This window comes from Erwinia papayae (assembly GCF_058241465.1).
This window is the reverse complement of the sequence record NZ_JBZCHT010000009.1, coordinates 2,063,873-2,177,681: the sequence shown is the minus strand read 5'-3', so window position 1 is coordinate 2,177,681 and position 113,809 is coordinate 2,063,873. Positions and strand designations below refer to the sequence as shown.

107 protein-coding genes, 1 other RNA gene, 4 pseudogenes and 1 other annotated feature (2 of these 113 cut by a window edge) are annotated in these 113,809 nt (G+C 53.1%); of the genes and pseudogenes, 64 read left to right on the top strand and 48 right to left on the bottom strand.

The features are described from left to right. Positions 1–296, bottom strand: partial view of a pyrroline-5-carboxylate reductase gene (gene proC / locus AC3RPL_RS15220; RefSeq protein WP_490740611.1) — the 5' end (the start) only. It extends 514 nt beyond the left edge of the window; only the first 296 of its 810 coding nucleotides appear in the window; its start codon is at positions 294–296; the stop codon falls past the left edge of the window. 328 nt (positions 297–624) lie between these two features. On the opposite strand from proC, the pseudogene AC3RPL_RS15215 reads away from it, so the two are divergent. The 5 genes and pseudogenes from AC3RPL_RS15215 to ppnP form a co-directional block, all read left to right on the top strand. After that, a pseudogene (locus tag AC3RPL_RS15215) lies at positions 625–750 on the top strand (DUF188 domain-containing protein); the annotation flags it as partial. After that, positions 738–1,220 (top strand): annotated as a pseudogene (gene aroL, locus AC3RPL_RS15210) (shikimate kinase AroL); the annotation flags it as partial. The pseudogenes AC3RPL_RS15215 and aroL, both read left to right, overlap by 13 nt. Before the next feature lie 155 nt (positions 1,221–1,375). Next, complete coding sequence (locus tag AC3RPL_RS15205) at positions 1,376–1,567, top strand: YaiA family protein (protein WP_261641428.1); 192 nt, start codon at positions 1,376–1,378, stop codon at positions 1,565–1,567. A 179-nt stretch (positions 1,568–1,746) separates the two neighbouring features. Next, entirely contained in the window at positions 1,747–2,580 is an 834-nt protein-coding gene (locus tag AC3RPL_RS15200; protein WP_490740610.1) for an AroM family protein, read from the top strand. Between the two features lie 171 nt (positions 2,581–2,751). Then, positions 2,752–3,042 (top strand): pyrimidine/purine nucleoside phosphorylase, encoded by a 291-nt coding sequence (gene ppnP / locus AC3RPL_RS15195; RefSeq protein WP_034933617.1) that lies wholly within the window; start codon positions 2,752–2,754, stop codon positions 3,040–3,042. Positions 3,043–3,079: 37 nt separating this feature from the next. Here ppnP and rdgC read toward each other — a convergent pair whose 3' ends face one another. Continuing rightward, on the bottom strand, positions 3,080–3,991 hold the full coding sequence (rdgC, locus tag AC3RPL_RS15190; protein WP_490740609.1) for a recombination-associated protein RdgC: 912 nt from the start codon (positions 3,989–3,991) through the stop codon (positions 3,080–3,082). A 142-nt stretch (positions 3,992–4,133) separates the two neighbouring features. Here rdgC and mak point away from each other — a divergent pair, with 142 nt between their 5' ends. Beyond that, positions 4,134–5,039: a fructokinase gene (gene mak / locus AC3RPL_RS15185; RefSeq protein WP_034933610.1), complete on the top strand. Its 906-nt coding sequence runs from the start codon at positions 4,134–4,136 to the stop codon at positions 5,037–5,039. A gap of 17 nt (positions 5,040–5,056) precedes the next feature. Here the strand turns inward: mak and eat are convergent, their stop codons facing one another. Continuing rightward, on the bottom strand, positions 5,057–6,424 hold the full coding sequence (eat, locus tag AC3RPL_RS15180; RefSeq protein WP_034933607.1) for an ethanolamine permease: 1,368 nt from the start codon (positions 6,422–6,424) through the stop codon (positions 5,057–5,059). A 223-nt stretch (positions 6,425–6,647) separates the two neighbouring features. Here eat and AC3RPL_RS15175 point away from each other — a divergent pair, with 223 nt between their 5' ends. Both AC3RPL_RS15175 and qhpR read left to right on the top strand, forming a co-directional pair. Continuing rightward, a complete protein-coding gene (locus tag AC3RPL_RS15175) occupies positions 6,648–7,652 on the top strand; it encodes a phosphotransferase enzyme family protein (RefSeq protein WP_490740608.1) in 1,005 nt (334 codons plus the stop codon). 55 nt (positions 7,653–7,707) lie between these two features. Continuing rightward, positions 7,708–8,793, top strand: coding sequence for an AraC-like transcriptional regulator QhpR (gene qhpR, locus AC3RPL_RS15170; protein WP_379889845.1), 1,086 nt, complete (start codon positions 7,708–7,710; stop codon positions 8,791–8,793). On the opposite strand, the gene AC3RPL_RS15165 is transcribed toward qhpR, so the two are convergent. Continuing rightward, complete coding sequence (locus AC3RPL_RS15165) at positions 8,780–9,202, bottom strand: cell envelope integrity TolA C-terminal domain-containing protein (RefSeq protein ID WP_490740607.1); 423 nt, start codon at positions 9,200–9,202, stop codon at positions 8,780–8,782. The genes qhpR and AC3RPL_RS15165 overlap by 14 nt on opposite strands. Positions 9,203–9,382: 180 nt before the next feature. Between AC3RPL_RS15165 and AC3RPL_RS15160 the strand changes: the two are divergent. Then, positions 9,383–9,948 (top strand): annotated as a pseudogene (locus tag AC3RPL_RS15160) (DJ-1/PfpI family protein). Positions 9,949–10,143: 195 nt separating this feature from the next. Here AC3RPL_RS15160 and AC3RPL_RS15155 read toward each other — a convergent pair. Together AC3RPL_RS15155 and sbcD are read right to left on the bottom strand one after the other, a co-directional pair. Further along, positions 10,144–13,815, bottom strand: a complete 3,672-nt coding sequence (locus AC3RPL_RS15155) for an AAA family ATPase (RefSeq protein WP_490740606.1) — start codon at positions 13,813–13,815, stop codon at positions 10,144–10,146. Continuing rightward, positions 13,812–15,035 carry an exonuclease subunit SbcD gene (gene sbcD / locus AC3RPL_RS15150; protein WP_490740605.1) on the bottom strand — a complete coding sequence of 408 codons (1,224 nt, stop codon included), beginning with the start codon at positions 15,033–15,035 and terminating at the stop codon, positions 13,812–13,814. Before sbcD ends, AC3RPL_RS15155 begins: the two co-directional genes overlap by 4 nt. 198 nt (positions 15,036–15,233) lie before the next feature. Here sbcD and phoB point away from each other — a divergent pair, with 198 nt between their 5' ends. The 5 genes and pseudogenes from phoB to proY all read left to right on the top strand — a co-directional run bounded on the left by phoB (position 15,234) and on the right by proY (position 21,688). Continuing rightward, on the top strand, positions 15,234–15,923 hold the full coding sequence (gene phoB / locus AC3RPL_RS15145) for a phosphate response regulator transcription factor PhoB (RefSeq protein WP_034933591.1): 690 nt from the start codon (positions 15,234–15,236) through the stop codon (positions 15,921–15,923). Between the two features lie 23 nt (positions 15,924–15,946). Continuing rightward, positions 15,947–17,247, top strand: a pseudogene (phoR, locus tag AC3RPL_RS15140) (phosphate regulon sensor histidine kinase PhoR). A 191-nt stretch (positions 17,248–17,438) separates the two neighbouring features. Next, positions 17,439–18,542 (top strand): cobalamin-independent methionine synthase II family protein, encoded by a 1,104-nt coding sequence (locus tag AC3RPL_RS15135; protein ID WP_490740604.1) that lies wholly within the window; start codon positions 17,439–17,441, stop codon positions 18,540–18,542. 407 nt (positions 18,543–18,949) lie between these two features. Then, positions 18,950–20,272 carry a branched-chain amino acid transport system II carrier protein gene (brnQ, locus tag AC3RPL_RS15130; RefSeq protein WP_490740603.1) on the top strand — a complete coding sequence of 441 codons (1,323 nt, stop codon included), beginning with the start codon at positions 18,950–18,952 and terminating at the stop codon, positions 20,270–20,272. A gap of 60 nt (positions 20,273–20,332) precedes the next feature. Then, a complete protein-coding gene (gene proY / locus AC3RPL_RS15125; RefSeq protein WP_490740602.1) occupies positions 20,333–21,688 on the top strand; it encodes a proline-specific permease ProY in 1,356 nt (451 codons plus the stop codon). Positions 21,689–21,770: 82 nt separating this feature from the next. Here proY and AC3RPL_RS15120 read toward each other — a convergent pair whose 3' ends face one another. The 3 genes from AC3RPL_RS15120 to AC3RPL_RS15110 form a co-directional block, all read right to left on the bottom strand. Then, positions 21,771–23,030 (bottom strand): histidine-type phosphatase, encoded by a 1,260-nt coding sequence (locus AC3RPL_RS15120; protein WP_490740601.1) that lies wholly within the window; start codon positions 23,028–23,030, stop codon positions 21,771–21,773. 125 nt (positions 23,031–23,155) lie between these two features. Further along, the gene (locus tag AC3RPL_RS15115) at positions 23,156–23,758 is read right to left on the bottom strand and encodes a peroxiredoxin C (protein WP_034933572.1); all 603 of its coding nucleotides are present in this window, start codon (positions 23,756–23,758) and stop codon (positions 23,156–23,158) included. A 194-nt stretch (positions 23,759–23,952) separates the two neighbouring features. Then, positions 23,953–24,534, bottom strand: coding sequence for an ACP phosphodiesterase (locus tag AC3RPL_RS15110; protein WP_490740600.1), 582 nt, complete (start codon positions 24,532–24,534; stop codon positions 23,953–23,955). Between the two features lie 159 nt (positions 24,535–24,693). Here AC3RPL_RS15110 and queA point away from each other — a divergent pair, with 159 nt between their 5' ends. From queA to secF, 5 genes are all read left to right on the top strand, one after another. Then, on the top strand, positions 24,694–25,779 hold the full coding sequence (queA, locus tag AC3RPL_RS15105; protein WP_490740715.1) for a tRNA preQ1(34) S-adenosylmethionine ribosyltransferase-isomerase QueA: 1,086 nt from the start codon (positions 24,694–24,696) through the stop codon (positions 25,777–25,779). A gap of 218 nt (positions 25,780–25,997) precedes the next feature. Beyond that, entirely contained in the window at positions 25,998–27,122 is a 1,125-nt protein-coding gene (gene tgt, locus AC3RPL_RS15100; protein WP_490740599.1) for a tRNA guanosine(34) transglycosylase Tgt, read from the top strand. 24 nt (positions 27,123–27,146) lie between these two features. Beyond that, positions 27,147–27,479, top strand: coding sequence for a preprotein translocase subunit YajC (yajC, locus tag AC3RPL_RS15095; protein ID WP_034933565.1), 333 nt, complete (start codon positions 27,147–27,149; stop codon positions 27,477–27,479). 27 nt (positions 27,480–27,506) lie between these two features. Continuing rightward, positions 27,507–29,354 carry a protein translocase subunit SecD gene (secD, locus tag AC3RPL_RS15090; protein WP_490740598.1) on the top strand — a complete coding sequence of 616 codons (1,848 nt, stop codon included), beginning with the start codon at positions 27,507–27,509 and terminating at the stop codon, positions 29,352–29,354. A gap of 10 nt (positions 29,355–29,364) precedes the next feature. Further along, positions 29,365–30,333, top strand: a complete 969-nt coding sequence (gene secF / locus AC3RPL_RS15085) for a protein translocase subunit SecF (RefSeq protein ID WP_367168410.1) — start codon at positions 29,365–29,367, stop codon at positions 30,331–30,333. Positions 30,334–30,423: 90 nt separating this feature from the next. Here secF and AC3RPL_RS15080 read toward each other — a convergent pair whose 3' ends face one another. The 4 genes from AC3RPL_RS15080 to AC3RPL_RS15065 form a co-directional block, all read right to left on the bottom strand. Continuing rightward, the gene (locus AC3RPL_RS15080) at positions 30,424–31,227 is read right to left on the bottom strand and encodes a hypothetical protein (RefSeq protein WP_490740597.1); all 804 of its coding nucleotides are present in this window, start codon (positions 31,225–31,227) and stop codon (positions 30,424–30,426) included. 53 nt (positions 31,228–31,280) lie between these two features. Further along, the gene (locus tag AC3RPL_RS15075; RefSeq protein WP_490740596.1) at positions 31,281–32,366 is read right to left on the bottom strand and encodes an HBL/NHE enterotoxin family protein; all 1,086 of its coding nucleotides are present in this window, start codon (positions 32,364–32,366) and stop codon (positions 31,281–31,283) included. 26 nt (positions 32,367–32,392) lie between these two features. After that, positions 32,393–33,616: a hypothetical protein gene (locus AC3RPL_RS15070; protein WP_490740595.1), complete on the bottom strand. Its 1,224-nt coding sequence runs from the start codon at positions 33,614–33,616 to the stop codon at positions 32,393–32,395. A gap of 527 nt (positions 33,617–34,143) precedes the next feature. Beyond that, a complete protein-coding gene (locus AC3RPL_RS15065; protein WP_490740594.1) occupies positions 34,144–34,701 on the bottom strand; it encodes a SadB/YajI family lipoprotein in 558 nt (185 codons plus the stop codon). A 249-nt stretch (positions 34,702–34,950) separates the two neighbouring features. Between AC3RPL_RS15065 and nrdR the strand changes: the two genes are divergently transcribed. From nrdR to pgpA, 6 genes are all read left to right on the top strand, one after another. Then, positions 34,951–35,400: a transcriptional regulator NrdR gene (nrdR, locus tag AC3RPL_RS15060; RefSeq protein WP_261641448.1), complete on the top strand. Its 450-nt coding sequence runs from the start codon at positions 34,951–34,953 to the stop codon at positions 35,398–35,400. 3 nt (positions 35,401–35,403) lie between these two features. Further along, on the top strand, positions 35,404–36,498 hold the full coding sequence (gene ribD, locus AC3RPL_RS15055; protein ID WP_490740593.1) for a bifunctional diaminohydroxyphosphoribosylaminopyrimidine deaminase/5-amino-6-(5-phosphoribosylamino)uracil reductase RibD: 1,095 nt from the start codon (positions 35,404–35,406) through the stop codon (positions 36,496–36,498). A gap of 122 nt (positions 36,499–36,620) precedes the next feature. Continuing rightward, on the top strand, positions 36,621–37,091 hold the full coding sequence (gene ribH / locus AC3RPL_RS15050; RefSeq protein WP_261641450.1) for a 6,7-dimethyl-8-ribityllumazine synthase: 471 nt from the start codon (positions 36,621–36,623) through the stop codon (positions 37,089–37,091). A 16-nt stretch (positions 37,092–37,107) separates the two neighbouring features. After that, positions 37,108–37,527, top strand: coding sequence for a transcription antitermination factor NusB (gene nusB, locus AC3RPL_RS15045; RefSeq protein WP_490740592.1), 420 nt, complete (start codon positions 37,108–37,110; stop codon positions 37,525–37,527). A 56-nt stretch (positions 37,528–37,583) separates the two neighbouring features. Beyond that, complete coding sequence (gene thiL / locus AC3RPL_RS15040) at positions 37,584–38,561, top strand: thiamine-phosphate kinase (RefSeq protein ID WP_490740591.1); 978 nt, start codon at positions 37,584–37,586, stop codon at positions 38,559–38,561. After that, entirely contained in the window at positions 38,506–39,045 is a 540-nt protein-coding gene (gene pgpA / locus AC3RPL_RS15035) for a phosphatidylglycerophosphatase A (RefSeq protein WP_490740590.1), read from the top strand. Before thiL ends, pgpA begins: the two co-directional genes overlap by 56 nt. A gap of 42 nt (positions 39,046–39,087) precedes the next feature. Here the strand turns inward: pgpA and AC3RPL_RS15030 are convergent, their stop codons facing one another. The 4 genes from AC3RPL_RS15030 to xseB all read right to left on the bottom strand — a co-directional run bounded on the left by AC3RPL_RS15030 (position 39,088) and on the right by xseB (position 43,493). Next, positions 39,088–40,062 (bottom strand): aldo/keto reductase, encoded by a 975-nt coding sequence (locus AC3RPL_RS15030; protein ID WP_490740589.1) that lies wholly within the window; start codon positions 40,060–40,062, stop codon positions 39,088–39,090. A 404-nt stretch (positions 40,063–40,466) separates the two neighbouring features. Beyond that, positions 40,467–42,332: a 1-deoxy-D-xylulose-5-phosphate synthase gene (gene dxs, locus AC3RPL_RS15025; protein ID WP_490740588.1), complete on the bottom strand. Its 1,866-nt coding sequence runs from the start codon at positions 42,330–42,332 to the stop codon at positions 40,467–40,469. 19 nt (positions 42,333–42,351) lie between these two features. After that, a complete protein-coding gene (ispA, locus tag AC3RPL_RS15020; RefSeq protein WP_490740587.1) occupies positions 42,352–43,251 on the bottom strand; it encodes a (2E,6E)-farnesyl diphosphate synthase in 900 nt (299 codons plus the stop codon). Beyond that, positions 43,251–43,493: an exodeoxyribonuclease VII small subunit gene (gene xseB / locus AC3RPL_RS15015; protein WP_490740586.1), complete on the bottom strand. Its 243-nt coding sequence runs from the start codon at positions 43,491–43,493 to the stop codon at positions 43,251–43,253. Before xseB ends, ispA begins: the two co-directional genes overlap by 1 nt. A 336-nt stretch (positions 43,494–43,829) precedes the next feature. Between xseB and thiI the strand changes: the two genes are divergently transcribed. Continuing rightward, positions 43,830–45,278: a tRNA uracil 4-sulfurtransferase ThiI gene (gene thiI / locus AC3RPL_RS15010; RefSeq protein ID WP_490740585.1), complete on the top strand. Its 1,449-nt coding sequence runs from the start codon at positions 43,830–43,832 to the stop codon at positions 45,276–45,278. Positions 45,279–45,532: 254 nt separating this feature from the next. After that, a complete protein-coding gene (locus AC3RPL_RS15005) occupies positions 45,533–45,868 on the top strand; it encodes a nuclear transport factor 2 family protein (protein ID WP_034933511.1) in 336 nt (111 codons plus the stop codon). Between the two features lie 128 nt (positions 45,869–45,996). Here the strand turns inward: AC3RPL_RS15005 and yajL are convergent, their stop codons facing one another. Together yajL and panE are read right to left on the bottom strand one after the other, a co-directional pair. Further along, positions 45,997–46,596, bottom strand: coding sequence for a protein deglycase YajL (gene yajL, locus AC3RPL_RS15000; RefSeq protein ID WP_490740714.1), 600 nt, complete (start codon positions 46,594–46,596; stop codon positions 45,997–45,999). Continuing rightward, complete coding sequence (panE, locus tag AC3RPL_RS14995) at positions 46,556–47,476, bottom strand: 2-dehydropantoate 2-reductase (RefSeq protein WP_490740584.1); 921 nt, start codon at positions 47,474–47,476, stop codon at positions 46,556–46,558. The genes yajL and panE overlap by 41 nt, the downstream gene beginning before the upstream one ends. A 139-nt stretch (positions 47,477–47,615) precedes the next feature. Between panE and AC3RPL_RS14990 the strand changes: the two genes are divergently transcribed. After that, positions 47,616–48,107, top strand: coding sequence for a YajQ family cyclic di-GMP-binding protein (locus AC3RPL_RS14990; protein WP_034933508.1), 492 nt, complete (start codon positions 47,616–47,618; stop codon positions 48,105–48,107). Between the two features lie 135 nt (positions 48,108–48,242). On the opposite strand, the gene AC3RPL_RS14985 is transcribed toward AC3RPL_RS14990, so the two are convergent. The 4 genes from AC3RPL_RS14985 to AC3RPL_RS14970 all read right to left on the bottom strand — a co-directional run bounded on the left by AC3RPL_RS14985 (position 48,243) and on the right by AC3RPL_RS14970 (position 51,857). Continuing rightward, on the bottom strand, positions 48,243–48,890 hold the full coding sequence (locus AC3RPL_RS14985) for an SDR family oxidoreductase (protein ID WP_490740583.1): 648 nt from the start codon (positions 48,888–48,890) through the stop codon (positions 48,243–48,245). Further along, on the bottom strand, positions 48,890–49,384 hold the full coding sequence (gene hutX, locus AC3RPL_RS14980) for a heme utilization cystosolic carrier protein HutX (RefSeq protein ID WP_490740582.1): 495 nt from the start codon (positions 49,382–49,384) through the stop codon (positions 48,890–48,892). Before hutX ends, AC3RPL_RS14985 begins: the two co-directional genes overlap by 1 nt. Next, complete coding sequence (hutW, locus tag AC3RPL_RS14975) at positions 49,365–50,708, bottom strand: heme anaerobic degradation radical SAM methyltransferase ChuW/HutW (RefSeq protein ID WP_490740581.1); 1,344 nt, start codon at positions 50,706–50,708, stop codon at positions 49,365–49,367. The genes hutX and hutW overlap by 20 nt, the downstream gene beginning before the upstream one ends. Positions 50,709–50,945: 237 nt before the next feature. Beyond that, the gene (locus AC3RPL_RS14970; RefSeq protein ID WP_490740713.1) at positions 50,946–51,857 is read right to left on the bottom strand and encodes a LysR family transcriptional regulator; all 912 of its coding nucleotides are present in this window, start codon (positions 51,855–51,857) and stop codon (positions 50,946–50,948) included. Positions 51,858–51,970: 113 nt separating this feature from the next. Between AC3RPL_RS14970 and AC3RPL_RS14965 the strand changes: the two genes are divergently transcribed. From AC3RPL_RS14965 to AC3RPL_RS14955, 3 genes are read left to right on the top strand one after another with little or no spacing between them, the layout of a single operon-like run. Next, entirely contained in the window at positions 51,971–52,756 is a 786-nt protein-coding gene (locus tag AC3RPL_RS14965; protein ID WP_034933494.1) for a YqcI/YcgG family protein, read from the top strand. Beyond that, positions 52,753–53,394 carry a LysE family translocator gene (locus tag AC3RPL_RS14960; RefSeq protein ID WP_034933491.1) on the top strand — a complete coding sequence of 214 codons (642 nt, stop codon included), beginning with the start codon at positions 52,753–52,755 and terminating at the stop codon, positions 53,392–53,394. Before AC3RPL_RS14965 ends, AC3RPL_RS14960 begins: the two co-directional genes overlap by 4 nt. A gap of 14 nt (positions 53,395–53,408) precedes the next feature. After that, positions 53,409–53,915: a DUF1543 domain-containing protein gene (locus tag AC3RPL_RS14955; RefSeq protein ID WP_490740580.1), complete on the top strand. Its 507-nt coding sequence runs from the start codon at positions 53,409–53,411 to the stop codon at positions 53,913–53,915. A gap of 4 nt (positions 53,916–53,919) precedes the next feature. Here AC3RPL_RS14955 and AC3RPL_RS14950 read toward each other — a convergent pair whose 3' ends face one another. Both AC3RPL_RS14950 and hpxD read right to left on the bottom strand, forming a co-directional pair. Continuing rightward, positions 53,920–54,885, bottom strand: coding sequence for a PDR/VanB family oxidoreductase (locus AC3RPL_RS14950; RefSeq protein WP_490740579.1), 966 nt, complete (start codon positions 54,883–54,885; stop codon positions 53,920–53,922). Between the two features lie 11 nt (positions 54,886–54,896). Beyond that, positions 54,897–55,934, bottom strand: a complete 1,038-nt coding sequence (hpxD, locus tag AC3RPL_RS14945; protein ID WP_490740578.1) for a molybdenum cofactor-independent xanthine hydroxylase subunit HpxD — start codon at positions 55,932–55,934, stop codon at positions 54,897–54,899. A gap of 121 nt (positions 55,935–56,055) precedes the next feature. Here hpxD and AC3RPL_RS14940 point away from each other — a divergent pair, with 121 nt between their 5' ends. Then, a complete protein-coding gene (locus AC3RPL_RS14940) occupies positions 56,056–56,970 on the top strand; it encodes a LysR family transcriptional regulator (protein ID WP_490740577.1) in 915 nt (304 codons plus the stop codon). A 73-nt stretch (positions 56,971–57,043) separates the two neighbouring features. On the opposite strand, the gene AC3RPL_RS14935 is transcribed toward AC3RPL_RS14940, so the two are convergent. The 6 genes from AC3RPL_RS14935 to cyoA form a co-directional block, all read right to left on the bottom strand. Next, positions 57,044–58,405, bottom strand: a complete 1,362-nt coding sequence (locus AC3RPL_RS14935; protein WP_490740576.1) for an MFS transporter — start codon at positions 58,403–58,405, stop codon at positions 57,044–57,046. Between the two features lie 312 nt (positions 58,406–58,717). After that, the gene (gene cyoE / locus AC3RPL_RS14930) at positions 58,718–59,605 is read right to left on the bottom strand and encodes a heme o synthase (RefSeq protein WP_034933482.1); all 888 of its coding nucleotides are present in this window, start codon (positions 59,603–59,605) and stop codon (positions 58,718–58,720) included. A 14-nt stretch (positions 59,606–59,619) separates the two neighbouring features. Beyond that, positions 59,620–59,949 carry a cytochrome o ubiquinol oxidase subunit IV gene (locus AC3RPL_RS14925; protein ID WP_034889739.1) on the bottom strand — a complete coding sequence of 110 codons (330 nt, stop codon included), beginning with the start codon at positions 59,947–59,949 and terminating at the stop codon, positions 59,620–59,622. Beyond that, positions 59,949–60,563, bottom strand: a complete 615-nt coding sequence (locus AC3RPL_RS14920) for a cytochrome o ubiquinol oxidase subunit III (RefSeq protein ID WP_034933480.1) — start codon at positions 60,561–60,563, stop codon at positions 59,949–59,951. The genes AC3RPL_RS14925 and AC3RPL_RS14920 overlap by 1 nt, the downstream gene beginning before the upstream one ends. Beyond that, a complete protein-coding gene (cyoB, locus tag AC3RPL_RS14915; RefSeq protein WP_034933478.1) occupies positions 60,553–62,544 on the bottom strand; it encodes a cytochrome o ubiquinol oxidase subunit I in 1,992 nt (663 codons plus the stop codon). Before cyoB ends, AC3RPL_RS14920 begins: the two co-directional genes overlap by 11 nt. 4 nt (positions 62,545–62,548) lie before the next feature. Then, positions 62,549–63,475, bottom strand: coding sequence for a cytochrome o ubiquinol oxidase subunit II (gene cyoA / locus AC3RPL_RS14910; RefSeq protein ID WP_490740575.1), 927 nt, complete (start codon positions 63,473–63,475; stop codon positions 62,549–62,551). 399 nt (positions 63,476–63,874) lie between these two features. On the opposite strand from cyoA, the gene AC3RPL_RS14905 reads away from it, so the two are divergent. From AC3RPL_RS14905 to AC3RPL_RS14875, 7 genes are all read left to right on the top strand, one after another. Next, positions 63,875–64,078: a hypothetical protein gene (locus AC3RPL_RS14905; RefSeq protein WP_490740574.1), complete on the top strand. Its 204-nt coding sequence runs from the start codon at positions 63,875–63,877 to the stop codon at positions 64,076–64,078. Between the two features lie 91 nt (positions 64,079–64,169). Further along, entirely contained in the window at positions 64,170–65,201 is a 1,032-nt protein-coding gene (locus AC3RPL_RS14900) for an ABC transporter substrate-binding protein (RefSeq protein ID WP_490740573.1), read from the top strand. Further along, positions 65,183–66,190 carry a FecCD family ABC transporter permease gene (locus tag AC3RPL_RS14895; protein ID WP_490740572.1) on the top strand — a complete coding sequence of 336 codons (1,008 nt, stop codon included), beginning with the start codon at positions 65,183–65,185 and terminating at the stop codon, positions 66,188–66,190. Before AC3RPL_RS14900 ends, AC3RPL_RS14895 begins: the two co-directional genes overlap by 19 nt. Then, positions 66,187–66,966 carry an ABC transporter ATP-binding protein gene (locus AC3RPL_RS14890; protein ID WP_490740571.1) on the top strand — a complete coding sequence of 260 codons (780 nt, stop codon included), beginning with the start codon at positions 66,187–66,189 and terminating at the stop codon, positions 66,964–66,966. The genes AC3RPL_RS14895 and AC3RPL_RS14890 overlap by 4 nt, the downstream gene beginning before the upstream one ends. Further along, positions 66,960–67,640, top strand: coding sequence for a class I SAM-dependent methyltransferase (locus AC3RPL_RS14885; protein ID WP_490740570.1), 681 nt, complete (start codon positions 66,960–66,962; stop codon positions 67,638–67,640). Before AC3RPL_RS14890 ends, AC3RPL_RS14885 begins: the two co-directional genes overlap by 7 nt. Further along, entirely contained in the window at positions 67,637–68,488 is an 852-nt protein-coding gene (gene modD, locus AC3RPL_RS14880) for a ModD protein (protein ID WP_490740569.1), read from the top strand. Before AC3RPL_RS14885 ends, modD begins: the two co-directional genes overlap by 4 nt. A gap of 39 nt (positions 68,489–68,527) precedes the next feature. Next, positions 68,528–70,489 (top strand): TonB-dependent receptor plug domain-containing protein, encoded by a 1,962-nt coding sequence (locus tag AC3RPL_RS14875; protein WP_490740568.1) that lies wholly within the window; start codon positions 68,528–68,530, stop codon positions 70,487–70,489. Between the two features lie 18 nt (positions 70,490–70,507). Here AC3RPL_RS14875 and ampG read toward each other — a convergent pair whose 3' ends face one another. Together ampG and AC3RPL_RS14865 are read right to left on the bottom strand one after the other, a co-directional pair. Beyond that, on the bottom strand, positions 70,508–71,986 hold the full coding sequence (ampG, locus tag AC3RPL_RS14870) for a muropeptide MFS transporter AmpG (RefSeq protein ID WP_490740567.1): 1,479 nt from the start codon (positions 71,984–71,986) through the stop codon (positions 70,508–70,510). Between the two features lie 170 nt (positions 71,987–72,156). Next, positions 72,157–72,735, bottom strand: coding sequence for a lipoprotein (locus tag AC3RPL_RS14865; RefSeq protein WP_034933466.1), 579 nt, complete (start codon positions 72,733–72,735; stop codon positions 72,157–72,159). Positions 72,736–72,902: 167 nt separating this feature from the next. Here AC3RPL_RS14865 and bolA point away from each other — a divergent pair, with 167 nt between their 5' ends. From bolA to clpX, 4 genes are all read left to right on the top strand, one after another. Next, the gene (gene bolA, locus AC3RPL_RS14860) at positions 72,903–73,217 is read left to right on the top strand and encodes a transcriptional regulator BolA (protein WP_034933465.1); all 315 of its coding nucleotides are present in this window, start codon (positions 72,903–72,905) and stop codon (positions 73,215–73,217) included. A gap of 323 nt (positions 73,218–73,540) precedes the next feature. Continuing rightward, positions 73,541–74,845 (top strand): trigger factor, encoded by a 1,305-nt coding sequence (gene tig, locus AC3RPL_RS14855; RefSeq protein ID WP_490740566.1) that lies wholly within the window; start codon positions 73,541–73,543, stop codon positions 74,843–74,845. Positions 74,846–75,080: 235 nt separating this feature from the next. Continuing rightward, positions 75,081–75,704, top strand: a complete 624-nt coding sequence (clpP, locus tag AC3RPL_RS14850) for an ATP-dependent Clp endopeptidase proteolytic subunit ClpP (protein ID WP_034933463.1) — start codon at positions 75,081–75,083, stop codon at positions 75,702–75,704. A gap of 117 nt (positions 75,705–75,821) precedes the next feature. Then, entirely contained in the window at positions 75,822–77,096 is a 1,275-nt protein-coding gene (gene clpX, locus AC3RPL_RS14845; RefSeq protein WP_490740565.1) for an ATP-dependent protease ATP-binding subunit ClpX, read from the top strand. 18 nt (positions 77,097–77,114) lie between these two features. Here clpX and AC3RPL_RS14840 read toward each other — a convergent pair whose 3' ends face one another. Next, a complete protein-coding gene (locus AC3RPL_RS14840; protein ID WP_490740564.1) occupies positions 77,115–77,315 on the bottom strand; it encodes a hypothetical protein in 201 nt (66 codons plus the stop codon). On the opposite strand from AC3RPL_RS14840, the gene lon reads away from it, so the two are divergent. From lon to AC3RPL_RS14815, 5 genes are all read left to right on the top strand, one after another. Beyond that, positions 77,290–79,644 carry an endopeptidase La gene (gene lon / locus AC3RPL_RS14835; RefSeq protein ID WP_490740563.1) on the top strand — a complete coding sequence of 785 codons (2,355 nt, stop codon included), beginning with the start codon at positions 77,290–77,292 and terminating at the stop codon, positions 79,642–79,644. The genes AC3RPL_RS14840 and lon overlap by 26 nt on opposite strands. Positions 79,645–79,861: 217 nt before the next feature. Then, on the top strand, positions 79,862–80,134 hold the full coding sequence (gene hupB, locus AC3RPL_RS14830) for a nucleoid-associated protein HU-beta (protein ID WP_034933460.1): 273 nt from the start codon (positions 79,862–79,864) through the stop codon (positions 80,132–80,134). Between the two features lie 200 nt (positions 80,135–80,334). Further along, positions 80,335–82,206, top strand: coding sequence for a peptidylprolyl isomerase (ppiD, locus tag AC3RPL_RS14825; protein ID WP_490740562.1), 1,872 nt, complete (start codon positions 80,335–80,337; stop codon positions 82,204–82,206). 139 nt (positions 82,207–82,345) lie between these two features. Further along, positions 82,346–82,744, top strand: a complete 399-nt coding sequence (locus tag AC3RPL_RS14820) for a helix-hairpin-helix domain-containing protein (protein WP_490740561.1) — start codon at positions 82,346–82,348, stop codon at positions 82,742–82,744. 105 nt (positions 82,745–82,849) lie between these two features. Continuing rightward, positions 82,850–83,260, top strand: a complete 411-nt coding sequence (locus AC3RPL_RS14815; protein ID WP_490740560.1) for an acyl-CoA thioesterase — start codon at positions 82,850–82,852, stop codon at positions 83,258–83,260. On the opposite strand, the gene queC is transcribed toward AC3RPL_RS14815, so the two are convergent. Continuing rightward, positions 83,246–83,941: a 7-cyano-7-deazaguanine synthase QueC gene (gene queC, locus AC3RPL_RS14810; protein WP_490740559.1), complete on the bottom strand. Its 696-nt coding sequence runs from the start codon at positions 83,939–83,941 to the stop codon at positions 83,246–83,248. The genes AC3RPL_RS14815 and queC overlap by 15 nt on opposite strands. 66 nt (positions 83,942–84,007) lie before the next feature. Continuing rightward, complete coding sequence (locus AC3RPL_RS14805) at positions 84,008–85,048, bottom strand: PLP-dependent cysteine synthase family protein (protein ID WP_261641483.1); 1,041 nt, start codon at positions 85,046–85,048, stop codon at positions 84,008–84,010. A gap of 111 nt (positions 85,049–85,159) precedes the next feature. Here AC3RPL_RS14805 and AC3RPL_RS14800 point away from each other — a divergent pair, with 111 nt between their 5' ends. The 5 genes from AC3RPL_RS14800 (at position 85,160) to amtB (ending at position 91,119) form a co-directional block, all read left to right on the top strand. Then, on the top strand, positions 85,160–85,618 hold the full coding sequence (locus tag AC3RPL_RS14800; protein ID WP_490740558.1) for an Lrp/AsnC family transcriptional regulator: 459 nt from the start codon (positions 85,160–85,162) through the stop codon (positions 85,616–85,618). 46 nt (positions 85,619–85,664) lie between these two features. Further along, on the top strand, positions 85,665–87,434 hold the full coding sequence (locus AC3RPL_RS14795) for a SmdA family multidrug ABC transporter permease/ATP-binding protein (protein WP_490740557.1): 1,770 nt from the start codon (positions 85,665–85,667) through the stop codon (positions 87,432–87,434). Beyond that, a complete protein-coding gene (locus tag AC3RPL_RS14790) occupies positions 87,427–89,193 on the top strand; it encodes a SmdB family multidrug efflux ABC transporter permease/ATP-binding protein (RefSeq protein WP_490740556.1) in 1,767 nt (588 codons plus the stop codon). The genes AC3RPL_RS14795 and AC3RPL_RS14790 overlap by 8 nt, the downstream gene beginning before the upstream one ends. 267 nt (positions 89,194–89,460) lie before the next feature. After that, the gene (gene glnK / locus AC3RPL_RS14785) at positions 89,461–89,799 is read left to right on the top strand and encodes a P-II family nitrogen regulator (RefSeq protein WP_026742851.1); all 339 of its coding nucleotides are present in this window, start codon (positions 89,461–89,463) and stop codon (positions 89,797–89,799) included. 30 nt (positions 89,800–89,829) lie between these two features. Continuing rightward, positions 89,830–91,119 carry an ammonium transporter AmtB gene (gene amtB / locus AC3RPL_RS14780; protein ID WP_034933943.1) on the top strand — a complete coding sequence of 430 codons (1,290 nt, stop codon included), beginning with the start codon at positions 89,830–89,832 and terminating at the stop codon, positions 91,117–91,119. A gap of 91 nt (positions 91,120–91,210) precedes the next feature. On the opposite strand, the gene tesB is transcribed toward amtB, so the two are convergent. Further along, entirely contained in the window at positions 91,211–92,071 is an 861-nt protein-coding gene (tesB, locus tag AC3RPL_RS14775; RefSeq protein ID WP_490740555.1) for an acyl-CoA thioesterase II, read from the bottom strand. Between the two features lie 218 nt (positions 92,072–92,289). Here tesB and AC3RPL_RS14770 point away from each other — a divergent pair, with 218 nt between their 5' ends. Then, positions 92,290–92,847, top strand: a complete 558-nt coding sequence (locus AC3RPL_RS14770) for a YbaY family lipoprotein (protein WP_490740554.1) — start codon at positions 92,290–92,292, stop codon at positions 92,845–92,847. On the opposite strand, the gene AC3RPL_RS14765 is transcribed toward AC3RPL_RS14770, so the two are convergent. Further along, the gene (locus AC3RPL_RS14765) at positions 92,834–93,181 is read right to left on the bottom strand and encodes an MGMT family protein (protein WP_052018641.1); all 348 of its coding nucleotides are present in this window, start codon (positions 93,179–93,181) and stop codon (positions 92,834–92,836) included. The two genes, AC3RPL_RS14770 and AC3RPL_RS14765, sit on opposite strands and share 14 nt — an antisense overlap. Positions 93,182–93,405: 224 nt before the next feature. Between AC3RPL_RS14765 and ffs the strand changes: the two genes are divergently transcribed. Continuing rightward, an RNA gene (gene ffs / locus AC3RPL_RS14760) (signal recognition particle sRNA small type) lies at positions 93,406–93,502 on the top strand. Positions 93,503–93,536: 34 nt separating this feature from the next. Here the strand turns inward: ffs and hha are convergent. Together hha and tomB are read right to left on the bottom strand one after the other, a co-directional pair. After that, positions 93,537–93,755, bottom strand: coding sequence for a hemolysin expression-modulating protein Hha (gene hha, locus AC3RPL_RS14755; protein WP_034933443.1), 219 nt, complete (start codon positions 93,753–93,755; stop codon positions 93,537–93,539). Between the two features lie 27 nt (positions 93,756–93,782). Then, complete coding sequence (tomB, locus tag AC3RPL_RS14750; RefSeq protein ID WP_034933441.1) at positions 93,783–94,163, bottom strand: Hha toxicity modulator TomB; 381 nt, start codon at positions 94,161–94,163, stop codon at positions 93,783–93,785. Between the two features lie 907 nt (positions 94,164–95,070). Here tomB and AC3RPL_RS14745 point away from each other — a divergent pair. The 3 genes from AC3RPL_RS14745 to AC3RPL_RS14735 are packed head-to-tail and all read left to right on the top strand — an operon-like array spanning position 95,071 to position 97,501. Continuing rightward, positions 95,071–95,757, top strand: a complete 687-nt coding sequence (locus AC3RPL_RS14745; protein WP_490740553.1) for a metal ABC transporter ATP-binding protein — start codon at positions 95,071–95,073, stop codon at positions 95,755–95,757. Continuing rightward, positions 95,754–96,626: a metal ABC transporter permease gene (locus tag AC3RPL_RS14740; protein WP_490740552.1), complete on the top strand. Its 873-nt coding sequence runs from the start codon at positions 95,754–95,756 to the stop codon at positions 96,624–96,626. The genes AC3RPL_RS14745 and AC3RPL_RS14740 overlap by 4 nt, the downstream gene beginning before the upstream one ends. Next, the gene (locus AC3RPL_RS14735) at positions 96,623–97,501 is read left to right on the top strand and encodes a metal ABC transporter substrate-binding protein (protein ID WP_490740551.1); all 879 of its coding nucleotides are present in this window, start codon (positions 96,623–96,625) and stop codon (positions 97,499–97,501) included. Before AC3RPL_RS14740 ends, AC3RPL_RS14735 begins: the two co-directional genes overlap by 4 nt. A 212-nt stretch (positions 97,502–97,713) precedes the next feature. Here the strand turns inward: AC3RPL_RS14735 and ykgO are convergent, their stop codons facing one another. From ykgO to AC3RPL_RS14715, 4 genes are all read right to left on the bottom strand, one after another. Further along, the gene (ykgO, locus tag AC3RPL_RS14730) at positions 97,714–97,854 is read right to left on the bottom strand and encodes a type B 50S ribosomal protein L36 (RefSeq protein WP_034912820.1); all 141 of its coding nucleotides are present in this window, start codon (positions 97,852–97,854) and stop codon (positions 97,714–97,716) included. A gap of 9 nt (positions 97,855–97,863) precedes the next feature. After that, positions 97,864–98,121 carry a type B 50S ribosomal protein L31 gene (locus tag AC3RPL_RS14725; protein WP_034933430.1) on the bottom strand — a complete coding sequence of 86 codons (258 nt, stop codon included), beginning with the start codon at positions 98,119–98,121 and terminating at the stop codon, positions 97,864–97,866. A gap of 189 nt (positions 98,122–98,310) precedes the next feature. After that, positions 98,311–101,463 carry an efflux RND transporter permease subunit gene (locus AC3RPL_RS14720; RefSeq protein ID WP_490740550.1) on the bottom strand — a complete coding sequence of 1,051 codons (3,153 nt, stop codon included), beginning with the start codon at positions 101,461–101,463 and terminating at the stop codon, positions 98,311–98,313. Between the two features lie 17 nt (positions 101,464–101,480). After that, the gene (locus tag AC3RPL_RS14715; protein WP_034933406.1) at positions 101,481–102,665 is read right to left on the bottom strand and encodes an efflux RND transporter periplasmic adaptor subunit; all 1,185 of its coding nucleotides are present in this window, start codon (positions 102,663–102,665) and stop codon (positions 101,481–101,483) included. A 140-nt stretch (positions 102,666–102,805) separates the two neighbouring features. Here AC3RPL_RS14715 and acrR point away from each other — a divergent pair, with 140 nt between their 5' ends. Next, a complete protein-coding gene (acrR, locus tag AC3RPL_RS14710; RefSeq protein WP_490740549.1) occupies positions 102,806–103,447 on the top strand; it encodes a multidrug efflux transporter transcriptional repressor AcrR in 642 nt (213 codons plus the stop codon). Here acrR and rsmS read toward each other — a convergent pair. The 3 genes from rsmS to priC are packed head-to-tail and all read right to left on the bottom strand — an operon-like array spanning position 103,444 to position 104,434. Then, on the bottom strand, positions 103,444–103,599 hold the full coding sequence (rsmS, locus tag AC3RPL_RS14705; protein ID WP_490740548.1) for a pleiotropic regulatory protein RsmS: 156 nt from the start codon (positions 103,597–103,599) through the stop codon (positions 103,444–103,446). The genes acrR and rsmS overlap by 4 nt on opposite strands. A gap of 19 nt (positions 103,600–103,618) precedes the next feature. Beyond that, complete coding sequence (locus tag AC3RPL_RS14700) at positions 103,619–103,864, bottom strand: GlsB/YeaQ/YmgE family stress response membrane protein (RefSeq protein WP_034933401.1); 246 nt, start codon at positions 103,862–103,864, stop codon at positions 103,619–103,621. A gap of 39 nt (positions 103,865–103,903) precedes the next feature. Next, positions 103,904–104,434 carry a primosomal replication protein PriC gene (gene priC / locus AC3RPL_RS14695; RefSeq protein ID WP_490740547.1) on the bottom strand — a complete coding sequence of 177 codons (531 nt, stop codon included), beginning with the start codon at positions 104,432–104,434 and terminating at the stop codon, positions 103,904–103,906. A gap of 206 nt (positions 104,435–104,640) precedes the next feature. Here priC and apt point away from each other — a divergent pair, with 206 nt between their 5' ends. After that, on the top strand, positions 104,641–105,192 hold the full coding sequence (gene apt, locus AC3RPL_RS14690; RefSeq protein ID WP_490740546.1) for an adenine phosphoribosyltransferase: 552 nt from the start codon (positions 104,641–104,643) through the stop codon (positions 105,190–105,192). Between the two features lie 81 nt (positions 105,193–105,273). On the opposite strand, the gene AC3RPL_RS14685 is transcribed toward apt, so the two are convergent. After that, the gene (locus AC3RPL_RS14685; RefSeq protein WP_490740545.1) at positions 105,274–108,819 is read right to left on the bottom strand and encodes a hypothetical protein; all 3,546 of its coding nucleotides are present in this window, start codon (positions 108,817–108,819) and stop codon (positions 105,274–105,276) included. Between the two features lie 471 nt (positions 108,820–109,290). On the opposite strand from AC3RPL_RS14685, the gene dnaX reads away from it, so the two are divergent. From dnaX to htpG, 4 genes are all read left to right on the top strand, one after another. Continuing rightward, positions 109,291–111,222 (top strand): DNA polymerase III subunit gamma/tau, encoded by a 1,932-nt coding sequence (gene dnaX / locus AC3RPL_RS14680; protein WP_490740544.1) that lies wholly within the window; start codon positions 109,291–109,293, stop codon positions 111,220–111,222. Beyond that, positions 110,567–110,628, top strand: a sequence feature (DnaX frameshifting element). Its footprint overlaps the gene before it by 62 nt. 43 nt (positions 111,223–111,265) lie before the next feature. Then, positions 111,266–111,595 carry a YbaB/EbfC family nucleoid-associated protein gene (locus tag AC3RPL_RS14675; protein WP_034937538.1) on the top strand — a complete coding sequence of 110 codons (330 nt, stop codon included), beginning with the start codon at positions 111,266–111,268 and terminating at the stop codon, positions 111,593–111,595. Next, a complete protein-coding gene (recR, locus tag AC3RPL_RS14670; protein WP_261641495.1) occupies positions 111,595–112,200 on the top strand; it encodes a recombination mediator RecR in 606 nt (201 codons plus the stop codon). Before AC3RPL_RS14675 ends, recR begins: the two co-directional genes overlap by 1 nt. A gap of 103 nt (positions 112,201–112,303) precedes the next feature. Then, positions 112,304–113,809 carry the 5' portion of a molecular chaperone HtpG gene (htpG, locus tag AC3RPL_RS14665; protein WP_490740543.1) on the top strand. It continues 366 nt past the right edge of the window, so the window shows 1,506 of its 1,872 coding nt (coding positions 1–1,506); its start codon is at positions 112,304–112,306; the stop codon falls past the right edge of the window.

Sequence of the window (113,809 nt, the reverse complement as noted above, 5' to 3'; positions counted from 1 at the left end):
CCGGCGGCAATAGAAACCACTACCGTATCCTTATTCAGGCTGCCGGAAATATCTTTCAGCACGTTCAGCATGACCGCCGGTTTAACCGCGCCAAAGAGAATATCAGCGACCTTAGCCACTTCTTCCACGTCTGAAGCAGGGGTAATACCGTATTGCTGGTGCATCGCCTGATTCGTCTCGGGTTTATGGTCGTACACCCAGATGTTTTCTGCTTTGATCTGACCGGCCGACACCAGTCCCCCGATAATCGCTTTCGACATGTTGCCGCAGCCAATAAAGCCAATTTTTTTATCCATTGTCATGTTCTCTGTTGCCTGTAGTGTTTATCGGCTATTAGCTTAACCTGAAAAGTTTATGCCTGCCCGACCGAATGGTTGCTTACTATCACCTTTAATTTAGCCGGGTCTTTTATCCTCAGGCCGCCTTATTGTCCAGCAAACAGCAAACAGCAAACAGCAACCGGTGTGGAATATTGTCGCTGATATTCCACGTCGGTTGCTGTTAACATAGCCGCTGATTTATCTGCCTGTCACCGCGATATTTCAGGCGGACAAACAGAAATCCGTCGGTAACATCCCGGTGCCTGTTTTCAGGGCCATTTTTAGTAACATAACAGGAAACAATATGCCGATATGGGTGGATGCCGATGCGTGTCCAAAAGTCATCAAAGAGGTGCTGTATCGGGCTGCTGACCGTGAAGAGATCATGGTGACGCTGGTGGCAAACCAGCCGCTCAGCGTACCACCGTCGGCCAGGCGCTGGCTTCTGCACTGGGCTATGCCTTCAGTGACACCGATGGTCATCTTCAACACATCACCGGGAAAACTGTGGCAGAGATCGTGGCGGTAGAAGGATGGGAGGGGTTTCGTCTGCGTGAGTCACACGCCTTACAGGCGGTGACCGTTCCGGCCACGGTGGTGGCTACCGGCGGCGGCATGGTGCTGGCGGCCTGCAACCGGCAGTTTATGCGTGAGCATGGTCAGGTCATCTACCTGAGTGCTGAAGCCGGGGTACTGGCGGCGCGTTTACAGGCCTATCCTCAGCAGGATCAGCGTCCCACACTGACCGGTCGGCCAATTGCTGATGAAATGGTTGAGGTGCTGGCGGCGCGTGATGCGTTATATCAGGAGGCGTCGCATTATGTCATTAATGCGATGCAGCATCCGGATAAGGTGGTGGACGACATTATTACCCTGCTGGCGCTGGCCAGGGCCAGCTGAGTCGTGACCTGAAAAATGTATTACCGGCTGGCAGGATTACCACGAATTATTCCGCTCTTCTGGGAAATTTTAACCATTGTCTATACTGAAGGCACGGCACTCTCCGGCACAGGGTTGCCGGTACGGTGAAAATTTCTTAACTGAGAGAATTAATTATGCCAGGCAAACCCCCTTATCCTCGCACGGCCCACATCAAACAGGTGGAAAAAGGCACCCCAGGCAAGACGGTCACCTGGTATGAGCTGCGTGCGGACCACCCAAAGCCCGACACGCTTATCAGCGAGCACCAAACGGAACAGGAAGCGATTGACGCCAAATCGCGCTACGAAGACCAGGGAAAAGAGTAAGTCTCACCGGCATGGACGCCGTTAATCCCCCTTCTGATGCTTTTTCCCGCGTACGGTCATCCGACCGCCTCCAGCCGATGAATAGAGCTTGACCGAAAGCTTTCGCGATCTTATTTTCACCTTACTATACCAATATAAAATCAACTGCAACGCCATCTCAGACACAACTGGACAGACCATTGGCTCATTTTCTGAATAATCCTCCTTCACCCGCTCAATCCACGCTCCCGCCGGAAGCCGATGCTACGCTTAACATGCCTGTTGCGCCCTTTGGTGCGACCGGTGAAACACCTGGTAGTGATCAGGCGATAGCGAATTTTGCGGGAAGTAATTCAATGAAACACACACTGGCTACCGTGACGCTGGGTATCGCTCCTCAGGGGGATCTGCATCCTCTGCTGCTGGAACATTTGCCGGAAGAACAGATTGCGCATTTTGGTCTGCTGAATGGCCTGTCATCTGCTGAAATTGAGCAGCGATATGCCCCCGTAAGCGGTGAAAAAGTGACCATGACGCACACTGAAGATGGCTCATTTGTCATCCTCTCTGCTGATAAGGTCAGTCATGCCTTACAGGAGCTGGTTAAAACGCTGGAACACCGGGGTTTCTCAACCATTCTGATTTTGTGTGCGGGCGAATACAAAAATCTTGTTGCTGACCGTGCGGTGCTGATCGAACCCTACCGGATTTTACCGCCGTTGGTGAATGCCATTACCGGCGATAATCAGGTGGGCATTATGGTTGCGCGGGAAGAGTACATCGGCGAGCAGCGTTACAAATGGCGTAGCCTGACGATGAAACCGCACTTTGCCGTCGCCAGCCCGTGGGAAACCAGTGAAGACCAGCTTATTGATGCTGCCCTGAAGTTGCAGGAACAGGGTGCCGACGTGGTGGTGCTGGATTGCCTTGGCTATCACCAGCGACATCGGGATTTTTTACAAAAACTGCTGGGTATTCCGGTGGTGCTTTCAAATATGCTGATTGCCCGACTGGCAGCGGATCTGCTGGTGTAAAGCTGAGATTGCCGTTACCTTGAGTGGCGGTAATGTTAGCTCCGCGTCGCCTGACCGCCGCAATTGCCCACCAGCGGTGGAGATGCCCGCAAGGCTGGCGGCAGAAACGTTGTACGGACCCTGCTTTGCACAGGCTGTTTACTTTTTATCTCTGATTCTAAGGATATTGTTATGCTCAACGTCAGTGAATATTTCGACGGAAAAGTGAAATCAATTGGTTTCGACAGTGCCAGTACCGGGCGCGCCAGCGTTGGGGTTATGGCCGAGGGGGAGTACACATTTGGCACCGGGCAGCCGGAAGAGATGACCGTGGTCAGCGGCTCGTTGAAAGTGTTGTTACCGGGCGAGACAGAGTGGAAACATTACGCGCCGGGCGAGGTATTTAACGTGCCGGGCCACAGCGAATTTCATCTTCAGGTTGCTGAGCCATCAGCTTATCTGTGCCGTTACCTGAAAGACTAGCCTGATATCAGGCCGGGTGACCGGCCTGCCAGTGTCGTCAGCGCTGCGCTTCTCCGCCCAGTGCTTCCACGGTATTCGCGATCAGTGCAGCCAGTTCGCTGGTCATCAGAATAAAGTCGGCGTCAAAGCGAGCGGCGACGTCTTCCCGGTCAATGTCATCATTCTGTTCACGCAATGTGTCGGCAAATTTCAGACGCTTAAGCGATCCATCATCAGACAGCACCATCTGCACCCGTTCCTGCCAGTCCAGCGCCAGTTTAGTCACCAGCTTGCCTGCCTCAATATGAATGGCTATTTCATCACAGACCAGATCCTGTTTCTTACAGCGAATGACGCCGCCGTCTTCCAGCAGCGCTTTCAGTTCGGCTTCGTCCATCAGCGCAAAACCGGCTGGTGTGTCACCTGAACGCACCCATTCGGTCATGGTCAGTTCGATGGGGCTTTCCAGCGTCAATGGGACTACCGGCAGCGACCCCAGACTTTTACGCAGCAGCGCCAGCGTATCCTCGGCTTTCTTCGCGCTGGCGCAGTCAACCATAATCAGGTTATTCGCCGTGTCGATCCACAGAAAGGTCTGGCTGAAGCGGCTGAACGCGCGGGGTAACAGGCTGTGTAACACTTCATCTTTCAGCGAATCTTTTTCGGTTTTTTTCAGCTTGCGCTGCTGCTTGGCTTCCAGCTTGCTGATTTTTGCCTCCAGCGCCTGCTTGATGACCGGCGACGGCAGGATTTTTTCTTCTTTGCGGGCACAAATCAGGATCTGGCCGTTATTAACATGGGTCAGCGCATCACCACGTGGTCCCATCGGAGACACCCAGCCGGTCTTCGCCATGTCCTGGCTGCCGCAGGGGGTAAAGGTGAATGCTTCAAGTTGTTTTTCCATCTCGTCCACCGCCAGCGGAAGCTCGCGGTTAAGACGATATACCATCAAATTTTTGAACCACAGCATGGTGCTTTCCTTCTCCGACGCCTGAGTCATGCAAAATCAAAGTCAGCGCGCATGATAGCGAATCGGCAGCGGGGTTTCATTGCCTTTCCGCCTGCGGCCTTCTAAGGTAGCAGGCACAGAAAAAAATAATGAGGTATTACAAGTGCGTATTGGCATCGATTTAGGCGGCACCAAAACAGAAGTGATTGCGCTGGCAAACGATGGCGAGACGCTGTTCCGCCATCGTATCGCCACGCCGCGTGATGATTATCAGCAGACGCTGGAAGCCATTGTCGGACTGGTCCAGCTGGCAGAGGAGAAGACCGGTGAGCGGGGCAGCGTTGGCGTCGGTATTCCCGGTACGCTGTCGCCCGTTACCCGGCTGGTGAAGAACGCCAATTCAACCTGGCTTAACGGCCAGCCGCTGGATAAAGACCTGCACAGATTGCTGGGCAGGGAGGTGCGCATCGCCAATGATGCTAACTGCCTGGCGGTGTCGGAGGCGGTGGATGGTGCAGCGGCAGGCAAATCGGTGGTGTTTGCGGTGATAATTGGCACCGGCTGCGGTGCGGGAGTGGCGCTCAACGGCCAGTCTCATGCCGGAGGAAACGGCAATGCAGGGGAGTGGGGCCACAACGCCTTACCCTGGATGGATGAAGATGAACTGCGTTATCGCGAGGAAGTTCCCTGCTATTGCGGTAAGTCTGGCTGCACTGAAACCTTTATTTCCGGCACCGGTTTTGCCACCGACTATCGTCGGCTGAGTGGAGTTAGCCTGTCAGGCGCAGAGATTGTTCAACGGATGCAGCAGCAGGATCCGCTGGCCGAACTGGCGATGAGCCGCTATGAACTGCGGCTGGCGAAATCGCTGGCGCAGATTGTTAATATACTCGACCCTGAAGTGATTGTGCTGGGAGGCGGCATGAGCAATGTGGAAAGGCTTTACCACACCGTGCCGACGCTGATGAACAAATGGGTATTTGGCGGCGAATGCCAGACGCCGCTGCGCAGGGCGGTGCATGGTGATTCCAGTGGCGTGCGCGGGGCAGCCTGGCTGTGGCCTCAGTAAGGCCGCCCCGCATCGTTTTAGTCGTTACCCCACAGCATGGCATCGCGTGGCGCGCTGTCGCGCTGGTTTTTGGTCATCAGAAAGTAGATGTAACCGACGGCCATAAAGGCGACAAACAGCCCGCCAATCACCGGGTTAAACCACAGCATGGCAATCAGGCAAATGAAGGCCAGCACCAGCGCAATGCCCGGTACAATCGGGTAGCCTGGTGCAAGGAAGGTGCGCTCCAGCTCAGGCGCGGTGCGACGCAGGCGAAACAGGCTGAGCATACTCATCAGATACATGACAATGGCGCCGAACACCGCCATGGTAATCATCGCGGCCGTCAGCGTCATACCCTGAAGGTTTATCCAGCTGTCACTGAAAATAGCCGCAATGCCAATCAGCCCACCGGCAATGATTGCCCGGTGTGGCGTCTGGAAACGGGACAGTTTTGCCAGCCCCGCAGGCAGGTAACCGGCGCGGGACAGGGCAAAAAACTGGCGCGAATAGCCAAGGATAATGCCGTGAAAGCTGGCAATCAGGCCGAACAGGCCAATCCACACCAGCATGTGCATCCAGTTAGAGTGCTCACCGACGATCATTTTCATCGCCTGCGGCAGTGGGTCGTTAATATCCGACAGTTTGCGCCAGTCGCCTGCGCCACCGGCCATCAGCATTACGCCAATCGCCAGTACCACCAGCGTCAGAATGCCACTGATATAGGCTTTGGGAATGGTACGTTTGGGATCTTTTGCCTCTTCCGCCGCCATTGCTGCGCCTTCGATAGCGAGAAAGAACCAGATGGCGAAAGGGATGGCGGCGAAGATGCCGGAAACCGCAGGCAGCGAGAAGTGCTCGCTGCCTGACCAGCCGTTGGCGGCAAAATTAGCCAGGCTGAAGCCCGGTGCCACCACGCCCATAAATACCAGCAGTTCCACCACCGCCAGCACGGTGACCACCAGTTCAAACATTGCCGCCAGCTTCACGCCCAGAATATTCAGCGCCATAAAAACAATATATGCCCCGACCGCGGCATATTTAGGATTCAACTGCGGATACTGAACGTTGAGATAGGCACCAATCGCCATGGCGATAGCCGGTGGCGCAAAAACAAACTCAATCAGCGTCGCCATGCCGGCGATCAGGCCGCCGGTTTCGCCAAAGGCACGGCGGCTGTAGGCAAACGGACCACCGGCATGGGGGATGGCGGTAGTCAGTTCTGTAAAGCTGAAAATAAAGCAGGTGTACATCGTGGCGATAAGCGCGGTGGTGACCAGAAAGCCCAGCGTGCCTGCCACACCCCAGCCATAGCTCCAGCCGAAATACTCGCCGGAAATCACCAGGCCTACCGCAATACCCCACAAATGGATCGTGCCCAGGGTGGGCTTTAGCTTGCTCGTCATACCGATATCCCCGTCTTCAGTTTTATTGTCTGTCGATAATGCAACCGGTGTCGGGGGGAAACTTGACGGCGGGATAATGATTTTTGTGCTCTGCTGTCAACTTTCTGGCAGGAAAAGTGGCCGGTCAACCTGATGTCAAAACCGGGTGTTCTGCGGTCAGGCAGGTCAGCGTCTGCAACGCCATGCTGGTGGCACATCATGCGAAAACCGACGGAGCCAGACTATGACTGCCAGGCAATATGATTCTCTCGATAATGCCGCCCTGCTGAAACTTGCCCAGCAGGCGCTCGCTCGTTACCCGTTTGCCCGTCAGGGTAAGCTCAGCCTGCTTTGCCGTTCTGAAAATGCCACTTTTTTGCTGGAAGCGGGCGGTAAACGCTATGCGCTACGTCTGCACCGCGAGAACTATCATCAGCGTGCAGACATTGAAAGTGAGCTGCACTGGCTGGATGCGTTGCGTGAAACCGGCATCGTGGTGCCGCAGGCGGTTGCCGATATGGACGGTGAAACGGTACAGAGCCTGGCGCTGGACGATGGCAGCGTGCGTCATGTGGTGCTGTTTGACTGGATCGACGGTGAGATGCCGACCACCGAGGTGGATCCCCGCGCTTTTCAGCAGCTGGGACATATCACTGCCCGCCTGCACCAGCACAGTAGGCAGTGGCAAAAACCGGCAGGATTTCAGCGCATTATCTGGGATCACCACACGGTGGTCAGCCCGCAGAGCCACTGGGGCGACTGGCGTGATGCGCCCAACCTGCGGCTGGCGGACAGGCCGGTAGTGGAAGAGGTGATCGCCCGTGTTGACGGAGAACTGCAACAGTTTGGCAAAGATGCTTCCCGCTACGGGTTGATCCACGCCGATCTGCGTCTGACCAATCTGCTGTTACATAAAGGTGAGACGCGGGTGATCGACTTTGACGACTGCGGAATGGGCTGGTATTTGCACGATCTTGCAGCAGCGATCAGTTTTGTGGAGCACCATCCTCGTGCAGCCGACTGGGTGGATAACTGGATTAAAGGCTATGAACAGGTGGCGCATATCAGCGACGCAGAGATGGCGCTGGTGCCAACGCTGCTGATCCAGCGTCGTATTCAACTGCTGGCCTGGGTCGGCTCCCACGCGCAAACCGAGATGGCCATCAGCTTGGGGCCGCAGTGGGCCGACCACTCGGTGCGCCTGTGTCGACGTTACCTGGAGAGTGCTGAACTGCCGGTCGGTGCCTGATCTGGTATGAAAATTGCTCCTGCTATGGGATATCTCTGTAGTGGGGGCGAAAATGATGGAAACCGGTGTAATCAAACAGCCTGAAATGGCAACGGCGCTGAACGCCAGTTTTGCCTGCAATCGTGGCGTACTGGCCGCCGCCGCCAGCGGGCTGGGTGAATTTATCATGGATAAAGGCGGCGATGTTGACCGTATTTTTGGCGTCAGCGGCATCGACCCGGAGCAGCTTGCCAGCCCGACGCTGAGTCTGGGGTTGGTCAACTACTGCCGCGTAATGGAAGAAGCGGCGCGTCATTCAGGTTTTGATAACTTCGGTTTGCACTACGGCAGGCAGTTTAAACCACAGTCATTAGGTCTGATTGGCTATGTCGGCCTCTGTTCCGCCACGCTGGAGCAGGCCCTGCACAATGTGGTCAATGCCTTTCCGTGGCATCAGCACGATACCCTGACCCGGCTGGTGGATAAAGGCGACTGCTGGCGGCTGGATTATCAGGTGCGCCACGGTGCGATTCTCTGCCGCCGTCAGGATGCGGAACTGACGCTGGGCATGTTTATGAATCTTGTCCGTCACGTGGCCGGAAAAAACTGGGCACCGCGTGAGGTGCATTTTGAACATCCCCGTCCGGCCCAGTGGCATGAGCACTGTAAAGTATTTGATGCGCCGGTTTATTTTGACCAGCCCTTTAATTCGATGTTGATCGCCAAACGCGATCTGGCGCGAACCATGCCGGACAGCGATCCGATGCTGCTGATGGTGATGCAGGATGCCATTCGCCGTCTGAACAGCGCCGCGCCGCAGCAAAATATCGTCGATCAAGCCCGCGCTCAGGTTCATCTGCTATTGTTAAAAGGGGAACCGGTGCTGGAAGAGGTGGCAGACAAGATGGGGCTGTCCAGCTGGTCTTTGCAGCGTCGCCTGCGTGATGAGGGCCTCAGTTTTACCGCACTGGTGGACAAGGTTCGCTGTGAAATGGCCACCCACTATCTGCAACAGAAACAGATCCCCATCTCGGAAATGGCGCTGCTGTTAGGGTATTCCGAAGTCAGCGCCTTCTCCCGCGCCTTCCGACGCTGGTTTGGTATCAGTCCGCGCCAGTGGCGGCAGGATGAGATGGCGGGCCAGCGCCTCAGCGCGGGGTAAAATCAATCACCATTTGCGGCGGAAAGCCCGCAGGCGGCGGAGGCAGGTTTTCTGCGCTGCCGATCACGCTCCAGCTTTTAAGGCAGAGAATTTCATCGCCCTGCGTGCTGAGCACGGCATAACGCCCGTTATGCCAGCCAACCGTCACCGCACAGCGGCGGCCTTTATAACGTTCTGCATCATAAAAATTGTGCTGAAAGCCATACTGCATTTGTGTGTAGTACAGACACTGCTGATGCGTCAGTCCGTCCTGCTTTTTGCTGCACTGCCGTTCGGCCACGGCCTGCATCTGCTGGCGGGTGGGCGGTGGCTGTTTCTCACGGCCTGTCTGCGTTGCCGACTGGCATCCTGCCAGCAGCAGCATCCCCGGCAGCAGACAGCCTGCGATGATTTTTTTTCCTGACGCCATTATTCCCCTCGAAGTGATAAAAACGGACAGCCTGTGATGATAGCGCAATGGGTTGATGCTGCCTTACTCCAATACTCTGTAAAGGTCCCTGCTGAAAATCCGCATCGCCAGACTTGACGAGCTGCCGATAAAAGAGGTGAGGTAAGGATCCCATTTCACTTAACGCAGGATGCATTAATTATGGTTAAGAAAATTCTGATGCTGGTTGGCGATTACGCCGAAGATTATGAAGTGATGGTGCCTTTCCAGGCGCTGCAAATGCTGGGACATCAGGTGGATGCCGTCTGTCCTGACAAAGTTAAAGGTGACTTTATTCAGACCGCGATACACGATTTCGATGGCGCGCAAACCTACAGTGAAAAGCCCGGACACCGTTTTGTGCTCAACGCTGATTTCGCCGCCGCGCGCGTCGAAGATTATGATGCGTTGCTGGTTCCGGGAGGTCGTGCGCCGGAATACCTTCGACTGAATGAGCAGGTGATTAAACTGGTGCAGGATTTTGATGCGGCGGGCAAACCCATTGCGGCGGTGTGCCACGGTCCACAACTGCTGGCGGCAGCAGGGATATTGCGGGTCGCACCTGTAGCGCTTACCCGGCCTGCGCCCCCGAAATCCGTCTCAGCGGCGGCCATTTTGCAGAGATCGGCATCGATCAGGCGCACGTCGATGGCAATCTGGTGACCGCCCCGGCCTGGCCTGCGCATCCGCAATGGCTGGCGAAATTTAATGCGCTGCTGATGAAGTAATTCCTTGCTGACGGCATCACACTCTGTCACGGCCCTGCGAGGCCGTTTCAGGGTTTTGGTAACGCGTCCGGGCAGGTCCGGCCCGACACCGTTATCGCCAGCGGGTGTTTCCGGCCCCCGATTACCCGGTGCTGCGGGGGGTATATTGTCAGCGCGGGGGGCTGAAGGCTGACAGTCTGCGCTGATGCCACCTGCTCAGGCCATCGGTGTTTCCAGCTTGCTGTAACCCAGTCCGTTGATTTTTTTTACCTTAATCTGCACCGGAATACGTTCTTTCATCGCTTCGACGTGGCTGATCACCCCGATGGTTTTTCCACTGGCGTTCAGTGCGTCCAGCGCATCCAGCGCGCTGTCGAGGGTTTCAGCGTCAAGCGTGCCAAAACCTTCGTCGAGAAACAGCGATTCGATGCGGGTCTTGTGGCTGACCAGATCGGAAAGCGCCAGCGCCAGCGCCAGGCTCACCAGGAAGCTCTCGCCGCCCGACAGCGTGCGGGTGTCGCGCAGCGTATCTGCCTGCCAGGTATCCATCACCTGCAACTCCAGCACCTCCTCTGATTTGCGCTGGAGCAGATAGCGGCCGTGCAGGCGGTGCAGCTGGTTATTAGCCAGCCACACCAGATTATCCAGCGTCAGCCCCTGAGCAAATTTGCGGAACTTATCGCCTTCTTTCGAGCCGATCAACGCATTGAGATAGCTCCAGTCCTCCACATGTTGCTCCCCTGCGGCAATCTGCGTCAGCAGGGCCTGCTGCTGTTCACGCAGCTGGGCGTCGCTTTGCAACTGCTGGCGAATTTCTCCCTGCTGGCGGGCATTCTCCCGCAGTTGTTCCGCCAGCATCCTGACCCTTTCAATCAGGGTTTCCGCACTCTCCGGCATCTCTTCCGGCCGCTGTTGCTGCTGTGCACTGAGGGTTTTCTGCGCCTGCTCCAGCAACGTGGCGGCCTGCTGACGGCGGCTGTCGTGCTGCTTCTGTAGCGTTTTTAACTGGCTGGCCTGCGCGTCATCCAGCAGGGCGGAGACAAACCCGGCTTCATCGGCAAAATCACTGGCGGCAAGCGCATGGCTGAAGGTCTGCCGCGTCCCTTCCAGCCGCAGCGTCAGCGCCGCTGACTGTTCGGACAGTGAGTTAAGCTCACCGGCCAGCGTACTCAGCCCATCCTGCTGCTGTTGCCACTGCTGTTGCAGCGCGTCACTCGCCTCTGCGTACTGTTGCGACAGCTCGCGCAGCTGCTGCTGTACGCGGGAGGTGCTCTGCTCGCCAAACAGTGCCTGCCGTTGCTGGCGCTGTTCACTTAGCTCGCGTTGCTCAGCGGCGAGGCGCTTCTCCAGGCCCGCAAGACGTTGCTGCTCGTCAGCGATGTGTGCATTCAGCGCCTGCTGCTGAGAATCGAGCGCGGTCAGTTGGTTAGTCAGGTCAGTCAGTGCCCGCTCCGCCTGCTGCCACTGTTGCCACTCGGCCTGACGGCGGGTAAGCCAGCTGGCGTGCTCTTCCGCTTCCGGTAGCATCAGCGCGTGTTCGGCCAGGGTGCTTTGCAACTGGTGGCGCTGTTGTTGCACCGCCTCAGTGTGCTCTGTCAGCTGTCGCTGCATATCGTCCAGCCCCTGACTGAGCGTCAGTCGCTGCTGCTCCGCCAGCTGCTGCTGCTGTTGAAGGTCGTTCAGCTCATGCTGGCGCTGATTGAGCCGATCTTTCTGCTGCTGAAGCTGGCGGGCGCTCTGTTGCCATTGCAGCAACCCGGCCTGCGCCTGGTTTTCCTGTTGTTCCTGGGCCGTCAGCCAGTCAGCCACCTGTTGCTGGTCTTCCGGCGGGAAATCCAGCGCCAGCGCGGTTATCGCGCTCTGCCACTGTTCGCGCAGGGCCGTCGCCTGCCGACTGCTTTCGCTCTCCTCCTGCTGCAACTTTTCCCGCTGGCTTTGCAGATTCTTCAGCTGTTCACGCTTAGCGGTCCCTTGATCTTTCAGTTTGTCCACCTCTGCTCTTAGTTGCAGCAGGCGCTGCACGGTTTCTGAGGGCGTGACTGACTGATATTCGCTGACGGCCGGATGCTGGCTGGATCCACACAGCGGGCAGGGCTGCCCCGGTTCCAGCAGGGCACGATGCTGTTCGAGATCGGCAATGCGCTGCTCCAGCTGGAGGCGTTTTTCCACATCCTGCTGATGCTGGTATTTCTCTTTCCAGTCGCTGCGCAGCGTAATTAACTGCTGCTCCGCCTGCTGGATTTGCTGCCCGATCTCCTGCTTGCTGGTAAGTACCCGCTGACTGAGTTGCATAAGCTGTTGCCACTGGGGCAGCAGCAGCGCCAGCGCCTGCCGCAGTGGTCGCTGCTGGCTGAAGTGGCTGACCCGGGCCTGCAACTGTTCTTCGGTCTGCTGCTGCTCTGAGGCCTGAAGGTGTTTTTCGGCTTCGGCGTACTGCTGCTGTGCCTGTTCCAGCGCCTGCTTTTTCGGCAGGGCCTGCTGTTCAAGATCGCGCTCCTGCTGCTGTCGCTGCGCGAGGCGTTGCTGCTGCCCGCTGAGCTGATGCTGATGCCGGTTCAGTACGGCTTCGCTCTGTTGCAGCTGCTCAAAACGCGCGGCCCACAGCGGCAAAGCCTCTCCCCAGTGGGCGAAAGACGCATGTTGCTGCTGCCACTGCTGCTGTTGCTGCTGCTGTGCCCGTTTCTCCTGCTGCACCTGCTGATTGTGTTGGGATTTTTTCTGTTGCTCTGTGAGCGAATGCTGGTACTCACTCACTTCTTTCGCCAGCATTTCGCTTTGCTGCTCCAGCGCGCTGATGCGGTTATCCAGCGGCAGTACGCGCTCGGCGATTAGCGTCTCCTGTTGCTGACGCAGGTGCTCATGCTGGCTGCGTGTTTCGTTCGCGGTTTTCAGCTGCGAGGTCAGGACATCCAGTGACTGCTGCTGTTCCTGCTGTTGCCGGGTGAGGCGCTGCTGCTGCTGTAACGCCAGCCAGTCCTGCTGCTGCTGTTGCTGCTGCTGCCAGAGTGGCCGGAGCTTTTCGGCGGGTTCGGCGCGTTTCAGCTTATCCAGCTGCGGTTGATCCTGTTGCCAGGCGTTTTCCGCCTGGCGGGAAGCCTGCTCTGCCGCCGTGACGGCCTGGAGGGCGAGTTGCCACTGCTGCTGCCACTGCAACAGTTGCTGCTGGCGCTGATGTTGAGAAGTGAGTACCTGCTCTTCGGAAAGTCGTTGTGCCAGCTGGTCGCTCAGTACCTGCTGCTGTTCGTTGTCCAGCAGAGCCATGCCCCCTGCGCGAGCGCGCAGGGTTTCCAGCGCCTGGCGGGCGTTTTTATGTCGTTCGAACACGCTGGCGGACAGGCGACCATAGATTTCTGTTCCGGTCAGCTCCTCCAGCAGTTCGGCGCGGCTGTTGGCATCGGCGTTGAGGAAGGCGGCAAACTGCCCCTGTGACAGCATCATCGATTTGGTGAAGCGTCCGAAATCCAGGCCGGTCAGCGCGGTCAGCATCTCCAGCTTGTCTTTCACTTTGTCGGCAACGATCTGATTATCGGCACAGCGTGCCAGCTCAACGCGCGGTGCCTGAAGATTACCGTCCGGCGCGCCCCGTGCCCGGCTCTGGCTCCAGAATGCCCGCCAGGCGACGCCTTTTACTTCAAACTCCACTTCCGCCAGACACTCTGCCGTGTCGCGGGTCATCAGGTCATTCTGGCTCTGCGACAGTTTTCCCAGCCGTGAGGTTTCGTGATACAGCGCCAGGCAAATAGCGTCCAGCAGGGTGGTTTTTCCCGCTCCGGTCGGGCCGGTGATGGCAAACAGGCCATTGCTGGCAAAGGGTTCAGCGGTGAAATCCACTTTCCATTCGCCTTTCAGCGAGTTGAGATTTTTAAAGCGCAGCGTCAGGATTTTCATGGCTGTTCCTCGTCATCAATTTCTGCCAGCGTCTGCTGAAACAGCGCGGTGACGCGGGCCAGCTTGTCCGGTCCGGCCTCCTCTTCACTTGCCAGGCGACGACTGAACACCTCCTCTACGCTGAGCTCACTCAGGGTTTCGTTGTGCTGACGCGCAATGGTCTGCTCGCGCTGTTCACGACTGCGACGCAGTAACACCACCTCGACGGGCAGATCCTGCGTCATCTCCTGAATCCGCCGCTGCAAATCGTTCAGCCAGCTGCGGGTGACCACTTCGATATCCAGCCAGATGGTTTTCCCCTCCGGCGGCGGCTGAAGGGCGGCCAGCTGCTGTGCAATTTCCTCCAGCGTCCCTTTAATCATCTGCATTGGCTGGAACGGCGGAATGGTCAGCGGCTCTACCTGGCTCAACTTGCCTTCTGCGAACGCCACCAGAAAAACGCTTTTCTCTTTGCCCAGCTCGTCAAAACTGAGCGGAATGGGCGAGCCGCTGTAACGGATATGCTCCGTACCGGCAATGCGCTGAGCACGATGAATATGCCCCAGCGCAATATAGTCAGCGGGGGGAAAGGCCTGCGCGGGGAAAGCGTCCAGCGTGCCGATGTAAATATCACGTACGGCGTCACTTTTCGTCACGCCGACGGTGGTCAGGTGGCCGGTGGCGATGATCGGCAGCGCCAGCCCCAGCGCCTGGCGTTGTTGCTGCGCGGCCTGCCAGCATTGCTGGTAATGATGGGTGATGGCCTCCAGCAGGGATTGTTGCTTCTGATGGCCAGACTGGCCTGCCTGGCTGGTGGTGATGTCACGCGGACGTAAAAAAGGGATAGCACACAGCAGCGCGCCCGGCTGGCCGTTGCGGTCGGTCAGCAGCAACACCTGATCGTCGGGATGTTCGGCAGCCGCAGCAATCACCCGCGTATTCAGACAGCTCAGCAGCTCGCGGGATTCATTAAGCACCGCCACCGAATCGTGATTCCCGCCAAGGATCACCAGCTGGCATCCGCTGGCTTGCAGGCTGACGATAAAGCGATTGAACAGTTCGCGGGCATAGCTGGGTGGCGACCCGGTATCAAAAATATCCCCGGCGACAATAATCGCTGCCACCTGCCGTTCTGCCACCTGCAACAGCAACCAGTCAAGAAAGGCCTGATGTTCGGCAGCCCGACTTTTGGTGTAGAAAAACTGGCCCAGATGCCAGTCGGCGGTATGAATGACGCGCATGGTATCCCTTCTGTGCATAAGCAGAGCTGACGATTATAAACAGAGCTGGCAAAAACCCCAGCGGCAAAGGCAGACCTGGCGTAAACAGGATGTCGAAAACGCGGACTGATGGGTGCTTTTTTCATAAAACTGTCATAAAACTGACGCATAATGACGCCGCAAATCCCGTGACATCCGGTCACAGCAGCAGGAGCAATAATGGCTAAGCGCATTCTGGTGGTAGAAGATGAAGCCCCAATCCGTGAGATGTTGTGTTTTGTGCTGGAGCAAAATGACTATCAACCCGTCGAAGCGGAAGATTATGACAGTGCGGTCAGTCAGCTGATTGAACCCTGGCCTGATTTGATCCTGCTGGACTGGATGCTGCCGGGTGGCTCAGGTATTCAGTTTATTAAACACCTGAAGCGCGAAGCGATGACCCGTGATATTCCGGTGATGATGCTGACGGCCCGTGGTGAAGAAGAGGACCGCGTGCGGGGGCTGGAAGTGGGCGCGGATGACTATATCACCAAGCCGTTCTCGCCGAAGGAACTGATTGCCCGCATTAAAGCGGTGATGCGCCGTATTTCACCGATGGCGGTGGAAGAGGTGATTGAAATACAGGGACTGAGTCTCGATCCCTCCTCACACAGGGTGATGTCAGAAACGCAGCCGCTGGAGATGGGGCCAACCGAGTATAAGCTGCTGCACTTTTTTATGACCCATCCGGAGCGGGTCTACAGCCGTGAACAGTTGCTTAATCACGTCTGGGGCACTAACGTGTACGTCGAAGATCGCACCGTTGATGTGCATATTCGTCGCTTACGCAAAGCGCTTGAGGTCAGCGGGCACGATCGCATGGTACAAACGGTTCGCGGGACAGGTTACCGTTTCTCAGCACGTTACTGATCGTTTGCACTGGAGTCTTCATCTTGCTGGAACGCCTCTCCTGGAAGAAATTACTGCTGGAGCTGCTGCTCGTCTGCCTGCCCGCGCTGATTATCGGGTGGCTGACGGGTTACCTTGCCTGGCTGCTGCCGGTTGCCCTGCTGGCGCTGCTGGGCTGGCACTATTTTAACCTGCTGCGCTTATCGCACTGGTTGTGGGTTGACCGCAGTATGACTCCCCCGGCCGGACATGGCAGCTGGGAACCCCTCTTTTATGGCCTGTATCAGATGCAGGTGCGCAACCGTCGTCGTCGGCGTGAACTGGGTAATCTGATCAGACGCTTTCGCAGTGGCGCGGAGTCGCTGCCGGATGCGCTGGTACTGACCACCGAGGAAGGCATCATCTTCTGGTGCAACGGCCTGGCACAGCAGCTGCTTGGGCTGCGCTGGCCGGAAGACAATGGCCAGAATATCCTCAATCTGCTGCGTTATCCTGAGTTTGCCCGCTACCTTCGCCAGCGGGATTTTTCGCGTCCGCTGACGCTGGTGCTGAACAATCAACGGCACCTGGAATTTCGGGTGATGCCCTACAGCGAAGGGCAGTGGCTGTTAGTGTCGCGCGACATGACGCAGATGCATCAGCTGGAAGGTTCCCGCCGCAACTTCTTTGCCAACGTCAGCCATGAGCTAGGCACGCCGCTGACAGTGTTACAGGGCTATCTGGAGATGATGACCGGCGACGGCATGGCCGGGCCGCTGCGCGACAAGGCGGTCCATACCATGCAGGAGCAGACGCGTCGTATGGACGGCCTGGTAAAACAGCTGCTGACGCTTTCCCGCATTGAGGCCGCGCCTGCGTTGGATCTCCATCAGCAGGTTGATGTCCCGGCGATGCTGCAACTGTTGCAGCGCGAAGCGGAGACGCTGAGTCAGGGACGTCATGAGATACATTTCCAAACCGATGCGCATCTGCGGGTGTTGGGTAACGAGGAGCAGTTGCAGAGCGCTATCTCCAATCTGGTGTATAACGCGGTCAACCATACGCCGGAAGGGACGCGGCTGGAGATTGCCTGGCTGAAAACAGCGCAGGGTGCTCTGTTTCGCGTCTGCGATAACGGCCCCGGCATTGCCCCTGAACATATCCGCGCCTGACCGAGCGCTTCTATCGCGTTGACAAGGCCCGCTCACGGCGGACCGGCGGCAGTGGCCTGGGACTGGCTATCGTCAAACACGCGCTCTCGCATCACCACACCCGGCTGAAGATTGTCAGTCAGCCGGGTAAAGAGACCTGCTTCAGTTTCCTGCTGCCGCCGGGAATGATTGTCAGCCCGCATCCGGCAGAGTGAGAAGTCACTATCAAGTGGGCTTCTCACCCGGAGAGTGAAAAATTTTCATCTGTGATGAAATTTCCTCGTTTGCCGCTAAACGCGCGGCGTGACATTCTTTTTAGCCATGTGGACATCCGGAAGTCCTGAAGTAACTTAGCGAAACTATTTTAACCATGATGCGTGGTATGCGCAGGCCAGGAGTGAGCAGAATGCAGAGAGATTCAGCCAGATATCGTGCCGAAGTGGTCGGCAGTTTCCTTCGTCCGCCTGCGATAAAGCAGGCTCGCGAGCAGTTCCAGCGGGGGGAAATTGATGCGGTGGCCCTGCGGCGTATCGAGGATGAAGCGATCCGCGAGGTGGTGACGCAGCAGCGCGCCTGTGGACTCAACGTGGTGACCGATGGGGAATTCCGTCGGGCATGGTGGCATTTTGATTTCTTTGATGGCCTGGAGGGCGTGGAGCCTTACGAAGCGGAGCAGGGTATCCAGTTTAACGGTATCCAGACGAAAGCGCGTGGAGTGAAGGTGACCGGCAGGCTGGGTTTTGGCGATCATCCGATGCTGGAAGATTTTCGTTACCTGCAAAGTATCAGCGGTAATGCCATTGCCAAAATGACCATCCCCAGCCCCAGCGTGCTGCATTTTCGTGGTGGCCGTAAGATGATTGACGCCACGGTTTATCCTGATTTGCGGGACTATTTCCACGACCTGGCGCTGACGTATCGTGCTGCAATTCATGCCTTTTACGCGGCTGGCTGCCGCTATCTGCAACTGGATGACACCGTCTGGGCCTATCTGTGCTCTGAGGATCAGCAGCGTCAGATCCGCGAACGTGGGGACGACCCGCAGCAGCTGGCGAGCACCTATGCACAGGTGCTGAATAAGGCGCTGGAAGGTAAACCCGACGATCTGACCATCGGGCTGCACGTCTGCCGGGGAAATTTTCGCTCCACCTGGATTTCTGAAGGCGGCTACGAGCCGGTGGCCGACATTCTGTTTGGCAGCGTCAATGTCGATGCGTTCTTCCTGGAGTATGACAATGAACGTTCCGGCGGTTTCGAGCCGCTGCGCTTTATTAAACCCGGCAGGCAGCAGGTGGTGCTGGGGTTGATCACCACCAAAAATGGCGAGCTGGAAGATCCTGAAAGCGTCAAAAAGCGTATTGCTGAAGCCACGAAATACGTCAGCCTCGAGCAGATTTGCCTCAGCCCGCAGTGTGGCTTTGCCTCCACCGAAGAGGGCAACAGCCTCACTGAGCAACAGCAGTGGGCTAAGCTGCGTCTGGTGACCGATATTGCCAGCGAAGTCTGGTGATGCGTTTTGCGTGAATTACGGTAAAAAGCGTGCGAAAGCGCGCTTTTTGTGCAGCTAATCCTCTTTTTTTGCATAAATTGCACTACCCCTGCTCAGAAAAAATACACATCATCTAAGGGTTCTGGCTTATAAACTGAACTGATGAACTGGCTGGACGTTTTTTTACGCTATATCATTCTGCTTTCCCGATCCCGCCTTGCCTTTCTCCGCTATAAACGGTTTACTTAGCGCCGTTTTTCCGTTTTCCCCCTGAAAAAAGATCATAATCAGCGCAAATCCGCTGGTAAGTGACACTGGACCAGAACATCAGGCTGTGGCGGCTGGCCGGGCCAGTATTTTTAGTGCGCACAGGGGTGACGCTGACATGACGTTTTCACTAACACCAGTAACAGGTTAATCCGCTGCTTATGAGTAATCGTCTAACTTTCAAAGACATCATCGCACTGGGCTTTATGACCTTCGCTCTGTTCGTCGGTGCCGGTAACATTATTTTCCCGCCGATGGTGGGTATCCAGTCTGGTGAGCACGTGTGGGTTGCGGCGGCCGGCTTTCTGATTACCGCAGTGGGGCTGCCGGTGATCACCGTGATTGCGCTGGCCCGCGTGGGTGGGGGAATTGACGCGCTCAGCTCGCCCATCGGTAAGACCGCAGGAATTGTGCTGGCAACCGTCTGCTACCTGGCCGTTGGCCCACTGTTTGCCACACCGCGTACGGCAACGGTTTCCTTTGAAGTCGGTATTGCCCCACTGACCGGCGACACCGCACTGCCACTGTTGATCTACAGCCTTATCTATTTTGTGCTGGTTATTGGCATCTCGCTTTACCCCGGCAAGTTGCTGGATACCGTCGGTCATTTCCTTGCGCCGCTGAAAATTGTGGCACTGGCGGTGCTGGGTATTGCCGCGCTGCTGTGGCCTGCTGGTGGCCTGGCCCCGGCGACAGAAGAGTATCAACATGCCGCATTCTCCAGCGGGTTCGTCAATGGTTATCTGACTATGGACACCCTGGGCGCACTGGTGTTTGGTATCGTTATCGTCAATACCGCTCGCTCACGCGGCGTCAGTGAATCGTCACTGCTGACCCGTTACACCATTATTGCCGGGCTGATTGCCGGGATTGGCCTGACGCTGGTTTACCTGACCCTGTTCAGACTGGGTTCGGGCAGCGCCTCAATTGTCAGTCAGAGCGCCAACGGCGCGGCGATCCTCCATGCTTATGTGCAACAGACCTTCGGCAGTATGGGCAGCCTGTTCCTCGCCGCGCTGATTTTTGTCGCCTGTATGGTCACGGCGGTTGGCCTGACCTGCGCCTGTGCGGAGTTCTTCGAGCAGTATCTGCCGCTGAGCTATCGCCAGCTGGTATTTATCCTTGGGCTGTTTTCCATGCTGGTTTCTAACCTTGGGCTGAGCCATCTGATTCAGATTTCGATTCCGGTGCTGACGGCCATTTATCCCCCGTGCATTGTGCTGGTGTTACTGAGCTTTACGCTGGGCTGGTGGAAAAAGAGCAGCCGCATCATTGCATCAACGATGCTGGTCAGCCTGCTGTTCGGCATGGTAGATGCGGTTAAAACCACCAGCTTTGCCGCGCTGCTGCCCGGTTTTGCCACCCATCTGCCGCTGGCGGATCAGGGACTGGCGTGGCTGCCGCCGTCGCTGGCGATGCTGCTTCTGGTGGCGATTTACGATCGTGCGGTGGGGCGTCAGCAGGTTAATGCCCATCAGCAATAAAGAGTGTGATACCTTCTCCTGCCCATCCGGCAGGAGAAGCTGACATTGTGAAGACAGAAAATGACTAAAAATACGCTCAAAAAAGGACTGAGTACCCGCCACATCCGCTTTATGGCGCTGGGTTCAGCGATTGGCACCGGACTGTTTTATGGCTCGGCTGATGCGATGAAGATGGCCGGCCCGAGTGTGATCCTCGCTTATATCATCGGTGGTGCCATTGCCTACATCATTATGCGGGCGCTGGGCGAAATGTCGGTCAATAATCCACAGGCCAGTTCGTTCTCACGTTATGCCCAGGATTACCTTGGTCCGCTGGCAGGCTATATCACCGGATGGACCTACTGTTTTGAGATTCTGATTGTCGCCATTGCTGATGTGACGGCCTTTGGCATCTATATGGGCGTCTGGTTTCCGGATGTTCCGCACTGGGTCTGGGTACTGAGCGTGGTGCTGATCATTGGTGCGATAAATATGGCGACGGTGAAAGTGTTTGGTGAAGTGGAGTTCTGGCTGTCACTGTTTAAGGTTGCCACCATCATCATCATGATTGTCGCCGGTATCGGCATCATTCTCTGGGGAATCGGTAACGGAGGAGAGCCGACCGGCATCAGTAACCTGTGGAGCAACGGCGGCTTCTTTGCCCACGGTGTGATCGGGATGGTGCTGTCGTTGCAGATTGTGATGTTTGCCTACGGCGGCATCGAAATTATTGGTATCACCGCCGGTGAGGCAAAAGATCCCGAAGTCTCTATTCCCCGTGCCATTAATACCGTTCCTCTGCGTATTCTGGTGTTTTACGTGGGTACGCTGTTTGTCATCATGTCGATTTATCCATGGAATCAGGTTGGCACCCAGGGCAGCCCGTTTGTGCTGACCTTCCAGCATATGGGTATCGCAGCGGCGGCGGCGGTGCTGAATTTCGTGGTGATCACTGCCTCACTATCGGCCATCAACAGCGATGTGTTTGGCGTGGGACGTATGCTGCACGGGATGGCAGAGCAGGGTCATGCGCCAAAAGCCTTCGCCGCCGTTTCGCGACGGGGTATTCCCTGGGTTACCACGGTGGTGATGATGATTGCCATGCTGGTGGCGGTGTATCTGAACTACCTGATGCCGGAAAAGGTGTTTCTGGTGATCGCCTCGCTGGCGACCTTTGCCACGGTCTGGGTGTGGATTATGATCCTCTTCGCCCAGATTGGTTTCCGCCGCACCCTGACTGACGAACAGAAAAGGGCGCTGAAATTCGCCATGCCTGGCGGAACCTTCACCGCGCTGGTGGGTATCTTATTCCTGTTCTTTATTATCGGACTGATTGGCTGGTTCCCGGATACCCGCGTGTCGCTGTATGTCGGTGTTGGCTGGCTGGTGGTGTTGCTGGCCAGTTGGATGATGGTGCGTAAAAAAATCAGAGCCTGAAATAACACCGCAGGGCGGGAAAGATATTTCCCACAATGAAACAGGCCGGAGATTCCGGCCTGTTTCATTTCCGCTTGTCACCTCACTGCGGATAACTGACCGGCACTGCGGATGACAGAGTACGTTGCCTGATACGTTGCAGGGCGCTGTCATACGGGCAAAGGGTTCCAACGGCGGTGTGCTGGCAGCCGGGGAAGGTTAGCTCAGTCAGCAGGGGAGGCTGGCTCTCACTGAGTAGGGTTAGCTGGCGGAGCTGATCGAGGCTCTGGGCCAGAAAATAGATACGGATAAAGCGGCGTTGTTGTCTGTCATGCCAGCGTTCAAAGACCAGGCTGCCGCCGGGTGGAATATTGCCCGGCGGATAAAGCCCCTGCTGCCAGTGAAAGCCAAGCAGAGTGCGCAGCCAGGAAATATTGATGTCGTGAGCGACATACAGCAGCCAGCGGACCTCAGGCGGTGTGCTGTGCTGACCGGTTGTCCCGGATTGTAACGCGCTGGCTATCTGGTTCATCAACAGCGAAGCGCCACGCTGTGCCGGGCCAGGGAGGTCGTTGCTGTCCTGATACTTAACGCTGAGCAATGGCAGCAGCCTGGCGACCTCTTCGGCGTTCTGCGCATGACCAAAGGCCACCTGCGACAGTGGCTTGTTCTCGCTGTATTCCAGCCGGATGGTTTCAGCCATCGCCGCCAGCGTATCCAGCCCTTTAATACCCACGGTGCCGTTAGACCAGACCGCCAGTTGCCACGGCTGGCTGAATGCCGGGCAGGCTTGTCCGGCCTGACACACCGCCTGTTTTAACGCCGCAATCTGAGGCTGCATACGCTGCTGCTGCTCTGCCAGAGTGCCGCCGGTTGCCTGTAAAGCCTGCTGGCGATGTGCCTCTGCCTCTTCCGGCGAGGCTTTTCCTTCCGGATACTGAAACAAAGGATCATTATGCGCTGCGGAATGAATAGTGACGCCACAGCCAGGAAAGGCGGCGTCGGCAAAGGCTTCTGCCGTCGCTCGGGTGCGTTGCAGTGGGCTGGCACGGATATAGACGTCATTATCAGCGGGACAGGTGTGCTGAAGTAATCCCAGCTGGCGGTAGCGCTGGCTCTCATAGCGGCCTTTCAACCATGCCGCCGTGTAGCCATGCCCGGTCAGTTCACCATCCTGATTCAGCCAGTCTGTCCAGCGGCGACCGGCACCCGTTTCAATCATCTGACGGTTATCGGGGGAGGGAGGACGGACGCCATGCCGGGTGACCTGCACCACTTTTTCCAGCGTGTAATCCTGCGCCTGCACCACCGTGCTCAGGAGAGACAGTATCAGCAGAAACAGAATGTTGCGTAGATCAGACATGGGCACCGTCCGCACCGGGTAGTCCGGCTTTGGCTTAAAAAAGTGGGCCCAGCATGCCCTGGCGGGTTTTACGGTGCAAAAAAAAAGCCCGCCGGAGCGAGCTTTTCAGTTTAATCGGATCGGAATTACAGCTTAGCTGCGTTTTCAGACAGGTACTTAGCCACACCGTCCGGTGATGCGCCCATACCTTCTTTTCCTTTTTCCCACTGTGCCGGGCACACTTCGCCGTGGTCTTCGTGGAATTGCAGCGCATCAACCATACGCAGCATTTCGTCAATGTTACGACCCAGTGGCAGGTCGTTAACCACCTGGTGGCGAACCACACCGGCTTTATCAACCAGGAACGAGCCACGCAGGGCAACGCCCGCTTCCGGATGCTCGATACCCCAGGCTTTCTGGATTTCGCGTTTGATGTCAGCAACCATTGCGTATTTCACTTCGCCGATGCCGCCTTTATCGATAGGGGTTTTACGCCATGCGTTGTGAACGAATTCAGAGTCAAAAGAAACACCAACCACTTCCACGCCGCGCTTCTGGAACTCTTCGTAACGCTTGTCGAAGGCGATCAGTTCTGAAGGGCAGACGAAAGTGAAGTCCATTGGCCAAAAGAACACAACGGTGGCTTTACCAGCGGTGTGTTTTTTAAAGTTGAAGTTTTCAACGATTTCACCGTTGCCCAGCACAGCTGCGGCAGTAAAATCAGGGGCTTGACGGGTTACCAGGACCATATTCACTCCTGTAAAGGTAGTTAGATTGATGAAAATAAGAACGCAAGTATACGGTCGATGCTCGTCCGTGAACCAGCATAAGTCACCGATTATTCAGATAGGTTGTAGCTATTGAGCCATCTGAAAACAGCAAGTGATATTTATGTTAATGGCCGTGGCAGAGAAAAACCAGCGGCAGAAGTCTGTATCGAGTCTCAAAGTTGTTGCTGAAGGGCTCTGCTCATCATCTGTGGATAGAGTTGCCAGAATATATCAGCAAGATTCTGATAGTTATCGACAAAATCCTGATACGACGCTGCTAGCGCCGTCAGGCGCGGTCGGCGGGCGGCAATGCCATTCAGCACCTTCTCCAGGTATGACGCATCGGCATACCTTTCCATCCAGCGCTCGGTCCATAAATAACGGTTAAGCGTCTGAAAGCGCTCGGGTGTGGCCGTTAATTCGGGCTGGATCACAGAATAGCAATCGGCCAGAAAAGCTGGCAGGGATATTTCCGGCTGGATTGTATCCCAATGTAAAGACAGGAAATGATCCCAGATAACATCCAGTGCCACAGGCGCTACCCTGAAGGTTTCCGGGCGGAATAATCGTCGCGCTGCCCGCACTTCGGGCAGTGAATCGGTCATGGCGTCGATACGGCGATGCAGCTGAATGCCCAGCGCAATGTGCTGCGGCCAGACGCCGTGAGGATCGCCGCGCACATAGTCAGCCATCAGGTTGCCGGTCAGAGAGCTGCCGGCCAGCGAGGCAAGGTGGAGGTGGGCAAGAAAATTCATCGCCGGAGTATATCTTCTTCCTGGCTGACATCACAGCGGCGTGAGTGGGCCGCTCTTTGTCGCAATGCACGCTTTACAACCAACAGGGCAGGGGATTGTTCAGATATCAGCAGATTTCAGCTAGACTATGCGCCCTCGATTCCCGGACAGTGAATGACCATGCGCGTTGCCGATTTTTCTTTTGAGTTACCAGAATCTTTGATTGCCCATTATCCTCAGGCGCAACGCAGCGGTTGTCGTCTGCTGTCGCTGAATGGTCCCGATGGGGAGCTGACGCACGGCGTATTCACGGATTTACTGGACAAGCTTAATGCTGGCGATTTGCTGGTATTCAACAATACGCGAGTGATCCCGGCGAGGGTATTTGGACGCAAAGTCAGTGGCGGCAGGATTGAAGTGCTGGTCGAACGTATGCTCGACGAGCACCGGGTGCTGGCACATGTACGCGCCTCTAAAGCGCCAAAGCCCGGTGCTGAGCTGCTGCTCGGTGATGATGAGAGTGTCAGGGCTACCATGATGGCTCGCCATGATGCGCTGTTTGAGCTGCGCTTTGACGATGAGCGGGCCGTACTGGATATTCTCAACGCCGTGGGGCATATGCCACTGCCGCCTTACATTGACCGCCCGGACGAAGAGGCCGACCGTGAACTGTATCAGACGGTGTACAGTCAGCGTCCCGGTGCCGTGGCGGCACCTACTGCGGGTCTGCACTTCGACCAGCCTCTGCTCGACGCCCTGCGTGATAAAGGGGTTGAAACGGCGTTTGTCACGCTGCATGTCGGTGCGGGTACTTTTCAGCCGGTGCGGGTGGAAAGTATCGAAGATCACATTATGCATGCCGAATATACCGAAGTGCCTCAGGAGGTGGTGGATGCCGTGCTGGCGTGTAAAGCCAGGGGCAATCGTGTGGTGGCGGTGGGCACCACCTCTGTCCGTTCGCTGGAAAGCGCGGCTCAGGCTGCCGGGGATGCGCTGATTGCGCCATTCTTTGATGACACGAAAATTTTTATCTATCCAGGATATCAGTATCAGGTGATAGATGCGCTGGTAACCAATTTCCATCTCCCGGAATCGACGCTCATTATGCTGGTATCCGCTTTTGCCGGTTACCGTCATACCCTGCAGGCTTACCAACAGGCAGTGGCAGAGCAGTACCGCTTTTTCAGTTACGGTGATGCGATGTTTATCACCCATAATCCTCAGGCGGTGAATGAGAAGGTGGGCGTGCACAATAATGGATGTTGAAAAGCTGAATAAACATCATCCGGTAATAAAGATGCCTGTTAGTTTTATGCCCCTTTATATGCCCGTGAAATTGTGGCCGGGGACGGCGACAACAAAGCATCAATAAGCCGCATCAGATTGACGCTATCCCTACTGGCTGGCTTGTGCTGCGTCTTGCATGGTTGTTAGAATGCGCCACATTTTATCAATCATCAGACTGTTTCTCTGGTGGAGGCAACGTGAAGTTTGAATTAGACACCACCGATGGCCGCGCACGTCGCGGCCGCCTGGTCTTTGATCGTGGCGTGGTGGAAACACCCGCTTTTATGCCGGTCGGCACTTATGGCACCGTTAAGGGAATGACACCGGAAGAAGTGCAGGACACGGGTGTGCAGATCATTCTGGGCAACACCTTCCATTTATGGCTGCGTCCCGGCCAGGAAATCATGAAACTGCATGGCGATTTGCATGATTTTATGCAGTGGAAAGGCCCGATCCTCACCGATTCCGGTGGCTTTCAGGTCTTCAGCCTGGGAGATATCCGTAAAATCACTGAGGCCGGCGTACATTTTCGCAACCCTATCAACGGTGACGCTATTTTCCTCGATCCGGAAAAATCGATGGAGATTCAGTTCGACCTCGGTTCCGATATCGTGATGATCTTTGACGAATGCACGCCTTATCCGGCCGACCACGATTACGCCAGACGTTCAATGGAAATGTCATTACGTTGGGCGCAGCGCAGCCGCGATCGCTTTGATTCGCTTGGCAATAAAAATGCGCTCTTTGGCATTATTCAGGGCGGGGTTTACGAAGATTTACGAGATGTCTCCGTAAAAGGGCTGGTAGAGATAGGCTTTGATGGTTACGCTGTGGGCGGCCTGGCGGTCGGCGAGCCGAAAGAGGATATGCACCGGATTCTGGAGCATGTCTGTCCGCAGATCCCGCAGGATAAACCCCGATATCTGATGGGCGTTGGCAAGCCAGAAGATCTGGTGGAGGGCGTCCGGCGTGGCATTGATATGTTCGACTGCGTGATGCCAACCCGCAATGCGCGCAATGGTCATCTTTTTGTCACCGACGGCGTGGTGAAAATCCGCAATGCAAAGTATAAAGATGACACTTCTCCACTTGATGCTGAGTGTGATTGTTACACCTGTCGCAATTACAGTCGTGCTTACTTGCATCATCTTGATCGTTGTAACGAAATACTGGGCGCACGCCTTAACACCATCCACAATTTGCGCTACTACCAGCGTCTGATGGCAGGTTTACGTCAGGCTATTGAAGAGGGTAAATTAGAGCACTTTGTTAGCGAATTCTATAACCGGACGGGCAAGACGGTTCCGCCGTTAGCCGTTTAATAATTAAACAATGAGGGAAAGTTGATGAGTTTTTTCATTTCTGACGCAGTGGCGGCAGCAGGCGCACCGGCACAGTCAAGCCCCTATTCACTGGTGATTATGCTGGTGGTATTTGGCCTGATTTTCTATTTTATGATCCTGCGTCCACAGCAAAAGCGTGCGAAAGAGCATAAAAAACTGATGGACTCCATTTCCAAAGGTGATGAAGTGCTGACCACCGGTGGTCTGGTTGGCCGCGTCACAAAAGTTGCTGACACGGGTTACGTGGCAATCGCGCTGAATGACACTACCGAAGTGGTCGTAAAACGTGATTTCGTGGCTGCCGTTCTGCCGAAAGGTTCGATGAAGGCGCTGTAATTTTTTGTTTTCCCTAAGGGAACTGCCGTGTTAAACCGTTATCCTTTGTGGAAGTACATCATGCTGGTAGTCGTGCTGATCGTCGGTCTGGTGTATGCACTTCCCAACCTCTATGGTGAGGATCCGGCTGTTCAGATCACCGGTGCGCGCGGAAGCGCCGCCAGTGAGCAGACGCTGGGTCAGGTCCAGAACGTTCTAAAACAGGAAAATATTCAGAGCAAATCCATCGCGCTGGAGAATGGCGCGATTATGGCGCGCTTTGCTAATGGCGACGTCCAGCTGCGCGCCCGTGATGCTATCACCAGGGTGTTAGGCGAGGACTATGTCGTGGCCCTCAATCTTGCCCCCGCGACACCAGCATGGTTGAGTATGCTGGCAGCCGAGCCAATGAAGCTCGGTCTTGATCTGCGCGGTGGCGTCCATTTCCTGATGGAAGTGGATATGGATACCGCGCTGGGCAAGCTTCAGGAACAGAATATCGACAGCCTGAGAAGCGACCTGCGTGACAAAAATATCCCCTGGACCAACGTGCGTAAAACCGATAACTATGGTCTGGAAATTCGCTTTCGTGACACCCCGTCGCGTGACGCGGCGATTACTTATCTGACTGCCCGCCACCGCGACCTGGTGATCGGTTCCAGCGGCAGCAACCTGCTGCGTGCGGTGATGAGTGACGATCGTCTGCGTGAAGCGCGTGAGTATGCGGTACAGCAGAACATCAATATCCTGCGTAATCGTGTGAACCAACTGGGTGTGGCAGAGCCGCTGGTGCAGCGTCAGGGCTCCGATCGCATCGTGGTGGAATTGCCGGGTATTCAGGACACGGCGCGGGCGAAAGAGATCCTGGGAGCAACGGCGACACTGGAGTTCCGTCTGGTTAACACCTCAGTGGATACCACCGCTGCGGCTAATGGTCGTGTACCGGGTGACTCTGAAGTGAAAAACACCCGTGATGGTCAGCCTGTGGTGCTCTATAAGCGGGTGATCCTGACCGGAGACCATATCACTGACTCCACCTCAAGCCAGGATGAGTACAATCAGGCGCAGGTGAATATCTCGCTGGACAGTGCCGGTGGCAATATCATGTCCAATTTCACTAAGGACAACATTGGCAAGCCAATGGCAACCCTGTTTGTGGAGTACAAAGACAGCGGTAAGAAAGATGCCAACGGTCGGGCTATTCTGGCGAAGCAGGAAGAGGTGATTAACGTAGCCAATATCCAGTCCCGACTGGGTAACAGCTTCCGCATCACCGGTATCAACAATCCTAATGAAGCCCGTCAGCTGTCGCTGTTATTACGCGCCGGTGCGCTGATTGCGCCTATTCAGATTGTTGAAGAGCGCACGATTGGCCCGACTATGGGTCAGCAGAATATTACTCAGGGTCTGGAAGCCTGCCTGTGGGGTCTGGTCGCTTCAATCGTGTTTATGGTGGTGTATTACCGTAAGTTCGGTGTGATTGCCACCACGGCGCTGGTCGCTAACCTGGTACTGATTGTCGGCATCATGTCACTGCTGCCGGGGGCGACGCTGACCATGCCGGGTATTGCCGGTATTGTGCTGACGCTGGCGGTAGCAGTCGATGCTAACGTACTGATTAATGAACGTATCAAAGAAGAGCTGAAAAATGGGCGCTCTGTCCAGCAGGCGATTCATGAGGGTTACAGCGGTGCGTTCTCCAGTATTATCGATGCTAACGTTACCACGCTAATCACTGCGTTGATCCTGTATGCCGTGGGCACCGGTTCGATTAAAGGCTTTGCCATCACCACCGCAATCGGTGTGTTGACGTCGATGTTTACCGCTATTGTCGGTACCCGCGCCATCGTCAACCTGTTGTACGGCGGCAAACGCGTCAACAAGCTGTCTATTTGAGGAGTGCGTTGTGGCACAGGACTATAGCGTTGAACAACTGAACTACGGCCGTAAAGTCTATGACTTTATGCGCTGGGATAAACTGGCCTTTACTCTCTCCGGCCTGCTACTGATTGCCTCCTTCGTCATCATGGGGGTGAAGGGCTTTAACTGGGGGCTGGATTTCACCGGTGGAACGGTGATTGAAATTACCCTGGAAAAACCGGCAGATCTGGAAAGCCTGCGGGGCGCTCTTCAACATTCTGGTTTTGCCGATCCGCAAATCCAGAACTTCGGCAGTAGCCGTGATGTGCTGGTGCGTTTGTCGCCTCATGAGGGCAATGCAGGCCAGGAACTGGGCAATAAAGTAGTCTCCATTATCAACCAGGTCAGCCAGCAAAACGCCACCGTCAAGCGTATCGAGTTTGTCGGACCCAGCGTGGGTAGCGATCTGGCGCAGACTGGCGGCATGGCGTTGCTGGTGGCGCTGATTGCTATTCTGATCTACGTTGGTTTTCGCTTTGAATGGCGACTGGCGTTGGGGGCCGTGCTGGCGCTGGCGCATGACGTGATCATCACCATGGGCATTCTGTCTCTGTTCCATATAGAGATTGATTTGACCATCATTGCTTCGCTGATGTCGGTAATCGGCTACTCGCTGAACGACAGTATCGTGGTGTCGGACCGTATTCGTGAGAATTTCCGCAAGATACGTCGCGGTACGCCTTACGAGATCTTCAACGTTTCGCTGACGCAGACGCTGAGCCGTACCATTATGACCTCTGCCACCACGCTGGTTGTGGTGCTGATGTTGTTTATCTTCGGTGGGGCATTACTGAAAGGCTTCTCGATGACCATGCTGATTGGTGTTTCAATCGGTACAGTTTCATCTATTTACGTGGCTTCTGCGCTGGCGCTGAAGTTGGGGATGAAACGTGAACATCTGTTGCAGCAAAAGGTTGAAAAAGAAGGGGCTGACCAGCCCTCGATTTTACCTTAATGGTTGATGTGCAAGGGCCGCTGATGCGGCCCTTTTTCTTTACAAAATCGGCAACGCTGGTGTGGACTGCAAAGCCCCTGGCAGCAGATATCAGGATGCATCGGTGACCAGGGTGTTCACTTCGATCAACGCGACGCTGAACAGCAGCTGAATCTGTTGCCGTGGGACATCATCATCCAGATCGTGGGTGATATTGCCAATATCACGACTGAGAAAAGTGATCGCGCTGCCCAGCCCGGTTAATTTATCCACCAGGGTGGAGAAATTTCCAGAAAGCGATTGGGTTTGCGTAAAGAATCCCTGCTGGCTTTGGATCTGTTGCTGAATCTGATTAACCTGGCCCTGTAGACCGTTAACGTTATCCTGTGCCTTACTTAGCTCAACCGCCATCGCAATCAACCCCGGTACGCCCAGAATGCCCAGCGCCAGCCAGTAATATTTCTGCTTATTCAGGGCATCAAGCTGCTGATTTGCGCCGGCAAGGTTAGATTGTAATCCGGCAATACTGTTTTGCAGGGAGACATCGATCTGTTGCAGTTCGATATTATCCTGAATGATTTTTTCGTTAGCCGCTTTGCCTGCCGTGATCGTCTGGTTGACCAGACCGTCAACCGGCGAAATCTCCGTCTGCACCTGCCGGAGCGCAGCACGCAGTTGATCCGCGCTCTGGGTATTCAGAATCGCCATTTGCTGATTTAACTGGCTTTGCAATGTGATGCCCAGCGCCAGAACCTGTTTCTGCATCTCCTGCACCTGCGGGAGCAGATCGTTCAGCAGGGCTGATGTACTTTGCTGAATCGCGATTGCCTGCTGTGGCAGGCCGCTGAAACCATTAATGGTTGCCTGCAACTGCTGAATATTGCTGATAGCCTGGGACAACATGCCATTACTCACGGGAATATCTCCGAAAGAGAAGGGCGGGTAAAATCCCGCCCTGAGGTGGGATCTCAGGCAGCGATCGCCAGTTGATTGACATAATTGGCAAGGGTGGTGCCCTGCGGAACCGCCATTGGACTGACGCCCGCCATCTGGCTTTTAATGGTGCTGACATCGGTGATAATCGTTTTAACCGTGGTGTTGGCCGCGGTCAGCCACAGCTGACGAATCGCGTCGCCGCTGGTGATGCCTTTATCCAGATCGAGGATCAGACTTCCCAGATCGCTGGTCAGCGAATCCCAGGCATTAGCCATCTGCGTGGCGGCATTCACCGCATTTTGTGCCTGATTTTGCAGCCCTTTATAACCGGTGCCAATCTGTGTGGCGGTCAGTACCTCACTTTTCAGCGAACTGCGTTTCTGGTAAAGGTCCTGACGGGCATTCAGCGAATTGTGCAGCACAATCGATCCGGCGGTAATGCCTGCTGCGCCGGCGACCATCATCGCTACCCCGCCAATCACCACCGGCGTCGATGTGCCTGCGGTGACGAAATCTGCTACCGCGCCAATGGCGGTAACAAATGCGCCTCCTATTACCAGTAATCCCCCGACCACAATACCGGCGATAGCCCCGTCAATGGCCGAGTTGATGCCGTCAATTTCCGTATTCAGCTGTTCCAGCACGCCATTATCGCCATTTACCTGCGTGTTGAGATTGACGACAATTTGCTGAAAATTGCGGGAATCAATCACCAGATTATTGTTAAGCACTACCAGCACATTTTTAGTGCTGACAGACAGCGACTGATATTCCGTTGCCTGGTCTTTCATCATGCTCAACGTGCTTAACCACTGTTCTTTGGTTGAACCCGGCGGCAGAGTGGCCGGAACGGCGTTCTGTAGAGCAAAGTAGTTGGAAATGTTGCTTATATTGGTGATGATTTGCGGCTGAATGGTATTCAGATAGCCATTGGCATGATCCTGGGCGGTACTCAGCCCCTGATTAATTTCTGTCTGGAAGTTCTGAAGATTAGGAAACTGACTAAAATCTACCGGGATTTGCTGTTTGACACTGTTGCAATAATTCTGGATTTGCAGAGCCTGTGACGCCTGACCTGACATACTGGTATCCATTGAAACGTCTGTTGCTGTGGTCATTGTTAATTCCTGTAAGTGAGGATTAATCAGAAGGCATCCGGAAGACTGCCGTTACCTGCATAGACAGCTTTAATACTGTCAATCTGTTGTGAAAGGAGCTTCCACTGCAATGCATCTTTTGCCAGCGCGCGTTTGAACTGCCAGATATCATCTTCGTTTTTCAGGTTATTAACCTGAGAGACGCACTCCTGAAATGCGCTGGCGATATCATTCCAGGTTTGCGGGAATTTCCCGGCTGTCTGGGCCACCCGGCTGTAGTTGTCCACAAAGAGCTGGTTTTGCGCATCAATTGATTTAGCGACGGTAAGCATCGCATTGGTTTTAGCCAGTGCCTGATAAGCCTGAGCCAGCTTTTCCGTATTACTGATTAAATCTTTTGCCGCCTGACCTGAACCAGCTATACCTGATGAGACTGCGGTAATACCCGAAACCATATATTCCACAGATTGCTCGTTATAAGGATTCTGCGGTTTATTTTCTCCGCTCTGATTGTTATCGCCAGCCTGCGGTTTATTATCCTGTTCACCTTTTTCCTCAGTCGAATCTGATTTATTTTCGGCGTCATCTTTGCTTTCGCTGTTATCTTTATTTTCAGTGTTCTTGCCGGAATTATTATCCACCTGAAAGGAAGTGATAATTCCTTTTGCCAGCTGTTTTACGCCATCACCGGCTTTATTACCTTCACTGACGATACCCTGGATATTGGCAGCAATCTGGGTGTTAAGATTCCTGATCGTCTCTGCCCACTGTGCAGCCTCTTTACTTAATGTCTGTTCGGCCTGAGTTAACTGCGCCTGATAGTTTTTTAGCAAGGGTGACAGTGAACTCCAGGCAACCTGTAGCTGACTGTTGAGTGACTGAGCAATCACGCCATAACTTTGGGCCTGATCGGACAGGGATTCCAGCTGTCTGTTCAGTTGGGTCAGGCCATTTAATATATCCTCATCACTTTTTGTGATTAAAATAGAATTAAAAGCATTAACCAGGGCTGAGAAATTAGAGCCAAATGTCATCAGGTTAATAATGGCAGGAAGGCTTTCCTGTTTAAAATAACTCGCCTGGCTGTACATCTGGCGTTGATACGCCACAATTTTAGTTGCCAGACCGGCATCCATATTACCGGCCTGAAAAGCCTGCTGGGTGAGGAGTAAGTTACTGTAACTTTGTTGCAATAAGGCAGAGGAAGATAGCGCAAGGCTGTCAGTCAGTAAATCCTGATCGCCCAGATTAAGGGAAACAGAAGTTGCCATGGTTCACCACGTTTATATAAAAATTAAATTTAATTAGCGCAATAAATTATCGCGCAGTCTTATGTTGCGAATAATTATGGCTGATGGAGGTACAGGTTAAGTGGAAAAGCTGATGAATATAGGAGATGTATCTCCGTTATTATGACAAAAATTATAATTCAGCAGACTGACAGTACGGATGTTGTAAGACATTGCAACTCCCTCAAAGGAGAAAATAGTGGCTTGCAGTAAAATGTCGTCTTGTAAGTGATGTTAATGATAAAGAATAAAACTGGCAAGATCCGCTTAATATGTTTTCAATAAAAAACGTGATCTGTTCGATGATTTTTTGTTTAACTTGATGATTAATATAATTTGTTTTTTATGGAGATTATTGTAAAGAATAAGAAAAGGAAATGATTTTTTGGAGATTATGTTGATTTTTACTGATGTTTTTCCGCGCTTATCGCCAGCGATCATTTTTCTCCGCGCCGGCAGGATTAAGTGGGGCGGCACTGAAACCCCACTGACGACGGGGGATAACCCCGTCAGGGATGCGAGGCGACAAGTACCACAAGATCATGAATTCGCAGGTATCCCGTCTGTTCCGGCGTGGTGTTACGCAGCATCAGAGGCACGGTGATTTCACTTTGTGGCAGCAATACCTTATCGACATGGATAGATTGACTCTGGCTATCAGCCTGTAGTGGTTTACCTGTCGTGGGGTCCAGCTCTCCCCATTCCACCTGAAGCGTAAAGGCAGGCAGGGGGTTTTGCGAGGAAACGCGAATATGCAGCATCGTCTGGGTATTGCTGCCCTCGCTGATAAGAGGGCTCAATGACAGACGGATTTCACCGGCCTGGCTGTCGAGTAAAACCGGCGTCGTGGCGGCAGGTAACAGCCAGGCACCCTGGGTGGAGTGCGTGTTGAGCATATTTTGCTGCGTCAGGGCGGTTGCCTGCCGCGTCAGCTGATGCATTTCGCTGTTCAACTGGCCGACCTGTTTATGCAGTTTATTGAGGTCAGACTGTTTTGACGGGGAAGCGCAGCCTGCCAGCAACGCCGTTATCAACAACAGATTTTTTCTTTTTATTACTCTGGTCATTACAGCCAGCTCCTTGCAGATCACGATTCTGTTAAAGCTTATCTTTTTAGCTGAGGTCAGCCGGTTCAACATGCACCAGATTGTCAGTGGCTACCAGCATATTGCATTTATCAGCGTTGCCCTATCCGAGTGCTCTGAGTCCGGCAACGCACTTTTCCCGGAAATCAGTGAAATGGTCAGCCCGTTATTTTGTTAACTGCCACTTCGCGCTACACTGTGCACCAATTTTCAGGACTATCAGGAAGCATCATGCATTGCCCGTTCTGTTCTGCTGTGGATACCAAAGTGATCGATTCCCGCCTGGTAGGGGAAGGCACCTCGGTGCGCCGCCGCCGCCAGTGTCTGCTGTGCCATGAGCGCTTCACCACTTTTGAAGTGGCCGAGCTGGTGATGCCGAGGGTGGTGAAAAGCAATGATATCCGTGAACCGTTCAACGAAGACAAGCTGTGCAGCGGTATGATGAAGGCGCTGGAAAAGCGCCCGGTCAACTCAGACGATGTTGAAAACGCTATCAGTCATATCCGAACGCAACTTCGTGCCACCGGCGAGCGTGAAGTCACCAGTAAAATGATTGGCAACCTGGTGATGGATGAGCTGAAAAAACTGGATAAGGTGGCTTATATCCGTTTTGCTTCGGTTTACCGTAGTTTCGAAGATATTCGCGAATTTGGCGAAGAGATCGCCCGCCTACAGGACTGAACCATGCAAGATGAAATCTGGATGGCCCGCGCACTTGAACTGGCCCGACGTGGGCGTTTCACCACCGCGCCCAATCCCCAGGTCGGCTGCGTCATTGTGCGTGAGGGTGTCATCGTCGGAGAGGGCTGGCACCTGCGTGCTGGCGAACCTCACGCTGAGATTCACGCGCTGCGCATGGCGGGCGAAAAGGCTCGTGGGGCAACGGCATATGTCACCCTTGAGCCATGCAGCCACCACGGTCGTACTCCCCCCTGTTGCGACGCATTAATTGCTGCCGGTATTGGTCGCGTAGTGGCGGCCATGCAGGACCCTAATCCGCAGGTCGCCGGTCGTGGTCTCTACCGTCTGCGTCAGGCCGGGATTGAGGTCAGCCACGGATTGATGATGCAGGAAGCGGAAGCGCTGAACCGGGGATTTCTCAAGCGCATGCGCACCGGTTTTCCCTGGTTGCAACTTAAAATGGCGGCGTCCCTCGACGGACGCACGGCGATGGCCACTGGTGAAAGTCAGTGGATTACCTCTCCGGAGGCACGACGCGATGTGCAGCGGTTGCGTGCGCAAAGTTCAGCCATTCTGACCACCAGCGCCACGGTACTGGCTGATAATCCTGCCCTGACGGTGCGCTGGGATGAACTGAACGATGAACCCGCCTGCCCGCAGGAACAGCTGCCTCAGCCGGTACGGGTGGTCATTGACAGCCATAATCGCGTCACACCACAGCATCGCCTGATCGCCGAGCCGGGAGAAACCTGGCTGGCGCGCCGGCAGCCCGATACGCTGAACTGGCCGGATAATGTGCAGCAGCTGTCCCTGCCACAGCACCATCAGCAGGCAGATCTGGTTTCGCTGATGATGATGCTCGGACAGCGCCAGATTAACAGCATTTGGGTTGAGGCAGGTGCCACGCTGGCGGGGGCATTGCTGAGCGCCGGTGTGGTCGATGAGCTGATTATCTATCTGGCTCCTAAGCTGTTGGGTGATGCCGCACGTGGTTTATGCCATCTGCCGGGCCTGACACAGCTGGCGCAGGCGCCCCAGCTCAGTTTTAGCGATGTCCGGCAGGTGGGGCCGGATTTACGCCTCACGCTAACGGTATGATGACCGGGCAGCGCTTTATCAATGTTGTCCGGCAGGTTGCTAATCCGGACAAGCAGACCGTTTAAGAGTGTGATAGAATCCGCCCCCCTGCGGGGCCCTAACCGAACCCTGAAAGGAAAATTATGAACGTTATTGAAGCTGCTGTTGCTACTCCTGACGCACGCGTGGCGATTGTTATCGCGCGTTTCAACCATTTCATCAACGACAGCCTGCTGAGCGGTGCGATCGATGCGCTAAAACGTATCGGACAGGTCAAAGATGAAAATATCACCGTGGTCTGGGTGCCAGGTGCGTACGAAATGCCGGTTGCCGCCCGTGCGCTGGCGAAAGCTGGCAAGCATGACGCGGTTGTTGCGCTGGGTACGGTGATCCGTGGTGGGACTGCGCATTTTGAATATGTGGCGGGAGAAGCCAGTTCTGGTCTGGCAAACGTTGCTATGAACAGTGATATACCGGTTGCTTTTGGCGTGCTGACGACAGAAAACATCGAGCAGGCCATTGAACGCGCCGGAACCAAAGCGGGTAATAAAGGGGCGGAAGCTGCCCTGACCGCGCTTGAAATGATTAACGTACTGAAAGCTATCAAAGCCTGATTTTAAGGGGAATTTCGTGAAACCTGCTGCTCGCCGCCGCGCCCGTGAATGTGCTGTCCAGGCACTTTACTCCTGGCAGTTATCTAACAACGACATTGCCGATGTCGAATACCAGTTTCTGGCGGAGCAAGACGTCAAAGATGTGGATATCAGCTACTTCCGTGAATTGCTGAGCGGCGTTGCAACCAACAGCGCGTACCTTGATGGCCTGATGAAACCCTGGCTGTCTCGTCAGTTGGAAGAGCTGGGTCAGGTCGAAAAGGCAATCCTGCGCCTTTCTCTGTACGAGCTGAGCAAGCGTGCCGATGTTCCCTACAAAGTGGCCATTAACGAAGGGATTGAGCTGGCTAAAGTGTTTGGTGCCGAGGACAGTCACAAGTTTGTCAACGGTGTACTGGATAAAGCCGCTCTGCAGATACGTCCCGACAAGAAATAATCCTGCCAGGGCCGGTTTATCCGGCCTTCTTCATTTTCAGATCCGGAACACTGTATATGGCATGTGGCGAATTTGAACTTATCACCCGGTATTTTGATCGCGTGACCAGTTCCCGTCGCGATGTGGAAAAAGGCATCGGTGACGACTGCGCACTACTGACCCTACCGGAAAAGCAAACGCTGGCGATCAGTACCGATACGCTGGTGGAAGGTGTCCATTTCCTGCGTGATATTCATCCGGCCGATCTTGGCTACAAGGCGCTGGCGGTTAACCTCAGCGATCTGGCTGCAATGGGTGCCGATCCTGCCTGGCTGACGCTGGCGCTGACATTACCGTCGGTCGATGAGGCCTGGCTGAAGGCGTTCAGTGACAGCCTGTTTGAGCTGCTGGATTATTACGATATGCAGCTGATTGGCGGTGACACTACCCGCGGGCCACTGAGTCTGACGCTGGGTATTCATGGCCTGATCCCGCAGGGAAGGGCGCTGAAACGCTCCGGCGCGCGCCCCGGCGACTGGATTTATGTCACCGGCACGCTGGGCGACAGTGCCGCCGGTCTGGCGCTGCTACAGCACCGGATTAAAATTGACGACCCGGTGATCCATGAAGCTTTGATCAAACGCCATCTGCGCCCAATGCCGCGCATCCTGCAAGGCCAGGCGCTACGCGATCTCGCCAGTGCAGCGATTGATATCTCTGACGGTTTGATTTCGGACGTGCGCCATATTCTGCGGGCCAGCGGCTGTGGCGCCCGTCTCAATCTTGAAGCGTTACCTCTGTCGGAGGTGATGAAGCAGCATTTTGAGCCGGATCAGCTATTGAGCTGGGCGCTCAGCGGCGGTGAAGATTACGAACTCTGTTTTACCGTGCCGGAAATAAATCGCGGTGCGCTGGATGTGGCGCTGGGTAATTCAGGCGTGTCGTTTACCTGCGTCGGCCAGATAGCACCGCAGAGTGAAGGGTTGGTGCTGTTGCAGAATGGCAAACCCGTGGAGATTAACATGCAGGGATTCGATCATTTTGCCAGCCAGTAAAGATGTGGCGAAAAGTCGCCTGAAGATGAGTAACCCGTGGCACCTGCTGGCCACCGGATTTGGTAGCGGGCTGAGCCCCTATGTGCCGGGCACGGTAGGTTCGCTGGCGTCCATTCCCTTCTGGTGTCTGATGACCTGGCTGCCGCCGGACCTCTATTCGCTGGTGGTGATGTTCGGCATCTGTATTGGTGTTTATCTTTGCCACCGTACCGCAAAAGATATGGGCGTGCACGATCACGGCTGTATCGTCTGGGATGAGTTTATCGGCATGTGGATTACGCTGATGGCGATACCTGTCAACAGCTGGCAGTGGGTACTGGCAGGATTTATTATTTTCCGCATCCTCGATATGTGGAAGCCGTGGCCAATCCGTTGGTTTGATCGTAACGTTCATGGCGGCATGGGCATTATGGTGGATGATATCGTAGCCGGAATTATTTCTGCCGGTATTCTTTACTATGCCGGGCACCATCTGGCTTTGTAACTGGCATAAGCATGGCGCTGACGATGCGCCATGCCAGAGGGATTATTCGAAGCCCACCACATCATGTGGCTGATAAACGCTCTCCAGTTCTGCCATCTCCTCACTGGTCAGCTCTGTCTCCACCGCCTTTACCAAATCATCCAGCTGCTCAGCACGTGATGCACCAATAATCGGCGCGGTGACGGCCGGTTTAGCCAGCATCCACGCCAGCGCAACCTGCGCCCGGCTTATGCCCCGCTGTTGTGCGATGTTTGCCACCCGCTGCGCAATTGCCCCGTCGTTTTCTTCTGTTTTGTTATACAGCGTTTGGCCAAACTCGTCGGACACCGAACGGGCCGTGGTTTCGCCCCACGGGCGGGTCAGACGTCCTCGTGCCAGCGGGCTCCACGGCAGTACCGCAATGTTTTCTGCCTGACAGAGTGGATGCATTTCGCGCTCCTCTTCCCGTTGGATCAGGTTGTACTGATCCTGCATGCTGACAAAACGTGCCCAGCCGTAGCGATCGGCAGTATAAAGTGCTTTGGCAAATTGCCAGGCATACATTGAGGAAGCACCGATGTAACGTGCCTTGCCGGATTTCACCACCTCATCCAGCGCTTCCAGAGTCTCTTCCAGCGGCGTGTTGTAATCCCAGCGATGGATTTGCAGCAAATCAACATACTCCATCCCCAGCCGGGTGAGGCTGTCATCAATTGATTGCAGAATGTTGGCGCGAGACAGCCCACCGGAAAGATTACTCATCGGGAAATAGACTTTGGTCGCCACCACTATCTCATCACGCCGGGCATACTCTTTCAGCGCACGCCCCACGATCTCTTCACTGCTGCCGTCAGAATAGCTGTTTGCCGTATCAAAGAAGTTAATGCCTGCTTCCAGCGCCTGCCTGATAAGTGGTCTGCTGCTTTGTTCCGGCAGTGTCCAGGCATGGCGGCCACGATCCGGTTCGCCAAAGGTCATACAGCCCAGACAGAGGCGGGAAACGGTCAGGTCGGTATTACCCAGTTTCACGATTTTCATTATGGCTCCTGTTGGTGATAATCGTTTTTCAAATCTGATGGACCAGACGTTAAGCATAGTGCGGGGAGCAGAAGCCATGCAGAAGAGATTGTCTTCTGCATGATGGTGATCTCATACAGCATTTCTCTGATGATGCCAGCCCGCTGGGGGTGTCCGACAATAATAATATCTTCGTCAGTCCGTTCTTCAGAGAAGGCAAAAGCAGTAACCGAAGCGATCAACAGGTTAAATGCATTGACAGAAATAGCTGTCTGAATATCGTCTGACCCGTTTGGAAGCCAGATCGTTGAGCACATTCACAACGGAGGTTATCTGGTGCGCTCAGATTATTTTCAGCAAAAATGACGACCAGACATAAGATGAGGAGACGCGGAAAGTCATTGCTTTCCGCATCGTAGTAATCGTTACAGCGCCATCCACTGATTAATTTGTCGGGTCATACCCTCAGCATCCAGCAGGTAGTCATGACGAATTTCGTGCTGCGTACCCTGTGGAATAAATTCGTCAGGCAGACCGATATTCAGCACCGGCACACAGCAACGTTTTGCCATCAGGAGTTCAATCACACCACTGCCTGCACCGCCCTTAACTGCGCCTTCTTCCACGGTAATCAGCGCCTCATGGCTGGCAGCCAGCTCAACGATCAGCGCCTCATCAAGTGGTTTGACAAAGCGCATATCCACCAGCGTGGCATTGAGTGATTCCGCCACGCTGGCAGCTTCGGGCAGCAGCGTACCAAAGTTAAGGATCGCCAGCTTTTCTCCATGACGTTTCACCACGCCTTTACCGAGCGGTAGCGGGGCAAGGGGTTGCAGCTCGGCACCTGTCCCGGTGCCGCGAGGATAACGTACGGCACTGGGGCCTTCAGCGTAGTGATAACCGGTGTACAGCATCTGACGACATTCATTCTCATCAGCCGGCGTCATAATCACCATATTAGGAATACAACGCAGGAAGGCGATATCGAATGCCCCCTGATGGGTCTGCCCGTCCGCACCCACGATGCCGCCACGATCGATGGCAAACAACACCGGCAGTTTCTGAATAGCCACATCATGAATCAACTGATCATAAGCGCGTTGCAGGAAGGTGGAGTAAATCGCCACCACCGGCCTGTAGCCGCCGATAGCAAGACCAGCAGCGAAAGTGACCGCATGTTGTTCAGCAATGGCTACGTCGAAATATTGTTGAGGATAATCGCGGGAGAAGCTGACCATGCCAGAACCTTCGCGCATGGCGGGCGTAATGGCCATCAGTCTGGCATCATCGGCGGCGGTTTCGCTCAGCCACTGACCAAAAATTTTCGAGTAGCTGGGCAGTCCTTCCGCCGTTTCAGGCAACAGTCCGCTGGCCGGGTCGAATTTGGGTACGGCGTGCCAGCTGATAGGATCTTTTTCGGCTGGTGCATAACCTTTCCCTTTCCGGGTCATCACATGCAGAAACTGTGGGCCTTTCAGTTCACGCATGTTCTTAAGCGTGTGCACCAGAGAAAGCACGTCATGACCATCAACCGGACCGATATAGTTAAAGCCCAGCTCTTCAAACAGCGTGCCGGGTGCCACCATGCCCTTCAGGTGTTCTTCGGTACGTTTGACCAGCTCTTTGATCGGGGGAAGGTTGGTCAGCACTTTTTTCCCGCCTTCGCGCAGCCGCGAATAGGTTTTACCGGAGAGGATCTGCGCCAGACGATTGTTCAGTGCCCCGACGTTTTCGGAAATTGACATTTCGTTGTCGTTAAGTATCACCAGCAAATCCGGTTTGATATCACCAGCGTGGTTCATCGCTTCAAATGCCATTCCGGCGGTGATCGCTCCGTCGCCAATTACGCAGGCGGTACGGCGGCCTTTGCCCTCTTTTTCCGCAGCCACCGCCATCCCCAGCCCGGCGCTGATCGAGGTAGAAGAGTGACCGACGTTGAGGACGTCATATTCGCTCTCATCCCGCCAGGGAAAAGGATGCAGGCCGTTTTTCTGACGGATAGTGCCGATGCGATCGCGGCGTCCGGTGAGGATCTTATGGGGATAAGCCTGGTGACCGACGTCCCACACCAGATGGTCAAATGGCGTGTTGTAGACATAATGCAGCGCAACGGTAAGTTCCACCACGCCCAGCCCGGAGGCGAAATGGCCGCTTGAACGGCTCACGCTGTCCAGTAAATACTGGCGCAGCTCGTCACAGAGTTTTGGCAGGCTTTCTTTTGGAAGCGTACGTAGTTCTTGTACCGAACTGGCCAGCGCCAGCGTCGGATATTTTGCAGTATCAAAACTCATCAGAGACTCATTGTGGGCGTTATTTATTGCGTTCAATTATATAACTTGCAAGCAGCTGTAGCGATGTCGTGTTATAGGATTGTGCTGCAAGTGTTTCAAGTGCGCTAAGCGCCTGCTGGTGCAGATCCCGGGTTTTTGCACGCGCGCCGTCCAGTCCCAACAGTGCCGGGTAGGTGCTTTTCCCCAGCTGCTGGTCAGCACCCTGCTGCTTACCAATGATGGCGGTATCGCCTACCACATCGAGAATGTCGTCCTGCACCTGAAAGGCAAGGCCAATTGCGTTGGCATAGCGATCCAGCGCCGGAATCGCTTCACGCCCGCGCTCACCGGCGCTTAATGCGCCCAGCCGCACCGCAGCGCGGATCAGCGCACCGGTTTTATGGCGATGAATCTGTTCCAGCGCGTTCAAATCCACATTACGACCTTCCGCCGCCAGATCCAGAGCCTGACCGCCACACATACCGGCCACACCGCTGGCCTGGGCCAGTTCCGACACCATGGCAACGCGTCCGGCTGGGGTAACGCCGGGTATTGGGGCATCGGCAAGGATGGTAAAAGCCAGCGTCTGTAAGGCGTCGCCTGCCAGAATAGCCGTGTCCTCGCCAAATTTTATATGACAGGTTGGCTGCCCGCGCCGCAGGCTGTCGTTATCCATAGCAGGTAAATCATCATGGATAAGCGAATAAGCGTGGATACATTCCACGGCGGCGGCGGGCGCGTCCAGGGCCGCATCGTCGGCGTGCAGCATTTCTCCGGTGGCATAAACCAGAAATGGCCGTAATCGTTTCCCGCCTAACAGTGCGCCATATTCCATCGCTTCCACCAGAGGAGAACTCTGAAACGGCAGCGGCGCAATAAAGCGTTGCAAAGCCTGATTCACCCTGGCGAAATGCGCGGTGAGAAGAGTACTCAGCTCCATCAGTCATTTTCCGGCATGAAGGGCTTCAGTTCGCTTTCCTGATCGTTGCTGAGCAGGATTTGCACGCGCTGTTCTGCCTGTTGCAGTTTTTGCTGTCCAAGACGGGCAAGCTGGACTCCACGCTCAAATTCATTGAGCGCCTCCTCCAGCGCTAAATCTCCGCTTTCCAGACGGGACACTATCTGCTCCAGCTGTTGCAGCGAGCTTTCGAAGCTGGCGGGCTGTTCGGCTTTTTTCGGCATAATGGCTATCGGCTCAGTCGTTTTTTTTCACCATGAAGGCGTCCATGGTAGCTGACTCAAAATGATTAGCAAAATAATGCTGCCGTTACCAGATGGAGAAGCGGTTAACAGACAGCTGTGATACACTCGCGTTTTCAGAATGCACCCTGCATGTTTAAAGCCCTGCATTGATTCCGGTACTTTCCTGAGCGAGCTTTCGGACAAGTGTGCATTTGCTGCCTTACTGCCGCGCCAGTCAGCCTGGCTGATTAAGTCGGGTAAGCCAGCTTAATACCATCATCTTACTCTCTGAGTGCTGAATATTCAGCGCCTTATTGCCTTTTGAGCCCTGTCACCATGAAGTTTATCATCAAGCTTTTCCCGGAAATTACGATTAAAAGTCAGTCTGTTCGTCTGCGTTTTATTAAAATTCTGACCACTAATATCCGCAACGTGCTGAAACAGTACGACGAGGCCCTGGCCGTTGTGCGTCACTGGGACCATATTGAGGTGCGGGCGAAAGATGAAAGCCAGCGCGGTAATATCGTCGCGGAACTGACCCGTATTCCCGGTATTCATCATATCCTTGCGGTGGAAGATCGTGCTTACAACGATATTCATCATATTTTTGAACAAACGCTGGAGCTGAATCGCGACAGGATTGCAGGAAAAACCTTCTGTGTCCGGGTTAAACGTCGTGGCAAACAGGCCTTCAGCTCGCAGGACGTTGAGCGTTATGTGGGGGGCGGTCTTAATCAGCATGTTGCCAGCGCTCAGGTTAAGCTCAATCATCCTGAAGTGACGGTCAATCTGGAGATCGACGACGATCGTCTGCTGCTGGTCACCGGGCGTTTTGCCGGCATTGGCGGTTTCCCCATTGGCACCCAGGAAGAGGTGTTGTCGCTGATTTCTGGTGGCTTCGACTCCGGCGTTTCCAGCTACATGCTGATCCGTCGTGGTTGTCGTGTACATTACTGCTTCTTCAACCTGGGCGGCGCGGCGCATGAGATTGGTGTCCGTCAGGTGGCGCACTATCTGTGGCACCGTTTTGGCCGCTCACACAAGGTGCGTTTCGTGGCCATTAACTTCGAGCCGGTGGTGGGGGAGATCCTCGAAAAAGTGGAGGATGGTCAGATGGGGGTGGTGCTGAAACGGATGATGGTCCGTGCGGCGTCAACCATCGCAGAACGCTATGGTGTGCAGGCCATCGTTACCGGCGAAGCGCTTGGTCAGGTATCCAGCCAGACGCTGACCAACCTGCGGCTGATCGATAATGCGTCTGATACCCTTGTCCTGCGTCCGCTGATTTCCCATGACAAAGAGCAGATCATTGACCTTGCGCGGCAAATCGGCACGGAAGATTTTGCCCGCACTATGCCGGAATACTGTGGCGTTATTTCAAAAAGCCCGACGGTGAAGGCAGTGAAGGCGAAAATTGAGGCGGAAGAGCAAAACTTCGACTTTACCATTCTGGACCGGGTGGTGGCAGAAGCGACCAATGTTGATATTCGCCAGATTGCTGAAGAAACGCAGCAGGAAGTGGTGGAGGTGGAAACCGTGGTGTCTTTCAGCCCCAACGATGTGGTGCTGGATATCCGCTCCCCCGATGAGCAGGACGACAGGCCGCTGGAGCTGGGTGGTGTCGAGGTGAAAAGCCTGCCGTTTTACAAACTCAGCAGCCAGTTTGGCGATCTCGATCAGAGCAAAACCTGGCTCCTTTACTGCGAACGTGGCGTGATGAGCCGCTTACAGGCTCTGTACCTGCATGAGCAGGGTTTTACCAACGTCAGGGTTTACCGTCCATAAATTGCCGGGGCGAACTCATTCGCCCCTTGCCCGCAGTAATTGATGATCCGGCATGCTCACCTCAGTAATGCAATTCCTGTAACAATATGAATTAACTAATTTTTACAGGGTCATCATTGTTCTCCTGAACGGCAATACCGACAAAAATCTGGTTACTGTCTCCGACGCAACAGCAAAACGGCAGCAAACTATGCTGTTAAATTATGAATTTTAATGCTATTAAAGTGAATAAATAGTCAATATGGAGGGGTGGTATGTCGGTCGATTTGCCAGTTAAGGCGCAGTTTGCTGCTTACAATGCGCATGATATTGAGGCTTTTATCGCGTGTTTTGCTGATGACTTTCGCGGATATCGTATGCCTGCTGAAACACCGTCAACAACGGGTAAGGCCGCATTGAGGGAGTTCTACATCAATAACCGTTTTAACAATCCTCAGCTGAAGGCCGAGCTTATTTCCAGAATCGTACTGGGCAATAAAGTATTCGACCATGAGCTTATTTATGGTTTATCTGCCAATCCACTGGAGAGCGTTGCCGTCTTCGAGGTCAACGACGGTCTGATTAGCACCGCCTGGTTTTATTTTCCCTGACAAAATCGAGGGGCTTTTGCGATTTAATCCCGATTCTCTGCGGTCAGAATCGGGATTGAGTAGAAAGGGAACTGGGGCTGCACAGGGATCACAGTCTGGAAATTTGTCTTAACAAAGCTCAGCGGCAGTTATTCCACCCATTCACGATAATCAAAAATACCGGCGGCCAGCACCAGTTGGCTGGCAACCTGATGCGCTGTTTCTTTTCCCAACAACAGGTCGATCAGTTTCAGGGCAAAATCAATGGCGGTTCCAGGTCCCTGGCTGGTGAGAAGATTGACGCGGGGATCCCACACGACCCGCTTATCCATCCATTTTGACTCAGGAATGGTGTGTTTGAGGCCGGGGAATCCGGTCATATTGCCCACCGGAAACAGGTCATGCGGCACCAGTACCGTACCGGCTGCTGCGCAGATAGCGGCCACGATGCGCCCGGAAAGGTGAAACTGACGAACGGTTTCAACCAGCAGCGGGCTGTCGCGGAACGCTTCAGCGCCTTTAAGACCGCCCGGAAGAACGATGGCCGCAAAATCGTTATCAGCGACCTCAATCAGTGGCGCATCAGCTATCAGCCTGACGCCGCGTGAGCAGCGAATTTCTGTACTGCCATCTTCGGTTACGCTGGCGGTGGTCACCGATAAGCCTGCCCGCACCAGCAGATCGATGGTGGTCACCGCCTCCGTTTCTTCACTGCCAGCGGCCAGGCAAACCAGTACCGATGCGTTGATGCTCATCATTTTGTTCCTTATGCTTAATCAGTTCATATAACCGGTTGTTTTCCGGTGTGACCAGGCCCTGTGCTCTGGCACGACGAATCACATAGCCGTTAATGTAGTCTATCTCGGTCCGTCTTCCCGCGCGGATGTCCTGTAGCATCGAAGAGGTGTTGGCTGCGGTGCTGTTAATGACATCCATCACATAATCAAGTAGCGCCTCACGCGAAGTATGGTGGCCTTCACGTTCCATTACGCTGGCCACTTCATCACACAGTGTTGCCACTTCCTGCTGATGGTTGAGCAGTAATCCATTCGGACAGTCATATTTCACCGTTAACGGATTGACCACGCAGTTGACCGCCAGTTTTTGCCAGGCTGCGGAAGCGACATTGTTGTGCCACGCGACATCCGGCAAGGCCTGGTGCAGCATTTCTGCCAGATCGCTGAAGCGTTCGCCGTTCGGGGATACCGGGCCAATATGCGTAATCCCCGTTGCAACATGGACTACCCGCGAGCCGTCGCGCGTGGCGGCATGTGTGGTAATGCCGCGCAGCAGCGGTTGTTGCAGAGATTTCAGCTCTTCCAGGGTGCCCATGCCGTTATGCAGTAAAAGAACCGGACAGGCTTCAGGCAGGAGAGACTGCACGTTTTTTACCGCCCCGGATACCTGCCAGGCTTTCAGCGTCACCAGCAACAACTCGCTGGCACGCAGAAACGTGGTGCTGTTAGCGATAAAGGTTTTGTTAATGACTTCGCCATCCGGCGTCACCACCTCTGCCGCGCAATGGGGCTGCGGCACCCTTAACCAGCCCTGAACATCATGTCCACGGGCGGCAAGGGCAGCCAGCCAGATTTGCCCTAAGGCTCCGCATCCTAAGACGGTAATCTTCATTGATCCTCTCCGCATACGGGTGAAATATGGCCCGCCCCCCGGCACCTGGTTTTTCTACTACAGCTTCAGACGCGGGTGGTTTTTTTAAGCCAGCTAAGTCGGTATTATGCCTGTCACTTTAGAATCAGGAGAATACATCATGCCATCTTTCGATGTTGTTTCAGAAATCGACATGCAGGAAGTGAGAAATGCCGTTGAAAATGCTAACCGTGAACTGTCCAGCCGCTTCGATTTTCGCAATGTGACCGCCAGTTACGAGCTGAACGAGAAAAATGAATCAATCAGGGTGTTGAGCGAATCTGATTTTCAGGTGAAACAGCTGGTGGATATTCTACGTGAAAAATTGCTGAAGCGTGGGATTGAGGGCGGCGCGCTGGAAGTCCCGGAAGAAATTGAACACAGCGGCAAGACTTGGGCGGTGGATGCCCAGCTGAAAAAAGGCATTCCCACCGACGTGGCAAAAAAACTGGTGAAACTGATCAAAGACAGTAAGTTGAAGGTGCAGTCACAAATCCAGGGTGAAGAAGTGCGGGTTACCGGCAAGTCCCGTGACGATTTGCAAAGCGCCATGGCGGTGGTGCGCGGTGGTAATCTTGGTCAGCCTTTTCAGTTCAAAAACTTCCGCGACTAAGCAAACAGGGCGAACTGATTCGCCCCCGGTGTCACAGACTCATGCTTTTCTTTGTTTGCGGACGCGGTTCAGGCATTCAGCCGCTTCCATGCGGGCCGGGTGCCTATTCCCTGGCAGGCAGGATTTGTGCAGCGGCTACTTGGTTTCGCCGCTGACCGGTTTGTTTTCGGGCGTTAACCCCGGCTCGACCAGGCTGTAGATTTGATTATCCAGCGGGTTTTCAAGCAGGGAAATAATTGCCAGTGCCACATCTGCACGACGTATCAGGCCATGAACCTCTCTGTTTTGCCGCAGCTGGCCTTTTCCGGTCGCTTCACCATTCAGCAGACCGCCGGGCCGGATAATGCACCAGGCCAGCCGACTGGTTTGCAGCCAGCTTTCTGCCAGCGACTTCTCTCTGACCGCCTGACCAAATGCCTGTCTGGCCCGCTCGGACAATGTCGGCCAGCTGTCGCCGCAGCCAAGCGATGTCACCATCAGCATCTGGCTGATGCCGGTCAGCTCGGCGCAGTCAATGATATTGCGGTGGGCGAGATAGTCGTGATGACCACCTATAGTAGAAATAATTACGGCATCAGGTCCGGCAGCCTGACAGGCTTGTATCACGCTGCGGGTATCGCAGGCATCGCCGACGAATACCTGTACGTTGTTCATTGCCGCCAGCCGCTCTGCATCTTCCAGTTTACGCACCATTATCACCACCGGCTGTTGATGCTTGACGGCAAAGTGCAACAACTCCGCGCCGGTTCCTCTGGCTGCGCCAAAAATCAGCCACTTTGCCATTAATTCTCTCCCTGTTGCAGGGCTTCTGCCAGTTGGCGAAAAGCGTTGAGCTGGTCGGGTTGCAACTGCCGATGGCTGTCGCGACCCACGAAGATTTTCAGCATAGCCTGGCCATGCGCGTTAAGGAAAATAACCGAGGCGGTTGCCATGCTCATAAAAGGACGTTCGACGAAGGCAATGTGCTGACAGTGGCTGGCACGAATGTGACCGCTCAGTCCCTGTTTGCTGCGCAGGTTGAAATAACCGTGGCCGTGACGACCAGAGGGTAATTCCCCGTGAAACTCCAGAATAATATCCTGATTATTTACCAGCGTGGTCACATCCCCCCAGCGGGTGATATTGTCCCAGACTGCATCAAAGTGCGTACCGTCGATCAATGTTCTGACAGGTAATGCCGTAATCACCGTCTGGAGCGGCACGGCATAACGCTCTGCAATCTCTTCCAGCGTACCGTCCGGATTTGTCTGCATAAATTCAAAGAGGGTGGGTTGCATAATGACTTCCTTTTTCGGATGGGGTGGCGTTAAGTTGCATAAAAATTTCTGCCAGTGACTGCATCAGGTTATTGGCCCAGAAACGCCCACTGTCGGTAAGACGCAGGCAGAGCGAATTGTCAGTCAGCAGCCCTGACTGATGCCACTGCTCAATAAGGGGTTGAAGTGTGGCGGCATCCGGGCTGAGCGCCGTCAGATCCAGCCGTCCTGCTTCAATTCCGCCCTGCAACTGGTGACGCCATTGCTGTGGATGCTCTGTAGCTGGCGTCATCATGCCAATGGGCTTCTGGTCGTTGTCCAGCGCCTGGTAATAGTTTTCCAGCTGGCGGTGCATCATATACGCCTGACCATTGAGGTTACCGCCAGCGCCAGAGCCGACCGCCAGGCAGTCGGCACCCTGCTTAATCAGCAGGTTGTACATGTTGCGCTCTCGGGTCGTTCTGGCCCAGTGGCTGTTGCTTAACTGTCGCCAGCCATAATCTGCCAGCAGGGCGGCACCCTGAAGATAAAGATCCCGCCGTTCAGTGACATCCGGCAGATCCGTGCGTTGATTTTCCACGGCTTTAGCCAGGGGCGTGGTAGGAAGCAGGTTCAGGGCATAAAGATCAACGCCATCAAGGCCAATGTCCCTGACCGTTTCGAGATCGGTTTGCCAGCTTTCCGCCGTCTGTCCGGGCAGGCCAAACATCAAATCGCAGACCACTGCTGCCCGGTCACGACGGCACAGTGCCTTTAGAAAAGCGACGGATTGCTGACGATCGGATGTCCGCGCCATCTTCTTACGAATACGGCTGTCAAACGTTTGTATGCCAATCGAAAAGCGATTGGCTCCGGCGTCCAGACAGGCATCGATTCGCGCATCGTCAAAGTTAAGAATCCGGCCTTCAATGGTGATTTCACAGTCCGGTGCCAGTGGCAGCCTGCTCCTCAGCAGGCTGATGATACGGTACAGTCCTTGCGCTGAGAGTGATGTCGGGGTGCCGCCGCCAAAATATATTGCATGGATTGGGGCTGACTGATGTAACGGACTGTCGGCTTCCATTTCGATTTCACGTAGCAGATAGCTGACATATTTTTCGGCCTCATCGGCGTGAAACTTATTCTGGTAAAAGCCGCAGAATGTACAGCGGGTGTCGCAAAACGGAATGTGGAGATAGAGCAGACGTTTACGGGGCGGCAAGGATTGCTGCAATAACCTTTGCCAGGCGGATTGAATTGCGTCAGCCGCTAATGGCGTTTTGTTACGCCACGGCATGGCAGTCCGACGTTCAGTAAAAGCCTGAACGCCGGGTTGTGCAAACCACGGGGTTAAATCAATTTGCATAGTCCTTTTCCATAAGGCAGAGGGAAGAGAGTCAAAAGATAATCATTATCATTTCTCAACATGATGACGATGATTTAAGTCAAGGATGAGCGAAGGGGATTGATAATTAATCACTGTTAAGCGTGTTTAAGGCGGCATAAGAACGCTGCCGCCAGCTCAGGGATGATGACAGAAAGGGTTAACAGAAAACCTGAGGGTATGCTGTCCGGATGCCATGCCGAACGCAGGCTATCGCTGTCATACAGGGTCGCTGTAAAGGATTCCTTTTTGCGGTAAGACAGGCACCGATTTTTTCAGCCAGTCAAACAGCAACTCAATATTTTTTAGCCTGGGTGAATTAGCCGGCCAGACCAGATAGTAACCGTCGCCGGTGGCAACGGCCTGTTCAAAAGGCAGCGAAAGCAGGCCGTTATTAATGGCTTCGAGGCTCAACAGAAGATCGCCAACAGAAACGCCATGCCCGCTGATAGCCGCGAGGTTGCCCTGTTCGAGGGTGTCAAAGACCTTACCGCCTGAGAGGTTCAGGCCCGGATATTTGCCGGTTTTCTTGAGCCATCTTCGCCAGTCACGGCGATCGGGAGAAGGGTGAATCAGCTCACAGCCTGCCAGATTGACCTGAGCAGCGGTCTTCAACAGCGGTGTACACACCGGAATTAACCACTCATCAAACAGCAGTTTGCTGGCTGTTGTCTCGCCGAAATTGCCATTGCCCAGCAGGATTGCACAGTCATAGGGCTCAAAGCTGAAATCCACCACATCGGTATCCATCCAGACGCTGGTAATTTCCACATGCGGCGTGGCGTTGCTCTCACGAAAGGCGTTCAGCACGTCCAGAAGCCAGCGCATGGTCAGGGTGGAGGGCGCTTTCAGCCGTAGATTGTGATTATTGCTGCGAAAGGCAAAGCAGGCCCGTTCGATACAAAAGAAACCTTCAGTCAGTTGATTTGCCAGCACCCGCCCCGCGTCGGTAACGATGATACGGGGACCGTTTCGCCTGAACAGTTCGCAGTCAAACCGGGCTTCCAGGGTACGGATATGTCGGCTGATAGCCCCTGGCGTAACATTGAGTAAATCTGCGGCTTTGCTGAATGAGCCGAGCCTTGCTGCTGCCTCAAATGCGCGTAATGCGTAGAGCGGTGGAAGTGACATCATTTTTCTCATTTTGATTTTTTTTCACATTAAGCGCGAGTTTTATCCGTTTTTCAAGTGCTGTCCGGAAATGAATAATTCCGTCCGGCAATAAGGCTTAACAGAGAAACGAGATGGAAGACAGGTTACTCAGCAACGGGGCGATACTCAGGCAGACCGATTTAATGATGTTGCACAGAGATATAGTGGGTGCGCGGGCACGCAAAGGCTGGAGGCTGGACGGATTCAGCGATATCGCTGACAAACTGGAAGACCGGCATTTTCCCTGCTTATTCGCCCGTCATGCATGGAAATCTGAAAGCCTGCTGTTTGGATTTATCAGCCGGCAACAGGCCAGCAGTGAGATGCTCTCGGTGATGAATTTATTTATCAGGCGGACACAGACTCTGCCGGAGGAGCAACGCCTGTACAGCCCGTTGATCCTGATCTTTGAGCAGAACGAATTCTCTTCTCTCGACGAGGCTCACCGGTTCGCATGGCAGCAGTTGCAAATGCTGCATGACCACGATGCCCGTCCCTGGCCGGAACATATTCCTACTTCGCCTGACGAGAGTGCCTGGTCATTCTGTTTTGGCGGCACAGAACTCTTTATCAATATCAGCTGTCCCGGACACGCCCGGCTACGCAGCCGGAATCTCGGCGAAAGGGTGGTATTTGTCATTAACCCCAGGCCCCATTTCGACATTCTTGCCAGCCATCGCGACCCTAAAGGGATCAAAATCCGCGAGAAAATCCGCGCCAGAGTCAGTGATTACAATCAGGGCTATGTGCCCGGTGAACTCGGATTTTATGGCGATGATGGCAGTCTGGAATGGAAACAATATCAGTTAAACGAACCCGGTTCGGCCAGTTTTTCCGGCTGTCCACTTCACATCCATAAGGAAAAAAAATTGCAATGAACATCACTCTTTTGGGGGCGTACATTCTTTCGGTCATGATGCTGCTGCTGACGCCCGGCCCGGTAGTGGCATTAATTACCGGCACGGCTGCCCGTTATGGTTATCGCAGCGCTTTTGCCACGGCGGTGGGCACCAACGGCGCATCGCTGGTGCTTATTGCACTGGCCACGCTGACCCTGAAAGGGGTTGTTTCACTCTCGCCGGTCTGGCTGTGGCTGACCGGCGTGGCCGGATCGCTTTACATTGGCTATACCGCGCTTCAGAGCCTGTTGAGCCGCCCAGCACAGGATGGCCCGACGGTCAAACCGGCAATAAACCACCGCGGCGGCTTCTTTCGCGGCTTTATGACCGGCATTGCTAATCCGAAAGATATTCTGTTCTTCGTCTCTTTCTTCCCACAGTTTATTGCGGTAACGCGTGATTTCAGCACCAGTATCATGACGCTGTGCGTGGTGTGGATTTTCTTCGATTTTGCCATTCTTACGCTCTATATTCTGACGGTTAAACGGTGGATGCCATCCCGTCACGGCAGAACCATTGAGCTGACCTCTTCCCTGTTTTTACTTGGCGTGGCGTTATGTGGGGTGATATACAACGTACTCGAAATAGCGAGCCTGATTTCGCACAGGTCCCTTTGATACAGGAAGCTGACGTGTATTTGTATATTTTTTACCTGGGTGGTAATGCCGGGAAATCGAATATTGAAGTTCATGACATCCAGTTTGTTGCGGCTGACAAGCCGGAAGATGCCTGGCCTGCGCTGCGTGAAGCCTGGTTTGGCGACCCCGATAAGATACACATCGATGGTTACGCCAGAGTGAGATGGGCTGATGGTTACACGATCACTCTGAGCGCGACGCCCCCGGATGAGCAGACCATGCGACTCTGGTTTGTCAACGCCGGAGGTTATCATCCTTCCAGCCTGGCAGAGTTACATGCTTTTGATTTTTTTGTGGCAAAAAACATGAAAGAAGCGAAAGCCCGTGGCATGGAGAGCCTGCTGAATGGCGCGTTGCAACAGCACAAAGATAACCTTAAAGATGTCGATGACTGCCTGCTGCTGGAAAAGCTCGGCAATCTTTACATCCATCTCACCCCGTCTGAAACCGGTGCGCGGTTTGTGCCGGAATGGCAGGGCTATCAGCCCATCGGCGTCTGACAGGCTAAAGATCAATCACCAGCTCTGGCGACAGGCTTCGCGAGCAGCAAAGTGCAACATATTGCTGCTCTGCTTGTTTTTCGCCTTCTGACTGAACGGTATCCCGGTGATCAACCATCCCCTGCTTCACCGCTGTCAGACAGGCGCCACACATACCCATTTCACAGGAAAGCGGCACATCAATGCCGTTCTCAATTAACACGCAGGCAATCGACTTTTCCGCAGGTACAACCCACTGCTGGCCCGTGGAAGAGAGGGTGACCGTGAAGTTATCGCCACTTTCACTCGTCGCGGATGACAGTGGTTTGAAGGCTTCCATGTGGATATTTTCTTCCTGCCAGCCAGCGCCGATGGCCGTATCTGCCATCTGTGTCATAAAGCCTTCAGGGCCACAAAGATAGAGATGAGTCTGCGCTGAAGGCTGGCTGAGCGCGGCAGGCGTATGGGTACGTGGACTTTGCCCGTCGCTGCCGGACCAGATTTCACAGGTTCCATGGCGGAAAGCTCTCGATAACGGTGCAAGAAATGCCGCATCGCTTCGCTTGCGGACATAATAATGTAGATGAAAGGGGATTCCACTGGCTTCAAGCGCTTCTGCCATCGCATACAGTGGCGTGATGCCAATCCCCGCAGCCAGCAGAATAACCTTTCCGGCGGGTTGCAGAGGAAAGAGATTGCGGGGAGCGGAGATACTGAGGCTCTGCCCAGGACGCAGCACATCATGTATCCAGGCTGGGCCGCCGCGCGACTGCTGTTCCCGCGCCACACAGATCTGGTACTCACCGGGATGACCGGCTGCTCCGGTCAGTGAGTATTGTCGTATCAGATTCTCCCTGAGATAAACATCAATGTGCGCACCTGGTTGCCAGTCAGGCAGCGCCTGCCCGTTCTCTGCGACCAGGCTGATCCCCAGATTGCGATCGCCCTGACGCCATATGCCGTCAACCACTACCTTGATCAGGTTCGTCATCGTTACCTCCCTCATACCAGGAAAAATTCACCAAATCCCATACGCTTAAGGCTTCTGCGATAGGCAATCGAGCTGCGATCGGCGGGAATATGCGCCTCCAGTGTCAGATCAAGCGGTAATCTTTCCGGCATCTGGGTTTCCACCATCAGACGATCTTCTTCAAACACCCGCTGGTTGAAGGCATGGACTTCTTCCACGGGAACATGCAGATCAAAGTTCCTCGCTATCGGCGCAAACATGCGGGTTTTTCGCGCTGAAACGGGCGAAGCGGCGTTCATAATCACCAGCCGCGAGTCTCCCGGAAAATGGATAGTCAGCGTGGCGGTAAAGGGAAGATGCATTTCAAAATGGCGTAGCCACTGGAATCCTTCCGTAGCCTGGTGCTGTGCGCTGGCCGGATAGTTGCCAACCGTGCTCCAGTAGTCGGCTTCAAAGCCGAATGCCTTTTCAACCGGATTGTAAGCGGGCACCACCTGATTATTGGCGTCGGCGAAGGTTTCGGTATGTATCCAGGCAAAATGGGCCACATCAAGAAATCCTTCCACCTGGCGTCCGGCAAAACCGTTTACGTCAAATCCCGGACAGTTAATCTGCTGGAAACCGTCGTCTGTCCAGTGGGGCATTACCGGCAGCAGGGCAGGATTCTCCGCATCCGGGATCATGCAGACCCATACCAGACCATAGCGTTCTTCAACCTGAAAGGTCAGCAGGTTCAGTTTCGCCGGGATGGGCTGATCGGGACTGGAGGGAATACGGTTGCACTTGCCATCTTCACCGAAGCGAAGTCCATGATAAGGACAGACAATGCCCTCTGCGTCATGAAAGCCAAGCGTCAATGGAACGCCGCGATGGGGGCAGATATCACGCGCCACCACGACGTTGTTGTTAATGCGGTAAATCACCAGCGACTCATCGAGCAGCACGGCTTTGGATGGCGCACTGGTGATATCTGATGAACGGGCAACGGGATGCCACTGCTGCGCCAGTCGCAGCCAGTCGTCAGGTTCAAAAGTACAGTGTGCAGGAGGCGTTATTTTGTTCATACCCATATCCCGTGATTCGCTTAGCAGTTTACCTTTATGTTTGTCCGGATATTGTTAATGCTTTAATGTGTTCTAATCCATCAGCATTAATTCACTGTTGTGTTGCAAAAAAGGAGACAGGCGGGTGATGAGTCCCTTTTCCCGTCTCGCGGTTTATTTTATTGAGGTTGCGCGCAGCGGCAGTTTGCGGAAGGCCGCTGAGAAGCTACACGTCTCCGCCTCGGCGATTAACCGACAGATTTTGCAGGCGGAAGAGCGTTTCGCTATCGCGCTGTTTGAACGTCTGCCGGAAGGAATGCGGATGACAACAGCCGGAGAGCTGCTGTATGGCGACCTGATACGCTGGCAGCGCGAGTTCAGCGTCACCCGTCAACGGTTTGACGAAATTCAGGGGATGAAGCGTGGTCAGGTCAGTGCCGGGCTGGTTCAGGCGTTGACCGAAGGGGATATTGCTGAGGAACTGGCAACGGTTGCGGTCAAAAATGAGTGGTTGACGCTAAAACTGGCGGTGGAAAACAGCTCAGAGATTTGCCGGATGATCCGCGATTCTGAGGTTGATTTTGGTCTGATACTCGATCCTGGTGCTGTCAGCGGGCTTGAAGTGCTGGCTTTTGCCGAACTGGAAATGGGGGTTGTGCTGCCTGTCGATCATCAATTGAGCACCAGAACAAGCCTCAGCCTGAGTGAACTGAGCGGTGAACGGCATATTATCCCGCAGGCCTCTCTGGTGGTTCACGAACGGGTTATCTCGCTTTATCATCGCAACGGGCAATTTCCGGATAATTTCATCTCCTGTAATGACATTGGTCTTATTCGCAATATGATTATGCAGAAGGCCGGGGTCTGTATCCTGAGTCGCCTGGATGTGATGACGGATGTCAGGCGAGGAAATCTGAGTTTTGTCCCCCTCAGAAACAGCCAGTTGCGCCCGCTTACGCTGGCATTATGCACCGCACCTTCCCGACAGTTATCGCGAGCCGCTCAGCATGTTATTCAGCGACTTTGTGGGGTAATTGAAGCGCTGCACAGGCATAAGGACTAACAATACAAAAAACAGCAGCGACTTTTACTTAAAACAGGCCCGAACCCGGGCCTGTTTTAACGCTTTGCCGACGTCAGCAACTGGCAACCAGCGCTTCCAGCTCGGGACGACTGGTCACTTTACTGTCTATTTTTACGTAAGCACTTTTCTCTTCCTGAGCGATAAAGACGGCGGCGACACCGGGTTGTGCGTTTAATCTTTTTTCCAGCGCCGGGATGTCGATGTCATCCCTCAGGACAATACGCAGGCTGCTGACATAGGGCGGCTCCTGCATAGTCCAGCTGAGCAGCAGCCAGCCGGCCGCAATGATTGCACCGACCAGAAACACCGTCTGCGCGTCAAAATGACCAAATATCCAACCGCCCAGGCTGCCGCCAATGGCCACGCCAATAAACTGGCTGGTGGAGTAAAGCCCCATCGCCGTTCCTTTATAACCTGCCGGTGACTCTTTGCTGACCAGCGAAGGCAATATGGCTTCCATCAGGTTGAAACCGATAAAGAACAGCTGTACACCGACCACCAGAGTCCAGAAATGGTTACCTGCTCCCCACAGCACCACTTGCGCAATTAACATCAGAGCGACACAGCAGACAAAAACCCGCTTCATCCGGCGCTTCACTTCGGCATAAATGATAAACGGCACCACGCTGCAAAAAGCGATCAGCATGGTAATCAGGTAGACTTTCCAGTGTTGTTCTGCCGGGAAGCCTGCCTGCTCAAATTCTCCGGGCAGGGCGACAAAACTCGACATCAGCAAGATATGCAGACACATAATGCCGACATTCAGCTTCACCAGACGGCTGTTCATCAGCACTGCTTTAAAGCTGCCTTTTACCATGCCGGATTCACGGTTGAGAAGATGATTGGGTGTCGAGGGTACCACCAACAGGGTGATCAGAATGCCGCTGGCGGCGAGGATAGCAATCATCCAGAACAGTGCATGCAGGCCCAGTGCGTGGGTGATGACAGGTCCCAGCACCATTGCCAGCGCAAAAGTCACGCCAAAGCTGATACCGATAAATGCCATTGCTTTGGTGCGATTCTGTTCGCGGGTCAGGTCGGAAAGTAGCGCCATCACGGCGGCGGCGATAGCGCCTGAGCCTTGCAGGGCACGGCCAAGGATCACACCCCAGATGGAGGTGGTACAGGCAGCAATCACGCTGCCCAAAACAAAGATCAGCAATCCACCCACAATCAATGGCTTGCGTCCAATGCGATCTGACAGCAAACCGAAAGGGATCTGAAAAACAGCCTGCGCCAGGCCGTAGATGCCAATAGCCAGCCCAATTAAGGCTTCACTGGCTCCCTGGAGGGCCATACCATAGGTGGTCAGAACGGGCAAAACCATAAACATGCCCAACATACGCAGAGAAAAAACGGTTCCTAAGCCCCAGGTGGCCCGCAGCTCCACCAGAGTCATTTTGTTATCGTTCATTACAACCTCAAATTATCTGTTATGCGCATTTTATGTGGCAGGGCGGGGTGGGTAAAATTTTTATTAATTAAAGTCGTAACAAAAAGAAAGGGGGAGCATCGTATGATCCGGATGGCTGACAATCACTGGCACTAAGGGAAGCGACGGACGTCCAGAAGGTCGTCGAATGATGTGAAATGGCAGGTTACGTTTCTGCTGTCAGAAACCATTGGCAGATTTTATTATCAAGGCTGAGGGTAAACTCAAGTCACTGTCCACTGAATTTCAGGCAAAAAAAAGGCACCCGGTGCCCTTATTGAAACAGGATTTAACTCACATCAGGTAAGTCAGCAGGTCTTTTGATGCTGGCGTCATAAAGTCTACCGACATCATCACGCTCAGAGCGGTAATGGCGACAATTGAGAAGACAAACAGCTTTCTGGCCCAGACGCGATCGTTCTGCGTCTTATAGCCTGACAGCGCCATCCCCAGCCACCACACGCTGACCGCTGCGGCGACCACCAGATATTTGTAGCCCGCATAGCCCACCAGAGTCAGCATTAACGTGGCAATCATAAACGCCAGGATGTACAGCGTGATATGGTTTTTAGCAACGGAAATACCTTTCACCACCGGTAACACCGGGATATTGGCTGCCTGATAGTCTTTAAAACGGAAGATGGCAATGGCGTATGAATGCGGCATCTGCCACAGGCTGAAAATCGCCAGCAGAATCAACGCACCGGCATCAAACTGACCGGACACAGCGCAGTAGCCAATGACCGGCGGCGCTGCGCCTGACAGGCTACCAATCAGCGTGCCGTAAACAGAGTTACGCTTCATATACAGGCTGTAGACGCCGACGTACACCACAAAGCCCATGACCGCCAGCCACATGGCCAGCGGGTTAGCTCCGAAATACAGCAGCGCAAATCCTGCAATACCCAAAAAGGTGGCATAAACCAGGGATGCTGTCGGAGAAATGAGGCCTTTAACCAGCACCCGATTTTTGGTTCTCTCCATTTTTACGTCGATGTCACGGTCAATAAAGTTGTTATAAACACAACCCGATGCGACCACCAGCGAGACGCCGACTAAGGTGAAGAGAAACAGGGCGTAATCAATATGGCCTTTAGAGGCCAGCAGAAACCCCCCGATAACAGAAATCAGATTTCCGAAAATAATTCCTGGTTTTGTTACTTGCAGGTATTGCTTTATCATCACAGGTAGCTCGGTTAGTTAGCCATCATGTTGTAGTTGAGGTTCCACATGATCCATAGCGAGCCAACAACAACTATCAAGATGATGATTGCGGCAAAGACAATCGCCACAAGGTTCCATCTCTCTTCAGAAGAGGTGTTCAGGTGCAGAAAGTACACCAGATGCACCAGCACCTGGACCACGGCACACACCAGCACCACACCAAGAATGGTTGCTTTAGAAGCACCGCCATCCATCACCATCCAGAACGGGATCGCCGTCAGAATGATCGACAGAATAAAGCCGATCATATAAGACTTGACGCTACCGTGTGATGCACCATGTTCGTTTGCAGAATGACTCATTACATGGCTCCCATCAGGTAGACAATGGTGAATACGCAAATCCAGACAACATCCAGGAAGTGCCAGAACAGGCTCAGGCACATCACGCGAGTACGGTTGGTATCAGACAGACCATGACGGGAAATCTGATACATCAGCACGGCCATCCAGATAAGACCAGAGGTTACGTGCAGACCGTGAGTACCAACCAGCGTGAAGAATGCCGACAGGAAGCCGCTGCGCTGCGGGCCGAAGCCTTCCATAATCAGATGATGGAATTCATAGATTTCCATCCCGATAAAGCCCAGACCAAACAGGAAGGTCAGTGCCAGCCAGCCAATAACCGCCCCTTTGCTGCCTTTGTTCATGTTGATAACAGCAAAGCCATAGGTAATGGAGCTCAACAGCAGCAGCGCCGTTTCGACCAGAACGAAAGGCAGTTCAAAAATATCCTTACCTGCGGGACCACCCGCCGTGCTGTTTACCATTACACCGTAAGTGGCAAACAGGGTGGCGAAGATGATGCAGTCGCTCATCAGGTAGATCCAGAAGCCAAAAACCTTGTTGGCTCCTGCATCGTGATGCCCATGCTCCGCATGGGCGTCGTGGTGTTTAGCCAGAGTTTCAGTTGACATTTTTCAGACCTGCTTTGCTAATTTCGTCAAAGTGCTGATTCTCGATTTTTTCGATTTCGGCAACGGGAACGTAATAATCAACGTCCTGATCAAAGCTCTTGATGACCCAGGAGACAATCATGCCAAGGAATGACAGACCCACCAGCCACCAGATATGCCAGATAGCGGCGAAACCAAATACCAGGCTGAATGCACCGATCACCACACCTGCGCCGCTGTTTTTCGGCATGTGAATCTCGGCATACTGAGCAGGCTGTTTGTAAGCTTCACCTTTTTCTTTCATTTCCCAGAACGCATCGCGCTCGTGGATAACCGGCACTTCAGCAAAGTTATAGAACGGTGGTGGCGAAGAGGTTGCCCACTCCAGCGTACGTCCGCCCCATGGATCGCCTGTCAGATCGCGCAGTTGCTCACGGTCACGGACAGAAACCCAGAACTGAATTACCTGGCAGAGCACGCCACAGGCGATCAGCGCGGCGCCACAGGCAGCCACCACCAGCAATGGATGGAACTGCGGGTCAATGTTCTGGCTCAGACGACGGGTCATGCCCATAAAGCCGAGTGCATACAGTGGCATAAAGGCAACAAAGAAGCCGATAATCCAGAACCAGAAGGCACGGATGCCCCATTTTTCGTTCAGGCAGAAACCAAAGGCTTTCGGGAACCAGTAAGTCACGCCGGCAAAGCAGCCAAATACCACACCACCAATAATTACGTTATGGAAGTGGGCAATCAGGAACAAACTGTTGTGCAGAACGAAGTCAGCACCTGGCACTGCCAGCAGTACCCCGGTCATTCCCCCAACGGAGAAGGTGACGAGGAAGCCGACGGTCCACAGCATGGCAGAGTGCATCTGAATGCGTCCCTGGTACATGGTGAACAGCCAGTTAAAGATTTTTACGCCGGTCGGAATGGCGATGATCATCGTCATAATACCGAAGAAGGCATTCACGTTGGCACCTGCACCCATGGTGAAGAAGTGGTGCAGCCAGACGATAAAGGACAGGATGGTAATAACGATCGTTGCCCATACCAGCGAGGTGTAACCAAACAGACGTTTTTTGGAGAAGGTTGCCACTACTTCGGAGAACACACCGAACACCGGCAGCACCAGAATGTACACTTCCGGATGACCCCATACCCAAATCAGGTTGACGTACATCATCATGTTGCCGCCCATTTCGTTGGTAAAGAAATGGAAGCCCAGATAACGGTCAAGGGTCAACAGCGCCAGCGTCACGGTCAGTACCGGGAAAGCGGCGATAATCAATACGTTGGTGCAGAGAGATGCCCAGGTAAATACCGGCATCTTGAACATAGTCATGCCTGGCGCACGCATTTTCAGGATAGTAACGAAGAAGTTAATCCCGGTTAATGTCGTACCAATACCCGACAGCTGGAGACTCCATATCCAGTAGTCAACGCCCACCCCCGGACTGTATTCCGCGCCGGAGAGGGGAGGGTAGGCCAGCCAGCCGGTCTGAGCAAATTCGCCCACGCCCAGCGACAGGTTAACCAGCACCACGCCCACAGCCGTGAACCAGAAGCTCAGGTTGTTAAGGAACGGGAAAGCAACGTCGCGCGCACCGATCTGCAAAGGAACGGCGATATTCATCAGGCCGACCACGAACGGCATCGCCACGAAGAAGATCATGATCACGCCGTGGGCGGTGAAAATCTGATCATAGTGATGGGGCGGCAGGAATCCGGCCTCACCCGCAGAAGCCAGCACCTGCTGGCTACGCATCATCACTGCATCGGCAAAGCCACGCAGCAGCATGACGAAGGCCATGATGATATACATGATACCGAGTTTCTTGTGGTCAACAGACGTCAGCCATTCTGACCACAGGTATTGCCACTTACCGAAATAAGTGATTGCTCCAGCAATAGCCAGTCCACCAAGTAGGATGGCGGCAACCGTCACCACGATAATCGGTTCGTGGTACGGAACTGCATCAAGGGTTAATTTTCCCAACATCGTATTATTCCTCGGCTCCCGCGTGAGAGGCTTCGCTCATGTCCATGCCTTCGTGTCCGGGTATGTCCATTTTCCCGTGGCTCATCTTGAACTTGCCAATAACTTGTTTGAACAGTTCAGGATTAGCAGCAGAGTAGAACTCAACCGGATGGTTTTCGCTCGGCGCAGCCAGTTTCTCAAAATCATCCATTGTCATAAGCGTGTTGGATGATTGTTTTGCTTTTGCAACCCATTGATCAAAAGCAGCCTGATCCGGGGTGGCAATCGCTTTAAACTTCATACCGGAGAAGCCGCGACCGCTGAAGTTAGCGGAGATACCGTCAAATGTACCGGGTTCGTTGGCAATCAGATGCAGTTTGGTCTGCATTCCTGCCATAGCGTAAATCTGGCTACCCAGCGTTGGGATGAAGAAGGAGTTCATCACGGTGTTTGAGGTGATCTTGAAATTTACTGGCGTATTGGCCGGGAAAGCGATCTGATTGACGGTAGCGATACCCTGTTTCGGGTAGATGAACAGCCATTTCCAGTCCAGTGCGACCACATCGATTTCAACCGGCTCGACATTGGATGCCAGCGGTTTGCTCGGCTCAAGCGCGTGAGTTGATTTCCACGTCAGAACACCAAGGAAGAGAATAATCAAAATCGGAACGGTCCAGACCACGGCTTCCACTTTATTAGAGTGTGACCAGTTCGGACTGTATTTGGCTTCGGTATTCGATGCCCGATATTTCCAGGCGAACACCACAGCCATCAAGACTGCCGGAATTACGACGATCATCATCAAGCCGAAGGCTGTCAGTATCAGCGAACGTTGCTCCAGTGCAATCTGTCCTTTGGGATTTAACAATGCACTATCACAGCCACTTAACAATAAAGTGCCTGCAATTAATGACAAAATCCCCAAACTTTTATTGTATTTCCTGAGTCTCATTTAACGACCTCAATGACAAGGGCTCTATTGTCGTTTAAGTGTGGCGGCATTTTACGGGAAGGTTTCATTACTGTAAACCAGCAGAAACTTGTGTCAGCGGCGTGTAGACACCTTTTGCAAAGGCTGTCACAGATGTTGCTTTAGGTGACAAAATATTAATAAACGCAGGGGGTTGGCATGAATATAACAAAAAATGATGTGAAAACCCTTTATGAAAAAGCGGTTGCTATAACCAGAGAATTTACCACTCAAATATTTAACAAATCTGCATCATTTAATGGGGGAAATTAAAGCGGAATAATAACGCACCGGTTTTTAATATTCTCTTTGAAATGGGGTAAAACTGTAAAATCTTTTATGAAATAACCTGGCGTGCGACCGATTACACCAGCAGGAAAAATGTTAACAATTGCTGATTACCCGCCAGCATGGTCACATTGGTTGACCAGAAAATGTGCAATTTGCCAGTTTTTATACCCGACCTGCATCAGCCAATTCTTCCTTTATTTCACCTCATCGGCCCGGATTTTTCCGCGCTGGAACCGCAGCGTACTGCCAGATTTCTCCGGCAATATCCGGATTGTGGCGGAGATCACTTTCTGATGACATCCGTTATCATTTCACCATTGACAATATGCAAAAGTGATTACCATTATGTATTTCGCTATATAGCGAACGATTTACTGGAGCTGATATGGATATCACCCGACGTCGACTCGCTGGCTTTCTCGCTGCCAGCACCCTGCTTTCGGTTCTGCCCGCACACCTCCGGGCCGCTGAACCTGGTCTGTTCATTTTTGGCAGGCTTCCTCCTCCTTCACGTATTCACACTGTGCTGAGCGCTGGTGCGCCCGGTGATCCCCTGCTGCTGGCGCTGGCGGCAGAAAAACTGGTCGGATTGTCTTTTTATCAACTGGCACAGCCAGGTAATGAATTTTTGCCAGAGAAGATGCGCCGGTTGCCCAAAACGGGTCGCCTGGCTGGCAGAGCCAGCACCCTGTCACTGGAACGGGTAATGGCAATCGCGCCGGATGTGATTATTGATTGTGGTATGACCGATGCGACGTATCTCTCTCTGGCCGGGCGGGTCAGTGCGCAAACCGGTATCCCGTGGGTGTTGGTGGATGGAGGTCTGGCCTCCACTCCACGCCAGTTGCGACAGCTGGGAGCGCTACTTGGGGTGGCTGACAGGGCTGAGATACAGGCTCGGCTGGCAGAACGTTTCCTCAACGAGGCAGCGGATTTTGCCGCCCGGCAGACGGTCAGGCGCACATTTTATTCGGCTCGCGGGTTGAAAGGGCAGGAAACCGGGCTGGAAGGTTCATTACACACGGCCGCTGCTGAGTTTCTTGGGTTGGAAAATGTCGCAAAACAGGTGGGCCAATCCCGCCTTGCTCAGGTATCCATGGAGCAGTTGCTGGACTGGCAACCGGAGCTGGTGATGACCCAAAGTCGTCCGGCCTGGCAACACATCACCCGCGATCCTCTCTGGCAGCAGATCAGCGCAGTGCAGCACCAACAGGTGTTGCTGTTACCCCATCATCCATTTGGCTGGCTGAACGCGCCACCCGGGGTGAACCGACTGATGGGATTACGTCGTTTACATGCCCATTTTGACCCGCAGATAAAAGCCCGGCTTGCCGGGGATCTTGCGCTGTTTTTCAGGGTGTTCTGGCAGTCTGAGCCGCAGAGCAGTCAGTGGCAGCAATGGCTGAATACCGTATGAGCCGGGTTCTGATTTGGCTGTCTGCCGCAGCGGGCCTGCTGTTTTGCCTGGCTGTTTCGCTGGGGACCGGGGCATTTCCGCTGACGCTGACGCAAATGATCGGCCTGGTTTTTCATACGGAGGTAACGACTCAGCCACCACAACTGGCGGTGGTTTTCTGGCAAATCCGTCTGCCGCGAGTGTTGGCCGCGTTACTGATTGGGGCGGGTTTGTCGGCTGCCGGTGCGGCCTATCAGGGGATCTTTCGCAACCCTTTAGTCTCACCGGATATTCTCGGCGTTGCCGCCGGAGCCGGACTGGGTGCCAGTCTGGCTATCTGGCTGGCGATGCCGATGATGATTGTTCAGTTGCTGGCCTTTATCGGTGGGTTGCTGACTGTCACCTTCTCCAGTCTGATTGCGGGCACGGTTCGCCGTCATGATGCAGTGTTGTCGCTGGTGCTGGTCGGTATGGCAATGGCCTCGTTGTGCGGCGCGGCCATTTCGCTGATTAAGATTATTGCCGATCCCTATACACAGCTGGCCACCATCACCTTCTGGCTGCTGGGAGGACTGTCAGCGATTACTGCCGATGATCTGAGCGTGGCGGCTGCGGGCATCATCAGCGGATTATTTCCTTTATTGCTGCTGCGCTGGCGCATCAATCTGCTCAGCCTGCCGGATGAAGAAGCACAGTCGCTGGGAATGAATGTCTCTGGCCTGCGCGTCCTGTTTATCGTCAGTGCCACCCTGGTGACTGCCAGTGCGGTTTCCATTGCCGGAATCATCGGTTGGGTGGGGCTGGTGGTGCCGCATATTTGTCGGCTGATAGTAGGAGCCAGTTATCTGCGGCTGCTTCCGGCTTCTTTGTATGCAGGCGGGATTTTTTTGCTGCTGACTGACACCCTGGCACGAAGTATCGGGGCCATAGAGTTGCCGCTGGGGATCCTGACTTCTGCTGTGGGAGCCCCCTTTTTTCTGCTGTTGCTGCTTCAGGGAGGGAGAAAATGACCTTAGTTAAGTTTGATCGCGTAACCCTGGGTTATCAGGATGTCAGCATCTTGCATGAGGTGAATTTCAGTATCCGCTCAGGGGAGATTTGTTGCCTGTTAGGTGGAAACGGCAGCGGGAAAAGTACCCTGTTGCGTAGCGTGGCGGGTGTGCTGAAGCCGCTGGCCGGTGAGATCGTCCTTGCCGGAAAAAAACTGCGCGAGTGGTCAGCCCGGCAGCGGGCTGGGATGGTGGCCTGGGTGCCTCAGTCGCATTCCAGTCCGTTTGCTTACAGCGTGCTGGATATGGTGATCATGGGGAGCGTCGCCGGACTGGGCAGGCTGGCATCGCCCGGCGCAAAGCAGCGGCAACAGGCGCGTGACATCCTCACCGCGCTGGGGATTGCCGGGCTGGAACAGCGTCTTTATTCCACCCTGAGTGGCGGCCAGCGTCAGCTGGTAATGATTGCCCGTGCGCTGGTGCAGCAGCCTGTGCTGATGCTGTTGGATGAACCGGCTTCCAGCCTGGATTTTGGTCATCAGATTGCCCTGCTGGAGAAAATCCGTCAGCTGAAAGTCAGCGGAATGACGTTGCTGATTGCCACTCATCATCCTGTTCATGCCCGGATCATTGCCGACCGGGTGGCGTTTGTCAGTCCCACGGCAGGCGTACAGGTGGGATCGCCGGATGTCATGTTAACCAGTTCATCGCTGGCGCATCTTTATCAGGTAAAAGCAGAAGAGATCTGCCGTCATCTGAATCTGCACGATCGGCCGCAGGAGAAAATATCATGCTGATTGATAATATTGATTTCGCTGCGCTTTACCAGCAGCAGCTGGGACAGGCAAAACGCAGCGAAAAAAGTCCGCAGTACTGGGACAGCAGAGCGGCAGAAATGGCGGTCAGCTGTGCCCGCCCTGACAGTCCCTATTTGCAACAATTGCTTTCGCGGATTGATTTCACCGGAGCCACCACGCTGCTGGATGTAGGATGTGGGCCAGGAACGGTCTGCCTGCATGTCGCTTCACGATTGCAGCAGGTATGGGGAATCGATTACAGCGCAGGGATGCTGGCGGTCGCCAGGCAGAAGGCGGCCGCAATGGGATTAAACAACGTTACCTTGCTGCACCGTGCCTGGGAGGACAGCTGGCACGATGTGCCGGTGTGTGATATTGCGGTCGCATCGCGCTCCACGCTGGTCGGCGATCTGCGTGCGGCCATGTTAAAGCTGAATCAACATGCCCGCCTGTGGGTCGTTACCACTCACAGCGTCAGTGGCTTTTTTGGTTCGACCCGGTCAGCAGGGGAGGGAAACAAGGATGATGAGCTGCCCAACTATATTTATGCGGTTAACGTGCTCTGGCAGATGGGGATTCAGGCGCAGGTGGATTTTATCCGCGACCCTGCGCATCGCGACTGGGCGGTGCTCTCCTGGCAACCGCAACGCTGTGCTTTACGGGAGGCAGAATGATTTTTATACCCGACGCTCAGCTTGACCTGTGGTTGCTGGAGGATATCCAGGGGGGGGATTTGACCTGCCGGGCGTTGGGTATTGGCGGGCAGCGGGGGAGAATGGCCTTTATTCACCGGCAGGGTGGCTGTGTCAGTGCGCTGGCTCTGGCACAACGCATGCTCAAGCGTCTGGATCTGCATATTGAATATGCGGTCAGTGATGGTGAGGTGGTGGCAGCCGGGGCCAGCCTGCTGTGTGCAACCGGCCAGGCAGCGGCTCTGCATCAGGGATGGAAAGCAGTCCAGAATCTGCTGGAGTGGAGCTGTGGCGTGGCAAATTATGTTTATCAGCTACGCCAGCGGCTGCAACGTTATGTGGCACACGGGCAGATCGCCTGTACCCGTAAAATCATCCCCGGCACCCGGCTGCTGTCGATGCAGACGGTGCTGGACGGTGGCGGCATTATTCATCGTGCAGGATGCGCGGAAACGGTGCTGCTATTCGCCAACCATCGCCGTTTTTACCCTCAGCCAAAGGACTGGGAGGCGATGATGGTCAGACTGCGCCAGCAGGCACCGGAAAAGGCGATCGTTGTTGAAGTCGCCACCCCGGCGGAGGCAGAGACGGCCTTGCAGGCTCTGCCGGATGTGTTGCAAATGGACAAGTTCACCACGCCGCAGGTATTACAGCTACAGCCGCTTGCGGCAAGAATTGCGCCTTCCTGTCGGCTTGCCGTTGCGGGGGGAATTACGCTGGATAACGTTGAAGCCTGGGCGCAGACCGGTGTGGGGTTGCTGGTGACTTCGGCGCCTTATCATGCGGCTCCGGCAGATATTGCTGTGGTGATGGAACCCGCAGACGGATAACGCCTGGGCGGGTGGCCGCCATTGATCAGGGAAAAGATCATGAAAACGTCATCTTTCAATCTGTTTCTCATCCTCGCGCTGGCCTCTTTCGGCAGGCTGCTGGCGGCGGAACCGATCCTGGAAGTCTGGTCAAGCCCGGTTGCCGCCAGTCGGGACATACTGACCGCAGAGACCATAACCCAGCTGGAAAAACATAATGCTGCGGAAGCCCTGGCGACCGTAGCCGGTGTAACGCTGGAGAAATCGGGAAACCGCAACGAAATGCAGGTCAGGGTTCGGGGGTTCAACAGCCGCCAGGTACCGGTTTACCTCGACGGTATTCCGGTTTATATCCCTTACGATGGCAATCTCGATCTGGGACGCTTCCTGAGCGCCGATCTCTCCTCGCTGGAGGTTTCCAAAGGCTACACCTCGTTATTGCAGGGGCCGAATCAGCTGGGCGGATCGATTAATCTTGCCAGCCGCAAACCAGAGAAAAGCCTTGAGGGGCGCGTTGGCGTTCGCCAGGGATGGAGCCGAGCGGGAGCGAATGCCAGAGAAAGTCATGCCTCGCTGGGAATGAAAGGCGAAAGCGGATTTCTGCAACTCAGCGCCAGCCAGTTAAAAACGGATTTTACCGCTCTGCCTCAGGGGATCAGCAATCGAACTGCCGGAAAAAATGGCAGACGGGATAATTCGGCCTCTGAGGATAATCATGGGTTGGTCAGGCTCGGGTGGACCCCTCGTGAGGGTGATGAGTATCTTTTCAGCTGGAATAACCAACAGGGTGAAAAAAACAGTCCGCCCTATGCCGGAAACGGCAATGTTCAGTCGCGTTACTGGCAGTGGCCGGAATATGACAAACAAAGCCTTTACTATCAGGGAAATTCACGCCTCAACGACGTTTTTTCACTTAAAAGCCGCCTTTATCACGATACTTTCAGGAATACCCTGCTGATGTATAATTCCGCTGCCGCCCGACAAAAAAAGCAGGGAAGTTACAGCGATTATGATGACTACAGCAACGGGGCTGCGTTACAGCTCTCTGCCGGACTGCGTGACGGCGATTTGCTCTCTTTTGCCGCTCACTGGAAAGATGACGTTCACCGGGAAAAAAGTGCTAAAAAAGGGCCGGTCGATCGCTATGCCGACAGAACCTGGTCGCTGGCGACGGAGTATCAGTGGGCAGCAACGGAGATGCTGGAGGTGGTGGCGGGCTTCAGCTATGACTGGCGGGACAGCCGGGAAGGTCTGAAACATGAAAGTGACGGCAGCATCACTCGTTATGCGTCTAACCGTCAGCGAGCGTTTAACTGGCAAAGCATGTTCAGATACCACTTTACGGGTGGGGATACGCTCTCTTTTTCGCTGTTTGATCGCACTCGCTTTCCGACGCTGAAGGAACGCTATACCACCTCGCGTCCGGCTTATGCCCTGAGTGCGCGGGTCAATCCACATCTCAGGCCAGAGCGTGCGCTCGGTGTTGATTTAAGCTGGAGCGCCGTGATTACACCGGCGTGGCGTCTTGAACTCAGCACCTGTTACCAACGCCTGAGTCGGGCTATTTTCAGTATTGATATTGATGGGCAAACGGTCCAGAACCGCAACAGTGGTGAGGTGGACTATTACTGCCTGGATATCGGTCTGCACGGCGCTGTCGGGCAAAAAGTAAAAGTGGGCCTGAATTATGGCGGCATCAACCATCGGGTAAAACAGCGCTCAGCGGGTAACATCACCGATCTGCCTGCGCAGACGCTGACCAGCTGGGTGACCTTTGCCCCAAATGATTACTGGAGCCTGACGCTGACCGAAGAAGCGCGCTCTGCCAGCGACAGTGACAGTGCGGGCACACGTCGGGCCGCAGGCTATGCGATAAGCCATCTGCGCATGGATCTGCTGACGGGCAAAGGGGTTACTTTGAACGCGGCAATTAAAAATGTCTTCGACAGAAAATATGAACTGACCGAAGGCTTTGTCGAACCGGGAAGGCAATTTTGGGCTGGCATTGAATACCGTTTTTAAACGCTGCCAGCCCGGTGTTCAGCGGGAAGACGGTTTTTGCAGGGCCAGATAGTCCAGCATACTACCGCAGACAATCCCAAGCGTTGCCAGCGCCATGCCGCTTTGCCACAGCAAGCCAATTGCTTTACCTGCATCGAACAGCCCGGTTGCCCTGAGTGCCAGCATTACCAGCCCCACCGCAATCAGCATTACCCCCGTTTTCAGCGCTCGTAATGCCCAACGGTAGCCCTGGGGGAAATGCGTACGGACGGCAAAATCCTCGCCGCTTTGTGCCCGTGTAAGTGTGGTTTTGCATCCTGCTAACAGCATCAGGCCTGGCAGGGCCGCAAGCACTGAAAAGGCATAAAAGTTCGACCATCCCCAGGCTTCGACAAGCCAGCCCGCGAGGGGACCAACATATACCCGGCCCACCGCTGAAAGTGCAGAGAGCAGGGCAAACTGAGTGGCTGAAAAGGATTTATTGCACAATGTCATTAACAGGGCGACAAAGGCTGCCGTGCCCATACCGCCGCACAGATTTTCCACAAATACCGCCGCAGCCATGCTGTACAGATGTTTGTCGGTGACCGACAGTCCCCAGTAAGCGAAGTTAGAGACGGCTTGCAGGATGCCAAACAGCATCAGCGCACGAAAAAGGCTCATGCGCTGCATCAGCACACCGCCAGTTAACGCACCCAGGATGGTCGCGCTCAGCCCCAGCGTTTTATTAATCAGGCCAACGTCTCCGGCATCAAATCCCATGCCACGAATCAGAAACAGCGTGGTGAGGCTGAGGGCAAAAGCATCTCCCAGCTTATAAAGGACAATTAACGAAAGGATCAGCCAGGCATTATTGCGATTAAAAAAATCACGCAGCGGGGCGATGACCGCTTCTTCCAGCGTTGCCGGTACGGCGATGGCGTTATCCGGCTCTCTGGCGATCAGGGTGGCGACAACGCCCGGAACCATCATCAACGCCATCAGCCACCAGATGGCATGCCAGCCGAGATAACGATCGGCAATCCACAAGGCCAGCCCGCCGGAAAACAGCATGCCCAGACGATAGCCCAGTACGCTAATCGCTGCGCCGCTGCCCCGTTCTTCTGCGGGCAACACATCGGTTTTCCAGGCGTCGAAAACGATATCCTGGGATGCGGAGCAGAAGGCAATCAGCACGGCCAGCGCGGCCAGCAGCGTCAAATCACGCGAGGGCTGCATAAATCCCATTAGCGCAATGCCAATTATCAGCAGGATTTGCGTCACCAACAGCCAGCCGCGACGCCGCCCTGAAAAAAGCGGGGTATAGCGGTCCATCAGCGGCGACCAGAGAAACTTGAAAACATAAGCCTGACCGACCAGCGAGAAAAAACCGATGGTTTTAATATCGACGTTTTCCACGGCCATCCATGCCTGCAAGGTGCCGGAACTCAATGCAAGGGGTAAACCAGAGGCGAAACCCAGCACCAGCAGTAGGGCAGCATTACGTTGGGTAAAAATTTGCAGATAATGACGGGTCATAAGAACCTTAAAGCACGCTGCGTCAGGCGTAAAACGTCACAGGATTACTGGCTCAGAGTGCGACGGCAACCTGAAAAAATTAAGCGTCATCCCTGACGATCCCTGAAGCCCACTGCGGTAACGGTTGATATCCCGCCCGGGCTGGCTAAACAGGACTAAACTATCCTCTGTCAGTGGGCATTCTGCCTGATAAACTGATGAATGCTGGTGTCCTGAGCCATATCTGAAATCACGTCGCTGAGGGTGGAGTTAACCGCATTGGTGATTTTATCGTTGGTGGCATTAAATGCGCCTTCAACACTGTAGGTCTGACGGTAATTTTTAACCTGCTTGTTGCCATTTTTGGCGGTGGCGATAATGGAAATATCCGCTTTGGTAGTGATACTGTATCGCACGTTGCCCTGGGTGACATCGGCATACAGATTATTGACGACGATTTGCAGGTCAACTGCGCCGTTTGGTCCAATCATGTAGCCACGTGCGCCCATTTGCTTCTCCAGCACTTCCTGAAGCAGGAAGCGAAGATCGCGGGTTGCGGTCAGCGTCACCAGTTGACCATCGCGATTCACTTTTGCCAGCGCCTGATCGCTGCGCTGATCGGCACCGTTAATGCTGACGGTGACGCCGCCAAGGCTTGGATCCTGCTGAGGCAACTGAATTTTTGGGGAAATAGTCAGCGTGTTGCTGTTGTTTGCACAACCGGCCAGAACGAAGATGGCCAGCAGAGGGAAAATGATTTTTTTTAACATGCTTATTTTCTCGGTGACTTAAAGGTGTGGTGCAGACACTACGGCGGTCATCATAACATCGCTTTTCACAAGTTGAAGCCCTGATAAGACGTAAATTCATCGTCCTGCATTTTCAGCCAGTAACGCCTTGTTAAGGCACGTCATTCACGGTCATGAGGAGTAAAGGTATGGTTCGCGAACAAATAGAAGCAAAGTTAAGTGCAGCGTTTGCTCCCGTGCACCTGGAAGTCCATGACGAGAGCTATCGTCATAATGTTCCCGCAGGTGCAGAAAGCCATTTCAAAGTCGTGATTGTCAGCGACAGTTTCACTAATCAGCGTTTTCTGATGCGCCATCGTGCTATTTACGGCGTACTGGCGGATGAACTGGCTGGCAGCGTCCATGCGCTGGCTCTGCACACCTACACCAGGAAGGAGTGGGAGGGGTTGCAGGACACGGTTCCGGCCTCGCCCAATTGTCGCGGGGCCAGTACTCTGGCGTGATCCAGTATCACTCTCTCTGGCGGCCTGCGGGCCGCTTTTTTGTGCCTGTCACAAAATCCCCCCGATTTGGGGTTTCAACGGTTTTATCAGACAAAACTTGTCGGGATACTGAAATCGGGTGTGGGTGTGGCCTCGACTCGCTTTGACGTTGCCGCTATAATGCTGCGTCTGTTTTTTTCCGGAATGTCTTCGGGACGCTTCTGATACAGGGAGTGCGGTTCTGATATCAGAAGCCGCCCCGGTTCTTAGTCTCTAACTCCGCTCTTCATAGCGCGGGTAGGGTCTGAAGTTGACCGAGCACGTGATTTTTTGAGGTAATTAAGATGCAAGCTTCAGTAGAAACAACTCAGGGCCTGGGCCGCCGCGTTACGATTACCGTCGGGAAATATGTAATCGAGAACGCGGTGAAAAGTGAGCTGGTCAACGTAGCAAAAAAAGTTCGTATCGACGGTTTCCGTAAAGGGAAAGTGCCGATGACCGTCGTTTCACAGCGTTATGGTGCTTCCGTTCGCCAGGATGTTCTGGGCGACCTGATGCAGCGCAACTTTGTTGACGCCATCATCAAAGAAAAAATCAATCCAGCCGGTGCGCCTTCTTATGTTCCGGGCGATTACAAAATGGGTGAAGATTTCACCTATGCCGTTGAGTTCGAAGTCTATCCGGAAGTCGAGCTGCAAGGTCTGGAAGCAATTGAGGTTGAAAAACCGCTGGTAGAAGTGACCGATGCTGATGTGGACACGATGCTGGAAACCCTGCGTAAACAGCAGGCGACCTGGAAAGAGACCGACCGTGCGGCTGAAGCTGAAGATCGCGCTACCCTCGATTTTTCCGGTTCTGTAGACGGCGAAGAGTTTGAAGGTGGTAAAGCTTCTGACTTCGTTCTGGCCATGGGCCAGGGCCGGATGATCCCTGGCTTCGAAGAAGGTGTTGTGGGTCACAAAGCGGGCGAAAGTTTTACTATCGACGTCAACTTCCCGGAAGATTACCACGCTGAAAACCTGAAAGGTAAAGCAGCGAAGTTTGATATCGTGCTGAAAAAAGTTGAAGAACGTGAACTGCCCGAGTTCACTGAAGAATTTATCAAGCGTTTCGGCGTCGAAGATGGTTCAGTCGCAGGTTTGCGTACTGAAGTGCGTAAAAACATGGAGCGCGAGCTGAAAGGCGCTGTGCGTAGCCGTGTTAAGACTCAGGCTATCGATGGTCTGGTCAATGCTAACGCCATCGACGTGCCCGCTGCTCTGATTGACAGCGAAATTGACGTGCTCAAGCGTCAGGCAGCGCAGCGTTTTGGTGGCAACGAGAAGCAGGCGCTGGAACTGCCTCGTGAGCTGTTTGAAGAGCAGGCTAAGCGCCGTGTCGTGGTTGGCTTGCTGCTGGGTGAAGTTATTCGCACCCACGAGCTGAAAGCCGACGAAGACCGTGTTAAAGCACTGATTGAAGAAATGGCTTCAGCTTATGAAGATCCTTCTGAAGTAGTCGAGTTCTACAGCAAAAACAACGAGCTGATGAACAATATGCGTAATGTTGCTCTGGAAGAACAGGCGGTTGAAGCCGTACTGGAAAAAGCTAAAGTGACGGAAAAAGCAACAAACTTCCAGGAACTAATGAACCAGGTACAGACTGCCTGATTCACTGATTCTCAAGGATAAATAAAAGCCCGCGGTTGTGACAACCGCGGGCTTTTTGTTTTATCCATTGCGCACAGCGACATTCCTGACGTTATTCGCTCATTAAACCGGCAAATTATCAACTAAGCTATTTTTCCTGGTTAGCAGTTGATAAAAACGTTGTTATGCTTGAATCAGTGGGGCAGCATCCCCAGATAGGAATCCGGCCAAGTGAAATTTATCCAGGAGACAGATAATGTCATACAGTGGCGAACGTGAACAAACAGCACCTCATATGGCATTAGTGCCGATGGTGGTAGAACAGACCTCTCGTGGAGAGCGTTCTTACGACATTTTTTCTCGCCTGCTCAAGGAGCGTATCATCTTCCTGACCGGTCAGGTTGAAGATCATATGGCAAATCTCATCGTCGCCCAGATGCTGTTTCTGGAAGCCGAGAACCCGGAAAAAGATATCCATCTTTATATTAATTCGCCAGGTGGTGTGATCACCGCAGGCATGTCGATTTACGACACCATGAAGTTTATTAAGCCAGACGTCAGCACCATCTGTATGGGCCAGGCATGTTCAATGGGTGCTTTTCTGTTGACCGCCGGTGCAAAAGGCAAGCGTTACTGTCTGCCAAATTCACGCGTGATGATCCACCAGCCGCTGGGGGGCTATCAGGGCCAGGCGACGGATATCGAAATTCATGCGCGTGAAATTCTCAAGGTCAAACAGCGAATGAACGAGCTGATGGCAGAACATACGGGCAAAACTCTTGAAGAAATAGAGCGTGACACTGAACGCGATCGTTTCCTGTCTGCCAACGAAGCTGTAGAGTATGGTCTGGTCGATTCAATTCTGACGCATCGCAGCTAAGCCACAGCCCCTCTGTCGTCTATAGTTATTGAGGGGCATGAGCGACGAATGAGGATGCCGACTTAAGGCATCATCGCCGCGTACAAAGCGGACGAAGATAACAGAAGAGGTTAACTGATGACAGATAAGCGCAAAGACGGTTCAGGAAAGCTGCTGTACTGCTCTTTTTGCGGCAAAAGCCAGCATGAAGTGCGTAAGCTGATTGCCGGCCCGTCAGTGTATATCTGCGATGAGTGCGTGGATTTATGTAACGACATCATTCGCGAAGAGATAAAAGAAGTTGCACCGCATCGTGAGCGCAGTGCCTTACCAACGCCACATGAAATTCGCCATCATCTTGACGACTACGTTATCGGTCAGGAAAGAGCGAAAAAGGTGCTGGCGGTTGCGGTTTACAACCATTACAAACGTCTACGTAATGGTGATACCAGCAATGGCATTGAGCTTGGCAAAAGTAACATTCTGCTGATTGGGCCGACCGGTAGTGGTAAAACGCTGTTGGCTGAAACGCTGGCCCGCCTGCTGGACGTCCCCTTTACTATGGCGGATGCTACCACCCTGACCGAAGCGGGTTATGTCGGCGAGGACGTCGAAAACATTATTCAGAAACTGCTGCAAAAATGTGACTATGACGTGCAAAAAGCGCAGCGCGGGATCGTATATATCGATGAAATCGATAAAATTTCCCGCAAATCAGACAATCCTTCCATCACCCGTGACGTGTCAGGGGAAGGTGTACAGCAGGCGTTACTGAAACTGATTGAAGGTACGGTTGCGGCCGTTCCGCCACAGGGTGGACGTAAACATCCACAGCAGGAATTTTTGCAGGTTGATACCTCTAAAATTCTGTTTATTTGCGGTGGCGCCTTTGCCGGTCTGGATAAAGTCATCTCTCAGCGAGTGGAAACGGGTACCGGAATCGGCTTTGGCGCTGCGGTAAAAGGTAAATCGCAAAAGGCGACAGAAGGTGAGTTGCTGGAACAGGTAGAGCCAGAAGATCTGATCAAATTCGGTTTGATTCCTGAATTCATTGGTCGTCTGCCGGTGGTTGCCACCCTGAACGAGCTGAGTGAAGAAGCATTAATTCAGATCCTTCGTGAACCGAAGAATGCGCTCACCAAGCAGTATCAGGCCTTGTTCAATCTGGAAGGTGTGGAACTGGAATTTCGTGATGAAGCTTTGACGGCAATTGCTAAAAAAGCCATGTCCCGCAAAACCGGTGCACGTGGCCTGCGTTCGATCGTTGAAGGCGCATTGTTAAACACCATGTACGACCTGCCATCAATGGATGACGTGGAAAAAGTGGTGATTGACGATTCGGTGATCGACGGCCAGACCGAACCGATGTTGATCTATGGTAAGCACGAGGCACAGCAGGCTTCTGGCGAATAATTAACCAAACCTTTCCAGTCAGTTATCGCAAAAAGGGAGAAAATTTTCTCCCTTTTGTTTTTCTCGCGCACTTAACATTGAATGTGTCGCATCCATCCCCATATACTCAGAAACCTGTTGGGTAAAACTGCCTTTTACATTGTCTTTAGCAGTCCCCATCACCCTGGCGGAAATTAAACTGAGAGAGAGCTCTATGAATGCTGAGCGTTCTGAACGCATTGAAATCCCTGTGTTGCCGTTGCGTGACGTAGTGGTTTATCCGCACATGGTAATTCCGTTGTTTGTTGGTCGTGAGAAATCAATTCGCTGTCTCGAAGCCGCCATGGATCATGATAAAAAAATCATGCTGGTCGCTCAGAAAGAGGCTTCAACGGATGAACCTGGCATTAACGATCTTTTCTCTGTTGGCACCGTAGCTTCCATCCTGCAAATGTTAAAATTGCCTGATGGCACGGTAAAAGTGTTGGTAGAGGGCCTGCAACGTGCGCATATCACCACTCTTGCAGATAATGGCGATCACTTCACTGCTCAGGCAGAGTACCTGGCCTCAATGGAAATTGACGAGCGCGAACAGGAAGTGCTGGTGCGCACGGCGATTAATCAGTTTGAGGGCTACATCAAACTCAACAAAAAAATTCCTCCGGAAGTACTGACTTCGCTAAACAGCATTGAAGACGCGGCCCGCCTGGCTGACACGGTGGCTGCCCATATGCCGCTGAAACTGGCTGATAAACAGTCAGTGCTCGAAATGTCTGATGTCAACGAGCGTCTCGAATATCTGATGGCGATGATGGAATCGGAGATCGACCTTTTACAGGTTGAAAAACGCATCCGTAACCGCGTTAAAAAGCAGATGGAGAAGAGTCAGCGCGAATATTATCTGAACGAACAGATGAAGGCGATTCAGAAAGAACTGGGAGAGATGGATGATGCCCCGGACGAAAATGAAGCGCTGAAACGCAAAATTGACGCGGCGAAAATGCCAAAAGAAGCCCGTGAAAAAACGGAAGCCGAATTGCAGAAGCTGAAGATGATGTCCCCGATGTCAGCAGAGGCCACCGTCGTTCGCGGATACATCGACTGGATGGTGCAGGTTCCGTGGAATGCGCGTAGTAAGGTCAAGAAGGATTTGGTCAAGGCGCAGGAAACATTGGATACCGACCACTTCGGGTTGGAGCGAGTGAAAGATCGTATCCTGGAATACTTAGCGGTACAGAGTCGCGTGAGTAAAAGCAGGGGGCCTATCCTCTGTCTGGTGGGGCCTCCTGGTGTGGGTAAAACCTCTCTTGGCCAGTCTATTGCTAAAGCGACCGGACGTAAGTATGTGCGTATGGCGCTGGGTGGTGTACGTGATGAGGCCGAAATTCGTGGTCACCGCCGTACCTACATTGGCTCTATGCCGGGCAAACTCATTCAGAAAATGGCAAAAGTCGGGGTGAAAAATCCGCTGTTCCTGCTGGATGAAATCGACAAAATGTCGTCTGATATGCGTGGCGACCCGGCATCTGCCCTGCTGGAAGTGCTTGATCCCGAGCAGAACATTGCCTTTAACGATCACTATCTGGAAGTAGATTACGATCTCTCTGATGTGATGTTTGTTGCAACTTCAAACTCCATGAATATTCCGGCTCCGCTGTTGGATCGCATGGAGGTTATCCGTCTTTCTGGCTACACCGAAGACGAGAAGCTGAATATCGCGAAGCAACACCTTCTGCCCAAGCAGATTGAGCGCAACGCGCTGAAGCAGACAGAACTGACGGTGGATGACAGTGCAATAGTGGGCATCATTCGTTACTACACGCGTGAGGCAGGAGTACGTAGCCTCGAGCGTGAACTGTCCAAGCTGTGTCGTAAGGCCGTTAAATCATTGCTGATGGACAAAGCGGTTAAACACATCAGGATCGATGGCGATAATTTGAAAGATTATCTGGGTGTGCAGCGTTACGATTATGGACGTGCCGATAGCGAAAATCGGGTAGGTCAGGTGACGGGGCTGGCATGGACTGAAGTCGGCGGCGATCTGCTGACAATTGAAACCGCCTGCGTGCCGGGTAAAGGTAAACTGACCTATACCGGATCGCTGGGTGAAGTGATGCAGGAATCGATTCAGGCTGCGCTGACCGTCGTGCGGGCCAGAGCTGAGAAACTGGGTATTAACGGTGATTTTTACGAAAAGCGTGATATTCACGTGCATGTCCCTGAAGGAGCTACGCCGAAGGATGGACCGAGTGCCGGTATCGCGATGTGCACCGCTCTGGTTTCCTGCCTGACCGGTAATCCGGTGCGTGCCGATGTGGCCATGACGGGTGAGATTACCTTGCGTGGTCAGGTTCTTCCTATTGGTGGCCTGAAAGAGAAGCTGTTGGCGGCACATCGTGGCGGAATCAAAACCGTGCTGATCCCGGATGAAAACAAACGCGATCTGGAAGAAATCCCGGATAACGTAATTGCCGATCTGGAGATCCATCCGGTTAAACGGATTGAGGAAGTGCTGGCGCTGGCGTTGCAGAATGCCCCTTATGGCATGCAGGTAGCCACCGCAAAATAGTGATTTAAGACAAAAACACCTTAAAACCACCGCTGGCAGGTAAATTCGGGCTTGCCAGCTTTTTTTTGTGCCGCTAATTTAGAGTGCTGTTTAGCCAGTGAAGGCCAGAGCTCGCGATATTTGCTATGGCTCAACAGACAAAACTTATATAACTGATGCGCATCCGTGATGGGGTAAAACCAATCGCGAGGTGGATAATTTAAGAGGGGATGATTGAGTGAATAAGTCACAATTGATCGACAAAATCGCCGCCAGTGCTGATATTTCTAAAGCAGCCGCTGGACGTGTGCTTGATGCTTTCATGGACTCGGTTTCTGATTCTCTGAAAGCGGGCGATGAAGTCGCACTGGTCGGTTTTGGCACTTTCTCTGTTCGTGAGCGTTCAGAGCGTACCGGTCGCAATCCACAAACAGGTAAAGAAATTACTATCCCTGCTGGCAAAGTGCCCGGTTTTCGTGCGGGCAAAGCACTGAAAGATGCCGTTAATTAAGGCATTCTGAGTAATTTCTCGGGTTGTAGTGAGGACTGTTAAGGTGTTCTCCTGTACCATAATGGCACGTCAGAATTCTGATGTGCCTTTTTTATGTTTAATGACAAACGAGCCTGATACGCAGCGGCGTGGAGCGTTCCTGGGAATGTGGGACGAAGCTCAAGGTTTACATTCACACTACAGCGGAGTGTTGTCACACCATGATGGACAATTTACGCGCGGCGTCGAACCATGTCGTGCTCAAAATTATACTGGGTCTGATCATCCTGTCTTTCGTTCTGACCGGGGTGGGCAACTACCTGATCGGCGGCAATGGCGATTTTGCGGCAAAAGTGAACGGTCAGGAAATCAGTCGTAGTCAGCTTGAAAGCGCATTTTCTAATGAGCGTAACCGCCAGCAGCAGATGCTTGGCGATCAGTTCTCTGTACTGGCCAGCAACCCCGGCTACATGCAGCAAATTCGCCAGCAGGCCCTTTCACAACTTATTGATGAGCGTTTGCTGGATCAATATGCCAAAAATCTGGGACTGGCAATTGGCGATGACCAGGTTAAGCAGGCCATTTTCAGCCAGCCTGCTTTTCAGACTGACGGTAAATTTGATAACAGCAAGTACCTTGGCATTATCAACAACATGGGATTTACTGCTGATCGTTATGCAGAAGCATTACGTAATCAGCTGACCACCCAACAACTGATTACTGCCGTTACCGGCACCGATTTCATGCTTGCCAGTGAAACGGATGCGCTGGCCGCACTGGTTTCTCAGCAGCGTCTGGTACGCGAAGCAACGATTAATGTTGCTGCGCTGACCGCTAAACAGACGGTTAGCGAAGAGGAAATCAGTAACAACTATCAGCAGAATAAAAACAATTTCATGTCGCCAGAGCAGTTCCGCGTCAGCTATATCAAACTGGACGCTGCTGCATTGCAGCAACCGGTCAGCGAAACGGATATTCAGAGCTGGTACGATCAGCACCAGCAGGATTACACCCAGCCTCAACGTAGTCGTTTCAGTATTATTCAGAGCAAAACTGAGGCTGAAGCCAAAGACGTGCTGGCCGAGCTGAATAAAGGCGCTGATTTTGCTGCGCTGGCAAAACAGAAATCAGCCGATCCCATCTCTGCTCGTCAGGGGGGAGATATGGGCTGGCTGGAACCGGATACCACCCCTGATGAACTCAAAAATGCCGATCTGACCAGTAAAGGCCAGCTCTCAGGTGTAATCAAGTCTTCGGTTGGCTTTATTGTCGCCCGGCTGGATGATGTGAAGCCGCAACAAATCAAGCCTCTCACTGAGGTTCATGATGATATCGCTGCGAAGGTGAAACAGGAAAAAGCGCTGGACGCCTGGTACAAATTGCAGCAAAAAGTCAGTGATGCCGCCAGCAATGATAATGAGTCGCTGGCAGGTGCTGAAGCCGCAGCAGGCACTAAAGCTGTAGAAACGGGTTGGTTCAGCCACGATTCTTTGCCAGCAGAGCTTAACTTTAAACCGGTTGAGCAGGCCATTTTCAACGGCGGTCTGGTGGGAGAAAACGGTGCGCCGGGTAGCAACTCTGACATTATCACTGTTGATGGCGATCGCGCTTTCGTCCTGCGCATCACTGAACACAAGCCTGAAACGGTTAAACCGCTCAGTGAAGTCACAGCGCAAATCACCGATACGTTGAAAACTGAAAAAGCGCAAAAAGAGGCGCAGGATCAGGCAGGAAAACTGTTGGCCGAACTGAAAGCCGGCAAAGGTGATGAAGCGATGAAAGCGGCTGGATTAAGCTTCAGTGCACAGAAAACGTTAAGCCGCGCGGGTCAGGATGCTATTACCCAGGCCGCATTTGCCATGCCGCTGCCGCAAAAAGACAAGCCTGGCTATGCGATCAGCGAAGACGGCGAAGGGAATGTGGTTCTGCTGGCGCTGGATAAGGTTAACAGCGGCACCATGGCTGAAGGGCAAAAGAAAGCGATGGTGCAGGGTGTGACGCAGAATAATGCACAAATTGCCTTTGCTGCGCTGCTGAGCAACCTTCGTAAGGACGCTAAAATTAAATACGGTGCAGCAGCTCAGGCGCAGTAAGCCTCGCAATTTTTCTGCAACGTTTTGCAAAATCAAAGGCCGCTTCTGCGGCCTTTTCCATTTCTGTTTTCTGGTATTTGCCGGTCTGAGGGGAGTGACGTACCCTGGATTCGCTGTCAAACACATGGAGGAAAACAGCATGAAAAAGAGAGGATTTTCAGCTACAGGCCTGGCGATGTTAATTGGTGTGGCGGCATGCAACGTCCAGGCAGAGTCAGCCAGTACGCTGGCAACAGCCGATCGGCCTCAGCAGTCCAGCCCGATATCTGAGAACCAGTCAGTTCAATGGGGTTCGCTACACGGTCAGACTCTCTCTGCAAAAGAAACGGCAGATCAGGAAGCAGGCAAGGTCAGCATCAATCAGGCTTCAGCGGAAGAACTGGCTGCGGCGCTGAATGGCGTTGGCCTGAAAAAGGCTCAGGCTATCGTTAGTTATCGTGAAGAGTATGGCGATTTTACGGGGGTTGAACAGTTGAAGGAGGTGCCGGGAATCGGGAATGCGTTGGTGGAGCGAAATCTTTCCCGGTTAAAATTGTGATCGCTCTCGTGAGTCTGTTGCCGGGCGTCTCCTGAGCATCACCACTCTGCTAGCCTGTATGAGGTCATACCAGTTTGGGTGATCTCAGTTTACAGGAGCAGATTCATGCATCAGACCACGATAAAGGTTCGCGGCTACCATCTTGATGTTTATCAGCACGTCAACAATGCCCGTTATCTGGAGTTTCTTGAGGAAGCCCGCTGGGCCTGGCTTGAGCAGCTGGACGTTTTTAACTGGATGACGGAAAACCGGCTGGCGTTTGTGCTGGTCAACATCAATATTAACTATCGTCGCCCGGCAGTGTTGGGCGACGAGCTGAATATAAACAGTCAGCTACTGGAACTGAGTGGTAAAAGTGGCGTAATAGCTCAGACAGTCACGCTGGCTTCCGGTGGTGAAGCGGTGGCAGATGCGCGACTCACCTTTGTTTGTATCGATTTGCTGACACAAAAAGCTCAGTCTGTGGAAGGAGAGCTTAAACGCAGAATGGAAGAGATGTTCTCAATCAAGGCCTGACTTACTTTGCATGCTCTGCATAATGGCGGCGGTGTTGTTTTGATATTCCCTCAGGCCATTAGCACGTAAATTGCAGGCCGCGCACTTGCCGCAACCGCTACCTTTGATGCCGTTATAACAGGTCAGGGTTTCATCGCGTACCAGCGGGAGCTGCTGCCAGTAGTCGGCCAGCGCCCAGGTTTCTGCTTTGTTCAGCCACATAAGCGGCGTTTCAAAGCGTAGCTGGCGAGCCATCCCCAGGGTTACTGCCTGGTTGAGCGCTTTAACAAATTCATCCCGGCAGTCGGGATAGCCTGAGAAGTCTGTTTCGCATACCCCGGTAATAACCGATTCAGCCTCGACCTGGTATGCATAGATGGATGCCAGAGTCAGAAAAAGAATATTTCTGCCGGGTACAAAAGTACTGGGCAGGCCGCTGGCGTCGGGATTCCAGGCTGGAACCGGGATGCTGTCTCTGGTCAGGCTACTGATAGCCAGTTCGTTTAGCAGGGTAACATCCAGCACCTTATGCGCTCTTGCTCTCAGTTTTTGGCTGAGCTGTTGTGCAATTTCAATTTCTGCACGGTGCCGCTGGCCATAATCAAAAGTGACACAGTGTACTTCTTCATATTGCTGTACTGCCTGAATCAGGCAGGTTGTTGAATCCTGACCGCCACTGAAAACTACTACTGCACGTTTCATGTTCTTCACCTTCTTAATTTTCTGCGCGGTATACTACTTGCTGAAAGCAATGAAGGGTAGTTCTGCTCATGCCAGCGTATCTGGCTGCTGCCATTGGCTGATATCACCAATGTGCTCTGCAACCCAGTCCGGATGGTAATAAGTGTCAAGATAGCGCTCTCCACTGTCACATAACAAAGTAACAATTGAGCCTTTGCGTCCGGCTGCCAGCATACTTTTTGCCACCTGGAGCGCTCCCCACACGTTTGTGCCTGTGGAAGCCCCCACTTTGCGTCCTAACTGCTTTTCAAGCCAGAGCATAGTAGCGATGCTCGCCCCATCGGGCACTCGCATCATCTCGTCGACCACATCGACGATAAAAGAAGGCTCAACCCGTGGGCGGCCAATTCCTTCAATCTTACTGCCGGTGGTGTTACGTAGTGACCGGTCACGCTGATGCCAGTAATCCAGGAATACTGAATTTTCAGGATCCACCACCATCAGTCTGGTGGAATGGCCCTGATAACGCAGATAACGGCCAATAGTTGCCGAGGTTCCACCCGTTCCGGCACTCATGACAATGGTTTCTGGAATGGGAAACGGTTCGTTTTTCATCTGTTGAAAAATGCTGTCGGCGATATTGTTATTACCACGCCAGTCGGTTGCACGCTCAGCATAGGTGAACTGATCCATAAAATGGCCGTTAAGCTCACGCGCCATCCGCTCTGATTCGGCATACATCTGGCAGGGGTCGCTGACAAAGTGGCAGCGGCCTCCGTAGAAGGTAATTTGCTCTATTTTTCGTCTGGCGGTAGTGGCTGGCATCACGGCAATAAATGGCAGACCCAGCAGCCGGGCGAAATAGGCTTCTGATACCGCAGTGCTCCCCGAGGACGCCTCAATAATGGGTGTGCCTTCTTTGATCCAGCCATTGCACAGACCATAGAGAAACAGTGAACGTGCCAGACGGTGCTTCAGACTGCCACTGGGATGGGTGCTTTCATCTTTCAGGTAGAGCCAGATGCCAGGATAGCCAGGTAATGGCAGGCGAATCAGGTGAGTATCCGCTGAACGTTGAATGTCGGCATTAATCTCTTGTATTGCACGGGAAACCCACTGATTTTTCATTTTTATGTCCTGGTAAAATTTGTTAGAGAGTAAGCTATACACAGGAAAAAAGTTTTCTCTTTTTACTTTATAATCGTCTTTCTGGAGAAAGTTATTCTCGTGGGGAGAGGAATGACAGATAAAACTGACCTGAAGTTACTGGCACTATTGCAGAATGACTGCACATTATCATTGCAGGCGCTGGCAGATGCGGTACATCTTACGACCACCCCATGCTGGAAACGCTTGAAAAGGCTGGAAGATGAAGGCTATATTCGCGGCCGTGTGGCACTGTTAAATGCGGAGAAACTCTCCCTGCCGCTGACGGCTTTTATGCTGATTAAAACGCAGCAACACAGCAGCAGCTGGTATCAGCAGTTTGTAATGGTTGTTAAGGAAATGCCCGAAGTGATGGGCTGCTACCGTATGGCCGGAGAATATGACTACCTGTTGCGTATTCAGGTGGCGGATATGAAATCCTATGATGCCTTTTACAAACGTCTGGTTAACGGGGTTCCGGGTTTACTGGATGTAACGTCGAGCTTCGCGATGGAAGAGATCAAATACACCACGGCATTGCCGCTCAACTGATGGTTGTTTATGAAAATTTCGCTCAAATTTAACCAGGACGTTTACTGTGCGACTGTTTAGCCAGTTAAGCTGGTTTTTTATTCGGGAATGGCGGCGCTATCTTGGCGCGGTGTTTCTGTTGATTATCATTGCGCTGCTACAGCTCCTGCCGCCCAAAGTGGTCGGGACTATTGTTGACGGTGTCACTCATCAGCAGATGAGTGGATCCCGGTTAATGATGTGGGCAGGCGTGATGTTGACAACCGCCGTGGTTATTTATCTGCTGCGCTACGTCTGGCGGGTATTATTGTTCGGTGCGTCTTACCAACTGGCGGTTGAACTCCGTCAGGATTTTTATCGCCAGCTAAGTCGCCATCATCCGGAGTTTTATCTGCGTCATCGAACCGGAGATTTGATTGCCCGTGCCACCAATGACGTGGATCGCGTGGTGTTTGCCGCCGGGGAAGGGGTGCTGACGCTGGTGGACTCGCTGGTGATGGGTCTGGCTGTTCTGGTGGTAATGAGTACACAAATCAGCTGGCAACTTACCCTTCTGGCACTGCTGCCAATGCCGCTGATGGCTCTGATAATCAAAGGTTACGGGCAACAGTTGCATCACCGCTTTAAACTGGCGCAGGCAGCATTCTCATCCCTTAATGATCAAACTCAGGAGAGCCTGACCAGTATCCGCATGATCAAAGCATTTGGACTGGAAGACCATCAGTCTGGCCAGTTTGCAGATATCGCTCGTGATACCGGAGAAAAAAACCTTCGGGTAGCGCGCGTTGACGCGCGTTTTGATCCCACCATCTACGTCGCGATTGGAATGTCTAATTTGCTGGCCGTAGGTGGAGGAAGCTGGCTGGTCTGGCATGGGCAAATGTCGCTTGGTCAGTTAACCAGCTTTGTCATGTATCTGGGGCTGATGATCTGGCCGATGCTGGCTCTGGCGTGGATGTTTAATATTGTTGAGCGGGGTAGTGCAGCCTGGGTCAGGATCCAGTCTTTGCTGGCTGAAACGCCTGCGGTGACAGATGGCAGTAAAGTGCTACCCGCAGAGCGAGGTCCGTTGCAGATTGCTGTTGGCGAGTTCTGTTATCCCGGCACTCAGCATTCTTCACTAAGGCAGGTGAATATCAGCCTCAAACCGGGTGAAATGCTGGGGGTGTGCGGGCCGACCGGTTCAGGAAAAACGACCCTGCTCCGTCTGATCCAGCGACATTTTGATATTGAAAACGGTGAGATTTGTTATCACGGTATTCCACTGCCGGAGATCAATCTCGACAGCTGGCGCAGCCGTCTGGCCGTCGTCAGTCAGACACCTTTTCTGTTTTCCGATACGGTGGCGAATAACATTGCGCTCGGGCGGCCAACGGCCAGTCAGCATGAAATAGAACAGGCTGCCAGAATGGCAAACGTGCACGAAGATATTTTGCGCATGCCGCAGGGTTATGCAACTGAAGTGGGCGAGCGCGGTGTGATGCTGTCAGGAGGTCAGAAGCAGCGTATTTCGATTGCCAGAGCGCTGCTGCTGGATGCCGAAATTTTGTTGCTGGATGATGCGCTGTCGGCAGTGGATGGTCGGACAGAACATCTCATTTTGCAGAATTTGCGTAAGTGGGGCGCGGGGAGAACGGTAATAATCAGCGCTCATCGCCTGTCCGCGTTACAGGAAGCCAGCGAAATCCTGGTGATGCAGAACGGCATGGTGGTGCAACGCGGCCAGCACTCTGAGCTGACAGAACACCCCGGCTGGTATCAGGATATGTATCGTTATCAGCAGCTTGAGGCCGCGCTGGACGAGGATGAAATTGAGAAAGGTGTTCCTCATGGCTAATCTGACTCAATTCTGGCCGACGCTGAAAAGATTGTTGAGCTATGGAAAGCCCTGGAAAAAATCTCTTGGTCTGGCGGTGTTGTTGCTGTGGATTTCGGCAGCTGCTGAAGTTCTGGGTCCGGTGCTGGTCAGCTATTTTATCGACCATCTGGTGGCGAAACATCGTATGCCGCTGGGCTTAGTCAGCGGGCTGGCGGTCAGTTATATTCTGTTGCAGATGCTGGCCGATTTGCTGCATTACTGCCAGTCCCTGCTGTTTAACCGGGCTGCGGTAGGCGTCGTTCAGCGCTTACGAACTGATGTTATGGATGCTGCGTTACGCCAGCCGCTAAGCGCCTTCGATACACAACCGGTAGGGCAAATTATCTCGCGTGTCACCAATGACACGGAAGTGGTACGCGATCTCTATGTGACGGTCGTGGCAACCGTTTTGCGCAGCGCAGCGCTGATTGGCGCGATGCTGGTGGCCATGTTCAGCCTCAACTGGAAGATGGCGCTGGTCGCTGTAGCTATTTTCCCGGCGGTTATTATCGTCATGCTGATTTATCAACGTCTCAGTACACCCATCGTGCGGCGGGTGCGCAGTTATCTGGCCGACATTAATAACGGCTTTAATGAAGTGATCAACGGAATGAGTGTCATCCAGCAATTTCGTCAGCAGGCGCGGTTTGGCGAGCGGATGGGGGAGGCCAGTCGTTCGCATTATCTGGCCAGAATGGAAACATTGCGGCTGGATGGTTTCCTGTTACGTCCTCTGCTCAGCCTGTTTTCCGCATTGATCCTTTGCGGCCTGATGATGTTATTCGGTTTTTCCGGACAGGGAAGTATCGAAGTCGGCGTGCTGTATGCCTTTATTAACTATCTGGGCAGGCTGAATGAACTGCTAATCGAGCTGACCACGCAGCAGTCAATGCTGCAACAGGCCGTGGTGGCGGGGGAGCGAATTTTTGAGTTGATGGATGCGCCACGGCAACCCTATGGCAGCGACGATCGGCCGTTGTGCTCGGGCCGTGTTGATATCAGTCATCTGGCCTTCGCCTATCGTGAAGATCGGCAGGTGCTGAGTGATATTAATCTCACCGTTCCATCCCGTCATTTCGTGGCACTTGTCGGGCACACCGGCAGTGGAAAAAGTACGCTGGCCAATCTGATTATGGGCTACTACCCGGTGATAAAGGGAGAGATTAGCCTTGATGGCAGGCCGCTGAATACGCTGTCTCACCCTGTTTTAAGACAGGGGGTGGCGCTGGTTCAGCAGGATCCCGTGGTGCTGGCCGATACATTTTTTGCCAATGTGACGCTGGGACGGGATATCAGCGAAGATGCGGTATGGCAGGCGCTGGAAACCGTCCAACTGGCAGAACTGGCCAGAAGTCTGGATCAAGGGATCCATACCCGACTGGGTGAGCAGGGGAATACCTTGTCAACAGGGCAGAAGCAGCTGCTGGCAATGGCTCGTGTGCTGGTTGACTCTCCGCAGATTCTTATTCTGGACGAAGCGACGGCTAATATTGATTCCGGCACCGAGCAGGCGATTCAGAAAGCTTTGCGGCTGGTGCGCCAGCAAACCACGCTGATAGTTATTGCCCACCGCCTCTCTACCATTATTGAGGCGGACACCATTTATGTTCTGCATCGTGGCCGCGTGGTTGAGCAGGGCCATCACCGACAGCTGCTGGCAGAGCAAGGCCGCTACTGGCAAATGTATCAGCTTCAACTGGTGGGGGAAGAGTTAGAAGCGAGTGCAACTGCGCAATGATGCCGCTTCGTTGCACCAATATCATGCAGAGAGGGGCTTGCAAAAGCAGTTTTGCACATCATTGAGTCACAATGCACTTTTAAGGTGCGCTCATGTGGCCCGGTGCCTGCTTTCACCTTACTCTCAGCTTTTTTGTCGCAACAGGCTGATTCAGGGCCTGTCTGACTAATCATCTGAAAAATTCCACTTTTTAATTTATGGCACAGCCTTTGCTTAACTGATTCCGTGTCGGGTGAAACAACTATTTCAATACCTGGAGGGGATCGTATGAAGCTGGTTACCGTGGTAATCAAACCATTTAAATTAGAGGATGTGCGCGAGGCGCTCTCTTCTATCGGCATTCAGGGGCTGACCGTTACCGAAGTAAAAGGTTTTGGTCGCCAGAAAGGGCATGCAGAACTTTACCGCGGTGCTGAGTACAGCGTGAACTTCCTGCCAAAAGTAAAAATAGACATTGCCATTGCAGAAGATCAGCTTGATGAAGTGATTGATGTAATCAGCAAGGCTGCCTACACCGGTAAAATCGGTGATGGCAAAATTTTTGTTGCAGAGCTACAGCGAGTGATCCGCATTCGCACTGGCGAAACTGACGAAGCTGCGCTGTAGAGGCGAAGAATTGTGATGGGATGGGATAAAATGAATAAAAAACTTGCTGTATTTGGCCTTGCCAGCCTGGCCCTGTTACCGTCGCTTGCGATGGCCGCGACCCCGCCAGTGGCAGATAAAGCTGACAACGCCTTTATGATGATTTGCACCGCGCTGGTGCTGTTTATGACCCTGCCCGGTATTGCTTTGTTTTATGGCGGTCTGATCCGCGCTAAAAACGTCCTTTCGATGATGACCCAGGTTTCTGTTACTTTCGCGATGGTCTGCGTGTTGTGGATGGTTTATGGCTATTCGCTGGCGTTCAGTGAAGGCAACGCATTTTTCGGCGGCTTCAGTATGGCGATGTTGAAAAACATTCAGCTCACTGCGCTGGTGGGTACGTTTTATCAATATATTCACGTCTCTTTCCAGGCGTCTTTTGCCTGCATCACGGTTGGCCTGATCGTGGGTTCCATCGCCGAACGTGTTCGCTTTTCAGCGGTGCTGATTTTTGTTGCCATCTGGTTGACCTTCTCCTATCTGCCTATCGCCCATATGGTCTGGTCAGGTGGCTTACTGGCACAGGATGGCGCGCTGGACTTCGCTGGTGGTACCGTGGTGCATATTAACGCAGCTGTTGCCGGCCTGGTGGGAGCTTACCTGGTGGGTAAACGTGCTGGCTTCGGTAAAGAAGCGTTCAAACCACACAACCTGCCAATGGTTTTCACCGGTACTGCCATTCTTTATGTGGGCTGGTTTGGCTTTAATGCTGGTTCAGCCAGTGCGGCTAATGAAATTGCGGGTCTGGCATTCCTGAATACCGTTATGGCTACGGCCGGTGCCATGCTGAGCTGGACCTTTGGCGAGTGGGCATTACGTGGTAAGCCTTCATTGCTGGGTGTCTGCTCCGGGGTGATTGCCGGTCTGGTTGCCATTACGCCAGCCTGTGGTTACGTTGGTGTCGGCGGGGCGTTGATTATCGGTATCGTTGGTGGTCTTGCCGGTTTGTGGGGCGTCACCACCCTGAAAAAATGGCTGCGCGTAGATGACCCTTGTGACGTCTTCGGGGTGCATGGTGTTTGCGGTATTGTGGGCTGTATCCTGACAGGTGTTTTCGCATCTTCTTCTCTGGGCGGTGTGGGTTATGCTCAGGGTGTGACGATGGGCCATCAGGTATGGATCCAACTGCTGAGCGTAGGCGTTACTATTGTCTGGACTGGCGTAGTTGCCTTTATTGCTTTCAAAGTGGCTGACATGATCGTTGGGTTGCGCGTGCCGGAAGATCAGGAACGTGAAGGTCTTGACGTGAACAGTCACGGTGAGAATGCTTACAACCAGTAAGTTCACTTTCTAAGCATTGTTCATAATAACAAACGGCCCTGAGAGGGCCGTTTTGTTATTTTCCACTAAATATTCCCGCCTGCCATCCGGTTCACTGACGCATACGTATCACACCTTCCTGTACCGTTGAGGCGACCAGAGTCCCATCCTGAGTAAAAAATTCTCCCCGAACAAATCCCCTGGCCGCGGAGGCTGATGTACTCTCCACGCTGTACAGCAGCCACTGGTTCAGATCAAAGGGGCGATGGAACCACATTGAATGGTCGATAGTGGCGACCTGCATACCCGGCTCAAGAAAGCCTTTGCCGTGGGGTTGCAGTGCAACCGGCAGAAAATTGAAATCAGATGCGTAGCCCAGCAAATACTGGTGAATCTGTTGATCCGGTGGAAGCGTACCGTTCGCTCGTAACCATACATGGCGTAAAGGTTGATCGACCTTGCCTTTCAGCGGGTTATGGAATTTTACCGGGCGGATTTCTAACGGTTTCTCCGCAAGAAATTTTTCCCGTGCCTGTGGTGGAATTAAATGCGCGAGCTGCCTGGCAATGTCACTTTCGGCTGGAAGATGATCCGGGCCTGGCGTTTTTGGCATGGTTTTCTGGTGTTCAAAGCCGGTTTCCGGTGCCTGAAATGAGATGGTCATATAGAAAATCGGCTGACCGTTTTGTATTGCACTGACTCGCCTGGCACTGAAGCTGTGACCATCACGCAATGTTTCAACTTCATAAATAATCGCTTTCTGACTGTCGCCCGGACGCAAAAAATAGCTGTGGAAAGAATGGGCTATCCGTTCGGATCGAATGGTCTGTCTGGCAGCACAGATAGCCTGTCCAACGACCTGGCCTCCAAATACCTGGCGCAGGCCAATATCTTCACTTTGGCCACGAAACAGACCTTCCTCAAGCTTTTCGAGATCTAACAAATTTAAAAGATCATGCAATGCGCAGCTCATCAGGGCGTCCTTAAAAGTCATCTTCAGGTCAGTTTGCGAGATCCGACCAGTTTTCGTCAATGGGCGACCTGGGATTTCAAATTACAGTGGGCGTTTAACAGGCTTCCAGGCAATTTCAGTAAGTTGTGCCAGACTTAACTGGTACGTGACAGGGAACCTCTGTCTTTCATGGCTCAATGAGATAAACCTTGCACATTGATCAAAAGGAGAATAAATCAATGAAATTCTGGTCATTACTTACCGGCGCAGCTGTGGCTGTTGCACTTGCAGGCTGCTCTGACAAAGGACAAGATGTTCCTACCGCGACGCTGGCGTCTAAGGTGGCGGGACAACAAACTACTCTGCGCCAGCCTAATGTCAGTGGCACCGTGTACATCCGACAAAAGGTAGTGCTGCCGCCTGACGCGGTATTGACCGTGACGCTTTCAGATGCCTCCGTTGCCAATGCACCTTCTAAAGTTATTGCACAGCGGGCAGTTCGAACTGACGGAAAGCAGGCTCCATTCAAATTTATACTGCCTTTCACACCGGGCGATATTCAGCCTGGTGCGCGGATTTTGTTGAGTGCGGCAATTACCGTTGACGGCAAAATGACCTTTATTACTGAGGCAGTAAAACCCGCTATTACCAATGGCGCAAGCAAGGAGGAGTTGATACTGGTTCCGGTTCCTTCGGTTGCGGTGCCGACGCAAAGCGGAGCTGCCACGACAGTGCCTTCTGGTTCACCAACCCAGGTTAGCCCATCATCTTCCGTGCCTGCGCCTACCTCACTGTAATTCCGGTATCCGTCTGATCTGCATTTATATCCCAGCGGTATTGGCTGAGGGCGATTTTGCCCTCAGCACTGACTTCAATCCCTTCTGCCAGTAGCGCCTGACGCTGGCGTTGAAGGTCATCTCCCGACAATGAAATTTGACCCTGGCGATTTATCACCCGATGCCAGGGTAATTTACTGCCTCGCGGTAATCTTTTCAGTACGCCGCCGACCTGCCGCGCCGCACGGGGAGACCCCGCAAGTCGGGCTATTTCACCATAAGTGGTCACTCTGCCGAAGGGAATAGCCGCAACGATTTGCCAGATTCTCTGACAAAAATTATCTTGTTCGCTCATTGTTTTTTCCTCTTCAGATGCCAGGGTAATGGAAAATGGAGAACATCTGAAGTGATTTCATGCAGTTATGCCGCAGAAAAAGATTAATGCAGTTTGGCTTGCAAAACAAAGAGATAAAGGATTTGCGCAAGAAATAAACGGTTGCCAGGTGCGGGCTTGCAATTACCATGGGCTTCATTGATAATGCCCTCGCTCCAGTCACTGGAGTTTGTCAATGGAGGCCCGGTTGGTTCTCCCGCAACACTAATCTGTGAACTCGGTCAGGTCCGGAAGGAAGCAGCCGCAGCAGACGTCGTGTGTGCCGGGATGTAGCTGGCAGGGCCTCCACCAATTCAAGCCCTGCACTTCTGTTTCTTCAACGTATAAATTTCCACACGGAAACCGGTACTTTATCGTAAAGCTTATTCATGGTCAGTTCAGCCAGACGATGATCGGCGGCAGAGTAGAATACCGCCAGCTCATTGTCTGATAATTCATATTTGTTCTTTTCTATAACGCGTTCAAGAGTATCAATAGAGCGACATTTTCTTAAACGCATCAAATAATCGGTTTTAGTCAGAACTTTATCTGTCATTGTTAAGCCGTTGAAAAAATAGAGTGTTTAAAACGAATGGCTCGTCTGAACTACAGCATGAGCACATTCCTCTGCAAAAATATGGAACAGCCGCTTTGCTGATTTTCGCCAGCGTTGCAGGTCCTGAACATTAATGCCGTAATTGCTAAACAGCATAAATGTGTCATCAAGATATTCATCAATCTGACTAATCAGATCGCTATCTTCAATATGCTTGATTTTGTAATTCATGGTAAAGGCAGCAATATGTTCGATCAAATCATTAAGCTGTAAATTGATGGCTGAAGTTGGATCGTTAACCCACCCATGGTGACTGTCACCCAGTGTAGCCATACTTTCGTCATACAAATTTTCACATAAGAATTTCAGCTGGGCAATATCATGCCTTTTTGGTGAGTACTCGTCCATCTTTTTCCCCTCCATAGCGAGTGTGAGGTGCCATCAGTTTGGGCATTCTGCTAATGGTGTGCCAGGAAGCGATATTAAAACCCTACTCAGACATAATTAAATATAGCCTGCTTAAAAACGAATTTTTGTTGTCCTTACTAAAAGTTACAGTTAGCCAAAAAAAACGTATCCAAACGAAGTAACGAAATCAAAATCAACGTGTTGAACTGAGATACGAAATTTATTGTTCCAGAGGTTACCATTTCATGGTCAATATACCACAGTGGTATTCTAAGCATGTCCGCCAGACAATGTATGACTTATAACGCGATTCATTTAAATATTCTATAAAAATAAATTTAACACGCCCGAGAACATATTGTGCATTTTGTGAAAGCCTTAACAATACCAGCTTTTGCGCAATTTATACTTTGAGAATTATCTGCTGAATATTTTCATCTCTCTAAACGTCCACCGGCAATCAGATTATATCGTAACTGTAATAATACTGAGTGTTTTTTCTACACAGATATAATAAACGCTATAGAGATAATTGTTCTCAAAAGCTAAATTATCAAGTGGCTGAAATTATGATTTAACTATCCTCATGATTTTACTGTTAATTATTTTAGTAGATAAAACCGTTTTCTGCGATAGAAAAAGTCTTTAAGTTAAAATTTTTTTATATGATCTTTGTACATCTGCGCCAATACAGCAGGACATACTTAGATACACTTTGTTCAGGCATATTAACCAACGCCAGCGTAGAGTATTGTTACGTTATAACATCCATGGTTCATGCAATGTCTGCCTGTTTATCTCTGGTTCGCAAGGGAACTTTGCTGACACAGTCAGCTCTGTTACGACTCTCTCTGGCCAGCTGTCTGATTTTACTGCTACTGACCCTGACTTACTGGGCTGTCTGCGGATGATTACGCTCGACAATCTTACTGCTGGCTACCGGGGCAGGGCTGTCACTCCAACCCTTAATGGTCAATTTTCACGGGGCACCATGACTGCTCTGGTTGGGGCCAATGGTTCAGGAAAATCTACTCTGCTTAAAACAATGGCCGGTATGCTGACTCCGGTCACGGGACAGGTCATTAAGCATCAACCTCGCTCCAGCATGGCATGGTTGCCTCAGCAATCGGAAATTGAGCGAACCTTTCCGATCAGTGTTTTCGATCTGGTGGCCATGGGGGGCTGGAAGCGTTGCGGCTGGTTTGGGGCAATTAACCGTGACATGCGCCGGTCGGTGATGAGTGCGCTGGAGAAGGTCAATATGCTGGATTATGCCGCCGCTCAGCCGGGCACCCTGTCTGGTGGGCAGTTGCAGCGTGTGCTGTTTGCTCGTTTGCTTGTCCAGGATGCAGCGCTTTTGTTGCTGGATGAGCCTTTCACCGGCATCGATAGTCAGACGACGGCATTGCTGATGACATTACTGGAAGAGCGGCATCGGGCGGGATGTACTCTGATTGTGGTACTGCACGATATGGCTGCTGTTGAGAAGCATTTTCCACAAACTCTGCGGCTGAAACAGAGCCATGCTGAATGGTCAGCACAGGGCGCACCCGTCACCCAGCTTAATTTTACGCATATCAGGGAGGGCAGATGAGCCTTGTCCTGGTTCAGCCTTTTCTCGAATTTGGCTTTATGCGCCGTGCGTTAGTGGCTTGTATTGCCTTATCGCTTAGTGCCACGCCCCTGGGTGTTTTCCTGCTGCTACGCAGAATGAGCCTGGTTGGCGATGCACTGTCACATGCTGTGCTGCCCGGTGCCGCCATCGGCTACCTGATATCCGGTTTGTCGTTAGTGGCTATGGGCACGGGCGGGGTGATTGCGGGTTTATCAGTGGCACTGCTTTCCGGTGCGGTAAGCCGCTACACGCCGCTACGGGAAGATGCCAGCTTTGCCGGATTCTATCTGGGCTCGCTGGCACTGGGCGTCACACTGGTTTCACTGCGTGGATCGAGTGTGGATCTGTTGCATGTCCTGTTCGGTTCTCTACTGGCGGTTGATAATCCGTCGATTTTACTGGTCAGCGGTATTGCCGGGTGCACCTTACTGGTGCTGGCATTGATTTATCGCCCATTGGTGATGGATGCTTTTGATCCCACATTTTTACGTGCGCAAAGCCGCTGGGTGCCTGCATTGGTTCACGGCATTTTTCTCATCCTGGTGGTAACCAATCTGGTTGCTGGTTTCCAGGTGCTTGGTACGTTGATGTGTGTAGGGCTGATGATGCTGCCTGCTGCTGCTGCGCGTTTCTGGTCTGCCGGACTGCCTGGCATGATTGCCTCAGCGATGATTATCGCGGTGATTGCCAGCTGTTGCGGATTAGTCGTCTCTTACTGTTGGTCACTTCCTGCCGGTCCGGCAGTTGTGCTCAGTGCCGCCATACTGTTTTTTTTCTCGGTTTTAGTTGGGCCTCAGGGCGGGATTTTCCGCACGTGCCCTTTTTCAGTTGGTAAGGAGAGAGTATGAAGAAAATACCTGTAGCGTTGGCGGTTGCGGCGTTTTTCGTCACGCCCATGGCGATGGCAAAAACGGTTGATACACTAGCGAGCTTTTCGGTGCTGGCCGATATTGTTAAAGAGGTCGGTGGTGACCATGTGAGAGTGAAAAGCCTGGTGGGTTTTAATGGCGATCCACACAGTTTTGAACCCACGCCTCAGGACAGCCAGGCACTCTCAAAAGCTGATGTGGTGTTTGTCAGTGGTCTGGGACTTGAAGGATGGATGGATCGTCTGATTTCTGCGTCTGAATACAAAGGTAAAGTGGTTGTTGCATCAGACGGGATTACCACCCGTAAAATGGAAGAAGATGGTAAAACCATTACCGATCCCCATGCCTGGAACAGCATGAAAAACGGCGAGGTGTATGCCAGTAACGTGATGAATGCATTGATTGCTGCTGATCCTCAGGATGCCGCTTATTTCCGTCAACGCGGCTCGGCTTATCTGGAGCAGTTGGAGAAGCTGGATAAATGGGCGCAAAGTAGCTTTGCTGCTGTGCCGGTTGCCAAAAGGAAAGTACTAACCAGCCACGATGCCTTTGGCTATTTTGGTGAACGCTATGGCGTCAGCTTCCTGTCACCGGTTGGTTTCTCTACCGAGTCAGAAGCCAGCGCATCAGATGTTGCGGGATTGATTACGCAACTGAAAAAAGAACATATTCGCAGCTATTTCATTGAAAATCAGACCGACCCGCGGCTGGTAAAACAAATTGCCGCAGCAACAGGTGCTCAGCCGGGAGGCGAACTCTTTCCGGAGGCACTGACTAAAAAAGGTGGTGAGGCGGACAGCTACGTCGCAGCCTTTAAACATAACGTTAATGCCATGATAAGCAGTATGAAATAAGTAGAAAGGGGCAGGGATGCTCCTTTTAAGACGTTAAGTGTGACCGTCTGGGCCATCGACGGTAATGCATGAAGCTAAGAGATTAACAATCTGACATGAAGCACATTTAGCGCTGTGGATAGAGTATAGAAGTCTTGTGATGAGAGGGTGTTGCAAGCCACCGCACCAGCTGTATCGGATTAAAGCAGCTGGTGCAGCCGTTGAACTAACACTTAACGCTTTTTCTTCCTGCCCTGTACGGCTTTAAAGCGTGGGTTACTTTTGCAAATAACGTAGACACGTCCGTGGCGGCGTACGACTTTGCAATCTTTGTGGCGCTTTTTGGCTGAAGCCAGTGAACTGAGTACCTGCATGTTGAATCCTTATTTCGCTGAGGTGAAGAAGCGGCCGAAGCGCTGATTGAAGCGGTGAGCGCTGCCTTCTTTCGTAAACTCTTTTTGCTTGCCCGTGTAGTAAGGATGGGAAGCAGAGGAGACATCCAACGCCACGTAAGGCAGCACCTTGCCATTGAGTTCAACTGTCCGCTCAGTTTTGATAGTGGAACCAACGATAAAATACGTATCTGCACTGGTGTCGTGGAATGCCACAGTTCGGTAGCCAGGATGAATACCTTGTTTCATGAATCCTCGTTGAATTAAGTTATGTTATAACATAACAAATATTATGCGCATGGCATTTCAGAATTGCAACCGTTAAAAGTGGGGTAGGGGAAATGATGAGTGGGATCTTTTAAACCACGGTTTTTTTGTTCACCGTAATAAAAAAGAGGCCGCATCAGCGGCCTCTTCAGACATTCAATCAACAATAAATCAGTGTTGAGGATGTTGTTCAGGGAGAGATTGCTTTCTCTCTTCCTTGTTTTTACCGAAGCGGCGACGTACCACCACAAAAAACACCGGAACAAAGAAGATAGCCAGTACCGTAGCTGTCACCATTCCGCCCATTACCCCGGTACCAACTGCATTCTGTGCGCCGGAACCCGCACCGGTACTGATAGTCAGTGGCAGTACGCCCAGGATGAAGGCCAGGGAAGTCATCAGTATCGGACGCAGACGCATGCGCACCGCCTCCAGTGTTGATTCAACCAGACCTTTACCTTCTTTCTCCATCAGGTCTTTGGCGAACTCAACAATCAGAATGGCGTTTTTCGCAGAGAGGCCAATAGTTGTCAGCAGACCTACCACAAAGTAGACATCGTTACTCAGTCCACGCAGGGTGGTAAAGATCAATGCACCAATGACCCCGAGCGGCACCACCAGCATAACCGCAAACGGTATCGACCAACTCTCATACAAAGCCGCCAGACAAAGGAAGACGACAATCAGTGAAATGGCATAGAGAGCCGGAGCCTGATTACCAGAGAGGCGCTCCTGATATGACATGCCTGTCCAGTCATAACCAATACCTTGTGGTAATTTAGAGGCCAGTTGTTCCATCAGCCCCATTGCTTCACCGGAACTTTTACCCGGCGCAGGCTGGCCCAAAAGCTCCATAGAAGGCAAACCGTTATAACGCTCCAGACGCGGAGAACCGTATTGCCATTTAGCTGTGGCAAAGGCAGAGAACGGTACCATCTGTCCGGAAGAACCACGTACAAACCATTTATTGACATCGTCTGGCAGCATACGGGAGTCAGCTGTACCCATCACGTACACTTTCTTTACACGCCCACGGTCAATAAAATCGTTCACATAAGACCCCCCCCAGGCAGCACCCAGCGTGGTGTTTATGTCGGAGATTGAGACGCCGAGTGCTTCAGCTTTCTCCTGATCGATGGTCAGTTTGTATTGTGGGGTATCTTCCAGTCCATTCGGGCGAACGCCAACCAGAGTGTCAGGGTGTTGAGCAATCATACCAAACAGTTGGTTACGCGCCTGGGTCAGAGCGTCATGACCCAGGTTAGCCTGGTCAATCAGCTGAAAGTCGAAACCAGTGGCATTCCCCAGCTCAATGATGGCTGGCAGGTTAAACGGAATGACCATCCCATCTTTGATCGCCCCGAATGCTCTCATTGCACGACCGGCAATGCCATCGACTTTATTGGCAGCTCCGCTTCGTTCACTCCAGGGTTTCAGGCTTACAAAGGCAATACCGGTGTTCTGACCGCGACCAGCAAAACCGAAGCCGTTAACGGTGAAGACCGATTGCACATTGTCTTTCTCTTTAGTCAGGAAGTAATCTGTGACCTGATCCAATACTTTCTCTGTACGCTCCTGAGTCGCACCTGCTGGCAGCTGGGCCTGCGCCAGCAGCAATCCCTGATCTTCCTCTGGCAGGAAGGCGGTGGGCAACTTCAGGAACAGCCAGGCCATGCCCAGCACGATCACCAGATAAATCACCAGGTAGCGTCCGGTGCTGCGGATAATATGACCTACGCTGTCGGTATAGTGATGGGTGCTTTTGTCGAACATGCGGTTAAACCAGCCGAAGAATCCGGTGGTTTTACCATGTTCACCTTTAGCGACAGGCTTAAGCATGGTGGCGCACAGGGCGGGCGTCAGAATCATCGCCACAACTACTGACAGCACCATTGCAGAAACAATCGTAATGGAGAACTGGCGGTAAATGACCCCGGTAGAGCCGCCGAAGAAAGCCATAGGGATAAACACCGCCGAAAGAACAAGGGCAATCCCAACCAGCGCCCCCTGGATCTGCTCCATTGATTTGCGGGTAGCTTCTTTTGGTGGCAGCCCTTCTTCAGCCATCACGCGTTCAACGTTCTCAACTACGACGATGGCATCATCCACCAATAACCCTATCGCCAGCACCATCCCGAACATCGTCAGGGTATTTATCGAATAGCCGAAGGCGCTGATGATGGCAAAGGTACCTAACAACACCACTGGCACAGCGATCGTTGGGATCAGCGTAGCCCGGAAGTTTTGCAGGAACAGATACATCACGATAAAGACCAGCACGATAGCTTCGAGCAGGGTTTTTACCACTTCCATAATGGAGATTTTGACGAATGGCGTGGTGTCGTAGGGATAAACGACTTTCATTCCTGATGGGAAGAAAGGCTCCAGTTTAGCCAGCTCTGCTTTTACCGCTTCTGCCGTGTCCAGTGCATTAGCACCGGTTGCCAGTTTGATACCAATACCCGATGCAGGTTTGCCGTTATAGCGGGCAATTACCTCATAGTTTTCACCGCCAAGCTCGATTTTAGCGACATCTTTCAACAATACCCGCGATCCATCTGCGTTGACCTTCAGCAGAATTTTGCCGAATTCATCGGTAGAAGTCAGACGGGTTTGCGCAATAATCGAGGCGTTCAACTGCTGACCGGGAACCGGAGGCGAACCGCCCAACTGGCCAGCCGCGACCTGTGAGTTCTGCGCGGTAATCGCGCTGATAACATCAACCGGTGTTAACTGATAATTGTTCAGTTTGTGCGGATCCATCCAGACACGCATGGCGTACTGAGCACCAAATATCTGGGTATCGCCCACGCCCAGAGTACGGCTGATGGGGTCTTTAATGTTCGAAGCGACATAGTCAGCAATGTCATTTTGCGTCATGCTGCCATCTTCGCTGACGAACCCAGCGACCATCAGGAAGCTACTGGACGATTTCTGAACTTTAATCCCCTGCTGTTGAACTTCTTGCGGTAGCAACGGTGTGGCAAGTTGCAGTTTGTTCTGCACCTGAACCTGCGCAATGTCCGGATCGGTACCCGACTGGAATGTCAGTGTTAATTGTAAGGTGCCTGAGGAATCGCTGTTCGATGACATATACATCAGGCCATCGATACCGTTCATATTTTGTTCAATAACCTGGGTTACGGAGTCTTGCAGCGTTTTGGCATCGGCACCTGGATAGGTCGCTGTTATCTGTACTGCCGGGGGGGCAACATTGGGATATTGCTCGATCGGCAGTTTTAGAATCGACAGCACGCCCGCCAGCATAATGATGATGGCGATAACCCACGCAAAAATGGGGCGATCGATAAAGAACTTAGCCATGTATCAGCGGCTCCTTTTTAAGACTGCGGTTGTTCAGACTTTGCCGGACTGGCACTGTCTGTACTCACTTCTTGTGGGGTAACCTGAGCACCCGGTTTTGCCCGCTGAACACCGGTGGTAATGACTTTATCACCTGCTTTCAGACCGTCAGTGACCAGCCATTTATCGCCAACGGCCTGTTCTGTCTTCAGGTTACGTACGGCAACTTTATTATCAGCGCCGACAACCATTGCAGTCGCCTGGCCAGTAGGTGTGCGGGTGACAGCCTGCTGAGGAACTAACAGCGCATTTGGATTGGTCCCTTCATTAAGGCGTGCACGCACGAACATACCGGGCAGCAACGCATGGTCAGGGTTAGGGAAGACGGCACGCAGGGTGATGGAACCGGTGGTTTCATCGACGGTAACGTCAGAGAATTCCAGTGTGCCGCTTTGAGCGTATTCACTGCCATTTTGCAGCAACAGTTTGACCTGCGCTTTTCCGCCAGCCTGTTGTAATGTACCGGCGTTGAGTTCCGCACGCAGTCGCATGAAATCTTCACTGGACTGAGTCACATCGACATAAATGGGATCAAGCTGCTGAACGGTTGCCAGCGCTGTGGTTTGGGCATTTTGTACCAGCGCACCTTCTGTCACTGAAGATTTACCGATACGACCGCTGATTGGCGATGTCACTTTAGTGAACGCGAGATTAATACGCGCCGTTTCCACACTGGCTTTAGCAACCTGAACTGCAGCAGCAGTCTGACTTGCTGTGGCAACGGCAGTATCATAATCCTGCTGACTGATATATTTGGTGCCAAGCAGAGGCTTGTAACGTTTTACCGTCAGTGCTGCAATTTGTGCGTTAGCCTGCGCCTGCACTAAATCACCTTTAGCACTGTCATAAGCAGCCTGATAGGTAGCAGGATCGATCTGGTAAAGTGATTCTCCAGCTTTGATATCGCTGCCTTCAACGAAATTACGTTTCAGAATAATGCCAGAAACCTGGGGACGAACTTCTGCGATACGGAATGAGGATGTCCGTCCCGGCAGGTCAGTTGTCACGGTAAGCGGGGCGGTTTTAAGGGTAACAACACCCACTTCAGGAGCCTGCTGCTGTCCTGCCTGCTGCGCTCCCTTGTTATCACATCCTGTCAGCAATACGCTGCCTGAAAGCATCAGAACGGCCGCCAGAGGCGTTAGCCCTCTGTTTTTATTCATAAATAAACCTCGAGTGTCCGATATCGATAGCGCAATGGCTCCCAAAACCATAAACCCATTGCTGCGTTTAAATTATGGTCGTGCTATGGTACATACATTCGCAAATGTATGTAAGTACGCCTTTTTGTAAAAATCCCCGTATGGCACGAAAAACCAAACAACAGGCACTGGAAACGCGCAATCAGATCATTGATGCGGCAATCGAAAGGTTTTCCGAACACGGAGTGTCCAAAACGTCACTGGCCGACATCGCCACTGCGGCAGGGGTGACGCGAGGTGCAATTTACTGGCATTTCAAAAACAAAACCGACCTACTCAATGAGATTTGGGCACAGTCGGAGTCGGGGCTGGATGACTTAGAGGTTGAGTATCAATTAAAATATCCATTCGATCCACTCTCCGTGATGCGTTCAATGATTTCCTATGTCTTTGAAGCAACAGTGCGGGATACCCGCCGACGTTCATTAATGGAGATAATATTCCATAAATGTGAATTCGTGGGTGAAATGACCACTTTGCAGCTGATGCAGCAAACATTGTACCTGGAATGTTACGAGAAGATTGAAGATGTTCTTCGTCAGTGTATAGAAGCGGGTCAGCTGCCTGCCGATCTTGATACCCGTCGCACAGCGGTCGTTATCCGTGGCTACATCACCGGCATTATGGAGAACTGGCTGTTTATGCCTGAGAGCTTTGATCTGGCAGCCGATGCCACACAGCTGGTCGAGGTGTTAATTGATATGTTGAGGCACAGCACTTCCTTGCGCATTCGCCATGATTAACGCGTTTCTAATGTGTTCAGCTTTTTTTCAAAATCTCTTTGCACGATAGCCAGTGCAGCCAGCACGGTATGTGGGGGGATGGCGTTTTCTTCAAGCAGCATGATCAAATCCACAGCCAGTTTGATCTCTTCCGGGGCATTATCGAGTGTCATGGTCTTCCTTATATAGCGTTCAGATACGAAGTTTTCTGACCACCAGCACCATTATCAGGGCACCAGCCAGGGAAATCAGCATGGCTCTCGGGTCCATTCCTGCCAGCGAGCCGTAATCAAAAAAGGCGCTGACGTAGCCACCAATCAGCGCACCAATCACCGCCAGCACCAGCGTTGCAATGAATCCGCCTGGACGGCCATGAAAAAACCAGCGACTGATAAGCCCGACCAGCAGGCCGATAATGATCCAGGAGAGAAGTCCCATCCGTTATCTCCATTGATAATTGATATGCAGCTATTATAGCTACTGTTCACTTTTTTCAATGGTACGTTCAATTCGCTTCAGTGCGTGCAGACAGCGCTGCAAACGCCCTTCCAGTGCCGCAATCTCCCGTTGCAGATTTTGTTGTCCACTCAGTGTTTCCTGTAGGGCAAGCTGGCTTTCCCGGTCGACAATCATGGCACGTAACCGCCTTTCATAGCCCTGATGTTTTGCCAGTTTTTCATACATATTTTCACTTTCAGACACTGTACGGATTTCACTTCTGCGTAATGCCTGAGTCGCCAGTTCGCGTTGCAGTGCGCCGATTTGTAATACCATCCGTTCAGCCATCCATGCCACACTCTCACTGCGATGCCCATCGACGCTCTGCTTAAGCATAAGCAGGCTGTGACGAATTTCAGCAAGATAATCGCCAGGGCGAGTGCTGCGAGTGTGAAACAGCTGGTTGTCAAAACGTGCTCCGGACGTTTTTTGATTTGCATACGGCTCTACAGCGCGGGCCAGCTCGGCCAGCTTTTCTTCTAACTGCAACAACAGATCCGCACTTTTCATCTTGTTTTCTCCCCTGATTTGCCGGATATGATAGCGCGGTCTGCACAGGTTTTGTTTTCTTCGGTTGCAATTAGCGGAGGGTTTGCATAAATTTGGGCGTTTTCGTGCGTGGCTTCCCCTGAATAAACTGTCGGGCTCTGTGATCTGATTTTGCAAGAGCCGTTGAAGCTGCGCGAGTCAGATTTGTATTTACCAGGCATGAAATTATGACCGTAACAGCGCAGCAGCTCGAATTTCTTCAAAACAGTATCAAAAGCATCCCTGATTATCCTAAGCCGGGCATCCTGTTTCGTGATGTGACCAGTCTGTTGGAAGATCTTGACGCCTTCGCTCTCAGCATTAAATTATTAGTTGAACGCTACCGTGAGGCAGGGGTAACCAAAGTGGTGGGAACTGAAGCGCGCGGGTTTCTTTTCGGTGCGCCAGTGGCGTTAGCGCTGGGCGTAGGCTTTGTTCCTGTGCGGAAACCAGGAAAACTGCCACGTAAAACTTTTGCTGAAAGTTATGAGCTGGAATATGGCACCGACCAGCTTGAACTGCATTGCGATGCCATTACCGCAGCCGACAAGGTTCTGGTAGTGGATGATTTGCTGGCGACTGGGGGGACGATTGAAGCCACCGCCCGACTGATCCGCCGTGCGGGTGGAGAAGTTAAAGATGCAGCATTCGTCATCAATTTGTTTGATTTGGGCGGGGAGGCACGTCTCAATGCACTGGGAATTGAATGCTTTAGCCTTGTCAGCTTTCCGGGACACTGAGTGACAAATCTGTCTCCTTTTTACTGACGTTTAATGAATGCAGAAAAGGCTGATTACCCGGGTAATCAGCCTTTTTTATCATCAGAATTTCAGATTGAATGAAGCCGCAACGGTCTGAGAGGTTTCATTTGATGATTTCTGAACACCGTAATTCAGGCCATAAGTAAGATTATCTTTTTGCAGCAAAAAGCCTGCACTGGCGCTCCAGGCGGAACTGTCAGCAATGCGCGATTCGCCTCTTGCCGACCCGGTAACACCCTGCATGGTGACACGGGTTCCACTGGTGGTGTCTCCTCCGGTGGCAATATAACTTAAATCCAGTGAGGGTTTCAGCGTATAACCTGCGTCGTTTTTATACTCCTTGCCAAAGTTGACACCCAGTGGAACAGACCAGAGTGACTGCGAGTTTGAGCCATTTCTGAACAGCGTTGTTCCCGCGCTTTTCGACTGAAATACGTTATTTTTCAAAAGGGTATAGCGAATTCCAATATGTGGCATAATGTCAACATACTCAGTTTCAAAAACATATTCACGAGTCAGGCCGGCACTGAAAATGGTTGATTTAGCATCCCCGGACAAGTTTGAGTAGCCAGTTACCGGATCGAGCGATTGCTTCATGCTGTGACTGACTCTTGAGTAATTGACATCGCCAAGCAGATTCCAGTTGCCATTAATCCAGCTGCCGTAAAGTGAAGCGCCCCAGAAATCAAGGTCGTTTTTGACCGGATACAGATTGCCTCTGGAGCGACTTTTCCCTTTCCCTACGTTCAGCGATCCCCCTGTTTTCAGAATTTTGCCCTGAGTAGTTATCAGAGTATCTTCACCACCAATAAAGAGCCCACCAAGCCAGGTTTTGGTTTTAGCATTGAAACCGCCAGAGTTATATCCTGACAGTCTGCTGTTGTCATACAGCAGAGACGTCCACAAATTAAAGCCTTCTTCCAGCGGTGTACCCTGGAAAAAATGCTGCCCCATAGACATATGTTGTGACAGCGTTTTCGTGGTGGCGGACATCACCCGGAAACTGGTGCCGGCCACATTGGCGACAGAAGCCAGATTAATGGCAGACTCAACCAGCCGTGCTGCGGTGCTGGCATCGCTGACGTAACGAACATCCATTGCCTTAGATAGATATTGCTGGGCTGCGTTGTCAGAGGTCACACTCACCCCGATCTGTTCGGTCATCGCATTCAGCAAAGAGGCTGAACTGGAAGAAATGTCCGGGATGGTTGAGCTCAGATCGGCATTTCCGAGCGTGATAAGGGTTGAATCGGTTCCGGCGGTTTGCGTTGCGGTAAGCAACCTGCTGGTGGTGCTGATATTAGAATCCTGCCAGGTGGCTGATGCAGACGTGCCGGAACTGGTCACTGCGGTGAATGATTCGCCTGCCTTGATGTCGCCATCTGTCAGTACCAGTAAATAAGCGCCAGAATCAATCTGAGCCGATCCCATCGCCAGTGCAGCATTACCGGAATCGATATAAGACCGGGCGTTCAACACCGTCAGAGAAGAAGCCCCAAGCCCGGAGGTCGAATCATCTCCGCCTACGCGCCAGTTAAGGTCGGTACTGGAAAGATCCAGAGTGGTATCGCCACTCAGCACCAGCTTACCGTTGAATGTCTGACCGAGACTTTCCTGTAACAGTGCAACATTTTCCTGCCAGCTGTTAGCATTTAACTCTGTTGTGCCAAATATTACCGTTCCGTCGCCACTGACGGTGAAGGTTCCCTGATTCGCTTCCAGGGTTCCGGTGGCGAAGGTCCCGTCACTGATGATCATGCTGCCATTATTCAGCACTGAACTGTTGACCTGAAATGTTCCGCCACTCTGTAAAAACTGATTTTCCGCTGTAGTCAGCGTGTCAGTCAAACTGCTCCAGAGGTTTGCCACGCCCAGCGTCAGCGTTCCGGCAGTGAATGTGCCACCACGAATTTCAAGCGTCCCGGCCCCCCCGAGACCAGCGGTTTGCGCCAGAGAGCTGCTGTTCAGCACACCTTCATGGCTACCATTTTGTCCGCCAATCTGAATATCGCTGGCTATCTGACCACTGCCACTGACAAAGATTGCGGTTCCACTTCCGCCGTTCCCGGCTTCACCACCGTTACCTGAACGCCCCCTGACGCTGGTATTGGTTCCGCCATCGCCTGCGTCCCCACCCTGGCCTCCGAGCGTTAAGGTGCCTTTATTATTGATAACGCTGTTAGTGAACGTCAGCGTGCCAGATGCACCATCACTGCCATTTCCGCCACTTCCGGCAGCATTGCTTCCTTGCAGGGCACCACCGTTGCCACCGTTGCCGCCTGTAGCACCAATCTGAATCCCAGATGTCACATTTAGCGTACTGTTAGTTACCACCAGTGAGCCGGTGCCAGCCGTACCGCCATCTCCTGCGTTCCCCCCCTGGCCGCCTGCGGCACCGCTACCGCCTGAGCCACTGGTACCTGAAGTGCCGGTAGTACCGTTGCTGCCACTACTACCGCCGTTACCGCCATTCCCTCCATTACCACCGACAATGACAGACTGAGCCGTTACCGTGCTGCTGGTGAGATTGAGCATGCCTGTGCCCCCATCACCGCCTTTTGCACCGTCGCCACCATTACCTCCTGTGCCAGCGGCGCCGCCATTACCATTGTCGCCAGCGTCACTGGTCGATCCTGATGTCGTGCCGGCATTGCCACCCTGACCGCCGGAAGCCCCATCTCCACCATCTGAACCTGCCCCTGCTGCACCTCCGACGGTTAATGTACTTCTGACCGTCATCGTAGAGTTATCCAGCGTCATCGTACCGTCGCCGCCGGCACCGCCATTACCGCCGTTACCGCCGTTGCCTCCGGTTCCTCCACTGCCACCGTTTCCACCATTACCGGGAAGGCCACCAGAGGCTCGAGTGCCATTTGTTCCTGCCACACCACCACTGTTACCTGCACCGCCGTTGCCGCCACTCTGGCCCATCTGACCATCACTGGCATTGCCACCAGCCGCACCAATCACACCATTTGTGATGGTGAAACTGCTCTGGCTGATGGTCAGATTGCCGCTGCCACCTGCTGCGCCATCCCCACCGTCGCCGCCGTCAGCGCCGTTACCACCTGAGCCACCATTGCCGCCGTTACCGCCATCGCCGCCAGTACCCGTGGTGCCGCCGTTGCCGCCGTTCCCGCCTGTCCCGCCGTCAGTGCCTGCCGATGCCTCGCCAGCTGTCCCGCCTTCGCCACCGCTCCCGCCAATTTGCAACAACCCCAATTGATCTTTAACGTTACGTAATGCAGAGGTGGCGTCATCTCCACTACTCCCCGCCTCTCCAGCGGATCCGGCACTGCCGCTGGCACCGTTGCCGCCGTCTGCGCCATTACTTCCGTTACCGCCATTACTGGTATCTCGTGCATTTGAACCATTGCTACCATTGCTACCATTAGTGGCCCCCCCCGCACTGCAGGCGGAACTGCCACTGCCACCGCTACCGCCCTGAGATCCGATAGCAACATCCACACTTGCGTAAGTAATATTCATTGTTCCCAGAAAGGGAAGGCTGATAATAGCCAGCGTATTGATGACTGTAATCAGATGACGACGTTGGGGCGCTACAGCGAGAATTGAGGAGGCCTTTTTGGCATTGTGTATTTCCATTTTTTATATTCCATTATCTTTTTGTTAACAAGGTTTTCAGTGTGTCCATTGCACTGTTAATTAAAAAACATGATTGCCATGAGTTAATTCAACTTCATGTAATTATGATGTTTTATTTAATTAAACTTTGCTTTGAGGGTTTATATCAGCCTGGTAATTTAAGTGCCCAATTAAAACAGGTGACCCTCACGTGTATTACTTTAATTATGCCCCGTAGAAATTGATACTATTTATTTTAATGATTTTTTAATTTTTATTGCCTTTTTCTGAATTGATGGTTTTTATTTCATCCCTGTTATTTTTAAATAATCAGCCTCTTTGCCTGTTAACATCTGAAGAGACAACAGGATTTACTTAAAGGTATAGGAATGGCAACAGACGTACTGATACACTGTCGCAATGAAGTAAACTGAGGCTGAACTGCGCTGAAGCGGGGTTCAGGTGAATGACCTGTAAAAAGATGATGTGTTAATGAGCTATCAGGTACTGGCCCGCAAGTGGCGTCCACAAGCGTTTACCGATGTTGTCGGTCAGCAACATGTATTGACCGCGCTGGCCAATGGATTATCCCTTGGCCGAATCCATCATGCCTATCTGTTTTCCGGCACGCGTGGGGTGGGGAAAACCACCATCGCGCGTTTGCTGGCTAAAGGATTGAACTGCGAAACGGGTATCACCGCCACACCCTGCGGGCAGTGTGACAACTGTCGTGAGATAGAGCAGGGCCGTTTTGTTGACCTGATTGAGATAGATGCGGCATCGCGCACTAAAGTGGAAGACACGCGTGACCTGCTGGATAACGTGCAGTACGCCCCCGCACGCGGGCGTTTCAAGGTTTACCTGATTGATGAAGTTCACATGCTTTCACGTCACAGTTTTAATGCGCTGTTGAAAACGCTGGAAGAGCCGCCTGAGCATGTGAAATTTTTGCTGGCAACCACCGATCCACAAAAATTGCCGATCACCATTTTATCGCGTTGCCTGCAATTTCACCTGAAAGCGCTGGATGTTGCACAGATCCGTGGTCAGCTTGAGCACGTCCTGCAACAGGAAAAAATCGTTGCAGAAACCAGGGCATTGCAACTGCTGGCCAGAGCCGCTGACGGCAGTATGCGCGATGCGCTGAGCCTGACCGATCAGGCGATTGCCATGGGACTGGGGCAGGTCACCACCGCTGCGGTCAGCGATATGCTCGGTACGCTGGACGACGAACAGCCGCTGGCGTTGATTGAGGCTCTTGTCAACGCGGAAGGTGAGCAGGTGATGTCTTTGCTTAACCAGGCTGCATCCAGGGGCGTTGAATGGGAAGCTTTGCTGGTTGAGATGTTAACTTTGTTGCATCGGGTGGCAATGATTCAACTGCTGCCATCGGCGCTGGATGATGAGTTTGCCGCCAACGAGCAGCGCCTGCGAGAACTGGCCAGGGTGCTGCCACCCGCTGATGTCCAGCTCTATTACCAGACCCTGCTGGTCGGACGTAAAGAGCTGGCTCTCGCGCCCGATCGGCGCATGGGGGTGGAAATGACGCTGCTGCGTGCGTTGGCTTTTCATCCCAAACAGGTCATTGCTGCACCTGTAGCGGTGTCGCGTCCGGCTGTGAGCCCGGCATCCAGCAGCGTTTCAGAGGTTCCACCCGCCACTCCGGCGGCAATCCCTGCGTCTCAGGTTGCCCGCCAGAGCGAACCGGCGACGAAATTACCCGATACCACCAGCCAACTGCTTCAGGCGCGGACACAGCTGTTGAGCCAGCAGGGTGCCACTAAACTAAAAAAGAGTGAGCCGGCGGCGCAGGGGGCGCGGTCGGCAGGTTCGGCACTGGAGAGGTTGGCTGCGGTTGGTGAGCGTAGCCAGAAACGGCGGCCTGATGCACAGTCTGCTGAGCCGTTAAAAAAAGAAGCATATCGCTGGAAGGCGCAAACGGCTGAGGTCAAACCGGAACCGGTCGCCACACCCAAAGCCCTGCGTACGGCGCTGGAGCATGAAAAAACGCCGGAGCTGATGGCGCGTCTGGCCGCAGAATCGCAACTGCGCGACGCCTGGGCCGCTGAAATTGCCACGCTGACGTTGCCAAAACTGGTGCAACAGCTGGCGCTGAATGCCTGGAAACAGCAGTCGGAAAATGTCATCACCCTGCATTTGCGCTCCAGCCAGCGCCATCTGAATTCACCTTCTGCGCAGAAGGTGTTGACGGAGGCACTGAATCAGGCAGCCGGAGAGCCGGTTGAATTAACGCTGATTGAAGACGATAATCCGGCGGTGTTAACGCCGCTGGAATGGCGTCAGAAAATTTATGAAGAGAAACTGGCGCAGGCTCGCCAGTCGATTATCGCGGACAGTCATATTCAGACGTTGTGTCAGTATTTTGATGCCGATGTTGATGAAGAGAGTATTCGCCCCCTTTAAAACGCTGCGTGTCATAACGCGGCCTGAGCTGAGAGAGAGAACTATGTTTGGAAAAGGCGGACTGGGTAACCTGATGAAACAGGCCCAGCAAATGCAGGACAAAATGGCGCAGGTTCAGGAAGAGATCGCCGCCATGGAAGTCACCGGTGAATCAGGTGCAGGCCTGGTCAAGGTGACGATTAACGGCGCGCATAACTGCCGCAGAGTGGAAGTGGACCCCAGTCTGCTGGAAGATGACAAAGAGATGTTGGAAGATCTGGTCGCCGCAGCCTTTAACGATGCTGCTCGCCGTATCGCTGAGGCGCAGAAAGATAAAATGGCAGCAGTTTCCAGCGGGATGCAGTTGCCACCCGGCTTTAAGATGCCATTCTGATGCAAACCAGTCCGCTCCTTGAAAGCCTGATGGAGTCGCTACGTTGTCTGCCGGGCGTTGGGCCAAAATCGGCGCAGCGTATGGCATTTCAACTGTTGCAGCGCGATCGCAGCGGGGGGATGCGTCTGGCTCAGGCCCTGACGCGTGCCATGTCAGAGATAGGGCACTGTGCCGACTGCCGGACTTTCACCGAGCAGGAAATCTGTACTATCTGCGCTAACCCCCGCCGTCAGCAAAATGGCATCATCTGCGTGGTTGAGAGCCCCGCAGACATTCATGCGATTGAGCAGACCGGGCAATTCTCCGGGCGCTACTTTGTGCTGATGGGGCACCTTTCTCCACTGGATGGCATTGGTCCTGATGATATTGGTCTGGATCGCCTGGAACAGCGGCTGGAAAAAGAGTCCATCACCGAAGTGATCCTCGCGACCAATCCGACAGTGGAAGGGGAGGCAACCGCCAACTACATCGCTGAAATGTGTGGACAGTATGGCGTTGAAGCCAGCCGTATTGCACATGGTGTGCCGGTTGGCGGTGAGCTGGAGATGGTTGATGGCACCACGCTGTCACATTCTCTGGCCGGACGACACAAGATCAAATTTTAGTCATTCAACGGCACGTTGCTACGTGCCGTCTTGAAATCCCGCCAACAGCCCCCATTCTTCACCTCAACCTATACAAACCGTATCAGATGAGGTAGCAATGACTATGAAAGGACAAGAGACTCGTGGCTTCCAGTCAGAGGTGAAACAGCTTCTGCACCTGATGATCCATTCTCTCTATTCAAACAAAGAAATTTTCCTGCGTGAACTGATCTCAAATGCCTCTGATGCTGCCGACAAACTGCGTTTTCGCGCGTTGTCAGCCCCCGATCTTTATCAGGGCGATGGCGATCTGCGCGTAAGGGTTTCTGTTGATAAGGAAAACCGCACCCTGACGCTGAGCGATAATGGTATCGGGATGACGCGCGAAGAAGTCATTGAAAATCTCGGCACCATTGCCAAATCCGGGACCAAATCCTTTCTGGAATCACTCGGTTCGGATCAGGCGAAGGACAGCCAGCTGATTGGCCAGTTCGGTGTGGGTTTCTACTCTGCGTTTATTGTGGCTGACAAAGTTTCTGTTCGCACCCGCGCTGCCTCTGCGAGCGCAGATGAAGGCGTATTCTGGGAGTCGGCAGGCGAGGGTGAATACACCATCGCCGATATCAGCAAAGAAGATCGCGGTACGGAGATCACTCTGCACCTGCGTGAAGGTGAAGATGAATTCCTCGATGTGTGGCGGGTGCGCAGCATCATCAGTAAATATTCTGACCATATTGCCCTGCCGGTAGAGATTGAATCCCGTAACGAAGAAGATGACACCACCAGCTGGGAAAAGATCAACAAAGCTCAGGCGTTGTGGACGCGCAATAAGTCAGAGATCAGCGACGATGAGTATAAAGAATTTTATAAACATGTTTCTCACGACTTTGCCGATCCGCTGACCTGGAGCCACAACCGTGTGGAAGGTAAGCAGGAGTACACCAGCCTGCTGTATATTCCGACTCAGGCTCCGTGGGATATGTGGAACCGCGATCATAAGCACGGGCTGAAACTCTATGTACAGCGCGTGTTTATCATGGACGACGCAGAACAGTTTATGCCGAACTATCTGCGCTTTGTTCGCGGCCTGATCGATTCCAGCGATCTGCCACTCAACGTCTCCCGTGAGATCCTTCAGGACAGCCGCATAACTCAGAATCTGCGCAATGCCCTGAGCAAGCGCGCGCTGCAAATGCTGGAGAAAGTGGCGAAAGATGATGAGGCACAATATCAGCAATTCTGGCAACAGTTTGGTCTGGTGTTGAAAGAGGGGCCCGCTGAGGATAGCAGTAATAAAGACACCATCGCTAAGCTGTTGCGCTTTGCTTCCACCAGCAGCGAAGGCTCTGCACAGACCGTGTCGCTTGAAGATTATGTCAGCCGGATGATTGAAGGCCAGAATAAAATCTACTACATCACCGCTGACAGCTATGCGGCGGCGAAAAGTAGTCCGCACCTTGAGCTGTTCCGTAAGAAAGGGATCGAGGTACTGTTGCTTTCAGACCGCATTGATGAGTGGATGATGAGCTACCTCACCGAGTTTGATGGCAAGACATTCCAGTCGGTCAGCAAGGCAGATGATGATCTCTCTAAGCTGGCCGATGAGGAAGAGAGCGAAGAGCAGAAAGAA

Excerpts from the sequence above, each read along its gene's own strand:
- AC3RPL_RS15205 (WP_261641428.1), top strand. The coding sequence starts at position 1,376 with ATGCCAGGCAAACCCCCTTATCCTCGCACGGCCCACATCAAACAGGTG.
- ppnP (WP_034933617.1), top strand. The coding sequence starts at position 2,752 with ATGCTCAACGTCAGTGAATATTTCGACGGAAAAGTGAAATCAATTGGT.
- rdgC (WP_490740609.1), bottom strand. The coding sequence starts at position 3,991 with ATGCTGTGGTTCAAAAATTTGATGGTATATCGTCTTAACCGCGAGCTT.
- eat (WP_034933607.1), bottom strand. The coding sequence starts at position 6,424 with ATGACGAGCAAGCTAAAGCCCACCCTGGGCACGATCCATTTGTGGGGT.
- AC3RPL_RS15175 (WP_490740608.1), top strand. The coding sequence starts at position 6,648 with ATGACTGCCAGGCAATATGATTCTCTCGATAATGCCGCCCTGCTGAAA.
- qhpR (WP_379889845.1), top strand. The coding sequence starts at position 7,708 with ATGGAAACCGGTGTAATCAAACAGCCTGAAATGGCAACGGCGCTGAAC.
- AC3RPL_RS15165 (WP_490740607.1), bottom strand. The coding sequence starts at position 9,202 with ATGGCGTCAGGAAAAAAAATCATCGCAGGCTGTCTGCTGCCGGGGATG.
- AC3RPL_RS15155 (WP_490740606.1), bottom strand. The coding sequence starts at position 13,815 with ATGAAAATCCTGACGCTGCGCTTTAAAAATCTCAACTCGCTGAAAGGC.
- sbcD (WP_490740605.1), bottom strand. The coding sequence starts at position 15,035 with ATGCGCGTCATTCATACCGCCGACTGGCATCTGGGCCAGTTTTTCTAC.
- phoB (WP_034933591.1), top strand. The coding sequence starts at position 15,234 with ATGGCTAAGCGCATTCTGGTGGTAGAAGATGAAGCCCCAATCCGTGAG.
- AC3RPL_RS15135 (WP_490740604.1), top strand. The coding sequence starts at position 17,439 with ATGCAGAGAGATTCAGCCAGATATCGTGCCGAAGTGGTCGGCAGTTTC.
- brnQ (WP_490740603.1), top strand. The coding sequence starts at position 18,950 with ATGAGTAATCGTCTAACTTTCAAAGACATCATCGCACTGGGCTTTATG.
- proY (WP_490740602.1), top strand. The coding sequence starts at position 20,333 with ATGACTAAAAATACGCTCAAAAAAGGACTGAGTACCCGCCACATCCGC.
- AC3RPL_RS15120 (WP_490740601.1), bottom strand. The coding sequence starts at position 23,030 with ATGTCTGATCTACGCAACATTCTGTTTCTGCTGATACTGTCTCTCCTG.
- AC3RPL_RS15115 (WP_034933572.1), bottom strand. The coding sequence starts at position 23,758 with ATGGTCCTGGTAACCCGTCAAGCCCCTGATTTTACTGCCGCAGCTGTG.
- AC3RPL_RS15110 (WP_490740600.1), bottom strand. The coding sequence starts at position 24,534 with ATGAATTTTCTTGCCCACCTCCACCTTGCCTCGCTGGCCGGCAGCTCT.
- queA (WP_490740715.1), top strand. The coding sequence starts at position 24,694 with ATGCGCGTTGCCGATTTTTCTTTTGAGTTACCAGAATCTTTGATTGCC.
- yajC (WP_034933565.1), top strand. The coding sequence starts at position 27,147 with ATGAGTTTTTTCATTTCTGACGCAGTGGCGGCAGCAGGCGCACCGGCA.
- AC3RPL_RS15075 (WP_490740596.1), bottom strand. The coding sequence starts at position 32,366 with ATGACCACAGCAACAGACGTTTCAATGGATACCAGTATGTCAGGTCAG.
- AC3RPL_RS15070 (WP_490740595.1), bottom strand. The coding sequence starts at position 33,616 with ATGGCAACTTCTGTTTCCCTTAATCTGGGCGATCAGGATTTACTGACT.
- AC3RPL_RS15065 (WP_490740594.1), bottom strand. The coding sequence starts at position 34,701 with ATGACCAGAGTAATAAAAAGAAAAAATCTGTTGTTGATAACGGCGTTG.
- nrdR (WP_261641448.1), top strand. The coding sequence starts at position 34,951 with ATGCATTGCCCGTTCTGTTCTGCTGTGGATACCAAAGTGATCGATTCC.
- ribD (WP_490740593.1), top strand. The coding sequence starts at position 35,404 with ATGCAAGATGAAATCTGGATGGCCCGCGCACTTGAACTGGCCCGACGT.
- ribH (WP_261641450.1), top strand. The coding sequence starts at position 36,621 with ATGAACGTTATTGAAGCTGCTGTTGCTACTCCTGACGCACGCGTGGCG.
- thiL (WP_490740591.1), top strand. The coding sequence starts at position 37,584 with ATGGCATGTGGCGAATTTGAACTTATCACCCGGTATTTTGATCGCGTG.
- pgpA (WP_490740590.1), top strand. The coding sequence starts at position 38,506 with ATGGCAAACCCGTGGAGATTAACATGCAGGGATTCGATCATTTTGCCA.
- AC3RPL_RS15030 (WP_490740589.1), bottom strand. The coding sequence starts at position 40,062 with ATGAAAATCGTGAAACTGGGTAATACCGACCTGACCGTTTCCCGCCTC.
- dxs (WP_490740588.1), bottom strand. The coding sequence starts at position 42,332 with ATGAGTTTTGATACTGCAAAATATCCGACGCTGGCGCTGGCCAGTTCG.
- ispA (WP_490740587.1), bottom strand. The coding sequence starts at position 43,251 with ATGGAGCTGAGTACTCTTCTCACCGCGCATTTCGCCAGGGTGAATCAG.
- xseB (WP_490740586.1), bottom strand. The coding sequence starts at position 43,493 with ATGCCGAAAAAAGCCGAACAGCCCGCCAGCTTCGAAAGCTCGCTGCAA.
- thiI (WP_490740585.1), top strand. The coding sequence starts at position 43,830 with ATGAAGTTTATCATCAAGCTTTTCCCGGAAATTACGATTAAAAGTCAG.
- AC3RPL_RS15005 (WP_034933511.1), top strand. The coding sequence starts at position 45,533 with ATGTCGGTCGATTTGCCAGTTAAGGCGCAGTTTGCTGCTTACAATGCG.
- panE (WP_490740584.1), bottom strand. The coding sequence starts at position 47,476 with ATGAAGATTACCGTCTTAGGATGCGGAGCCTTAGGGCAAATCTGGCTG.
- AC3RPL_RS14990 (WP_034933508.1), top strand. The coding sequence starts at position 47,616 with ATGCCATCTTTCGATGTTGTTTCAGAAATCGACATGCAGGAAGTGAGA.
- AC3RPL_RS14985 (WP_490740583.1), bottom strand. The coding sequence starts at position 48,890 with ATGGCAAAGTGGCTGATTTTTGGCGCAGCCAGAGGAACCGGCGCGGAG.
- hutX (WP_490740582.1), bottom strand. The coding sequence starts at position 49,384 with ATGCAACCCACCCTCTTTGAATTTATGCAGACAAATCCGGACGGTACG.
- hutW (WP_490740581.1), bottom strand. The coding sequence starts at position 50,708 with ATGCAAATTGATTTAACCCCGTGGTTTGCACAACCCGGCGTTCAGGCT.
- AC3RPL_RS14970 (WP_490740713.1), bottom strand. The coding sequence starts at position 51,857 with ATGTCACTTCCACCGCTCTACGCATTACGCGCATTTGAGGCAGCAGCA.
- AC3RPL_RS14965 (WP_034933494.1), top strand. The coding sequence starts at position 51,971 with ATGGAAGACAGGTTACTCAGCAACGGGGCGATACTCAGGCAGACCGAT.
- AC3RPL_RS14960 (WP_034933491.1), top strand. The coding sequence starts at position 52,753 with ATGAACATCACTCTTTTGGGGGCGTACATTCTTTCGGTCATGATGCTG.
- AC3RPL_RS14950 (WP_490740579.1), bottom strand. The coding sequence starts at position 54,885 with ATGACGAACCTGATCAAGGTAGTGGTTGACGGCATATGGCGTCAGGGC.
- hpxD (WP_490740578.1), bottom strand. The coding sequence starts at position 55,934 with ATGGGTATGAACAAAATAACGCCTCCTGCACACTGTACTTTTGAACCT.
- AC3RPL_RS14940 (WP_490740577.1), top strand. The coding sequence starts at position 56,056 with ATGAGTCCCTTTTCCCGTCTCGCGGTTTATTTTATTGAGGTTGCGCGC.
- AC3RPL_RS14935 (WP_490740576.1), bottom strand. The coding sequence starts at position 58,405 with ATGAACGATAACAAAATGACTCTGGTGGAGCTGCGGGCCACCTGGGGC.
- cyoE (WP_034933482.1), bottom strand. The coding sequence starts at position 59,605 with ATGATAAAGCAATACCTGCAAGTAACAAAACCAGGAATTATTTTCGGA.
- AC3RPL_RS14925 (WP_034889739.1), bottom strand. The coding sequence starts at position 59,949 with ATGAGTCATTCTGCAAACGAACATGGTGCATCACACGGTAGCGTCAAG.
- AC3RPL_RS14920 (WP_034933480.1), bottom strand. The coding sequence starts at position 60,563 with ATGTCAACTGAAACTCTGGCTAAACACCACGACGCCCATGCGGAGCAT.
- cyoB (WP_034933478.1), bottom strand. The coding sequence starts at position 62,544 with ATGTTGGGAAAATTAACCCTTGATGCAGTTCCGTACCACGAACCGATT.
- cyoA (WP_490740575.1), bottom strand. The coding sequence starts at position 63,475 with ATGAGACTCAGGAAATACAATAAAAGTTTGGGGATTTTGTCATTAATT.
- AC3RPL_RS14905 (WP_490740574.1), top strand. The coding sequence starts at position 63,875 with ATGTTAACAATTGCTGATTACCCGCCAGCATGGTCACATTGGTTGACC.
- AC3RPL_RS14900 (WP_490740573.1), top strand. The coding sequence starts at position 64,170 with ATGGATATCACCCGACGTCGACTCGCTGGCTTTCTCGCTGCCAGCACC.
- AC3RPL_RS14895 (WP_490740572.1), top strand. The coding sequence starts at position 65,183 with ATGGCTGAATACCGTATGAGCCGGGTTCTGATTTGGCTGTCTGCCGCA.
- AC3RPL_RS14890 (WP_490740571.1), top strand. The coding sequence starts at position 66,187 with ATGACCTTAGTTAAGTTTGATCGCGTAACCCTGGGTTATCAGGATGTC.
- AC3RPL_RS14885 (WP_490740570.1), top strand. The coding sequence starts at position 66,960 with ATGCTGATTGATAATATTGATTTCGCTGCGCTTTACCAGCAGCAGCTG.
- modD (WP_490740569.1), top strand. The coding sequence starts at position 67,637 with ATGATTTTTATACCCGACGCTCAGCTTGACCTGTGGTTGCTGGAGGAT.
- AC3RPL_RS14875 (WP_490740568.1), top strand. The coding sequence starts at position 68,528 with ATGAAAACGTCATCTTTCAATCTGTTTCTCATCCTCGCGCTGGCCTCT.
- ampG (WP_490740567.1), bottom strand. The coding sequence starts at position 71,986 with ATGACCCGTCATTATCTGCAAATTTTTACCCAACGTAATGCTGCCCTA.
- AC3RPL_RS14865 (WP_034933466.1), bottom strand. The coding sequence starts at position 72,735 with ATGTTAAAAAAAATCATTTTCCCTCTGCTGGCCATCTTCGTTCTGGCC.
- bolA (WP_034933465.1), top strand. The coding sequence starts at position 72,903 with ATGGTTCGCGAACAAATAGAAGCAAAGTTAAGTGCAGCGTTTGCTCCC.
- tig (WP_490740566.1), top strand. The coding sequence starts at position 73,541 with ATGCAAGCTTCAGTAGAAACAACTCAGGGCCTGGGCCGCCGCGTTACG.
- clpP (WP_034933463.1), top strand. The coding sequence starts at position 75,081 with ATGTCATACAGTGGCGAACGTGAACAAACAGCACCTCATATGGCATTA.
- clpX (WP_490740565.1), top strand. The coding sequence starts at position 75,822 with ATGACAGATAAGCGCAAAGACGGTTCAGGAAAGCTGCTGTACTGCTCT.
- lon (WP_490740563.1), top strand. The coding sequence starts at position 77,290 with ATGAATGCTGAGCGTTCTGAACGCATTGAAATCCCTGTGTTGCCGTTG.
- AC3RPL_RS14840 (WP_490740564.1), bottom strand. The coding sequence starts at position 77,315 with ATGCGTTCAGAACGCTCAGCATTCATAGAGCTCTCTCTCAGTTTAATT.
- ppiD (WP_490740562.1), top strand. The coding sequence starts at position 80,335 with ATGATGGACAATTTACGCGCGGCGTCGAACCATGTCGTGCTCAAAATT.
- AC3RPL_RS14820 (WP_490740561.1), top strand. The coding sequence starts at position 82,346 with ATGAAAAAGAGAGGATTTTCAGCTACAGGCCTGGCGATGTTAATTGGT.
- AC3RPL_RS14815 (WP_490740560.1), top strand. The coding sequence starts at position 82,850 with ATGCATCAGACCACGATAAAGGTTCGCGGCTACCATCTTGATGTTTAT.
- queC (WP_490740559.1), bottom strand. The coding sequence starts at position 83,941 with ATGAAACGTGCAGTAGTAGTTTTCAGTGGCGGTCAGGATTCAACAACC.
- AC3RPL_RS14805 (WP_261641483.1), bottom strand. The coding sequence starts at position 85,048 with ATGAAAAATCAGTGGGTTTCCCGTGCAATACAAGAGATTAATGCCGAC.
- AC3RPL_RS14800 (WP_490740558.1), top strand. The coding sequence starts at position 85,160 with ATGACAGATAAAACTGACCTGAAGTTACTGGCACTATTGCAGAATGAC.
- AC3RPL_RS14790 (WP_490740556.1), top strand. The coding sequence starts at position 87,427 with ATGGCTAATCTGACTCAATTCTGGCCGACGCTGAAAAGATTGTTGAGC.
- glnK (WP_026742851.1), top strand. The coding sequence starts at position 89,461 with ATGAAGCTGGTTACCGTGGTAATCAAACCATTTAAATTAGAGGATGTG.
- amtB (WP_034933943.1), top strand. The coding sequence starts at position 89,830 with ATGAATAAAAAACTTGCTGTATTTGGCCTTGCCAGCCTGGCCCTGTTA.
- tesB (WP_490740555.1), bottom strand. The coding sequence starts at position 92,071 with ATGAGCTGCGCATTGCATGATCTTTTAAATTTGTTAGATCTCGAAAAG.
- AC3RPL_RS14770 (WP_490740554.1), top strand. The coding sequence starts at position 92,290 with ATGAAATTCTGGTCATTACTTACCGGCGCAGCTGTGGCTGTTGCACTT.
- AC3RPL_RS14765 (WP_052018641.1), bottom strand. The coding sequence starts at position 93,181 with ATGAGCGAACAAGATAATTTTTGTCAGAGAATCTGGCAAATCGTTGCG.
- hha (WP_034933443.1), bottom strand. The coding sequence starts at position 93,755 with ATGACAGATAAAGTTCTGACTAAAACCGATTATTTGATGCGTTTAAGA.
- tomB (WP_034933441.1), bottom strand. The coding sequence starts at position 94,163 with ATGGACGAGTACTCACCAAAAAGGCATGATATTGCCCAGCTGAAATTC.
- AC3RPL_RS14745 (WP_490740553.1), top strand. The coding sequence starts at position 95,071 with ATGATTACGCTCGACAATCTTACTGCTGGCTACCGGGGCAGGGCTGTC.
- AC3RPL_RS14740 (WP_490740552.1), top strand. The coding sequence starts at position 95,754 with ATGAGCCTTGTCCTGGTTCAGCCTTTTCTCGAATTTGGCTTTATGCGC.
- AC3RPL_RS14735 (WP_490740551.1), top strand. The coding sequence starts at position 96,623 with ATGAAGAAAATACCTGTAGCGTTGGCGGTTGCGGCGTTTTTCGTCACG.
- ykgO (WP_034912820.1), bottom strand. The coding sequence starts at position 97,854 with ATGCAGGTACTCAGTTCACTGGCTTCAGCCAAAAAGCGCCACAAAGAT.
- AC3RPL_RS14725 (WP_034933430.1), bottom strand. The coding sequence starts at position 98,121 with ATGAAACAAGGTATTCATCCTGGCTACCGAACTGTGGCATTCCACGAC.
- AC3RPL_RS14720 (WP_490740550.1), bottom strand. The coding sequence starts at position 101,463 with ATGGCTAAGTTCTTTATCGATCGCCCCATTTTTGCGTGGGTTATCGCC.
- AC3RPL_RS14715 (WP_034933406.1), bottom strand. The coding sequence starts at position 102,665 with ATGAATAAAAACAGAGGGCTAACGCCTCTGGCGGCCGTTCTGATGCTT.
- acrR (WP_490740549.1), top strand. The coding sequence starts at position 102,806 with ATGGCACGAAAAACCAAACAACAGGCACTGGAAACGCGCAATCAGATC.
- rsmS (WP_490740548.1), bottom strand. The coding sequence starts at position 103,599 with ATGACACTCGATAATGCCCCGGAAGAGATCAAACTGGCTGTGGATTTG.
- AC3RPL_RS14700 (WP_034933401.1), bottom strand. The coding sequence starts at position 103,864 with ATGGGACTTCTCTCCTGGATCATTATCGGCCTGCTGGTCGGGCTTATC.
- priC (WP_490740547.1), bottom strand. The coding sequence starts at position 104,434 with ATGAAAAGTGCGGATCTGTTGTTGCAGTTAGAAGAAAAGCTGGCCGAG.
- apt (WP_490740546.1), top strand. The coding sequence starts at position 104,641 with ATGACCGTAACAGCGCAGCAGCTCGAATTTCTTCAAAACAGTATCAAA.
- AC3RPL_RS14685 (WP_490740545.1), bottom strand. The coding sequence starts at position 108,819 with ATGGAAATACACAATGCCAAAAAGGCCTCCTCAATTCTCGCTGTAGCG.
- dnaX (WP_490740544.1), top strand. The coding sequence starts at position 109,291 with ATGAGCTATCAGGTACTGGCCCGCAAGTGGCGTCCACAAGCGTTTACC.
- AC3RPL_RS14675 (WP_034937538.1), top strand. The coding sequence starts at position 111,266 with ATGTTTGGAAAAGGCGGACTGGGTAACCTGATGAAACAGGCCCAGCAA.
- recR (WP_261641495.1), top strand. The coding sequence starts at position 111,595 with ATGCAAACCAGTCCGCTCCTTGAAAGCCTGATGGAGTCGCTACGTTGT.